We start from the raw sequence: 115,343 nt of genomic DNA, 5'->3' as shown, positions 1-115,343 counted from the left end.
CGGGCGGGTGGACTTCCGCGCGGGACGGTACGCCGACACGCTTGGGTCACCGGACACCCAGAAGCGCCACGGCCGCTCGACCGCACGGCTGACCCCGACCCGCGGCCCACTGACGATGCTCGGTTCCGCCACCCGCGGCAGCAGGTCGACGGTCCCTGCGAGCGACAACAGATCCGTGCCGTTGCCCAGAAGCGTGATGCCCAGCGCGCGCGTCAGACAGCCCGGCCCCCGGGCGAGCCGATGGTCCGGGACACCCGGGCGTCGTTCGCGCGCGCACTCCCTCCCCTCGATCACCGCACCCGCCCGCACGAGCACACCGCCACCGACCCCCTCGGGCGTGCAGATCACGTTCGCGCAGAAGTGTCCGTGCATGGTGTAGACGTAAAGCCTTCCGGGCGGCCCGAACATGACCGCGTTCCGTCGCGTCACCCCCCTGTACGCATGCGACGCCGGATCCGCCGCCCCCGCATAGGCCTCCACCTCGGTGATCCGCACCGCGACCTCGCCCCGGCGCAGGACCATGCCGAGCAGCAGGGGTGCGGTGACAAGCGCGGACGGATCGAGCTCGACAGTCATGCCGCAAGGCCCAGGGTCATCTCCGCAACGACATCGGGATCCCCGCAGACGACGACGTGCTCGACGTTCCGGGTGTGCGAAACCGTGCCGACCTTCACACCCTGCGGATTGAAAACGCCGAGCCGGGCGCCGATATAGCGATCGAACGCATAGTCGAGCACCTCGACCGCACCGCGCACCGCGCACATGTCGACCAGTTCCGGCAACGGCACGAAACCCTCGTTGGAGAACGACACGATGACTACGTCCGCGTTGACCGTCTCGAGGACGCGGGCGAACTCGCCCGGCATCGTGCGCTTGCTGTTCCAGCGACTCTTGAGCTCGGGATCGCGGGCGTCGATGCGTTTGCAGGCGACCCCGTAGTGCTCCGGCGCATCGCCGCGCGCCAGCGTCTCCCACACGTGGTAGTTGTTCAGATAACGGTGCTGGTTGTAGGGCGGGTCGAGATAGGCGAGGTCCACCCGCGGCAGGTCGGTCACGATCTCGGCGGCATCGCGCCGGTGGGCCCGGCCCGTGCCGGGGGCGGGCTCCGGGAGTCGCATCCGCAGGCGGTGATAGGACCGGGGCGCCCATTCCTTCAGATATGCCATCTGCAGCCCGACCGTCGAGTCGACCCGGTCGGCCGCCTCCAGCAGGCTGGTCAGCAGCAGCGGGCGGAGCGGGGAGTCTGCGTACCATTCGTCGATCCCCGCCCGGATCGCATCGATCCGCAGGCCGTTGTGCGGCTGGAAATAGCGGGCCTTCTCGCAGAACACCTCGGTCACATAGCCGCGTCGGTCCGGCAAGGATTCGAGCCTCTGGATCGCCTCGGCGAGCTCGGCACGATCGATCGTGTCAGGGTCCGTTTCGACATAGCACTGGGCGAGCACATGGGCATAGGTCGCGGTGTCGTTGGCGTGCACGAAGCCCCCGCGTCGGTTGAATTCCTGCGCGACGCGGGTTGTTCCGGTGAACAGGTCGAGGGCCGTCCGCGCACCACTGCGCGTGAACAACTCGCCGAGGACCGGCACCAGGGTCCGTTTGGAGCCCAAGTACTTGATCATCCCGCCCATCGTAGGCTGACCAACGTGCATCCGGCCTCGCTCACCCGACGAGTCGTCCAGCTCGCACTGGTGCTGGCTGTGGCGCTCATCACCATCGGTCAGATTCTGCGTCCCGGGTTGAACCAGGACGTCCGCTACGTCATCGGGGTCCTCGACAGTGCGGGCGCCGCCGGCGTGCCCTGGACGGAAGTCTGGGCGCACCGGCCGATGGCCGCGCGCGGGGTGGTGGCGCTGCTCGCGGCGCTGTCACCCGGGGAGTTCTGGGTGCAGGAGGTCGCTTTCCGGACGTGGTGCGTGGCGTTCGCCGCGGGCGCTGCGGTCGTCTTGTGGCGGGGTGTGCGCGGATGGAGTACGCCGCGGGTGGCGCTGTGGTCCGCTCTCGCTGTGGGTGCGGCTCTCGCCTGGGCACCGGGCTGGGATTTCGCGGAGCCGGAGTGGTTTGCCGCAGTCCTCGCGGTGGCGGCGATCGGGCTCGCGCTGTGGGCGGCTCCCACGGCACCGGCAGAAGGGGCGGCGGCACCGCTCCGGCACAGCGCGCGGTGGCAGCCGGCCGCTGCGGGTCTGCTGCTCGGCCTGGTCGTGCTCCTCAAGTTCACCACCGCGGCGACGGCGCTCGCCGCTCTGCTCGTGATCCTGGTCGTCGATCGCGACCGGGCGATCCGGGCGGCGATCTTCACCGGCCTGAGCGCAACCGGTCTCCTGGCGCTCACCGTCCTGCTCGAGCCCCGCGAATGGCAGTGGATCGGGGACATGCCGACCTTGAACCCGGGCTTCAGCGCAGGTGCGCTGCCGAAGGTCGTCGAGGGTCTGGTGAACTCGGCCATCGTGTCGCCGGCGACGTTGGTGGGCCTGGTCGCAATCGGCTGGCTGCTGCTGAATGGAGGAAGGGACCGCCGGGTGGGCTTCGCGGCCCTTGCGGTGCTTGTCGTGCTCACCGTGCCGTTCCTCGTCCAGCAGCAGAATTTCCTCTATCACCTGGCGGGCCTGCCGATGGCAGCCGCCGGGCTGACGGGCGCCGTGGCCGCCCGCTGCCGCCGGCTCCCGTCGGCGCTGCCGATCACCGCGATCCTGGGCCTGCTGTCGAGCGTCGGTGTGTTCGCGATCGGCCCCCGGACACGGTCTGCGAACTGGTGGGTGGGCGCGGCGGTGGTGGCGGCTGTGCTGGTGATCGGGCTCGCACTGCTGGCGAGACGTCGCCGAGCGCGGGGTGTGGGGCGCGCGGCCACGGTGCTGCTGATCGCGGTTGCGTGCTTGGCCCCGCTGGTGGTGACGGCATCGCCGCGGACGGCGTACTCCTTCTCCCTCGCCCACAACCGCACCACACCCGCTGACAATCTCGGCCATGCGCTCGCCGGCGCGGACCGTCGGGAGCGCGTTCGCGCTGTGCTGCCGGGCGACGACCGCGTGGTCTATCTATCCTTCGCGGCGCCCTATTGGGTGGGGAATCCGAGCCCGTGCGCCTATGTTTCCCCCACGTTCCTCCAGCGCGCCCACGGTCAGCACAGCGGCGCAATCGCGGCCACCACGAGCTATGCGGAAAACTTGGCGTGCCTCGACGACCCGTCGGTGCAGGCAATCGTCATCGAACCCGGGTGGTTCGACCTCGACCGGGCACGCCCTGAAGTCCGGGCTGGCCTCCGCGCCAACTTCGACTGCGGACGGCGCATCGATGTCGAGGACTTGGTGATCTGTCCTCGGCGTTAGCCCCGGGATCAGACCTGGTTCGACGCGAAGGTGTTGCAGGCGTTCGGGTCACCGGTGTTGTAGCCCGTCGCCAGCCAGCGCTTCCGGCTCTCCGCCGACCCATGGGTCCACGCGTCAGGGTTGACCCGCCCCTGCGTGCGCTCCTGGATTCGGTCGTCACCGACGGACCGCGCCGCGTCCATCGCCCGGTTGAGGTCGTCCTGCGTGACCTCGGCGATCGGACCGCTGGGGTCATTGACGACGTGCTTGAACCAGACACCCGCATAGCAGTCGGCCTGGAGTTCGAGGCGAACCTGCGGGGAATCCGGGCCGGTCTGCTGACCCGCGCGCTGTGCCTGCTCCATCACGCCGGTCAGGTTCTGAATGTGGTGGCCGTATTCGTGGGCGATCACATAAGCCTCAGCGGCGTCACCGCCCTGGGCCCCCAGTTGCCTCAGCATCTGATCGAAGAAGGTCTCGTCCAGATAGATCGTGCTGTCCGCGGGGCAATAGAACGGACCCACCGCCGACGTTGCGGTGCCGCAGGCCGTGGTCACCTGGTTGCTGAAGATGCGGGTCTGGGTCATCTGATAGCCGCTGTAGGCCTGGGACCAGTAGTCCTGGATCGAGTTCGTGTACGCCACCCAGCGGCACTCGCGGTTCTGCTCGATGTCGGCGCCTGTCTGGCAATGCGCATAGGCGTTCGAGTCCGGTCTGCTCTCGGTCTGACCGCCGCCCGCCAAGCCGGTGAGATCCACACCGAACAACTGGCTGAGGATGAACAGCAGGATCATGGTGCCGATGCCGCCGCCGACGGCGATGCGTCCGCCACCGCCTCCGCCACCCGACACCTGACCGGAATCCAATCGAGCGTTGTCGTTGTATCGCACCGCTGCCTCCTGGGACCCGACCCGGAGCATTCATGCCCCGGTGAACGGGGTTCAGCATACTCAGGAGTACCTAAGTCCGCACCGACCGGATCCCTCCCACTCTCGCGGCGCCACCGCCGCTCCGGGGAGCGGGCCCACGAGCGGCCTATGATGGGCGGATGCGCATCGTCTGTGTTTCCGCACCGGGCGGCGCCGAACTGTTCGCGAGCCAATTGGCCCATGGTGAAGACCCCCGCATCGCCGTGTGGCAGCACGGCCTTCGGTTCGCCCGCCCCTTGACCGCCCGCCGTGACGGCGAGGACATCGTCCTGACGGTCCAAGGGGCTCCCCATTCCCATGTGCACGTGCGTGCCCGTCGGCCCCGGGGGCTCGATCCCGACGCCGACATCCAGCCGGGCGAGATCCCGGAGGTGCGCCAGCGCATCGCTGCGTACGCGATCGTCTCCTCCCCCCGCGGCCTTCTCGCCACCCAGTTCTCCGACCAGACCCACGTGCCAGGCCAGTGGGGACTGCCCGGTGGTGGCGTCGACCCGGGTGAGGAACCCTTCGAAACCGTGATCCGCGAGGCCATGGAGGAAACCGGCCAGTGCATCACGCCGGAAGCACTCGTCGATGTGCAGAGCGACCACTGGATCGGGCGCGCCCCCAACGGCGTGCTCGAGGATTTCCACGCCATCCGGCTCGTCTATCGAGCGCACTGCACCGACCCGACCGATCCTGTCGTCCACGACGTCGGCGGCACCACGGCCGCAGCGATGTGGGTGCCGTGGGACGAGATCCGACGGCACCGCTGGACCTCCGGGACCCGGTCACTGTTGGACCGCCACCTCTGAGTTGCAGCACAGTCCGCTCTGGGATTCCCTGCGCAGCCCTGGGGATTCCGGCGCGGTCCGCTCTGGGGATTCCGGCGCAGTCCGCTCTCGTGCGGATTCGGGCCCGCCGGGCAGAGCCCCCGCGTCTGCACCCTGAGATGTACCAGCACAGGAGGCACCATCCGCAATGGAGCGATGCTGCCCCTCACAGCGGGACATCTCAGGGGTCGGACGGCCGGAGCGCCGGCGTACCCCGGCTCGCCATCCCCAACGAATGCTCCTCGCCCAGAACGCCCCATTCCTCGCCCCAACGTTCCGCAACAGCAAAAGGCCCGCCGGGAGATCCCGACGGGCCCTGCTGGTGGATGATCAGCGGCGGAAATAGGAGATGATCCGCAGCATCTCGATATACAGCCACACCAAGGTCACGGTCAGACCGAAGGCGGCCTTCCAGGACTGGCTGGCCGGCGCACCCATCTGCACCCCGCGCTCGATGTAGTCGAAGTCCAGGATCAGGTTGAGCACGGCGAGCACGACAGCCAGAGCGGAGACCCCGATCGCGAGAAGGCTGACCTCACCGGTCACCCCGGAGCGCAGCCCCAGGCCGGCACCACCGTTGACGCCAGCGAGCGCCAGACCGAAGTTGAGCAGGGTCACGACCGCGAACGCGATGGTCGCGATGACGATGACCTTGGTGAACTTGGGCGTGACGCGGATGTTGAAGAACTTGTACGCAGCCAGCGTCAGCGCAGCGGCCACGAAAGTGGCGAAGACCGCCTGGACGACGATGCCGGGATAAAAGGTCTCGAAGACCTTCGACATGCCGCCGACGAACACGCCCTCGACGATGGCGAAGAGGAAGACGAGTCCCGGCGAGATCGCGCGACGGAACGCCACGATGAAGGTCAGCACGACGGTCGCCAGCGCGGCGCCGATCGTGGCCGGCATCAGCAGGTTGATCGGCATGAAGAAGAACGCGGCGGCTGCCACGATCACCACGATGCCGAGCATGATGCCCGTCTTGGTGACGACGTCGTCGAAGGTCATAACCCCCTGGTCGCGCGGGCCGCGTTGCGGATCCTGCGGGCCATAGCCGTGCTGCCCGGGGTACTGCTGCCCGGGATATTGCGGGTGCTGTTGATATCCCGCCTGGGAGCCCGGGGTGAAGGCGTCCTGACGCGAGAGCACGGGGTTCGAACTGCGAAGCATGCTTCCTCCTGTCGGGGGCGCGTCCACGCCCACTCCTCATTCTATTGGAGCAACGAAGTCGCTCCGGCTGTTCCCGCGCCGCGGTCGGGGAGGTCCCTGATGTACCCCCGACGAGATTCGAACTCGCACTTGGGCGGGTTTAAGCCGCCTGCCTCTGCCATTGGGCTACGGGGGCCGGGTGGCGTTCGGCACCGCCGAACCGCTCCGAGCCTAGTCCTCCTCCGTGTGAGCGAGGAGGCCGTAGGCCAGCCCGTCCAGGATGTCGTGCTCGCTCACGGTCATCGGGACCTCCACCCGGGCTGCGATCCGCATGCAGATCAGTGCCCCGCCGGCGATCACTTCGGCGCGCAGCGGGGGCAGCAGCGGCGAGACGAGTTCGGCGACCGGGGTGGTGCACAGGCCGCCCGTCACCGCCTCGATGGCTTCGCGCGGCATCACCACCCCCTGGACTGCCGCGCGATCGTATTCGGCGAGACCGAGCAGCAGTGCCCCCATCGAGGTCACGGTGCCCGCGACACCGACCCAACCTCGCACGTCCGAGAAGTCGAAAAGATCGAGTTGTTCATCCACGAACTGGATTGCTGCGGCGAGTTCGTCCCGGGTCGGCGGGTCCGCGAGGAGGAAGCGTTCCCGCAGGCGCACGGATCCCATGTCGAGGGAGGCCGCGCGCTCGATCCGTTCGGTGCCGACGACGAGTTCGGTCGAGCCGCCGCCGATGTCGGTCACCAGCACTGCGCCGTCGACTGGCGGTACGCCGGCCAGCGCGCCCGCGAAGGTCAGCGCCGCCTCCTCGGCACCGGTGATGATCTCCCCCGGCACCCCCAGCCTGTTCCCCACGCCCTCGAGGAATGCTGCAGGATCGGCCACGCTGCGGGCCGCCGACGTGGCAACGAACCGCACCCGCTGCACGCCGAGATCGGCGATATCCCGCGCGTACTCCTCCAGAGCGGAAAACGTGCGCTCCAACGCCGCCGGTGCGAACTCGCCCGTGGCGTCCACGCCCTCGCCCAGGCGCACGAGACGGAGCCGGCGGTCGACTTCGATCACCGACCCGTCCGGTCGGCCCTCGAGCACGAGCAGCCGCAGCGAGTTGGTGCCGCAGTCGATCGCGGCGACCCTCACCGCGCGGACTCGTCGCTGAGACAGGGCCGGGTCCAGAACTCCCCCAGCGCCCGGACGGCCTCGTCACCCAGCGGGTTGACGCCCTCCCCCGCCGCCAGTGCGTGTCCCACCAGCACGTGGAGGCATTTCACCCGGGTCGGCATTCCGCCAGCGCTGATCCCCTCGATCTCGGGAACATGGCCGAGGGTGGCGCGATCGGCGAGGTACGCCTCATGGGCACGTTCATAGCCCGCAGCGAGCTTCTCATCGGTTGCGAGACGCTCGGTCATCTCCGCCATCAGCCCTTGCGACTCCAGAGTCGAGCAGGCGGACGACGCGCGCGGGCAGGTGAGGTAATAGGTCGTCGGGAACGGCGTTCCGTCGGGCAGCCGCGGCTCGGTGGCGACCACCCCTGGCTTGCCGCAGGGACAGCGCCACGCGATCCCGGCCACTGCGCGTGCGGGCCGCTGGAGCTGCTCGGCGAGAACACGCTCGTCGTCGGGACCCATCGGTTCCAGGTTCATGACATCTCCGGTTCCCAGATCTTCATCCACCGGACGTTAGCCGCTCATGCGCCCCGGGGAGCGGGGGGTCGCGGTGCCGGTCGGACGCGCGCTGGAGGTCGGCGTCGCCGTCGCTCGGCGCGGTGTGGGAGTGGTCGTCACCCGCGGCGTGGGGGTGGCAGTGCGCTTCGGGGTCGGGGTCGGCGACGGTGAGGGGGTCCGCGTGCCGTCGGTGATCGGCGGTTTCGGCTCCGGGGTCGCCTGCGGGCTGCCCGGCTCGGGAATCGGCTCGTCAGCGGCTTGGATCGAGCCCCACATGCGCTCCCACCATGTTTGCGGTTCGGGCGCACCCGGGTCGAATCCCGGCCGGTCGAGATGCTGCCCGATGGGCTGGCCATCGGCATCGAGGACGCGATAGCCGGTTTCGCCCGGCACGACCCAACCCAGCCTTGTCCGCGCCTGGGCCCGGACGAAGGCCGGATCGTCCCAACGGGCGAGCTCGGCGTTCAACTCGTCGATCTGCTCCTGCGAGCGGGCGATGGATTCCCGGTTGGCGGCATTGGCCTGCTCCGTTTCAAACCAAGTCCGCAGGCTGGTGCCATAGGACATCATCAGGAGCAGCACGACCACGATGAGCGCCACTGCCCGTCGCGTGAACAACCCGCGTGGCGGACCGGCAGAGGTCAACGTCGTGGCGGTCTCGTCCTCGGTGTTGTTCACCAGAGGCACCGGGCGAGAACCCGCCCGGGATCGAGGCCGCCTGCGACCCGGGCCGGAGCCCGGGCGACGGTTGCGTGGAGTGGTCGACATCGCGCCCAAGTCTAGGCTGCCGCCACCGCGGATCGCGGGAACGGAACTCCCGCGATCCGCCGTTGATCACTGTGGCCCGAGGATGTTTGGATCAGTTGACCGAAAACCGGGGGAAGGCGGACGCACCGGCATAGACAGCGGCGTCGTCCAGTTCTTCTTCGATGCGGAGCAACTGGTTGTATTTCGCGACGCGCTCCGAGCGGGCCGGTGCACCGGTCTTGATCTGGCCGCAGTTGGTCGCCACCGCGAGGTCGGCGATCGTGACGTCCTCGGTCTCACCCGACCGGTGGGACATCATGCAGCGATAACCGTTGCGATGCGCGAGCTCGACGGCGTCCAGGGTCTCCGTGAGGGAGCCGATCTGGTTGACCTTGACCAGCAGGGCATTGGCCGTGTTCGTGTCGATGCCACGCTGCAGGCGCTCGGGGTTGGTGACGAAGAGGTCGTCGCCGACCAGCTGAACCTTGTCACCGAGGCGGTCGGTCATGGTCTTCCAGCCGTCCCAGTCGTCCTCGTTGAGCGGATCCTCGATCGAGACCAGCGGGTATTTTTCGACCAGGCCCGCGTAATAGTCGACCATCTCCTCGGCCGTCTTGCTGCCGCCCTCGAACGAATAGGAGCCGTCGGCATAGAACTCGCTCGCCGCCACGTCCAGCGCGAGCGCGACCTGGGTGCCGGGCTCATAGCCGGCCGCCTTGATCGCGTCGAGGATCAGGTCGAGCGCATCGGCGTTGGACTCAAGGTTCGGGGCGAAGCCGCCCTCGTCGCCAAGGCCGGTGGAGAGGCCCTTGTCCTTGAGCACCTTCTTGAGAGCGTGATAGACACCGGTGCCCATCGCGAGTGCTTCGCTGAAGCTGTCGGCGCCGATCGGCGCGATCATGAACTCTTGGATGTCGACGTTGGAGTCGGCATGCGAACCACCGTTGAGGATGTTCATCATCGGCACGGGCAGCACGTGGGCGTTGGGCCCGCCGACATAGCGATAGAGCGGGAGCTGCGCGGACTCGGCGGCGGCATGGGCCACGGCAAGCGACACACCGAGAATGGCGTTGGCGCCCAGCTTGCCCTTGTTGGGGGTGCCGTCCAGTTCAAGCATGGCGTTGTCGATGAGCCGCTGCTCCGACGCGTCGAAGCCCAGCACCTCGGGCCCGATCTGCTCGATGACGTTCTCGACGGCGTTCTCCACACCCTTGCCGCCATAACGCTCGCCGCCGTCACGCAACTCGACAGCCTCGAACGCGCCGGTCGATGCACCGGAGGGAACGGCCGCGCGGCCCTCGGCGCCGTCGTCCAGAACGACCTGCACTTCCACAGTCGGGTTGCCACGGGAATCGAGGATCTCGCGCGCTTCTACGTAGTCGATGGTAGCCACGGGTTTGCCTTTCGCAGTGGACTCGTCTCCGGGGGCTCAACGGCCCTCCGGGACCACCCTAGTGCGCCCGACCGACAGTGTCCGACCGACCTCACAACCCGCCTCCGGGCGGGAAATCAGGCCTGCGCCTCGCTCTGGCGTACTCGCTTCTCATAGTCGCGCAGCGCATCCCGCACGGCCTGCTCCGGATCGATTCCGGCTGCCTGTGCCCGGGCAACCAGGTCGAGCGCACGCGACCCGACTTCCTCGGGAGTGATGGGGTCGGCGGGGAGTCCGTCGGGTACGCCATGACTGCGGACCCGCGACACCACTTTCAGGGCGCGGCTGAGCGCGGACAGGGACTCAGGGATGCCGTCCAGGGCCGACTCCCGCCCCTTGGCCGCCTTCTTGGCCGCTTCCCACGTGGCGTTGAGGTCATCGGGCACACCGGCGTCCGTGAAGACCCAGGGATGCCGTTCGATGAGCTTGTCCGCGATGTCACGGGCCACATCGTCGATGTCGAATCGGCCGGTCTCCGCGGCGATCGTGGCATGGAAGACGACCTGCAGGAGCAGATCCCCGAGTTCCTCGCGAAGATGGTCGTCATCACCGGTCTCGATGGCGTCGATGACCTCGCAGGTCTCCTCGACCAGATAACGCACCAACGACCGATGGGTCTGCCGAGCATCCCACGGGCACTCGACCCGGAGCCGGGCCATCACCTCGACGAATCGGGCGAGCTCGGGATGCCCTGTCATGGACGACGGCGATTCACTCGGGTTGGCCGGCGCGCTTGGACAGCGACGTGTTGCGGACGGTCTCGAAATGTTCGAGCCCGGTGAAGCCATAGCGCGGGTTCACCGTCACCGGGATGCGCGCGAAGGCCTCCTCCATCTGCTGCGTGCCGATGTGCTCCCGGAGGACGAATGCCTCCGCCTCCGAGATGAGCAGAGAACGGAGCTCGGGATCGGCCCGGAGCTCGTCCGGCATCTGCAGTTGCGCCACCGCGGTCTCGGCCAGGGGCTGCAGATCCTGGATGCCGCGCTGCTCGGCAACCTGCCGGGCTGCGAGCGCCCGCATCCGGAGGTTCAGAACCTGGGACTCCTGACCCCGGCCGGGCTGGGCCCGGACCTGCACGGGGAGTCCGTCGGTGAGTTCCTGCACCTCGGCGACCGTGATGCGTTCCGACCCGACGGTGGCCGCAGTGGTGGGACGGGAACAGGCGGTCATGGTGCCCACCAGTGCTAGGGCGCCGAGTCCTGCGACGATCCGCATCGTGAGCCGTGTCATCCTGATCCTCTCCAGGCCGGTGATTCCGCGGGCGATCCTAGCCCAGTCTTCCGGGTGGTGGACGCACTCACCGCTGGCGTAGACCCGGGCACAACAGGGCCGATAATGTGCCAGACCAGAGCTAATGCCGGCGTTCACAAGTCAAAGGAGCCGTGGGACATGGCGCAGCGACACCGAGTTGTCATCATCGGGGGAGGGTTCGGTGGCATCAACGCCGCCCACGCCCTCGCCAAGGCGGACGTGGACATCACGATCGTTGACCGCACCAACCACCACCTGTTCCAGCCGTTGCTCTATCAGGTCGCCGCCGGCATCCTCCCCGAAGGCCTGATCGCGCCGGCGATCCGCCGCGTCGTCGGCGGGCAGCGGAACTGTCAGGTCGCGCTGGCCGAGGTCCAGGACATCGACATGGAGAACAAGGTCGTCGTCGCCCGCGAGCCGGACACCGGCGAGTTGCGGCTGCCGTTCGACACCCTGATCCTCGCCGCGGGCGCGACCCACTCCTATTTCGGCAACGAGGAGAAGTTCGCGCAGTACGCGCCTGGCATGAAGACCATCGAGGATGCGCGCTATCTGAGGGACGGCATTCTCGCCAAATACGAGATGGCCGAGCTGGAAACCGACCCCGCGGAGAAGAAGCGCTGGCTGACCTTCGCCATCATCGGTGCCGGCCCGACGGGTGTCGAGCTGGCCGGCCAGATCGCCGAGCTCGCCCACGTGGTGCTACCCCAAGACTATCGCCACATCGACACCAAGTCGACTCGCATTCTCCTGCTCGAAGGCGCCCCCTCGGTGCTGCCGCCCTTCGACAAGAAACTCCAGAAGTGGACCCACAACAAGCTCACCAAGATGGGCGTGGAGATCCGCACCAACACGCTCGCCGTCGACATGGACCGCATCTCGATCACCGTGAAGGGACCGGACGGCAAGGAAGAGGTCATCCCCTGCCGCACCAGAATCTGGGCGGCCGGTGTCCAGGGCTCGCCGCTCGCGCGCATCTTGGCCGAGAAGCTCGACATCGAGGTGGATCGCGCGGGCCGCATCCCGGTCGGTCCCGATTGTTCGGTCGCAGGCCGTGACGACGTCTATGCGGTCGGCGACATCATGACGCTCGACAAGCTCCCCGGTGTCGCCCAGGTGGCGATGCAGCAGGGCAAATACGTCGGTCAGTTGCTTGCAGGACGATTGAAGGGCGAGCCCAAGCCGGCGCCGTTCAAATATTTCGACAAGGGCTCAATGGCCACGATCGGCTACAAGGCCGCGGTCGCGGAATCGTTCGGCATGAAGCTCACCGGCCTGCCGGCATTCGGCGCTTGGGCGTTCATCCACATTATGTATTTGGTGGGCTGGGGCAACCGCGTCGGCGCTATGTATACGTGGGCGCGCGCCCAGGTCTTCTCCAAGAACCGTGGCCACCGCATCATCACGTTCGACGGCGCCGAGAACGTCGCGCACCGCGGTGTCGGCGGTCCGATCGACAAACAGGAACTGGGCGTGAACGTGCCACTGGGCACGCCCACCACCTTGAACGGTCACAACCCGCAGTCGGATGCCGCCGACGTCCGGGAGTCCTGACCCGGCGTTTCGCATCGCGCCTCGGCCGGCCCCGCTCGCTTCCCGCGATCGGGGCCGCCATGTTTTCCGGACGATTTCGCCTGTTCTGCGCCTACTCCTGAAATGTTTTGGCAACTCCGCACACACACCAGTTCGTCGCGGTATTTTTCGGGCATCTCAGCGCAAGGAGGCGCGTCATGTCTGCACCCGTCAAGTCCCCCCCGCAGGCGTTCCAGGGGAACGACAAGCTCCTGATCGGTTTGGTCCTGAGCATCGTCTCCTATTGGTTGTTCGCCATCTCGTTGGGCACGGTGGCGCCCAAGGTGATGGAAGACCTCAACCGTCCCGGCGCCGCGGAATTGCTCTCGCCGACAGCGATGAACCTCGCCGTCGCGCTGACGGGTTTGGTGTCCGGCCTGTTCATCGTCCTTATGGGCGGCTTGGCGGACCGTTATGGCCGCGTCCGGCTGACGCTCATCGGCAACGCGCTCAACATCGTCGGCTGCCTGTTCATCGTGTTCGCGACCGGCGGCATGGCCTCCACTTTGTTGATCATCGGCCGCGCCATCCAGGGTCTGTCCGCGGCCTGCGTCATGCCGGCCACGATTGCGATGGTCAAGGCCTACTGGGATGGCCCCGGCCGCCAGCGCGCCGTCTCCATGTGGTCGATCGGTTCGTTCGGCGGCGCCGGGCTCGCGGCGTTCGTCGGTGGCCTGACCGCGACCACCCTCAACTGGCGCTGGATCTTCATCTTCTCGATGATCGTGTCGGTCGTCGCGGCCGCGCTCGTGTGGGGCACTCCGGAGAGCAAGGTCGCCCCGACCGGTGAGCGGAAGCGTTTCGACATCGGCGGCCTCCTCATCTTCCTCGTCATGATGCTCGGGCTCATGATGGTGCTCACCTTCGGCGGCAAGAGCGAAGCCTTCGCCTGGACGTCGCCATTGAGCCTGGGGATGCTGGCCGTCTTCGTGGTGGGCCTGATCGTGTTCGTCTTCGTCGAGCGCGGACGCGACAACGCGTTCATCGATTTCCGGTTGTTCAAGAACATGAACTTCACCGGCACGGTGGCCGCCAACTTCGCCATGAACAGCACGCTCGGCCTGCTGATTGTGTCCCAGCAGCTCCTCGCCCGTGACGATCGGCTCGACACGCTCCGCGCGGGCGCGCTGACACTCGGTTATCCGCTCATGGTCATCCTGTTCATCCGGGCCGGCGAGAAGCTGCTGCAGCGCTTCGGCCCGCGCAAGCCGATGATCTGGGGCTCCCTGCTGGTGGCCGTGGCTGCGGCGATCCTGATGCTGACCAACCTGCACCTGAGCGTCTATATGTGGCTCGCGGTCGTGGCCTATGCCCTGTTCGGTCTCGGTCTGGCGTTCTTCGCCACCCCCGCCACCGATGCCTGCCTGACCAGCCTGCCGCCCGAGCAGGCCGGCTCCGGCATGGGCATCTTCAAGATGGCCTCGTCGCTCGGCGGTGCCATCGGCACCGCAGTCGCGCTGTCGCTCTTCCTCGGCTTCCAGCAGGGGACGTCCGGCAACTTCATCGGTGATGTGCTCGAGATGACCGGTCGCCAGGACAACCTCGCAATCCGCCAAGCCGCCGCCATCGCGATCGGCGGCATGCTGGTCTTCGCCCTGATCGCCGCCCTCGTCGCGGCGGTCGCGGTGCCGAAGGGCAAGAAGGAGGACTGAGCCGCCGCAGTCAGCCGGCGACCGGCACGGGCTCGCGGGCGAACACCTGCGCCACCACCTCCGCGCACCACGCCAGGAGTTCGGTGTCGGTCGGCGGCTGCCCGCCGATAACAGCAGCCTGTGGTCGCGGCACCAGGATGAAGTTCGGTTTCACCACGGCGCGCGGATGCAGCCGCTTCAGTCGCAGCATCCTCGACTCGGGCAGGTCGTGCGGGCCGAAGCGTACGAAATTCCCCTGCAACACGACCTCCGTCAACCCTGCCGCCCGTGCGGCGTTGCGGAATCGCGCGACCGACAGCAGGGTCTCCACCGGCGCCGGCAACGAGCCATAGCGGTCCAACAGCTCGGCGCGCACCTCGCGGAGATCCTCTTCGGTGCGGACCTCGGCCAGTCGCTTGTACATCTCCAGGCGCAACCTCTCCGACCCGACATAGTCGCTCGGCAGGTGCGCCTCGACCGGCAGCTCCACGCGCATCTCCGCCTCGGTCTCCGGCTCCGTGCCGTCGCTCCGGAAGTTCGTGACGGCCTCCCCCACAAGCCGGATATAGAGATCGAAACCCACATCCGCGATGTGGCCGGACTGTTCCCCGCCCAGCAGGTTGCCCGCGCCGCGGATCTCCAGGTCCTTCATCGCGATCTGCATGCCCGCGCCGAGCTCGTTCGTGGCGGCCATCGTCGTCAGCCGGTCGTGCGCGGTCTCGGTGAGTGGTTTGTCGGGGGGATACAGGAGGTACGCATAACCACGCTCCCGGCCACGACCCACACGACCCCGCAACTGATGCAGCTGGGACAGGCCCAACACGTCGGCCCGCTCGATGATCAGCGTGTTGGCGGTCGAAATGTCCAGACCGGCCTCGACGATCGTCGTGCACACGAGCACGTCCGCCTTGCGCTCGGCGAAGTCGAGCATCACCTGTTCCAGCCGCTTCTCCCCCATCTGCCCGTGCGCAGTGACCACCCGCGCCTCGGGGATCCACTCCGCGAGTTGCCCGGCGACCTTGTCGATCGACTGCGTGCGGTTGTGGATATAGAAGACTTGGCCCTCCCGCAACAGCTCCCGCCGGATCGCTGCGACCACCTGAGCCCGGTCATAGGGGCCGGCGAAAGTCAGCACCGGGTGGCGTTCCTCGGGCGGCGTGGCGATCGTGGACATCTCCCGGATGCCGGTGACCGCCATCTCCAGCGTTCGGGGGATCGGTGTCGCCGACATGGCCAGCACGTCGACGTTGAGCCGCAACTGCTTCAGTTTCTCTTTGTGCTCGACGCCGAACCGCTGCTCCTCGTCGATGATCACCAGCCCGAGGTCGTGGAACGCGATCTCCTGGGACAGCAACCGGTGGGTGCCGACCACGACATCCACCTTGCCGGTGGCCACCCCGTCGATGACCTCCTTGGCCTCCTTGTCCGACTGGAACCGGGAGAGAGACCCGACTCGCACCGGGAATCCGGCGTACCGGTCCGCGAACGTCTGCGCATGCTGCTGGACCAGGATCGTCGTCGGGACCAGAACCGCGACCTGCTTGCCGTCCTGCACCGCCTTGAACGCGGCCCGGACGGCGATCTCGGTCTTGCCATAGCCGACGTCACCGCAGATCAGCCGGTCCATGGGCACGACCTGCTCCATGTCCTCCTTGACCTCGGTGATGCAGGCGAGCTGGTCCGGCGTCTCGACATAGGCGAACGCGTCCTCCAGTTCGCGCTGCCAGGTCGTGTCGGCCGAGAAAGCGTGACCCCGCGAGGCCTGCCGCGCCGCATAGAGCTTGATCAGCTCCGCCGCGATCTGCTTGACGGCCCGACGGGCCTTCGACTTGCGCTTGTTCCAGTCCGCACCGCCCATCTTGTCGAGGGTGGGATTCTCCCCGCCGACATAGCGCGTGACCTGGTCGAGCTGGTCCATCGGCACGAACAGCCGGTCCCCGGGATGGCCGCGCTTGCTGGGCGCATATTCGATGACGAGATATTCCCGCGTCGACTCCCCCACGGTCCGCTGGATCATCTCCACATAGCGCCCGACGCCGTGCTGCTGGTGCACGACCGGGTCACCGGCTCTGAGCTCGAGCGGGTCGATCTGGTTCTTGCGTCGGGTCGGCATCCGCCGCATCGACTTGTCCGCCGGTGCACGACCGGACAGATCACCACCGGTGAAGACGGCGAGCTTGACCGAATCCAACCGGAAGCCGTGGGCGAGCTCGCCCATCAGCACTGTCACGATCCCCTGCTTGGGCGGGTTGTTGAGCACGCGCACCGCCTTGGTGCCGACCTCCGCGTCGGTCAGCACTTCGACCATGCGCTTGACCAGTCCCTTGCCCTCCGCGACCATCACGACCCGCCAGCCGTCCGACACCGCCGCCTTGATGGCGGTGACGGCGGCGTCTGTGTCACCGCGCCAGGACTCGGTCGGGTGAACCGGCACGATCCTCGATTCGGGGAGGCTGAGGTCGGTTGTGTCCGGTCCGGCCGCGAACGGAGACAACGTCCACCAGCCCAGGCCCCGCGTCAGGGCATGGTCGCGGACGTCCGCGAGCGATCGGTACGCCGACGCCCCCAGGTCGATCGGCGCCTTCCCGCCCGCCGCGGCGGCCGCCCACGAGGCCTTCAGGAATTCCTCACTGGTCGCGTGGAGATCCGCCGCACGTCCCCGCACGAGCTCCGGATCACACACCAGGACCAACGTGTCCGCGGGCAGGACGTCGACCAGGAGCTCCATGCCCTCGACGAGCACGGGCGCCAGGGATTCCATCCCCTCGACCGCATGTCCCTCGGCGAGCTTTTCGAGCATCTCGGCCAGCTGCGGATAGGTCTGGGCGAGGGCGGCGGCTCGGCGGCGCACTCCCGCGTCCAACAACAGTTCCCGGCAGGGCGTCGCGATCATCTCGGTGATCACCTCGTCGCTGGACCGCTGGTCGGCGACGGTGAACAGCCGCATCTCCTCGACGGTGTCCCCGAAGAAGTCGATGCGGACGGGGTGCTCGAAGGTGGGCGGGAAGACGTCCACGATGCCGCCGCGGATCGCGAACTCACCGCGGCGCTCGACGAGGTCGACGCGGTTGTACGCGGCACCGACCAGTCGCTCCGCGAGTTCGCCCAGGTCATGGTCCTCACCGGTCCGGATGCGGACCGGCAGCAGGTTGGCGAGCCCTTTCACCTGTGGCTGGATGACCGACCGGATCGGCGCCACGACCACGCGGGGCGCGGGCTCGACGTCGGTGCCGGCGATCCTGCGCAGCACGGTCAGCCGCCGCCCGACCGTGTCCGAACGCGGACTCAGGCGTTCGTGCGGGAGAGTCTCCCAAGCCGGGAAGTAGGCCACCGCCTCCTCGTCCAGCACCGTCCGCAAGGCGGTGACGAGGTTCTCCGCTTCGCGATAGGTCGAGGTCACGACCAGCAGCGGCCGGTCCTCGGCGAGCGCAGCGGCCAACAGGGGCCGGAAGGACGGAGTTGCGGTGATGTCCGTCGTGCTGACGGTGCGCGAGCGCGCGTCGTCCCGCGCTGCGGCGACGACCGGATCGGCGGAGATGAGCTTGACCAGACCGGGCAGAGTCACTCGACGAAGGATAGTCCGGCGCGACAAGGCCCCAGCCGCTTCGGGACGGGGACCCGGGGGCGACCGCCGGACCGGTCGAAGGTTACTTGCATCTGGTCGGGGCGACGTTTTGTCGGAAGGTCCCACTACACTTCGTAATCCGCCCAAAGCTCAGACCTAGGGGAGGCCTGTGCTCGCACTGCTTATCGTTCACTTTGTCGCGTACGCCGTGGCCCCATTCCTCGTGCGGGTGTTCGGGCGACGTGCGTTCTGGGCGTTGGCCCTGCCCAACGTGGGGACGGCGGTGTGGGCGATCTCGCAGGCTCCCGCGGTTCTCGACGGCGACCTGCCGACGCAACTGTGGCAGTGGATCCCCGCCATCGCGATGACGATCGACCTGCGCATGGACATGCTCAGTTGGGTCCTCACGCTGATCATCTCGATCATCGGCGTGCTGGTGCTCAGCTATTGCGCGGGATATTTCGAGGACGGCGAGCCCGACCTCGAGCGCTTCGCCGCCCACCTCACTGCGTTCTCCGGCGCCATGCTCGGTCTGGTGTGGAGCGACAACCTGCTGTTGCTCTATCTGTTCTGGGAGATCACGACCGTTCTCAGCTATCTGCTGGTCGGGCACCTCAGCGACAAGTCGGAGTCTCGTCAGGCCGCCACCCAGGCGCTCGTCGTGACCACGTTCGGCGGCCTCGCGATGCTGGTCGGCATGGTGGTGCTGGGCCTCGCCGGCGGGACCTATCGACTGTCGGAGCTGATCGCCGCGCCGCCCGAGCCGGGGCCTGCGGTCGCCGCCGCCGTGGTGCTCATCCTCGTCGGTGCGATCAGCAAGTCCGCGCTCGTCCCCTTCCATTTCTGGTTGCCCGGCGCGATGGCGGCGCCGACGCCGGTTTCGGCGTACCTCCATGCGGCAGCCATGGTGAAGGCCGGCATCTATCTCGTCGCCCGGTTCGCGCCCGGTTTCGCAGACCGCACCGAGTGGCAACTCACCTGCCTCGTCCTGGGTGGCCTGACGATGGTGATCGGCGGCTATCGGGCACTGCGTCAGCACGACCTCAAGCTTCTCCTCGCCTACGGCACCGTCAGCCAGCTGGGCTTTCTCGTGATCCTGTTCGGCTCGGGTACGCAGAATGCCGCGCTGGCCGGCTTGACCATGTTGGTCGCCCACGCGGTGTTCAAGGCCTCGTTGTTCCTGACCGTGGGCGCGATCGATCACGCCACGGGCACTCGGGACCTCCGCGTGCTCGACGGACTCGGCCGCCGAATGCCGGTTCTCGCGGTCGCGTCCACCCTGGCTGCTGCCTCGATGGCGGGAGTGCCGCCCCTGCTCGGCTTCGTCGGCAAGGAGGCCGCCTATTCGGCGCTGCTCCACGGCGAGGGGCGGTTCAGCCAGTGGATGCTGGCCGTGGTGTTCACCGGCTCGGTGCTGACGTTTGCGTACAGTGCGCGGTTCGTCTGGGGCGCGTGGGGCCCGGGAAGCGAGGCCGAGGCGCCGTCCGAGAGCCATGCCAACCCGTGGGTCGTCACGGCCGTGCCGGTGGCCCTGGGTGCCCTCGGTCTGGTGCTCGGCGCGCCGAGCGCCCTCGCGGAGCCCATGTTCGGGCTCTACACGAGACTGTTCCCGGCCGAGGGCTATGCGGCGCACCTCGGGCTGTGGCACGGGCTCAACCTCGTGCTGCTGCTCTCCCTCGTGACGCTCGCCCTCGGCGCCATCGTGTTCGCTCTCCGCGTCCACGTCGAGAGTTGGCAGCGGGCAGCCCCGCACGTGCCGGCTGCCGTCTCGGCCTATCGCGGAATCATGAAGGGGCTCGATCGGGTCTCCCTCGAGGTCACCGGCCTGCTCCACCGTGGCTCACTGCCGCTCTCGCTGTCCCTGATCCTGGTGGTCCTCATCGTCATCCCCGGCGGTGCGACTCTGCTCGCCTGGCTCGACGTGATCGGCGCGGGCATGCCCGTGGGCATCCTGCTCTGGGAGTCCCCTGCCCAGCTCGCCACCTCGATCGTGATCGCGATCGCCGCCCTCGCCGCCGTCAACTCGCGGCGACGGTTCCGGGCGGTGTTCCTGGTGGGCGTGACCGGCTATGGCTCGGCGCTGCTGTTCCTGCTGCATGGTGCCCCTGATCTCGCCCTGACGCAGGTGCTCGTGGAGACCGTGTCACTGGTCGTGTTCGTGCTCGTGTTGCGTCGATTCTCCGCGCACTTCCCCGACATCGTGACCGGCGGTGTGCGCGTGTGGCGGATCCTGTTGGGCGTCCTCACCGGGCTCGTGTTCACCGGGGTCGCCCTCGTGGCCCCGATGGGCCGCACGGGCCAGCCCGACTCCACCGGGATGCCCCAGTCGGCGGTGGAGTTCGGCGGGGGTTACAACATCGTCAACGTGATCCTCGTCGACATCCGGGCCTGGGACACCATGGGCGAGATATCCGTGGTGCTGGTCGCCGCCACCGGTGTCGCATCGCTGATCTTCATCCAGTCCACCAACCTGTCGCGGGTTCGGCTCAACCTCGCCGCCGCACGCGCCAAGCGTCTGGTGCGCAGCAGCACCATCGCCGAGGTGGGCTGGCTGTCGGAGGTGCGGGCCGTGCCGTCCGGGCGCCGCTCCCTCATGTTCGAGGTCGTCACCCGCCTGATCTTCCACGCGGTCATGCTGTGGTCTTTGTATCTGCTGTTCACCGGACACAACGACCCGGGCGGCGGCTTCGCCGGTGGTCTGGTCGCCGGTCTCGGTCTCACGATCCGCTATCTCGCGGGCGGTGCTGCAGAACTGCGGGCCGCGATGCCGGTCATGCCGGGTGCGCTGCTGGGCAGCGGGCTGTTCCTGTCCGCCGGTGTGGGCTTCGTCTCGATGCTGGTCGGCGGCCAAGTGCTGGAATCGTGGACTTTCGACATCCCGCTGCCGCTGATCGGCAATCTGCACATCGTGACCTCGATGTTCTTCGACATCGGCGTCTATCTCGTCGTGATCGGGCTGATGCTCGACATTCTGCGGTCCCTGGGTTCCTCGCTCGACTATCGGATCGCCGAGGCGGAGGGTCGCGCGATCGTCCCGGGTGACTATGAGCCGATGGGAGAACGCCGATGAGCCCCAGCCTGACGCTGGCCCTGCTCTGCGGGGTTCTGTTCGGCGCCGGAACGGTGCTGCTGTTGTCCCGGGCACTCGTGCGCGCCCTGCTCGGCGTGCTCCTGATGGGCAACGGCGTGAATTTGATGTACATGGTCGCGTCCGGCCGCGCCGGCGCCGCGCCCCTGGTCGACGGCAAGAGCAATCCGCCGATCGGCACCGGCGAGATGGCCGACCCGCTTCCCCAGGCCATGGTGCTGACCGCGATCGTGATCACGCTGGCGGTCACCGCGTTCGCGCTCGCGCTCGCTCACCGGGCAGTGCATCTGCATGACACCGACGTCGTCGTGGATGACGTCGAGAGCGCCCGCACCCACGAACGCGCGGTCGCCAACGACATGTCCGATTCCGACTATCAGGACATCGGCGACCCCTATTCGGTGGACGACGAGGAACATCCGTTCCCGGAAGACGATGAGGTGTCCCGCATTTCCAGGACCGAAGCCGAGCAGACACCCGAGGGCGCCGAGGCCGACCCCGCCGACGCCACCCCGCCGGAGGACTCTCCCAGCGAACAGCCGGACGCCCCGAGCGGCGACGGTGGCGAGGGGAGCCGCCAACCATGACGTTCACCTATGACTTCCTCGTGCCGTTGGTCGTGGTCCTGCCGCTGATCGGCGCAGGTCTGACCGTCGTCACGGGTCGCCATACCAGGGTCCAGCGTTTCGTGTCGGGCACGACGCTGGGTGCGGTGGTCGCGATCTCCGGGGTGATGCTGTACGCGACCGACCAGGTTCGGATCCTCAGCGTCCGCGTCGGTGGCTGGCCGGCCAGCCAGGGCATCGTGCTCGTCGTCGACCGGCTCTCGGCGCTGATGCTCGTGGTGTCGACCGTGGTCACCCTCGCGGTCATGCTCTATTCCTCGGGCCAGGGCCGCCGGTCGGACGACGAGGACGAGCACGACGGCGGCGCACCGCTGCCGATCTTTCACCCCACGCTGCTCGTGCTGTCCGCCGGCGTCTCCACGACGTTCGTCTCGGGAGACCTGTTCCACCTGTATGTCGGTTTCGAAATGTTGTTGTTCGCCAGCTTCGTTTTGCTCACCCTGGGCGGCACCCAGGAGCGTGTGCGCGCGGGCGTCAACTATGTGATCGTCAACCTGCTGTCGTCGTTGGTCTTCCTGTCGGCCATCGGCTTCGTGTACGCGGCCACCGGCACCGTCAACCTCGCCCGGCTCGCCCTGCGCATCCCGGAGCTCCCGGAGTCCACCCAGCTGATGCTGCAGACGATGCTCCTGCTCGGTTTCTGCATCAAGGCCGCGGTGTTCCCGATGTCGGGCTGGCTGCCGGACTCCTATCCGACCGCGCCCGCCCCGGTGACCGCAGTGTTCGCCGGATTGCTCACCAAGGTCGGCATCTATTCGCTCATCAGGGTGCAGACCCTCCTGTTCCCGGGCGACCGATTGCACACTCTGCTGATGTGGGCTGCTCTGTTGACGATGGTGGTCGGCATCCTGGGTGCGGTCGCGCAGGACGACATCAAACGAATCCTGTCGTTCACGCTGGTGTCCCACATCGGCTACATGCTCTTTGGTCTCGCGGTCGGCAACATCACCGGGCTGGGTGCCGCGATCTATTACGTCGTGCACCACATCACCATCCAGACCACGCTGTTCCTGGTGACGGGGCTGGTCGAGCTCAAACGTGGGACCACGTCGATCAGCAAGCTCGGCGGTCTGACTGTCACCGCGCCGTTGCTGAGCCTCCTGTTCTTCCTCCCGGCGATGAACCTGTCCGGAATCCCTCCGCTGTCGGGCTTCATCGGGAAGGTCGGGCTGCTGCAGGCGGGTGCCGAACTGGGCACGCCGCTGGGGTACACACTGCTGGCCGGCTCCGCTCTCACCAGCCTTCTGACGCTCTATGCCATGTCCCGCGTCTGGTCGCGCGCGTTCTGGCGGGCACCGATCGAGGACTACGAGACCCCGCGGCTGGCCCCGCTCACCCAGGGCGTGGTGCTTCCGACGGTCATGCTGGTTGCGTTCAGCGTGTCCCTCACGGTGTTCGGTGGACCTTTGTACGAAATCACCGACCGTGCCGCCATCACTTTGCTGGAGCGCGCGCCCTATCTCGCGAGCGTGCTCGGACCAGGGGGCCGCTGATGAGCACCGTCCGCCGATTCCGAGTCGGCTCCCTCGTCGCTCTCACCGTGTTGTGGCTGCTCATGGGAGGCACTTGGAGCTGGGGTGCGCTCGCGATGGGCCTCCTCATGGGCACGATCGTCCTGTTCGCCTTCCCGATGCCGAGGCGCCTCGCACGCTTCCGGGTGCGCCCGATCCCCATGCTGTGGTTGACGATCACCTTCCTCTCCAACCTGGTGTGGTCGAGTTTCCTGGTCGCGTGGATGGCGATGCGACCGAGTGGCATCACCGAGGGCCGTGTGGTCGCCATCCGACTGCACGAGACCGACGACTTCCGTCGCACGGTGACAGCCGAGATGACCTCCCTCGTGCCGGGCACGGTCGTGATCGACCTGGACGAGCAGGGCCACCTGCTGATCCACATCATCGACCACTGCGACGACGAGCGACTGCTCGCCGAGGCACGGCGGATCCACCGCCTGGAGCGACGGGTCGCCAACGCCTTCGGCGCTCCCCCACTCGAGGGCTGCGGAGTCGGCCCGCAGGAGGAGACACGCCATGACTGAGTTGGTGGACACGCTGATCCCCTGGGTAGCCGGCGCCGTGATCGTCATGCTCCTCATCGACGTGTTGCTGACGATCATCAAATTGGTCCGGGGCCCGTCGGTGCTCAGCCGTGCGCTCGCGGCCGACCTGCTGGTGTCGTCGCTCATCTGCGCGGTCGGCGCCGAGATGGTGCTCTCCCGCCATTCCTGGTCCCTGCCGATGCTCGTGACGCTGGCGCTGATCGCGTTCGTCGGCACCGTCGCAGTGTCGCGGTTCGTCGCACGGGACAGCGATGACGACGGGGCGGCCGCCGCCCGCGAACGCCATCGCCGCCAGGAACTCGCGAAGAAGGCGCCGAAGGACAGAGACCCGGAGTTCCCACGCTGGCTCTCGGGCGATCGGAAGGACGCGCCATGACGTTTACCTTGCCGGAGACCGTCGGCGCAGTTCTGGATCTGATCGCGCTGCTCTGTGTGCTGCTCGGCGCCTTCCTCTGCGTGGCCGCCTCGATCGGTCTGCTGCGCTTTCCCGACCTGCTCTCCCGCATGCACGCCGCGACCAAGCCGCAGGTGCTCGGTGTGTTGCTGGTCGTGTTCGCCGTCGCACTGACGATGCGGTCGATCCCGGTGATCACCATGGCGGCGCTCGTCGCCGTGTTCCAGCTCCTCACCGCCCCGGTGGCCTCGCAGATGCTGAGCCGGGCAGGCGTACGCACAGCCCAGGTGCAACTCGGCCGGGTGGACGGTGACCCGGTCAACCCGGCTCATCCGCCGACGCCGAAGAAGAAGCGCAAGGAGTCCGCCGAGGACAGGGACAGTTCAGGGAAAACCTCGGGCGACAGCGCGCCGAACCCGGATGACCCGTCATCGCAGCGATGAGAGACTGAATCGCATGGACACCCCCGCCCACCCCGGCCAGCCCGAATCCGTCTGGACCCGATTCGCCGTCGATCCGCGGGCGTCGGGTGACCTGCGCGCCGGAGACGTCGACCGGGAGACCGCGCGGGACGTGATCAGCGAAGCCTATGCGCAGGGGCAACTCACGCACGAGGAATACACCGAACGACTGGGCGACGCGTTGCAGGCGAACCACCTCGGCCAACTCGTGCCGCTGCTCAACGACATCCAGGTCAGCCGGGCACCCGGTGTGGTCGCTGCCCAACCCCCCGGCCGACCACCGGCCCCCCAGCAGGCGCCCGGCACCTTCGCCGGCCTCGCCCTGCCGCCGAGCGGGGTCACCCGCACCGCGCTGTTCGTTGTCGGTGTGACCAATCTGGTGTGGGTCTGGACGTCTCTCAGCGACGGGACGCTCGGCTACTACTGGCCCATGTGGCCGGCGCTCGGCATGGCGATTCTGGTGCTGACGACCATGGTGTTCGGCGGTCAGGAGAAGCGGCAGGACCGGGAAATTCAGCGTCAGGAGAGGCAGCGGCGCCGCGAGTTGGAGTGACGTCGGTCAGCCGGCGAGGAACTCCGGCACACGGTCCTTGGGCCGCCCGATGATTGCCCGTCCGCCCTTCACCAGCACCGGACGTTGCATGAGCTTCGGGTGCTCGACAAGAACGTGGACGACCTGGTCCGCGTCCGCGACATCCGCGTCGGTCAGACCGAGCTCCTTGAAATGCGCGTCGCGCCGGACCAGGTCGGTCGCCGGATCCTCGAGCTGGCTCAGCAGCGTGCGCAGCCCCGCCTCATCCAGCGGCTCCTTCAGATATTGCACGGTGTCCACCTCGACACCGGCCTCCGCCGCAGCATCCATCGCCGCACGGGAAGTCGAGCAGCGCGGGTTGTGATAGATCGTCACGTCAGCCATGGACGACACCCTAACCCGCGTGCCCGAAGCTCAATAGCGGAGCCCGTGCCCGAGGCGATAGGTGTTCCCGTCGCCGTCGACGAAGGCATAGGTCAGGCCGTCGGGCATGTACTGCTCCTTGGCATAACCCGGCACGTCGTTCGGGGACACGCACACGCCGTCGGCGTCCACCGCGATCACGGCCTCGCTCGCGGGCAACGTGATCGGCAGCTTGCCGTGCGCCGGCGCGGCTCCGGTCAGCACCTCGAATTGCGCGCCATAGAACGTCGAGAACCCGGCGACGAGCGCATCGGCCAGCGGCTCCACGTCGTCGAGCACCCACGGCAGTGACACGTTCACCGACACGACAACCTTCGCGCCACGGGCCCGTGCCTCCCCGGCGAGTTCCCGGAAGCGGGCGAGGTTCGCGATCGTGGTTTCGGTGTAGGCGTCCCCGTTCAGGGCCGTCAACGGCTTGTCCTCGCAGATCGTGAGCTCGAGCAGCCCCGGGGTCGCGTTGAAATAGTCCCCGGATTGCGGATCGAGCAACAGCACCACCGCGTCGGCCTGCGCCGGGTCGTCGATCACCTGCACCCCGGCGGTCGCGGCTTCCTCCCGCGCCTGCGCGGTCTTGGCAGCAGCCTGCTCGGGATCCTTGTGGAAGACCTCCACATAGACCGTTCCGCCGGTGGACAGCGGGAGCGTACCCCCCGAATTCTTCAGCACGACCACCGATTTGCGGTGCGCCTCCGTCGCCAGGGCCCAACCCGGCGAATCCGCGACCCTCTGGTCGGCGGCCTCGGCATCGACATAGGTCTGCCCGTCGAACAGACCCAGCGCGAACATCTCGACCAGGAGCCGCTGGCACGCTTCGTCCACGCGGTCCGAGCTGATCCACTGGTTGTCGATCGCGGCCTTGAGGTCCTCGATGTTGTTCGTGTCGGCAATGATGTCGGTGCCGGACATGACGGCCTTGGCGAAGCGTTCGGGACGACTCAGCTCCTCCACGCCCCAGCACATGTTGTCGGTGATGCCGGAGTCCGAGTTCACATAGCCGGTGAAGCCCAGCCGGTCCCGCAGCACGTGGTTCAGGAAATAGTGGTTGAACGCGAACCCGGTCTCCTCGTAGGGCACGTCCTCACCGTCGATCGCCTGGACGACCGAGCGCTTGATGGAGGGCGCCGAATAGTACGGCATGAACGACGCCGCCTTCGCCGCCGCAGCCTTGAAGGGCGGCATGTGATAGTCGTCCAGGCTGCCCGGCGTCGGATAGCAGTTCCACTTGCCCTCGACATAGTGCGGATCGAACCCGTTGTCCCGGGGGCCGCCGCCGGGGAAGTGCTTGATGGTCGTCGACAGTGAATCCGGGCCGAGCTCGTCGCCCTGCAGACCCTGGATGAGCCGCGTGATGATGTCACTGACCAGCTCTGGGTCCTCGCCGAACGTGCCATAAATGCGCTGCCAGCGAGGGTCGGTGACGACATCGGCCATGTACATGTATCCCTTGCGCAGCCCCGTCGCCGTCCACTCCAGGCGCACCGCTTGCGCGAACCCGTCGATCAGTGCGGCGTCACCGCCATCGGCCTTGTCGCCGAGCACGGCGGCCGCGAGGCCCATGGTCGCGGGGAAGGTCGAGAAGATGCCGACGGCATCGTTCATGCCGAACACCATCTCGCCGTTCTCGTTGCGGGAGTTGGATGCGGTGATGCACGGAATGCCGAGCCGGGTCTCCTCGCAGACCTCGTTCATCGCGTTGTTCCACGCTGCCACGCGGCTGGGCGATTCGTTCTCGCGCAGGATGAAGTGGCGCAGGTGCATGCGCTGGATCGTCTCGGTCGTGGGATAGACCCTGCGGGTGGCGAAGATCGACGTGCCGGCCTCGATCTCGCGCTCGTCGAGGATGCCGTCATGGGACTTCGGCTCGTCGTCGGCGGTCTGATAGCCGGTGAACCGGCTGTTGATGAGCATCAGGCCGACCTTTTCGTCGACGGTCATCCGGCTCACGAGGTCCGCAGCCCGATCGGCGGGGCTCAGCCGCCAATCCTCATAGGGATCGAGTTCACCGTTGCCGTTGAGATCTTTGAACTGGTGTCCGTCGACCTCGATCAGTTTCTTCGAGCGGACCTCGAGTGCCGGCTGTTCCATGACCACGTCCTTGTGTGAAGCGGATTTCCGATCAACCTAACCGAACCACTGTCCACCGGGTCAGGGATTGCCGGATGTTCCCGCGTCCCGTGAGCGGGGCGCTCAGATCGCCGCGTCGGCCCGCAACGCCCAGCGGATCGGGTCGAGGCACCGGAAGGATGCGATGCCATGGTCGTGCAGCTTCTCCCCCTCCGTCGGCGCGCCGAGCGCGGACACCACGAAGAATCTGTTGTCGAGCTTGCGGCCCGAATGCGGGTTCTCGATGACGGTGACGATGTGCCCGGCGTTGAGCCGCTGGAGCAGGCTGCGCACCTCGGCGTCCAACAGCAGGCCGTCGCTCTCGTCATAGCCCGCCATCGACACGCCCGGATCCCGCATGAACGCCGCCCCGGCGTTCGACATCACTCGGCTGAGCTCGGTGTCCGCGACCTGCGTGAGCGTCTGCATGGTGTCGAATTTGCTGAGCACGACGCCCAGCCGAGGCCGGCCCGGACCGATCAGCTGGTTGAGGTTGTTGAGCACGATCGCCGGGTCGCCGCCCGAGTGAAGCTGGGCGGGAATGAGGTCCTGGAGCTGGTTGCGCACCTCCGGGACGCGGGTCGGGTCGAACAGGAACAGCACGACCGACGCGTGGGCGAAGAAGCTCAGATGTCCGGCGTCGTCGACCCGGTTCTCCAGGTCCTCGCCGGCGACGTCACGCAGCACGAGATAGCGGCGGCGACCGCCCAGGATGCCCAGGCTCAGAATGATCGGTTGACGCTGATAGGAGTCGGCGAGGTTGGCGCGCGGTGTGGGTGCGATGATGCCGCGCCGCACATAGAGCTGTTCCTCATAGATCCGCTGATAGACCTCCCGGGAGGCCCCGTCCACGAAGCCGAGGGTTGTCCGGTGGGCCTCCGCGAACAGGTCGAGCAGCTTGACGAGCACGCCGATATAGATGCTCTTGCCCGTCGCACGGGCGCCCGCGAGCGCGATGCACGTCGCCTGGCCGGCCCGCCAGTCGAGCGGCAGGAACTGGTGGCACGTCGGGCAGCACTCCGACATCGGCCCGTCGCAGCGCTGGCAGACCGGGTTCTCCGGCGGTCGCCAGGCCGGGTTGCCGGGCGGCGGGGAGACGAAGATCGTGGGTTTCCACACCCGGGGCGCACCCCACAAGCGGGTGCCGACGGGGTCCTCGACCGCGTTGCAGCGGCCCTGACACTGGAAGGCGTGCTGTTCGGCCAGGTCGACGAAACAATAGGGACACTTCGTCATCAGAACCTCGCTCGCAACTCCGAGTCGGCCGGGACCATCGCCTCCAACAGTCCCCCGACCGCCTGCCGGAGGGCAGCGGGGTCGTCGGTGAGGATCGAGTACGCAGACTCCCTGCCCCACTCGCCCACCGGGATCCAGCCGGTCCCTGCCGGTGCGCGCGGGGCGAGGACGTCGCGGGCGCTGCGGGCGGCGATCAGCGCGAGCGCCGTCTGCGGCTCGGACGGCAGATCCGCCGGCACGCTGTCGCTGACGACGCACAGGGTCACCCGGTCGCCGGACCGGACTCGCCCTGCCGAGCGGAACCCGGTCGTCAGCGGCATCGAGCCGAGGACCTCGTGGACCTCCCGCGGGAGCGCACCGACCGATTCGCCGGCCACCTCTCGGGGGTCGGGGCTGCCGGCCTCGGCGGTCACGGGCAGGTCGGCGGCAGTCACCCGGGAGACGCCCACCAGCACCTCGAGCGCCGCGCCGACGGAACCATCCAGGACCAGCGGGCGCATCGACGCCGACCCGTCCACCCGGATGACGAGCGCGCTGGCGTCGGCGGCCGGCACCCGCTCCACCCCCAACAGTTCCCGCGCTGCATCCCGGGCCTTCGCGGCGAGCGGCGGCAGCGGCGCGTCGATCACCACGCCGAGGGCAATGAGCCGGAGGCGGTCGCCGTGGGGTTCGATCCGCAGCAGTTCCCGTTCGGCAAGGCCCGACAGGTCGACACCTTGCATGACCGCACGCTCCGGATCCTGGTCACGGTGCATCTCGATCGCCGCCGAGAGCGCGATCACGGTCGCGGACGGAAACGTGCGTTCCCGCATCGGGATGACCCGCACCTCGAGCGGGCCGGTCACGCGGGGCAGGACGAGCATCCCGGGCATGGGGCTCAGCGCGCTCGGGTCGGGGGCGCCGTTCTGGCGGGCCTCGAGACGGATATCAGCCTGGCCCGGGCCCTGGACCCGCAGCGTCAACGGCTTCGCGGGCAGGGTCGCGCTGGATCCACCCTCAAGCACATAGGTGGGCATGGTTCCGCCTTTCTGTGAGTGGATTCGGCTCGGCGGACGCGGGCGCCGGCGCAGGGCATCTCATCGGCGCACTCGCCCGGTCTGGGCCTGACGCAGCCAGCCGTTCAGGAAGCGTTCGGTCTGCCGCACGGCGCGGTCGTCGGCGCTCCCGGGCGTGGACCGCAGTGCCGCCATGGCCTCGTCGGTGGTGCGGTCGCGCGAGCTCGCGTCGCGGCTGAGCCGTGCCGAGAGCACAAGCGCGGTGATCGGGGGGCTGTCCGCATCGCCCGTGGTGACCGCGTGGAGCCAGCCGGCCACCCGGTCTCCGGGTGCGCGGAGGCTGGATCGCGGATCTGCGAGGAGCAGGAGCTCGGTCAGCGCCGTCGATGACACGCCGAACTCGTCGCACCAGGTGACCAGGACCTGCGCCTCCTCCGCGGTGAACCCGGACTCGGCCTCCCGGAAAGCAGCCACGCTCGCTTGGGCCCGTCCGGCGGCCATTTCCAACTGAGCTGGGTCGGCTACGCCGGCCACGCGGGCACGTGCCGCGAGCAGACCCAGCACCACCAGCGCGTTCACCCTGCGCAGCAGTTCGCGTGCCGGTTCGGCGCCGTGACGGCGGGCCAGACGGAGCCCTTCGGCCGACGCGTCCAGTGCCTGGGTCAACCCTGCCGGCGAGGTCGGGCCATAGGGTCCGGTGGTCAGCCAGTCCGGCCCTGCGAGGACCAGCAGCAACTGGGCGAATGGGATGACCGGTGAATCGCCGGTCCGCTCCGCGAGTTCGCCGGCGAGGAAGCCCGTGTCGGGGTGCCCGGGCGGCGCTTCGGCCAGGGCACGGACGAACCACTCCGGCGGCGCCGCCCGGTGCCAGCGCAGGTGCAACTGAATCAGTCGTTCGAGCGCCCACTGCGGCTCCAGCAACGCAGTGGCCGAGGACAGGAGCGACGGGTCGCCCTGCCGGGTGGCTGCCTCGAGGCTCGCCCAGACCGCGAAGAAGCGCTCATCCTGCCCCGCTTCGCCCTGCTGCACGCGGTGCCAGGCGAACTCCCCAAGCAGCGGACTGATCATGACGTCGTCGGGTCCGGGGTGAGTGGACAGCCAGGCCCACGTCGCGGACAGGGGGTCCGGGTCGTTCTCGCCGGGACCGAGCGTGTCGAGCACGGCAGGCGCGACCCGCTCGCCCGGGACCCCGACGAGGGCGACGCCGGAAAGCTGGGTCCACAACCAGTGCCTAGCCACCTCCGACACCGTCCGGTCGACCGAGTCGACTAGCGCGGCGCCCAGCTCGGGGTGCAGCAGGGCCGGCATAATGGTCCGTTGGCAGATTCCGTAGAGCCGATCCGAGAGATCCCGGTCATGGGCGAGCCCGAGCCGCAGGGCCAGCTCGACGAAATGCAGGCCGGCGCGGACCTCGTCGAGCATCACCTCGGGCGGCAGGTCGGGCGAGAAGGCGCTGATCTGTGGTGCCAGCAGCTGGGCGACGCCGACCAGTGCGGCTTCGGGGGCGGGGCTGAAATACCGGCTCGACGGCAGCTTCGCCGGACCCTGCCCGGCCAGCCAGGGCTCGTCGGCCAGGGCAAGCTCGGCATAGACGTTGATCGCAACCTCACCGGCCACCGTCGGAGGATTCGACTCCCTGTCGGCCCCAAGCTTCGTGACCTGCCGCCAGGCCCGGTCCGTTCGGCCGTCGACCTCGCGGCGCAGACCCGCCACCGCTGAGGCGTACAGCTCGGGCACGGAGCGCAACTGCGGCGGCGCGCACTCGGCCATCACCCGGCTCGCCTCCCGCCTGGATTCGGCGTCCGGGAGATGCGACACCAGCATCGCCGCCGGCCAGGCGGGGTCGAGACCGGAGTCACCGACCGATTGCGCGATGCGGTCGAGCTCGGCGACCGAATCGGCGAGAGCGCGGGGATCGCTGAAGATCTCCTGGATCAGCACGGACCATTCCCCCACCACGACTTCGTCGCCGCGCGGGGTCCGATGCGGTTCGCCGTCCAGATCGCCGAGATCGATGACACCCGCGGGGTCGAGGACGACGATTCCCTGGCGGCGGGTGAGGGCGGGGAGGTCGAGGTGGGGTACGCAGACCAGGTGCAGGCCGCGCTCCGCAGCCTCGGCCAGAGTCTGCGGTCGTTCCAGCGTCGAGAAGAAAAAACCGCGGGCCGTGCCGGCCGACATCGCGAACGAGACCGCGGCGATCCAGTGGGCGGCTTCGTCGATGTCCTCGGTCCCCAGCGCCACGAGCGGGCCGCCGTGGAAGGCGGCGCGCACCGCGTCCAGCAGCACCGCGAGCGTCTGCATCCGCCACTGGCGGGGCGCGAAGAGCCACGAGGCGATGGTGTCGCGGTTCAGCGGTCCCGGGCGCGGCGGCTCGGTGCGCGTCAGTGTCGCCGCCAGGACGGACTCCGGCCCGAAGGGGGTCAGCCAGTCGCCGCTGCGCCAGCGCTCGATCGGCCGGAGTTCATCGACGGCGGCAGGATTGCGGTCGAGCACCACGTGCGCGAACACGTTGCCCGGCCGACCGGACGCATCGTGCCCGGCGGGCACGTGGTGCCACAAGGCCGTCTCGGTTCCGCGGAGGTCGGCCGGTGCGTGGACGAGGCGGCGCGGGAGTTCCTCCAGCTCCGCCGGGGTCGGAAAGCGCGGCAGATCGGTGCCGGAGTCCACCTGCGTCTGGACCCGGCCGCGCAACAACTCCTGCTCCTCGCGATCGAGGCCACCCGTCGTGTCCTTGACCTGCCAGCCCCCGCCGGTGCCGTCGTTGCGATCGAAGGATGAATAGGTGAGCTGACCCCAGCGCGCCCGCGGGGCTGTTTCGGACACCGCAGCAGCCACGTCAGCGACCACCCAGATAGAGGTTCGGCAACGGCGGGTCCAGCAGGGCCACCGTCCCCATCTCCGGATTGCGCGGCATGTCCACGAAAACCCGCACGAACCCCGTCCGTCCGGTCACGTCACCGAACCAGCCCGGCTCGGAAGGGGCGGTGGTGAGCGATGCCGGCCAGAAGCGTGGGGACGGTGCCTGGACCTGGTCGACCGCGTACTGCACCATGATCGGCTGCCCGTCATTGACATCGAGCGGGAGCCGGTCGGGATTGTGGATCAGCGCGAATGCCGGTGAGGTCGGGTTGGGCCGGTCGGACCGGATGCGGACCAACAACAGCACCTGACCGCGGCCGATGCGGGGGCGGCGGAGTTCGAGGTCATACCAGAGCTTCAGCAGACCCCGATAGCGCACGGTCGTCGGACGGCCCGCCACCGCGTGGCCGCCCGCGAACGAGATCGGCAGGAGGTGGAGATCGCATCCGCCGGCGTCGAGCGGTCGCGTGAAGTGCAGGCCGCCCAGGCGCACATAGGCGTCTTCCGAGATCTCCGCGATGGGCTCCGCGCCGTCGATCGCCTCGTGGGCAGGTTGCCCGGGTCGTGAGGCGTACACCTTGATGGCGGCGGCCCCCGCCGGCCAGTCCATCGTCAACACCTGCTCGGTCACGCGTTCGACGATGCGGGCGTCGGTCACCGTCCCGGTGCGGACCTGGGACGTGGTCCGACCCACGCGCACCTTGCCGTCGAGAAGTGTGACGGGGGTGAAATAGGTGCGCGACCAGCCCCTCGGCCACGGCACATCGCGCATGCTGCCGCGGTCCCCCTCCGCGAGGATCGGGTGAGCCAGCCGGTCTTCCGGACGCAGTCCCATCTGCGGCAGAGCGGACTCGTCGGCGGTCTCCGCATCCGCACCGGCCCGCGGGCCGTCCGCCGTGCGATAGATCACCACCCGGCCCGACTGCGGGGCCGTCCAGACGAGGTCGAACCGTGGCTGGGCCTCGTCGTCGCCGAGCGTGCAGGCGAGGTCCGCCACGGGATGGAGGACGGCTGAGGTGGTCACCGGGATGGACGTCGGCAGCGAGAGCTGCGGGGTGCCGTTGACCTCGGCCTCGACCAACAACTGGTAGAGATAGCGGCGGCCCGGCTCGGCCGCGTCGTCGACGAAACCCGACAGATTGGGCGTGTCCGCGCAGATCCGATAATCCGGGTTGCCAGGACCGCCACCCGCACGTTCGACCGGGACGCGGAAGATCTGAACCCGACGGACGTCCCCGTGCAGCGTCCACTGGCCGATCACCCGGCCCTCGTCCTCGCGGATGTCGATGTCGGACGGCTTCGCGACGACCGGCAGGTGCGCCACCAGGACGGGTTGTTCGATGAGGGCATCCTCGGTGGACGCGCCGACGTTGGCCCACACCTGATAGTGCCGGACGGCCGAGGAGAACGGGCGCGGGTCGATGAGGGTGCGCTGCCCCGTGACCGCGATGACCTCCGCCATGTCCGGCGAAACGGGCGCATAGCCGTCGTCTGAGACGACGCGATAGATGCGGACCGGTGCGGAATCCTGCGGTTCCGGCCACAGCAGTGTGAGCGAGCCATCCGCGCGCGGCGCTACCCGAAGCGGGACCGGGTCACCGCTCGGTCTGCTGAAGTCCATCGCGGCGAACCGGTTGAGCTCCTCGCCGAGTTGCTGCGGCTGTTCCCAGGTGAGGGCCTGCGGGTTGAGCCGTTCCGAGGTCCGGGGAGCGGGTTCCTGCTGCCGGCCCATCGGCCCCGCCTGCGCCGGCGGTGCCGGGCGCTGTTCCTCGATCGGGGCGGTGACGGGCTCGGCAAGACCCAGAACAGCGCCGATCCGACCGGCCAGCGGTTTCAGCGACGCCGGCAGGGAGGCAGCCACCTCGTCGACCGTGCGGGCACCCGAGTTGACGATCTGGCGCAGGTGGCGGTCCTTGAGTTCGTCGATGCCCTCCGTGTTGCGCCACATCATGAGCCGCTGGAGCGGGTCCTCGGACTGCGGGGAGGCGGCGGGCGGAGCCGGCGTCCGCTCGAGGTGGAGCGGTGCGGTGTGCTCGGTGGCAGATTCCTGGGTCTGATGGAGCTGCGCGGGAAACGGTGGCGGGGCCGCGGTGCCCTGATCCGGTTCGTGGCTGGGCGGTGGAGGAACGGCGTCGGCTGCCGCCCCCACGCGTTCGAACTGCTCGGGCGCGTCGGCCGAGGGCATCCCGGTGGCCGAGGCTGCCGACGCTGCGGAAACCTCGCCGGGGTCCTCACCCCGGACGATCCGGGCCAACCGCTGCCGCAGCGTGTTCCGCCGCACGAGTTGTGGCCCGGCCAAGTCGTCGCGGCCCTGGGCCAACGCCTGCCGGGCCCTTTCCGTGGCGACGTCGATCTCCTGATTGAGCTGCTGAATGACCCGCTGCACCGACGCGGAGAAACCGCGCTGCTGCGACGGCGCTCCCTGGGGAAAGTCCGCGGGCGAGGGCTGCACCGCTGAAGGCTGCACCGAGGGCGGCCGAGCGGCCGACGGCTGATGGCTCGGCCCGAAGTGCTGCGGGGCGGGCCGCGGACCCGGGATGGGCGGGCCGGCCGGCGCCATCTGGAGCGCGTCCTTGACGGGATCGGGGTGTCCCTGATCCGACAGCCACATCAGATGATGCAGCACGTGTGCCCAGCGGTTCGCCAGTGGTGTTCGCAGCCCGGGCGGAACGGTCCGGGCCATCGCGATCTGGATGAGGTCTTCGTTGGTCGGCACCGCCTCTCCCCTGTTGCGTTGCACGAATGCCCACGCCAACAGCACCTGACGCCGCCGACCGGCTTGGTCCATCATGTTGTCCGCCCCCTCAGAAAACCACGCCAGGATCGGGCGCCTGAGCCGGCGGGCGGCCGACGGGCCGGCCGGCGGTGCCTTGGCCGCCGGAGGTCGGATGGGTCACGTCCGCGAATGGGTCCGGCGGCACGATCGATGGTCCGGGCTGGGGGGTCGGTGCGGTCGCACGCTCGCCGAGGTCGAAGGTGTACGCCGGCAGGCCTTCCCCCAACTCCACAAGCACCGCTCGCTTGCTCAACCCGTCGATGCGTTCCAGAGGCCAGGTTTCGGTGACTCCGTCACGACCGTCGAGCCGGGCTTCTCGGGCGAGCACACCGTGGTCGAACTTCGCGCGCTGCGGTTGGCGTTCGCCCACGCCGGCCAGGAATTCATCGGCGGGCAACGGAGCAGGCTGCGCCCCGCCCGAGCCGGGGACGAGCACACGCGACACCAGCCGGGAGCGATAATCGCGCTGGGCGAGCCGCTGCATCCCGAAATGCCACAGCTGGTCCCCGGAGGCGCTGCCGACCCCGTTCCTCTCCAGTTCGTCGGCCCAGGCCGTGAGCCAGGACTCGCCGACCCGCGCCCGTTGCGCGAACATCCGGCGGGGATCGGCGGTGAGGTCCTGCGCCTTCACGCCGAGCCGTGCGCCGGCGTCCGCGAGCGTGGCGGTCCACGGGCGGCTCAGCCACCCCACCTGAAGGAGGTCGCGCCGCATGAGCGACACCACTTCTGCGGTCGCCTCCTCGTCCACCTCGGCTCGTCCGATCCTGGTGTTGAGGGGCAGGCCGGCAGCAATCATGCCCTTGTCCGGCGCGGTCCGGGCGACATCCCCGAAGGGCGCGTGCACCACCGCGCCGAGCACCCGGGTCCAGTCCAGGAACTGTCCATAGGCCTCGGTCTGCCGTGCGAGATCCCGGACGGCCGTGCGGACATTCGCCTCGTCCGCATCGCGCTGGGAGAGCTCGGCGCGGCGGCGGTTGAGATCACGGAACAACTCCCGCTGACCTTGGGCGAAGAGCACGAAGGAGCCGACCAACCACCCCAGCAGACCGGCGCCGCCCGCGGCCAGTGCACCCCACCAGGTCACCAGGCCCACGCCGACCCCGATGCCGAGCACGATCGCAAGACCCAGGAAGACGAAGAGCAGCGTCCGCATCCATGCGGCGATCCGGTTCTGCCGAGCCATCGTCCCGCTGTCGGCGGAGCCGGGTTCGTCCGCACCGGCGACGCGAGCCATCAACTGCTGGACCTCCTGAGAGGTGCCCATCAGTTGCTCGGCGAGCATCGCGCCGGCACGAGCCGCATAGGAACCGCTGGTCCGGGACTTCCAGGTCTCGAACTCGCGGAACGTCGCATCCGCGTCCCTGGCCAACGACGGCTGACTGCCGAGCTGGCGCAGGCGCGCCCCGAACGTGTGCTGACCGAGGGGGTCCGCGGCGCGTACATCGGCGATGCCGATCGCCGCGGCAATCCTGCCGGGCACCCGGAACGCGTCGGCCGGACCCGGCGCACAGTCGTCCACCCGGCGGAGAACACCCCGCTCGGTGCCGACCTTGATCGGTGTGGCATGCGTGCGGTCCCCTGCGTCCAGGAGGGTCAGGCCAGACTCGACATAGTCCTCCCACACCGGCGAGAAATCCCCCGCCAGCTCGTGGGTGCGCGGCGCTCCACCGTCGAGCTGTTGGTCCAGATGGGCGGAAGCCCTGCCGACCTCGCTCCAGTCCGCCCCGCCGGCGGCCAGTTGGCCCTGAGCGACCACGGCGTACGCGGACGGGTCCGCCCCGAAAACCGCTTGCTGGGTGCGGTTCGCGATGGCGGAGCCGACATCACCGAAGACCATCGAATACCACTTCTCGGGCGCCATCCGCACGGAGGCCCCGATGAACTGGAAGAGCCATTTGACCGCTTGACCGGCCCCGATCTTCTGGGCCGCGACGGCCGCGGGGGCGATGCGTTCGCCGCGGAACAACCCAGCGTGGCGACCGAGCATCGCCCGCGCCATGTCGTCGGCGGCCATCGCGGCGTCGTCGATATAGACGGCTTGGGACCCGTGCTGGCGCGGGAGTGGCACGCCCTCGTCAAGGGCGAGCACGCCGGTTCGCACGCGTTCGGCGACCTCGCTGGCGTCCAAGTTGCGATAGAACGACCGCACGAGCCGAAGGGTCTGCCCGAAGGGCGCGGGCTGGTCGTCCAAGGGGCCCTGATCGAGGTCCTGCCAGAGCCCCGCGACACCGGCCACACACGCGGCCGCGTCCGGGGCGATCTCGATCGGGTCGGTCGAGGGGCGCAGGACCGAGTGCCCGAGACCCGGGCCACGCGACTCCTCGGGGGCGATGATCAAGTTGTGCCAGCCCTCACGCACGAGGTCGGCGGCCACCGGCCCCGACTCGGGTCGCGTCACGACGAGCCGGATGAGATCCACCGCCGGAACGGACGACGTGCTCAGGACCGCTTGGTGGATGGCGTGCTCGACCTCGCTGGGAACGCCGCCGGCACCGGCCACCGCCGGCACCAGCACAACGAGTCGCACGCGGCTGAACTGGCTGGTGGTGAGCGTCTCCTCGACCGTGGTCCCCACGGATCGGCCACCGGCGACCAGGAGGGCCGGCGTGCGCCCACGGATCGGAGCACCCGAGGACCAGGCAGAGGTCTCCACCCACAGGAACCCTCGCAGCAGGCCCGGTGTCGACCAGTCCGCCAGGGTGTCCCCGATTGCCGTCAAGGGACCGGGCGCACAGACGAGGATCACCAGGGAAGTCATCAGAAGGCCCCGCCGATGTCGGGCATCTCGATCCGTTTCGCTTCCACGGTGATCGGGGCCTGGCCGGTGCCCCCGGCGACCGGGTTCAGCGCGGCCTGCTCGGCATCGTCGAGCATGGTCGTGAGCTCTCCACACGCCCAGTACACATCCGGAGCGACATCCCGGAAGATCGGCGACTGGGCAGCCACCGATCGGTCATCGATCACTGAGAACGTGCCGCCACCGACCGCGCCGTCCTGCCCGGGTGCCATGAAGTGCACACCCGCGAGGTCCCGGATGGTCGCGAGGAACTTCCGCGCCGCGTCCGCCCTGCCAGTGGGGTCGGCGGCGTCCATCGCTCCCGGCACGCGCGAGGGCGCCCCGGACCCGAAATCCCCCTCGGCCAGCCAATGCACCAACGCCTGCTTGCCCGAACGTTCGACGATGCCCGCGGCGGGTCCGAGCGAGCTCGCGTCGAACAGGCCCCGCAGCACCCGATAAGGCTGCAGCGACCCCATCACCGGATTCTGGTGGGATCGGGCCATCGCGATGAGGATCGACTCGAGAACGGCCGGCAGCCAGTCATAGGGCGCCATGAATCGCTCGGGCGGCGTGAGCAGCGGGTGCGGGAAGGCCAACCACTCCCGATTGTCCTTGTCGAAAATCTCCACCGGGCGGTTGAACGGCGACTCGGGGATCCGGATTGCCCCGACGATCTGGCCCAGGAACCAACCGGCCACCATGGCCCGGCGTTCGGCATCCGCCATCGGCAACGCCGAATGCAGCGGCCGTGCGCGGCGGTTGGACCAGAAGGCGTCCCTGCCGGCGGGCGAGGTCGTCGACCATTGCTCCGACACCGGCCTCAGGACGGAATCGAAGCAGATCGGCGCATACAGCGGATAGGACCCGAAGATGTCCAGCCGCCGAACATGATCGGAATCGTCGATGGACCGCAGAAAGTTGTCGCGGGTGGACGCATCGATCTGCGGATTGTTGATGATCACCTTCTCCAGGTCTGCCGCGACCTGCAGGTCGGCGAACGGCACGGCCGAGAACTTGAAGCGGTATTCGACCCCCTTGCCGCCGTGCAACAGCGCGACGGCGGAGTCGATCGCGGAGATCAGGGGCAGCGCCAGCGTCAGCGCCTGGTTGAACTTGCCGGCGATGTCGTCGATCCGCGCCTGCCGCTCGGACTCCGCTGCGCCCACACCCCGCACGTAGTCCCGCAAGGACATCGAGCAGAACCGATGGAACGACTGCTCGGGCCGGGCCACGAACATGCGCGCTCTCGTGAGCAGTTCGGCAGGTCGGGCGTGCACGTCGAAGCGCGCCCGGGACGGCACAACCGCCTCGCCGTTGAAGGGGTTGGTCGGGAACACGCGGCAGGCCCAGCCGTTCGTGAGCTCGATGAGACCGCCGGGCGGTTGCACGCCACCGGTGGTCTCCCACCGTCCCGACACGACCCGGCTCACCACGCCGCCACGTGCCTGAGCGAAGCCCATCCGCGTCCCCGGGCGCGTGCCGTCGCCGCCGATGGCCGCCTCGATATCGACCGTGTATTGCGGCAGGAACTGAGCCGAGTTCGTCAGCAGGACCTCGTTGTTCGCTTCGTCGAAACGCTCCGGCGCCTTCATGTCCGCATCCGACGGCCATGCGGAATATTCGTTGGTGGCCAACCGGGCCAAGCCGTCATGGCGGGCCTGGGAGGCCCGCGCTTGCTCGAGAATTCGCTGCTGTTCCGCGATGGCATCCGCCAACGGGTTCAACACGTCGGTGATGAAGGCTTCCAGCACTTCGGCGAGCAGTCCGGACGCCTTCGCGTACGTGTGCTGCGACAGACTCGCCGAGATCTCGTCCGCCACCCGGGTCAGAATCGTCTGCCCGTTGGTCATCTTTCCCTTGACGTTCGCGATGCTCGATTGGAGCTGCGGGGACAGCGCCACGATGTCGCTCTGGTCATAGCGCCGCAGTTCGGTGGCGGCGGGCACCAACGACTCCCGCAGGTGGTTGCGGAGCCGCTCGACGACCGCAGCCGCATACGGCAATCCGAGACTCGCGATCGCACCGCCCAACACGTCGACCAGCCGGTGCAGGAGCGCCTGGTGCCAGTCGAACGCCCAGCGATAGGCCATCCGGGCCGCGCTGTCCGAAAGGTTCGCCCGTTTCGAGTTCAGGGTGCTGGACAGGATCGGCGCCCACTGGGTCGCCTCGTGCCCGTCCGGGGGTGGCAGCTGGTTGATCACCTGCGCGGTGACGACCTGGTGGGACTCCCCCGGCACGTTGGCCGGTGCCATCGCCTGCCCGGCCAGCCAACTCCCCAGCGCCAAAGAACTTTGCGAGGACGGCGCGTCCAAGAGCTGCAGATCGACGCAGAGCCGTCCCCATTGGGAATTGAGCAGAGCACGCACCTGTTCGGTTCCGGAGGCCGTGTTGCCCTCCTGGAGATGGCCGTCCAATAGCCGATCGACACTGGAGCGCGCGATCCGCTGGGCTGCGTACTCCGCGTACCGATCCCTCCCCATCGACAGCGAGGCGAAGCCGAACGATCCCCACGGCAGCGGGTCGGGCTGCGCGCCCCAGCCGAGGTAGGACGAGTCGGGCGGGATCGAGCCGGTGTTGCCGAGATCGTAGGAGACGAACTGGTCCGTCGCGGGTTCGGACATCATCATGCCCGCCAGCCCACGGGCCAGACCGCGATAGACCGCGCGCGGCGACCCGTCGCCGAACATGGTGCGCTGGGAGCCGACGAATCGACCGACCGGGAAGACGCGCGCGAAGGGGATGGCGGCGCCCTGCCCGTACTGCTGTCCGAGCGCGTTCAGCGTGTCCACATCATGCTTCTGCGCGGCTCCGGTCTGGGAGGCCACGATCTCGCCCAGCATCGCGAGGGCATTGGAGCGTACGCCTGAGCGCGCGGACTCCGGCAACGAGTCGAAGATGTCCGAGGAGACCATGAACACGGCCATGAGTTTGGGGTCGAGGCCATCGATCGTGGTGAGCAGGCGGCACACGTCGAGCGCCATGGACGCGCCCGCACCGCCGGCCATCGACGACACTATGAGAACGATGGGGACCTCGTTCTCCGAATAGCCCCCCATGCGCAACCGGGCGGCGGCCGACTTCATGTCGCCATGGGTCTCGACTCGGTGCAGGTCCTCCCAGGCCGCCAGCAGACCGGCGCGCAGCGCATCGGCCTTGGAGAGGGTGATCATGCGGCCGACGGAACGGTACTGTCCCGCGCCGACCGAGATGGGCGTTGCCACTGCGCCGGGATTGCGGGGCGCCCAAGTGGCGATCGCATCGAGCGCCTTCGCCGACGACAGTTTGCGCGACACCGCGAAGTCGAGATCCGCGTAGGACCCGGACTTCGGCCCGAGCCCGAAATAGCGGCCGCCTTGATGCTCGACGTTGCCGAGACCGTCCGGACCCTTCTCCTCCGCGCTCGGAACGTCCAGGTGCACGAACTGCCACCCGCGGGGCAGGTGGTCGACACCTTCGGCCGCCAGGTCGGACCGCAGCTGATCCATCATGTAGACCAGCGTGGACCCGCCGGATCCACCGCAACCGACCACCAAGAAGCGCCTCATCTGTGCCGAACTCCCCTCATCGACGTCATTCGTGCTGCCCCACGACCCCGCCAGGACGCGGTTAGCAGCCTAGGCCCTCGCGCGGCCAAGGCCCGCACCATCAGGTGAAGGGGTTCTGGCCGAACGGATTCTGCCCCTGGCCCGGCGGTTGGGGCGCAGGCGGGTGCTGCCCGTGCGTCGGCCGGTGGTGCTGCCCTTGGGCCGGTGGGTGCTGCTGACCTTGCGCACTGGACCACTGCGGACCCTGGTGCGCGGGTCCGCTCCCGAACGGATTGGTGCCAACTGACTCCCCACCCTGCCGGGGTGCACCGCCGAACGGGTTGCCGCCGTCAGGTGCACCTCCACCGCCGGGGCTGCCCGGATGATCGCCCCCAGCGCGGAGAGCTCGCAACGTCGAGAACACCTGCGGCCCCCGCCGGTTGAGATCGTCGACCAACTTCTGGCGTTCCTGTGGTGTCCCGTCGCCGGCGACGAGCAGCAGCGCTGTCGCGGCATTAGCCGGGCCTGCCGGGTCGTGGAGCAGGACCCAGTTGTTGTGCACGGCGAGCGGCAGCCTCGCCCGGTGGTCGGATCCCACCGGCTGGGCATCGGCCGAGGAGGCTCCGACGTGCTGGCCGGCCATGACCAGCACGTCGCCCGCGCCGAACGGCGACTTGCCGGTCCGCGTCCGCAACTGGATGCCACCGAGATCGACGACCCGGGCTCCGCCGGAAGGGATCTGAGCCATCGTCCGCAGGTCCCCGTCCCGCAGTGCGAACGGAGCTCCGTCCCGCGACAAGCGGGAGCCGTCGACCTGCAATGGAACCGCCTGCGTGAGCAGGGGGCGCGCCGGGATCTTGGCAGTGGCTCGTTTCAGGAGATAAAGGAGAGCGAGCGGGATGCCCGGCCCCAGCAGCAGCGCTGCGATCAGAGTGAGGATGAAATTGGCCTTGTTGAGCGGGCGACGGATCTCGGCACCGTAATCCACGGTGAAATCCTGAACCCGGTCCGGCGCGTCAAGCGATGCCATCTTCACGACAAAAGTGCCGGTGAGGCCGCCGGAGCCTGTCTGCTCGCTGGTGAGCGTCAGCGGGAGGTCCTGGCTCGCACCGTCGGCCACACGGAGGCAGGTCTCGGCACTGTTCGCGCTGGAGGCAATGGTCACCCCCGTGATCTCGGCGGGGCCGGTGCGGATCTCCGGAGCGGTCGTCGAGTCCAGCCAGACGCATCCGGGACCGTGGGCCGGCAAGGCTGCGCTCAGGTTCACGGGACCTTCAACGGTGCCGAAGTGGACGCTCGGATCGACCCGGCCGAACCCGACCGGGGCGAGGACAGTGAACGGGATGTCACTGAGCTGGGGGCGCAGTTCGGTGCCCGGCACGCGTTCACCGGTCCGGGGGTCATCCCAGCCGGCGGTCGTCACCCGGAGCGCGAGGCGGACCGAGGCAGGGCCCGGCTTCAGTTGGGTCGCATTGAGTTGTTGGGGTGTGGTGATCGCGTCCCGGCCGAGTCCCCGGGCAATCGGGTGCTCGTTGCCGTCGGCGTCGATAAGGGTGACGTCCATCGCTGCCTGGCCGAGCAGTTGATCCGGTTGGATCGGTTGCTTGTCGGCGTTCTCCAGGCCAAAAGTGACGGGCGTCGACTCACCGGCACGCACCTCGGCGCGCTGCGCGTCCGGCCAGACCGGAAAGACGTTGCCGGAGATGTGAATGGAGGTCCGCGACCGGGCTTGCGGGTTTGCGCCGGTGGGATCGAAGAAGATCAACCGCCAACGTCCGGTCCAGACATCGTTGTGGCCGGCCGAGTCGAGCGTGGCGGAGAAGGTCTTCTGCGACATCCAGGTCCAGGAGACGGCCACCCCCTCCACTTGGGCCTGCTGCGGTTCACCGAGCGGTGATTGCCGCAGCTCGAGCTGTTGGTCACGGGGCCCGACCAAGACGATCCTGGGCTCGTCGATATCGCCGGAGCCGAGGACCGACACCGAGTTGATCGATGCATCCAGGACGAAGCTGTGAGCGCCTTCCTCACAGAGCTGTGCCTGCTCGTCCTGGCAATAGCGACCTTCCTGCCTGGTGCCCTCGCCCGCGATCCGGTCGAACGCCTGCAACATCGAGTCGATGTCCTGTGCGAGGGCGAACTGGCCGTTTGCCGGCTCCTCCCCGCAGCCGCCCTCGACGACGCGCCGCATCAGATCGAAGTCACTCGCCTGTGTGCCGGCGGCGGTCAGCCCGACACCGAACAAGGTGATCGGGACGACCCGGACCTGGTCTGCGAGCCCGCCCCTGCGGCACATGGACTCGGTGGCGGCGGCTTTCGCAGCGTCGCGGTCGGCCTGCGTACGCAACGGGTTGTCCGGAGCGTAGGGCCGATCGATCGGATTCTGGTCCTCATCCGGCGCGCGATCGATGTCGAGGGAGCCATCGGAGAAGAAGACGATGCCCTGACAGGCGTCGGGTGCTGCCTGCTTGCGGTCGCTCAGCGCGCGCCGGGCGCCGTCCAGTCCGAGCCAATAGTCGGTGCCTTGGCCGGCGTTGCGGTTCTGATAGTCGCGGATGTCCCCCAGCACCCGGTCCACGCTGCCCGGATTGAGTTCGCTCCACTGGGTGCCCGGCTCATAGCGGTTGGCGAACCCGGCGAGTGAGACGTTGAGCGTGAGCTTGCCATCGTCGGCGGACTTGGCCAGCCGACGGAGCAGATATTCACCCGCCTTGATGCGAGCGGCTTCCGCATCGCTCGCCTGCAACGAAGCGGACGTGTCGATCAGGATCAACAGGTCGCCACGCTTGGATCCGTTGAGGCAAGCGACGTAGTTGTCCGCCGCCGTCTCCGCAGCCTGCGCGGGAGTTGCCTGGGCGAGTCCGAGGACTACGCCGCCGACGCCGAGGAGCAGGCCGGCGAGCACCGCGCGAACTGCAGTGGTGAATGTGGTTCTCACAGGTGTCCCACCCAATCCGCGATCCGCAGCGCCGGAGCCAATATGCAGATCAGACAGACGATGATCGCGACGGTGTGCAGCGGTTTGACCCAGCCGGGCGCCGCATAGAGGTCGGACGAACGCGCGAAAGTGTCCTTCATCACGAACAGGGCCAGCAGCCCGATCGCAACCGGGCCGGCCACCAGCCAGCAGATGATGGCAACCACGGGACTGCCGAAGAAGACCGCAACCAGACCCGCCGCCACCGCCAGCCCGCCGGCGAGGAACAGCAACCAGGTCGGAGGTTTGGCCGCGGTAAATGCGCCGTGCGCTGCGGTGGGAGTGCCGAATGCCCCTTGACCCGCCGGTGAGTGAGGCACGCCCGGTTGCAGCGCGGTCGCTGGCTGCCCCGGTGGCGGTGCGGCCTGCGTGGCTCCGCCGAAACTGAACGGCGACCCCTGGCCTGCAGTCGATGCCCCTGGCGGATTCCCCGCGCTGGGGGCACTGAGCGGATTCCCCGCGCTGGGGGCACTGAGCGGATTCCCCGCGCTCGGGGCACTGAGCGGGTTGTTGGGGACGGATCCCGTGAATGGATTGTCCTGCCCGCCCGGCGCCGACGGGCCGGGCCGCAATGGGCCTCCGGATCCGGGGGCGCCATTCTGTGGCGGCTGGTGCTCGTTCGGCGGTGAACCGAAGTTGAACGGGTCGGCGCTCATGGCGGCCAGAATAGGTGGCGAACGGTCCTTGGATCCGGGCGGTCCGGGTGCTTTCAGGGAAGGGTCGGGTGCACCTCAGTTTCAGTGGTGCCGTGTGTCGTGGTCCGTGCCGGGCGACGGCGGCACCCCCGGAGGGTGAAACCCCCGAACCAGCAGCGCTGCCGACGTGAAACCCCCGAACCAGCAGCACAACCGGCGTGAAACCCCCGAACCAGCAGCACAACGGCGGTGAAACCCCCGAACCAGCAGCACAACCGCGGTGAAACCCCCGAACCAACAACACAACCGCCGTGAAACCCCCGAACCAGCAGCGCTGCCGGCGTGAAACCCCCGAACGATCCCCTCAACCAAGCTGAAACCCCCGATGACCCGGTGAAACCCCCGTTGCAGCGGGGGTTTCACCGCCCTAATGGGGGTTTCACGGGCGCGCGAACGAGAAACCCGACAGCACAATCTGCCGCAGCCTGTCCAGTTGCCACAGATCCTCGGTGACGAACCGGACGACCCACTCGCCCAGCCTGCGGAGGCCTTCCTCGCGCCTTTTCTCCGCGAGGACAGCTTCTGTGGTCGTCTGGCCGGGTGATAACAGCCGGCCATACTTGGTTTCGCCGTCGAACTCGCCGACCACTCGTTGGTCGCGCCAATAGAAGTCGCTGCGGGCAACTTCGCGCCCGGTCGAAGGGTCGAAGAACCGGACCTGCAGTTCCGGCGCGGGCAGCCCGGCCCGGGCGAGGGCCCATCGCGCCCACGACTCACCGGCACTTTCTGCAGCCGGATTCGCGAACTCGATGATTTGGCGAGCCCGTGCGTTGCCACGACGGCCCGGTTCCCTATCCATCAGCGCGAGGAGTGTCTCCTTCGCGAGCCCTTGCGCAAGTGCCCTGTCGGCAACGGCCACTCCGTCGTGGGGGTCCAGCGCGCGAATCAAATCGAGCACTGTGCGATCGAGTGGGGTGGCCCTGCATCCATCCACCTCCACGAACGACGCTTCATGAGGAATCCGATGCAGAAAGAGCGACTCGGTCCGCTTGGTTCCCCACCGAGTGGCCGCCTGGAGCACATGGACCCGAGTCAGCGCTTTGACAGGTAGCGGCAGGCCATGGACTACCGCGGCGGAGACGTGGCTCAGCACCACATCCGGACGCTGCAGCACGACGGCATCAATGAGGCGCCGGTGTCGCTCCTCCGGCGTGAGCTGCTCACCATGCCGCACGAACTCATAGACGCCGCGCCGAAGCCGTCGGAGCTCACCGGAGGCAACGAGTTGCCGGATGCCGGTGGAGGTAAGTCCCTGCGCGTGCAAGTGGGCCGTGGTCACGATCACGGGACTCAGCCCAGCAGGTTCACGCCTTCCAACGGGCAGTTATCCACAACGGGACAACACCTCTCGTCCGGTCACCGATCGGCAACGATGAGCGTGTGTCGTGAGTGTCGCTTGCATCCTGCGCGCGATCTCGGTGTTGGCTCGTGGCGTGCAGAAAGTCATCGAACGACTCAACGTCCTCCGCGGACGCCATCTTCCCCCTGCGCCCGCCCTTGTCATCGCTGTCGCTGCTGGAATCGCCAGCGCAAGCATCCTGACTCTGGTCCTGGAAGCGCTCGCCTCGGTCCACTGGTGGACGGCCATTCTCTATATGGTCGTGTTCTTCGGAACGTCCGTCTTCACCTATCTGCGGATCAGTCCCCAGGGCAAGAAGTTCGCCGTGTCGGGGGGCCGCCGCTATCTGGAGGAATCCGGGACCTTGGACGTCATCGACGCGGCCCGCACCTTGTCCGGCAAGCTGGCCGCCCGCCAGTGACAAGCACTGCGGGTTGAGCCTCTCACCGCCTCCACTGCGGTCGCCACAGGCCACACGGTTGGGTGGACCCCGCCCGGACCTCACGACAGTCCGGGAGGGGGTCGGGCCACTGCTCCTCCCGGTGGCTCTCCTCACCCGTCGCCGGATCAGTGATCCACTGCTCGGGGATGACGAACTCGTCGGAGAGGGTCCAGCCGTTCAGGAAGATCTCGCAGTCGCAGAACGCACCGCGCTGCCCGAGTCGTCGCTCGAGCCCGATTGCCCGCGGCGCGCGCTCGTTGCGATAGTGCCGGGCAAGACGCAGACCCGTGCACCTCAGCACCGGGAGCATCCGCCAGACATAACAGAAGAGGCATTCCCGGAACCGGATGTGGAGCAGGGTGCGGGCGGCTTCAGCGACGATGCGCTCGGCCTCATCAACAATGGGTTGAGCAGTCATGACATCAGCCCATCAGATGCCTCCGACAAGATCGGTCCAGACGGATGCAGACAGTCATCAACCAGATGCCGACAGCTACCAACCGGATGCCGACAGTCACCAACCGGATGCAGAAAGTCGCCCGCTGCTGACGATCAGTCGCCGGCGACCTGAACGATCAGCTCCACCTCGACGGAGAAGTTCTTCGGCAGGCTGCCGGCGCCGACAGCAGTGCGGGCATGCGGGCCAACCTCGGGCCCGAAGATGTCGACGATCACGTTCGATGCTCCGTCCAGCACCTTGGGGTGCTGGTCGAAGTCGGGCGTGGCCCGGACATAACCGACCAGCTTGACCACCTTCTCGACCCGGTCGAGCGACCCGAGCGCAGCCTTGACCTGCGCCAGGACATTGAGGGCTGATGCCCTGGCGGCTTCTTGAGCCTGCTCGATCGTGACGTCGTGGCCCACGGTGCCAATGTGGCCGTCGGCCCCCTGCCCGGCGGTGAACAGCAGATCCCCCGCCCAGACATAGCCCCGATAGTTCCCTGCGGCCGGCCGCGGTGCCGGCAGTTCTATGCCGAGTTCGGCCAGACGATCCTCAACAACACTCATGCCTCGATCTTGCCAAACCGGCGAACTCAGCCGTTGAAGCGGTTCTGGGCTGCAGCGAGACCTTCGCGCACCAACAGCTCCACCGCATCTGCCGCACGCCCGATCTCGATCTCGAGGTCGACCCGCTGACTGGCGCGGAAGTTGCTCAGCACATAGTCGGCAGGTTCCTGCCGGCCAGGCGGCCGGCCGATGCCGATGCGGACCCGGTGATAGTCGCCGGTCCCGACGGACTTGCGGATCGAACGCAGTCCGTTGTGGCCGTTGTCACCGCCGCCGAACTTGATCCGGAGCTGGCCCGGATCGAGGTCGAGTTCGTCGTGGAGGACGATGAGGTGGTCGGGTTTCGCGCGGTGGTACGCGAGCAATTTCGCCACCGGCCCACCCGATTCGTTCATGAAGGTCCGGGGCTTGACCAGGACGACCCGCGCGGCATCCGCGCCCACCCCGCCGATTCCGCCGGCCCCGACGCGTGTCTGGCAGACCGCAGCACGCATCAAGCGGGCCACAGCGAGCGGGCTGTCGGCCCGGCGGGCCAACTCGTCGATCACCATGTGGCCGACGTTGTGTCGGTGGAAAGCATAGGTCGGGCCCGGATTCCCGAGCCCGACCACAAGCCAGGTGCCATCCGGCAAAGATCAGCCCTCGTCGGAGGTTTCGGTCGGCTCGCCCTCGGGCTCGTCGCGCTCGATGCCCGCCTCGGCCTCGGCCTCGGTCAGCTCGGCCTCGAGCTGCTCCTCGGAAACCTGGTGGGTGATGTTGATGACCAGCATTTCCTCGTCGCCGTGGATGGTGGCGCCCTCGGGAAGCTTGACGTCCTTGGCGAGGATCTGCGAACCGGCCTCGAGGCCCTCGATGGAGATCTCGAGCTGCTCGGGAATGTGGGTGGCCTCGACCTCGATCGACACGGTCTGCGCATCCACCATGACCACAGTCTCGGGCGCGGCCTCGCCGATCACCGAAACCGGGACCTCGACGACGACCTTTTCACCGCGACGGACGATCAGCAGGTCGACGTGCTCGATGGTGCCCTTGATCGCGTCCCGCTGGACCTGCTTCACCAGCGCGAGCTGATTATCGCCGTCGAGCTGGATCTCGAGCAGCGCGTTCGAGACACGCAGCGCGAGCAGCGTCTCGTGACCCGGGAGGGCGAGGTGGATCGGATCGGTCCCGTGACCGTACATCACCGCCGGCACCTTGTGGTCCCGACGCAGGCGCCGGGACGCGCCCTTGCCGAACTCACTGCGCAGCGCGGCCTTCAGTTTGGCATCAGCCATGATTCACTCCTCATCAAACGGGCATGACACGGACGAGGAGGTTTCCAGTCGATAACGGACCAGCGGTCCCTCGCCAAGACAGTGGCCGAGTCTAGTTCAGTCCTGAAGCAGTACGCAAAGTCAGTGCCCGGGCAGCCCCGACCCGACCGATCAGTCCGCGCGACCCCGAAACGCCCCGCGGAGCCGTTCCCGATGGACGGCCGCGACGGCAGCGAGCGGAATCCCCGCGGGACACACGTCGACGCAGGCGCCATAGGTGCCGCACGGCCCGAACTCGGTCTCGAGCACCTCGACCATGGCTTTCGCCCGTCGCCCCCGTTCGAGTTTGCCGTGCGGCAACAGTGCGAGGTGAGCGAGCTTCGCGCCCGTGAACAGGTGGGCAGCACCGTTGGGACAGGCAGCGACGCAAGCACCGCACCCGATGCAGGCCGCGAAATCCAGCGCGCTCTCGGCGTCGTCGTGACCGACGAGGACATCGTCCGCGTCGGGCGCGGTCCCGGTCATGATGTCCACGTGCCCACCGGCCTCGATCAGGCGGTCGAGAGCGGACCGATCAACCACCAGATCCCGCACGACCGGGAACGCGGCGCTGCGCAACGGCTCGATCCGCAGTCGCCGCACGTCGCCGAAAGCCCGCAGGTGCTGGCGGCACGACGGTGTCCGGGGCAGCGGACCGTGCGGCACATCGTCGACGGTCACCCCACAGGCGCCGCAGGCCCCCTCGCGGCAGTCCGACTCGAACTGCACCGGTTCTCCCCCGGCGGCCGCGATCTGGTCGTTGAGCCGGTCGAGGAGTTCGAGCAGGCTCATCTCCGGTGTGGCGTCGTCCACGACGTGCGTCTCGAACCGGCCCTCAACCGCCGGGCCGTCCTGTCGCCAGACCTCCAGTTCGATCCTCATCGATAGTCCCTCACCTGCAGTGGCACGAGGTCGAACGTCAGTGGTTCGGTGTGCCGGATGTGGTTGCCGTCCGTGGTTGTCTCCCAAGCCGACACGGACGCCCAGCGGTCGTCGTCCCGCCGGCCCTCCCCGTCCGGCAGCACGTGCTCGTCCCGGAAATGCGCCCCGCACGATTCCTCGCGGTCGAGCGCATCCCGGATCATCAGCTCGGCGAGCTCCAGGAAGTCCGCGACCCGACCGGCGCGTTCGAGTTCCTGGTTGAGCCGGTCGCCGGACCCGGCGACCCGCACGTCGGCCCAGAAATCGGCGCGCAGCTCCTCGACCTGCCCCAGAGCGGCTCGCAGGCCTCCGTCGGAGCGAGCGACACCGCACCCTGCGTACAGGATCTCCCCCAACCGTCGATGGAACTCGACCGGGCGGCGCGTGCCGGGATTGTCGAGGAAGCGCTGCGTACGCTCCTGCACCGCCCCCAATGCCTCCACCGCAGCCGGGGAGCCCGACGCCAGCACCGGGGATCCGACGAGATCAGCCAGCCAGTTCGGCACGGAGAACGGCAGGGTGAACCAGCCGTCCACGCAAGCGCTCAGGAGCGAGTTCGCTCCCAGCCGGTTCGCCCCGTGATAGCTGCTGCCGGCCTCCCCTCCGACGAACAGCCCCGGCACCGAGGTCATCAGGTCGTAGTCGGCCCACAACCCGCCCATCGTGAAGTGCGCACCGGGCGCGATGCGCATCGGCTCGCGATAGGGATCCTCGCCGGTGACGTCGTGATACATGTCGAAGAGGTTTCCGTAGCGCGCCTCGATCACCCCCCGCCCCAGCCGCGCGATGGCATCCCGGAAGTCCAGATAGACCGAGTTGCGCAGCGGTCCGACACCGCGTCCGGCCTCGATTTCGGTGCGAGCCGCGCGGGAGGCGATGTCGCGGGGGGTGAGGTTGCCGTACGCGGGATAGCGCCGCTCGAGGTAGTAGTCCCGTTCCGCCTCCGGAATCTCGTTCGGGTGCCGATCGTCGCCGACGCGGACCGGCACCCAGATCCGGCCGTCGTTGCGCAACGACTCGCTCATCAGCACCGTCTTGGACTGCCACTGGGACGAGACCGGCAGCGCCGTCGGATGGAACTGGACGAAGGACGGGCTGGCGAACAGCGCCCCGCGACGGTGGGCCCGCCAGGTCGCGGTGGCATTCGAGTTCACGGCGAGGGTCGAATGGAAATAGACCGAGCCGTACCCCCCGGTCGCCAGCACGACCGCATGCGCGGTGTGGGCCTGCAACTGCCCCGTCACCAGGTCACGCGTCACGATCCCCTGGGCGCGCCCGTCGGCCACGATCAGGTCGAGCATCTCGGTGCGCGTGTGGAGGGTGACCGTGCCGCGGGCGACCTGGCGGAGCAGCGCCTGGGCGGCGGCGACCTGGAGTTGCTGGCCGGTCTGGCCGCGCGTGTAGTACGTGCGCGACACCTGCACACCGCCGAAGGATCGGGTGGCCAACTGGCCGCCGTACTCCCGGGCGAACGGCGCCCCGATCGCCTGCAGGTGATCGATCACCCGCACCGACTCGGTGGCCAGGCGGACCACATCAGGTTCACGGCCGCGGAAGTCACCGCCCTTGATGGTGTCGATGACGAACCGCCCGATGGTGTCACCGTCGACCTTGCGCGCCCGCGCCGCATTGATCCCGCCCTGGGCCGCGACGCTGTGCGCACGACGGGGCGCATCGTGAAACGTGAAGCTCTCGACGTTGTAACCCAGTTCGCCGAGCGCTGCGGCCGCGCCGGCACCCGCGAGCCCGGTGCCGACGACGATGACCGTGAGCTTCGGCCGGTTCGCGGGGTTGACCAACAGATAGTCGGCGCGCCGACGGTCCCAGGCCGTGAGTGGGTCGCCGGCGGGTGCGTTCGAGTGGAGTACGCGACCGGTCCCCGCCCGGCCGGGTGCCGCGGTCGGCTGCCGGGTCGTCATGCGATCACCCCGGCGAGGACGAGGAGCGGGATGGCGGCGTTGCCGACGACGATCGCGAGGGCCACCAGGACGCCGATCGTGATCCAGACGCGGCGGAGCCGTCGGCCGGTGGCGCCGACGTCCTGCAGGATCGTGCGCCACCCGTGGATGATGTGGATCGCGATGACCACCATGGACACGGCATAGAAGAGCGCCATGGGCACGCGGGAGAAGCTGGCGACGAGGTTGGCGTACGCATGAATCGTGCCGTCCGGTTGTGGATGTTGATGGGCGGCAGGGGCTACCCCGGCGCCGATGGTGAGGTCGAGGATGTGGACGATCACGAAGGCGAGGATGATCACGCCGCCGAGCAGCATCGTGCGGGCGGCGTACGCAGTGAATCCGCGGAGCCTGCGACGGCGGTGTCGGCCGCGCGCCCGGCGGCCCCGCCACCACAGTGCGAGCGCCGCTCCCACGTGGGCGATCAGGCTGACGACGAGGACGATCCGAAGGCTCCACAGCACGCCGCCGTGCGGGATGAGCGGATAGCCCACCTCCCGAAGCCAGCGGGCATAGGAGTCCAAGGACTCCGGTCCGCCATAGACCTTGAGGTTGCCGATCATGTGAATGAACACGAACGCCACGAACACGACGCCGGTGACGGCCATGGCGAGCTTGAGCGAAACGGTGGAGGGTCGCGGCCGGCGAACCTGGCGCACCGGGGGGTCAGCAGCGCGGACGACGGTCATGCCTGACCTTAACCCGGATGTTGCTGCGACTAGCGGACTTCCTCGAGACAGTAGGTGCGCGCCGGGACGGGGAACTCCATCGGCCGCGTCGGGGCCGCGCAACTCTCCGGGTCGTCCACGTCGTGAACCTCCGCGACGCGGAACAACGCGTCGGGACCGCACGCCGCGACGGCGTAACCGTGCGTGTCGGGATCGTCACGCACGCAGATGCCGGGGGTGAAGTTCGGCACCAGGCAAGCCGTGAACTCGCGCGGGTGGTTCTCCGGGTTGTCGACGCCGGTCGTGAAGTAGTCGAGATAGAACGCGTTGGGGCAGGACTGGCTGCCCGGACCGACGGTGGCGACCTCATAGCTGATGGTGCCCGGCGCATCGCACGGGACCTTCTGGTGCACGACCTCGACCGAAGCAAACGGAGTGCCCGCGTTCCCTCCCTCGAGCACCGAAAGCTTGATGCAGTCCCCCGCCCCGAGATCGGCGAAAGTGCGACTCGCGCTGCCCCCACCGAACCAGGCCATCAGCCCGGGCACGAGAGCGAGAACGATCAGAGCAAGGCCGACCGCCACCCCCCACAGCCTCGACCGGGAACGGCGGTGCTCGCTCACCGCCGGCTTCCGCTGCTGGTCCGGTGCCGGCACGGGCGCGTCAGCTCTGACCACCGAACAGGGACGTGACCGAGCCGTCCTCGAACACTTCGTGGATCGCCCGGGCGATGAGTGGCGCGATGGACAGCACGGTGAGCTTGTCCAGGTCGACGTCGTCCGCGATCGGCAGAGTGTTGGTCACGATGACCTCCTCGAATGCAGAGTCGCGGAGTCGATCGACGGCCGGCCCGGAGAGGATCGGGTGGGTCGTTGCTGCGATGACCTTCGCCGCGCCGCGCGCCTTGAGCGCATCGGCCGCTTGGCAGATCGTGCCGGCGGTGTCGATCATGTCGTCGACCAGGAGACACACCTTGTTGTCGACCTCGCCGACGACCTCGTGGACGGCCACCGTGTTGGCGACGTCAGGGTCGCGCCGCTTGTGGATGATCGCCAGGGGCGCACCCAGTCGGTCTGTCCAGAGGTCGGCCAGTCGCACGCGGCCGGCATCCGGGGAGACAACGACGATCTCCTCGCTCGCGTACTTCTCCATGACATAGTCGCTCAGCACGGGCAGCGCCCAGAGATGATCGACGGGGCCGTCGAAGAAGCCTTGGACCTGCGCCGCATGCAGATCGACGGACATCAGACGATGCGCTCCCGCGGCCGCATAGAGGTCGGCCACGAGACGCGCGGAGATCGGTTCGCGGCCGAGATGCTTCTTGTCCTGACGGGCATAGGGATAAAAGGGAGTGACCACGGTGATGCGGTCGGCGGACGCGCGCTTGAGGGCATCGATCATGATCAGCTGCTCCATGAGCCACTCATTGACCGGCGCCGGGTGAGCCTGAATCACGAAGGCGTGGCAGCCGCGGACGGACTCCTCGAACCGAACGTAGATTTCGGAGTTCGCGTAGGTCACAGCACGGGTAGGGGTGAGCTCGACGCCCAAGAGCTGTGCGACTTCCTCGGCCAGCGCGGGATGGGCGCGGCCGCTGAAGAGCATCAGGTGGCTCTCCCTGTTCTTCTTGAGACCCGTCACTGGGGATCGCCCTTCTGCTTGGCACGGTCGGCGGCGACGTCGTCGTGCGGGTGATAGTCCTGTGCTGCTCCGGCGGCCAGGTCGGCTTTGCTGCCGGGTTTGCGCCGGGTCACCCAGCCGGTCGAGTTCTTCTGCCGGCCGCGGGCGACGGCAAGCGTGCCCGGGTCGACGTCCTCGGTCACCGTGGACCCCGCCGCGACATAACCACCATCGCCGATGTCGACCGGCGCGACGAGGACGGAGTTGGAGCCGATGAACGCGCCCTTGCCGACGTGGGTGTGCCATTTGTTGTTGCCGTCGAAGTTGGCGAAGATCGTGCCCGCTCCGATGTTGGCGTCGGCGTCGATGATCGCGTCGCCCGCATAGGACAGGTGCGGGACCTTGGCCCCGGTGCCGATGCGGGCGTTCTTCGTCTCCACGAAGGCGCCGATCTTGCCGTTGGCGCCGAGGACGGTGCCGGGCCGCAGATAGGCGAATGGGCCCACGGTCGCGTTCTCACCGATGACAGCGAGACTTCCGTGCGTGCGGATCACGGTGGCGCCCGGACCGACCTCGACATCCACGAGCGTGGTGTCCGGACCGATCGTCGCGCCGGACGCGACGGAGGTGGCGCCCTCCAGCGACGTCCCGGGCAGGATGGTCACGTCGGGCGCCAAGTCGACGCTCTCGTGGATCCAGGTGTGCTCGGAATCGACGATGGTGACCCCGGCCTGCATCCACTTCTCGCAAATGCGCCTGTTCATCTCCCGATTCATCTTCGCGAGCTGAACCCGATCGTTGACGCCCTCCGTCTGCCAGTGGTCGACGATCTGATAGGCGCCCACGCGACGACCGCCGGAGCGGGCGATGCCGAGCACATCAGTGAGATAGAGCTCGTTCTGTTCGTTGTCGGTGCTGATGCGCCCCAAACCGTCCTGCAGCACATCCGCGTCGAAGACATAGATCCCGGAGTTGATCTCGGTGATCTGCCGGGTCGCCTCGTCGGCGTCCTTGTGCTCCACGATGCGGGCCACGAGCCCGTCGTCGTCGCGGACGATGCGGCCATAGCCGGTGGGGTCTTCCACCTCGGCCGTCAGGACCGTGATGGCATCCTCGCTGGCGCGGTGGGAGGCGACCAGCTCCGCCAACGTCTCGCCGCTCAGCATCGGCACGTCACCGTAGGTCACCACCACCTCGCCGGAGACCTGCCCGAGGTCGACGAGGCCGCACTGGACCGCGTGACCGGTGCCATTCTGGTCGTCCTGCACGGCGGTGCGACAGTGCGGCGCGATCTCGTGCAGGTGCTCGGCGACCTGTTCCCGCAGGTGACCGACGACGACGACAAGGTGTTCGGGTTCCAGCGCGGTCGCGGCGTTGACCGCATAGGACAGCATCGAGTGGCCGCAGACCTCGTGCAGAAGTTTGGACCGACTGGACTTCATGCGGGTGCCGCCGCCGGCCGCCAGAACGATCACCGCCCCCACGGCGCGCTGATCATTCGGACGGGGAACGGGGTTCTGCGTCTCGGACAACGGGGATCTCCCTCGCGGAGGTCGCGTGCACGCGCGTGCACTGGTGCATCAGACCTGCCCCGGACGCTCTCGAATCCACGAGTGGCGCCCGCCGGGCACATTCGTTCACACCTTAGCGCCTCCGACGCGATGGCCGCGGGCGACGGCAAGCGTGCCCGGGGCGACGTCCCGTGCCGCCCACCGGAGCACGATCGGTGAAAGCCCCCTGGTGTCGATACAATGACAAATTGGCCGACACCCAGCCGGCAGCAAGGACCTCGCCGTCGCCGCCGTGCCGACATACCGGACGGTAAGCTTTTTGAGCGGCCGTGAAGCGTACACTCATCGGACGCGACAGTCACGACCGACGCGCGAGTAATATTCCTCGGGGGGATGATCGCATGACAGCTGCTCGCAGGCTGGCCGACGGGGCATGTGCGCCCCATGCACGGCTTTCGAGCGCACGACGATCAGCCGGCTATCTCGCACCGGTCGACCAACCGCTGACCCGCCTCCACCACTATTTCGACCGTTCTGTCGACGCCTCGCCCGGCGCCACCGCGCTGGAATGCCACGGCACTCGGCTCACGTACGCCGAGCTCGACGCGTTGGCGAATCGACTGGCCAATCACTTGACCGAGACCCGCGGGATCGCTCCGGGCGCTCGCGTGGGCATCATGATCGACCGCTCTGTGGCGATGTATGTCGCGCTACTCGGCGTCCAGAAGGCAGGCGCGACCTTCATTCCGATCGATCCCTCGGCCCCCGTCGACCGGGTGGCCTATATGACCGACGATTCGGCCCTCGACCTGATCGTCACGACCACGGCGCTCGCAGACGCCTGCGCAGAGGCTCCGGCACCGGTGCTGCTGATGGACGCAGAGGAACAGGCCATCGCCACCGCGTCGGGCGAGCGGCCCGACATCGACGAGACCGGCGATCCGTTGTGCTACATCATCTACACCTCGGGCTCCACCGGACGCCCGAAGGGCGTCGAGATCGCCCAGTCGAGCATCTGCAACTTCATCAACGTAGTCCCCGAGATCTATGGTGTGACACCGTCCGAGCGCGTCTATCAGGGCATGACCATCTCGTTCGATTTCTCCGTGGAGGAGATCTGGCCGACCTGGGCGGTCGGCGCGACGCTGATCGCGGGCCCCACGGACGGTCGCCGGGTGGGTTCGGGCCTCGCGGACTTCCTCGAGGACGCTGCGATCACGATGATCTATTGCGTCCCCACCGTGCTCGCCACTCTCGACCGCCTGATCCCTTCCATCCGCACGGTGAACGTGGGTGGCGAGGCTTGTCCGCAGGAACTCGTCGAACGCTGGGGCCTGGGCCGACGGATCCTTAACACCTATGGCCCGACCGAGGCCACCGTGACCTGCATCTGGGCGGAGCTCTACCCGGGCAAGCCGGTGACGATCGGTGTGCCGCTGCCGACCTACACAGCCGTCCTCCTCGACGACAACCTCAGGCCGGTGCCCGAGGGCGAGATCGGTGAGATCTGCGTGGGCGGGGTGGGGGTCGCCCGGGGTTATGTCAACCGCCCCGATCTGACCGCTGAACGGTTCGTGCCCGACCCGAGCGGGGAGACCGACGGACGGATCTATCGCACGGGCGACCTCGGGCGTTATACCGAGGACGGGGAGATCGCCTATCACGGTCGCGCGGACAGCGAGGTCAAGGTGCGCGGGCATCGGGTCGAGTTGCAGGAGATCGAGAGCCTCCTCCTCGAGGATGCCAGCGTCTCCGCCGCGGTCGTCGCGCTCTTGGAGCGCCCCGGCACCGGCGGTGAGCTGGCCGGCTACGTCCTGCTCAACAACCCCACCGAGTCCTTCGATCCGATCCGCACCCGGCTGCACAACTCGTTGCGTCGCCGACTGCCGGCGTACATGGTGCCGGACTATCTCGAGGTCACCGACACCATCCCGATGCTCCCGAGCGGCAAAGCCGACCGGAAGGCGATGCCGGAACCCGTGTCGGGCCGGCTTATCGGTGGTGACGCCGAATACGTCGCCCCGGACAACGCGATCGAGCACCAACTGTGCCGGGTCTATGCGGAAACGCTGCGCCTGCCGCTGGAAAGCATCTCGGTGACCGCCAATTTGTTCGATGACTTGGGCGGCCACTCACTCATCGCGGCGACTCTGGTGTCCCACCTGCGCCGCAGTGGGGCGGCCAGCGAGCTGTCGATCCTCGATCTCTATGCCAATCCCACTATCCGCGCACTCGGTGCCCACCTGGCCGACTTGGGCGCCGAGCAGGCCGAAGTTGCCGCCGCAAGTCCGGTTGAGCGGCCCGCGCCGGCCGGCCCGGGGAGACGGCTCGCGTTCACCCTGGGTCAGGTGGCCGTGATCTATTTCGTCTTGCTGCTGGCGATGCTCCCGCTCGGCGTGATCTACAGCATCAACAACGGTGAACCCTCCTGGACGGCTGCCGGGCAGCTCCTGATGACCCTGCCCTTCAGCTATCTGGCGGCCCGCTGGATCCTGCCCGCCCTGACTGCGGCTCTGGTCGGCCGCGGCATCCGGCCGGGCGTCCATCGGATGTTCGGTCTGACCCACCTGCGCGTCTGGATGGTCCACCGGGCGATGACGATGTCGCCACTGGGCCGTCTGGCCGGTTCACCTTGGGCCGAGAATTATCTGCGTCTCACGGGCGCTCACATAGGCCACGGCTGTCACATCGGCACCGCGCAGATCCCGCTGCCCTCGCTGGTGCGGTTGGGTGATCGTGCGACGGTGGGGTACGCGGTGCATCTGCAGGGGTACGAGATCGTCGACGGCCGGCTGCGCATCGGCCACATCGACATCGGCGAGGGCGCGGTCGTCGGCGCGAACTCGGTGCTGCAGGGCCCCTGCACAATGGGCGCCGGCGCGACACTCGGGGGGCAATCCCTCATCGTCGCGGGTCAACAAGTGCCCGCCGGTGAGAACTGGTCCGGCTCCGTGGCGCAGCCGCGCACCGGACGGGGCGACCCCGTCATCGACCTGATGACGAGCTGCGAGGAGGCGCCGACGCGCTGGCCCTTGGAGCTCTTCCCCCGGTTCGCCCTGAGCGTGGTCGTCCTGGAGCTGCTGCCCATGCTGGCGATGCTGCCCGTCCTGATCGGGGTGTGGTGGACGCTTCTGGAGATCGGGCAGGCCCAGGCAATCACCGTGACGGCACTGAGCGGCCCTGTCTTCGTGCTGTCCGCCTGCGCCCTGATCCTCTTCTTCCGACGCTGGGCGCTGCTGGCGACACCCGTCGGCGTTCACCACCTGCGTTCCCAGCTCGGCATGGAGAAATGGTTCGGCGACAAACTCCTGGAGTTGAGCCTTGAGCTGACCAACTCGTTGTACGGCACGCTCTACACCCCCCGCTGGCTTCGGCTGCTCGGCGCGAGAGTTGGCCAGAACGCAGAAATCGCCACCATCGCGAACATCGATCCCGACCTCCTCACGCTGAAGGACGGCACGTTCGTCGCCGACATGGCCAGCGTCGGTCCGGCCACCTATGCCAACGGCCACGTCGCCTTCCGGCGCACCGAGGTCGGCGACCGCGCCTTCGTCGGCAACGCGTCGTTCATCCCGAGCGGCAGCCACTTGGGAGACGGCTCGCTGGTCGGGGTCCAGTCGGTGCCGCCCGTGACCGGGGTTCCCCCGGGCACGTCCTGGCTCGGCTCGCCCTCGATCTTCCTCCCGGCTCGAGAGATGTATGACGAGTTCACCGAGGACAGCACGTTCCGCCCACCGATGCGCAAGGTGGCCGCCCGCTATCTCGCCGAGTTCGTCCGGGCGACACTGCCGGCGTCCCTCCTGGCGCTCTCCACGTTCTGCACGCTGTTCTGCCTGTCCATCTTCGCGCGATCCCTCCCCCTGTGGGGCATGGTCCTGATCGCCCCGGTCACCGCGCTCGCGTTCAGTGTCGTGGTCGTGTTGGTCGTCGCACTCATGAAGTGGGTGCTGATCGGGAAATACCGGCCCCGGGTCGAACCGCTCTGGAGCGGTTTCGTGCGGCGCTCGGAGTTCGTCACCGGGATCTATGAGGGCACGGCCGTTCCGGTGTTGCTCAATGCGTTGGAAGGCACACTGCTCCTCGGTCCCGTGCTGAAGTTGTTCGGTGTGAAGGTCGGTCGCCGAGCCCTGGTGAGTTCGACCTATGTCACCGAGTTCGACCTGGTGCACATCGGCCCCGACGTCTGGGTCGGCCCCGAGGTCTCGCTGCAGACACACCTGTTCGAAGACCGCGTCATGAAGATGGGCGTGGTGTCCCTCGAGGAGGGCGCGAGCCTGGGCTGTCGGGCGGTCGTTCTGTACGCCACCTCGGTCGGCGAGCGAGTTGCGTTGGCGCCCTTGTCCCTGGTGATGAAGGGCGAGGGGCTTCCCCCGGACACGCGTTGGGCGGGAGTGCCATCCCGGATCGCTCGACGCACCGATTCCAAACCGCCGGCACTCGTGTCCGTTGCCGGCACAGCCGCGGAGGGCTGACCACATGTCCACGCTGCCACCAGACCCACCGAAAGACGGCGCGCCAACGCCCCCGCGGAGACTGCAGGGCGCCTCGTTGACACCGCCCTCTCCCGCCGGCGACGCCCCGAAGCCGACGGCACCACGGGACGACACAGCCGGCGCTCCGGCCGGTCTCCAGACCATGGACCCCCTGGCCGAGTGGACCGATATTCCACACGCTTGCGAACCGGAGACCCAGCCGACACTGCGCCATCGCGTTCCTGACGCGCGCATCATCGGCGTCGACATCGCGCGCTGTCTGGCTTTGGTCGGCATGATCGCCGTGCACCTGCTGTCTGACACGGCTCCCAACGGCGCCATGTCGCTGCCGTTCATCCTGGCGGCCGGGAAGTCCGCGGCGCTTTTCGCGCTCCTGGCCGGTGTCGGCCTCGCCTTCTCCACGGGCCGCACCCAGCGTCCCCGAGGACGCCGCTGGGTCGGCGCGGTGGCAGGGGTCACCGTCCGGGCTGTGTTGATCGCAGCGGTCGGTCTCGCGCTCGGCTCGATCATTCCGCCGGACAAGGCCGAGATCATCCTGGTCAGCTATGCCGCGATGTTCTTGTTCGCGGTGTTCTTCCTGCGGTTGCCACCCGGCGTGCTGGTGGCCTTGGCGGGCATCGTCGCGCTCGGCGGGCCCGTCCTGAGCCACGTCCTGCGGACCGAGCTGCCGACCGACACGGTGCCCAACCCGTCGTTCCCGATGCTGCTCGCCTCGCCGAGCGGGACGGTGCGTGAAGTGCTGCTGACCGGCGCGTTCCCGGCACTCGTCTGGTTCGCCTATGTGCTGGCGGGCATGGCAGTCGGGCGCTTGGTGCTGAGCCGTCGCCGGACGGCGATCGGGCTCACAACCGTCGGCGCGCTCCTCGCGGTGGCTGCGAATGGCGCGGCCTGGTTCCTGATGGACCGGATGGGTGGACGCGAGGCACTCGCTGCAGCCGCCCACCCGATCATGGAACGCGGAGACTACGCGGACCTGCTCGTGTGGGGAGCAAGCGGCACCCTGCCGACCAACTCGCCCTGGTGGCTGGCCGTCCTCGCACCACACACCTCGACGCCTGTCGACATCGTCTTCACTCTCGGCATCGCGCTCGCCGTCCTGGGCCTCAGCCTGACGCTCGGCCTGGTGACCCGCGGCTCGCTGCGCCCGCTGGCCCGCTTCGGTTCGATGCCCTTGAGCGTCTATGTGCTGCATCTCCTCCTGCTGGTCGCCCCGTTCCTCCCGGAGACCAATTCCGGAGTGATCGAGTTCGCGATCCACATCGCGTTGTTGGGTGGCTTTGCGCTCCTGTGGCGACACTTCTTCCGACGCGGTCCGTTGGAGCAGGTCCTCTGGTGGGCTGCGCGCGGCGTATCCCGCCCGATCTCGGGCCAACGGATCCGTCCGTGAGCCCAGACAGGCTGGCGCTGGTCTATCGAGGCCCGGCCTCGTCGCCGGGATGCCCGGAGGCGGTGGCGGCGCTATTGCGCCGGTCCGACTGGAACTTCGACGTGCAGTTCGTGGGACCGCACTCGCGCCGCCGGTTGAGCGCCCGAACACTCTCTCGTGCCGTGTTGTACGCCCAACCAGGCGGCGGTGAATTGGAGCCTGCGTACCGGAGACTCCACAACAGAACCACGCTGCTCCGCAACTTCGTGCAGGGCGGAGGGCGCTATCTGGGCTTCTGCCTGGGCGGATATCTCGCCGGCGCAACCCCGGGCTTCGGGCTGCTGCCGGGCGACACGGATCAGTACATTGCATCGCGCGGCGCCCGCACCCGCAGCGACGCGGACACCGTGCTCACCGTGCAGTGGGACGGGCACGACCGCGCGATGTTCTTCCAGGACGGCCCGTGCTTCCTGCTCGACTCCGATCAGGGCCCGGCCGACGTGGTCGCCCGTTATGAAAACGGCCTGCCGGCCGCGGTCGTCGCGCCCTTCGGCAGCGGCGCGGTTGGCGTCGTGGGGCCCCATCCTGAAGCGTCGCCGGATTGGTTCGTCGATGCCGGGCTGCCGGTGCCGAATCCGCTGGCGCTCGACCTGGGACTCGATCTGATCGACCGGGTGATGCGGACATGAAACCGCGTGCTGCGGACACGAAACCGCGCCGCTCGACCGAGGTGTATTTTCGGGCCGTGGGTCGTCCGTTCCGCCGCAATCTCAGGTGGGCCACGAAAATCTTGGCCTCCGCACTCGCCTGCGTCTTGTTGTCATCGTGCACCGGTGGCACCGGTGGCACCGCCGACAACACCGCCGATGAGGGCAGGCCGCCGCCTGATGCACGCCCGCAGGTGGCGCTCGAGTTCCGCATGGCCGACGACCTGCGTTCCGCCCAAGGCACCGAACGCGTCACGTTCGTCCCCGACCTTGAAGTCTGCGAACTCGTTTTCCGGGCTTGGCCGAACAAGCCGATCACCGCACGCGCGGGCAACTCGCTGACCGTCACCACCGCCACGGTCGACGGCGAACAGGTGCGGCCCGACGTGTCACCCGGCGGCGCGCCCGAGGGATCTCCTGGCACGCTCGTCGAGTTGCCGCTGCCGTCCTGCGTGCCCGCCGGCACCCCGATCAGCGCTGAGCTCGGTTTCGAGTTGGGCCTCGGCCCGGACACCGACGAACGGGTTGGCTACTCCCGGAGCGAGGAGCTCGCGTGGCTGGGCACGGCGTACCCCCTGCTCGCCTGGGAAAACGGCCGGGGCTGGCTCCGCGACGCCGCCGTGCCGGTGACGGGCGAGACCGCGACGAGCGAGGCGTTCGCGTTGACGTCGCTGCGGGTGACGGCGCCGAGCCAGTTTTCGGTGCTGGGCGTCGGTGAGCCGCTTCCGCCCGAGACCGACCCCGCCACAGGCCGGACGACCCACGAGTTCAAGGCACCCGCCGTTCGCGACGTGACCGTCACCGTTGGCCGGATGTCGGTCGTCGAGAAGCGAGTCGGCGGAACCACCATCCACGTCGGCGGCCCCGCCGACAAGATGGCGCGCTCGCCGGAGGAATGGTCCGACGCCATCGCCCGTTCACTCACCGCAGTCAGCGACTATCTCGGACCGGTGCCCTATGAGCACCTGTGGGTGAGCGTCATCCCGGAACAGACTGAGGGGATCGAGTTCCCCGGCGCGATTCAGTTCGGCCAGCTGCGTGGTCCCAGAGACCAGTGGATCGTCACGCACGAGATCGCCCACCTCTGGTTCTATGGGCTCGTCGGCAACAACCAGGCACAGCACCCCTGGATGGACGAATCGTTCGCATCCTTCGTCCAGCGAGTCGTGGATGATCCGAACCGCAGCCCGCGCCCGCAGCACGACTATCCGGGCCGATTGGCGAACCAGGTGGGCGACTCGATGGACTCGTGGGGCAGCTCGCGGCGGGCGAGCAACATGTATGTGAACGCTGTCTATCTCGCGGGGGCCGACATGCTCATCGAGGCACGGGATGCGGCCGGGCATGCCGAGTTCGACAACGCAGTGCGCAGCTATCTCGCCGACAACGCCCATCGGATTGCGACCCCGGACGACGTGGCGAACGCCTTCCGCGATCAGCCCCAGGCGGTCGAGCGGATGCAGGAGGCCGGCGCACTCCCCTGACCGCCCGGTCTCACAGCCTCATGGCTTCGGCGTCTTCTTGGCCTGTCCGGGCGGCTGCTTGGTGTTGCCCGAGTTGCCCCGCGCCGGCGGCGCCGGGTCCCCGGGCTGAGGGGGCTCGGTGGTCTTCTTCGCCTGGCCCGGAGGCTGCGTTTTGCCTGAATTGTTGCCGTTCTGCCGCGGCGGTTGCGTGGCGCGGGGCGGATCTGCCTTCGGCGGATTTGCCGGACCCTGTGTCCGCGGCGGGTTGGCGGGCCGTGGGTTGTTGTTGGCCGGCGGCGCAGGGGGCGGCGGCGCCGGAGCCTGGGTCGTCGCAGGGGGCCGCGGCGCGGGAGGTTCGGGTGCAGGCGGCCGCGGTGCGGGCGCCTCGGGCGCAGGAGGCGGCGGCGCGGGGGCCTCGGGCGCAGCAGGCCGCGGAGCCGGAGCCTGATTCGCAGGAGGTGGCGCCGCAGCGCCCTGACCGCCGGGCTGCGCCGCACCCGCCGGTGGCGCTCCGCCGGCACCTGGACGTGCAGCCGTGCCCGCCTGAGTGCCGACCGGCAACTGCGGACCGTCCGGGCTGCGGACGGCGTTCTTGACCAGCGCACCGCCAGGGTCCCTGACCACAGGGTTTGCCGGCGGGGCGTCGGCGCTCGCGGGAGCGAAGGGCATCGCGTCGAGCACCGCGCTGAGCGGTGCGTCCGCGCCGACCTGCCGACCATCCGGCAACTGCCCCGGTGTGGTGGTCGGGGTCGGCAGTTGCGTCTGGTTGGACTCCTCCACGGGCAACTCCTCGCCCACGGCGAAGACACCCTCGTATTCGTCGATCAGCCAGCCTGGCTTCCCATCGGTGTTGGGCATCATCCAGTAGGACACGCGCTTGACCACCTGCAGCGTGAACGGCTCCTGTTCCTCCTCATAGCGGAGTTGTGCCTCATGGATGACCGTGACCTTCATGCGCTGGGGGGCGTCCTCCGTGGCGTCAGAGACCCCGATCTCACCGTTGCGGATCCACTGGCTGACCAGGGAACTGCCCTCTCGAGGAAGCGTCCATTCGGGTTGCTCCCACTGATAGAACTGCAGCACCCGCAGACCGTCCTGGTCGGACTGGTTGCCCGCCAGCGCAGAGTCAACGCGTGCCTTCCACCGTTCCTGGAGTGTTGGCGTGATTCGGCTCAGCACACCGGCGTTGAGCTCGTCTGCCGTGTACTCGGTCTTCTGCGGGTCCATGAGCACCGGATCGAACCCTCGTTCCAGCGCGAAGGCGGTGACCATCGCGTACGCAGATTCCAGTTCGGGCGGGGTAAAGACCCCCCGCGCCTTTTCGGTGACCGAGGGCGGATCCACCCACTTGTCCGGCACCGCACGCTCAGGATCGGTGGCGATGCCGCAGCCGGCGAGCAGGACCACCAGCGACAGTCCCAAGGCCAGCAGAACCCTGATCCGAGTAGCGCAACGCCGAGACGACAACCGCATGCGTGCTCACTTTCCCCGAGTTGGTGTGGACCCCCAACCAAGGGTACGCCCGAAGCGCAAGATCTGCGGCACAGATCCATCCAGAGCACAAGTTGGCGCGCCGGGTCGGGAGCGCCTCTCGGCGCGAGGCCGCTCGCAGCGGCTAGAAGTGGAGCCCGGGGCTACCGCGACCCGACGCGACTACGAGAATAAGCAGCCCAGCTGCCCGGATCAAACCCCCGTCCCGATTCACGGGTCCAACGTCGTGCGGTGCAGGACTGTGCGCCGAGGGTTCGGAACGAACCGGAGGCGACCGTCACCCCATCCGCGACCAGCGTGTAGCGGTAGGCCGTGTCGCTCTCGAGCGACGAGAGCGTGAGGGTCCGTACGCCCGTGCCGGTCGTGTAGCGGTACCAGTACTGACGCCCGTCCAGGGTGGTGGCCCGGAACGTCGTGCGTCGTGTTCCGCGCGGGATTGTCACGGTCGCCTCGGCACCGGTGCACGTGGGCTCGATCCGGTGGCTCCAGCTGGTTGGGGAAGTGGGCGCCGTCGTCGGCCGCGGGATCGGCGGGGTCGGGGCCGGAGTGGTCGGGGCCGGCGGAGTCGGGGCCGGCGGAGTCGGGGCCGGAGTGGTCGGGGCCGGAGTGGTCGGGGCCGGAGTGGTGCCACTGGCCGGATGCGCATCCAAATGCCCGGCGAGCACAGTTCCGAATCGTCCGCTCAGGTTGTGGCCCACCCCGCTCGGCACTTCGAGGTCTGTGACAAACCCGCGCTGTGCGTACCAACTCGCTCCGCTCCGGGCAGCCGCCAGGGCATTGAAGCCGGGGCCGGTGTCCAGTGCTCCCACATACCAATGCATGGGGAAGTCGCGGACCAGGTCGGGAGCGAACGGTCTGGCGGTCACGCGCGGACTGCCACCACCGCCGAACACGACGGCTCCCCCACCATCGATCTGAGCTGAGTGTCTGGGCAGATAGAACTGGGTGATGAATTGGGCGCCGCCGCTGTAGCCGACCAACCAGATGTCCTCGGTGTCCAGGTTGTACGCGGCTTTGAGCGAGTCGACGAGTTCCGCGACAAAGTCGGCATTGGCGGCACCGTTCTCCCACCACGTGACCGACCCGACCCGGTCCGGGGCCAGCACCGGCACGGTGATGTAGCCGCGCCCCCGCGCCTGGGCGATGATACCGTTCGCCCCGCCGAGGCTGTAGGTGGAGGTCGGGTTGTTGAACTCGTACGCGCCGTCGCCGTGGAACTGCAGCACCAGCCCGGCTGCGTGATCCTGCGGCACACCTGCGGCATAGACGTGATAGCGCGAGCTGAGGCCGTTGCTCGCCGTGAACGTTTGGTTCGTCCGGTCGTTGTACGCCCCACCCCGCCCCCGCGTTTCCTCGGCCAGAGCTGTCGGCACCGCGGCGACCACCAGGGCGACGCTGAAGGAAACTGCGGCAATAGCCAACTTCAAGATCCGCATGGGGCCTCCGGGGTGGCAGCGGGACGACAACTACGCGGGTGCCTGCCTACGTTGGCCGGCCGGTGAAGTCACATTAGGCACAGTCGTCACGGTGAACCAACCAAACTTGTTCCGGAAAAGCGCGGACGGTTACGGCCCGACTGATCCAGAAAATCCCCGGTTCTTCCTGTGTCCAACCGAATTGGAGCTATTCGGACGTGCGAACGCTGCTCGCTCAGAACCTCAATTTCGACGTGAAGCGCTGATCGAGAGTCGGCACCTCGACTGGCGAGTTCTGTGGGTCACTGCAGGGTCCCGGCGCGCCACATGCGCGCGCAGGCGACAAGGTCGCGGGCGGCGTCCTGAAGTCGCCCGGCGCTCCGAACTCCGTCGAGTTCGCGCGCGATGTCCGCCCGGCCGGCCGCCACGACGTGACAGAAGGCCGCAGCGCGTTCGAGCGCGATTGCGAAATCCCCGTCGAACACTCCGTGCAGAATCCGGTCGGCGACTCGGCGGACCTCATCCGGTCCGGTCGGATCCACACCCGCCACAACATGGTTGGGCTCCGTGAACCTAATCCCCGCCTCGTAGTCACGGGCCGCTTCCTCCGGTCGGGCGACCATCCATTCCCGCAGTGCATAGAGCCGCCACAGGGCGCCGGGCAGCGACCGGGCAGGCCGCTCGGCCCAGAGTTCTGCCAGTGTGGAGAGACCGATCTCCTCGACCAAGCCGATGAGACGTCGAGTGACCTCGGGGTCTTCCGCAGCACGGCCGGTGTGCAGCAGGACTGCTGCGGTCTCGTGGGCGGCGTGCAGAGCAGCGACCGGGTCGTGGCCCTCGCTGAGGGCATCGAGCACGCCCGGGTCACGAACGACGGGGCGGTGCGGTCGAGGTGTGGAGGTCACCGCGCCAGCCTAATCGCCCGAACCAACGCGAAGCCGCGAGACAACCCAGGCGAAGAGCTGATCGGGTCACCGCTTGCTGCGGCCGCGACCGAACAGGGCGAGTCCGCCCACTGCGGCCGCACCCAGAGCGATGACCGCCAGGCCACCCGTGCCCGAATCGACGCCACCCGAATTGACGCGCTTGACTGGCGCCCGGGTCTCGCACACGACGTTCGTCGCGACCGCGTTGGATATCGTCACCGACTCACTCCACGACCCCGGCGGGTCGAGCGTCAGCGGGACGCTCAGGTTGAAATACTCCCCCGCGCGCAGGCCCTTCGCGAGCCGGATCTGCACGGTGCTTCCGTGCGCACCCTCAGCCGGCTGATAGGTCACCTCCACGGAGTCCTGCTCCGCCAGCCACCGATAAGGGGGATGGCTGCCATCAGCCGGAGCGGGCAGGTCGCTGAGCGCAGCCACGTTGCTCGGATCACCGAAATGACCGAAGCTGTCGAAGGGTGCCACGGACCACCCCGGGCCCGCAGCGTCGAGGACGAAGGACGTGTCCTTGGGCAGGTCATAACTGGCGCCGACGGCAACGATCCATCTGCCATAGTGCATCCGGGTGCTGAACGGCACTTCCCCATCCACTCGCAGCACGCCGCACGACCATCGGGGCGATTGGAAAAGGTGCTCGCGATTGTCGGGGACCGCCAAGGCCACACGGGTGACATGCGGAGCCGTATCGCTGGCATCGAACCCATAGGACACGGCCTTGACACCGGGGGTTGTGCCGTCGGGGTTGGCGAGTGCGGGCGCAGCGAACGCGGGGGCAGCCATGCCGGCGCTCAGCACCAGCGCTGCCAGAAACGTAGTGGACTTGCGCATCGTGAGATCCTCATCTCAGTGGGTCCCGGGGAAGATGATGCGGCGACAACAGGAGCTTCGCCTGAACGGGCAGTTTGATCGCGGTTATCGACGAATCCGGGAGCCACTCCGGGCCTTGCCCGAACAGTTATGAAAAGGCAATAGCCCCATTGGCTCCCCGGGTAGGAGTCGAACCTACGTCGCTAAATCCTGATTCAAAGTCAGGCGGGCCCTGCCGACAGACCAACCGGGGATTGCCCTGCATGAGCAGGGACGTGTCACAGGGTACCCGAAGTCCAACCATCCGCTCCCCCCACCATCTCGGGCTAGGGTTTTGTCATGAGTGAAGGGCGTGAGGCCCGGCGCAGGGTCCGGATGACGGGTCAGGAACGCCGCGAGCAGTTGATCGCGATATCTCGCGCGCTGTTTGCCAACAAGGGTTTCGAAGGCACGTCGATCGAGGAGATCGCGGCACGAGCGCAGGTGTCGAAACCCGTGGTCTATGAGCACTTCGGCGGCAAGGAAGGCATCTATGCCGTCGTCGTCGACCGCGAGGTCCTCACACTCCTCGATGCGATCCGCAATTCGCTGGTCGAGGGCCAGAGCCGCCGGGAACTGATGGAGCGGGCGACGCTGGCCCTGCTCGATTATGTCGAGGGGCACACCGACGGGTTCCGCATCCTTATCCGGGACTCGGGCGTCGGTTCCAACTCGGGTTCCTTCGCAAGCATCCTGTCGGACGTCGCTTCCCAGGTCGAGGACATCTTGGTGTCGGAGTTCAAGGCCCGAAATCTCGATCACCGGGCCGCTCCCCTCTATGCCCAGATGCTCGTCGGCATGGTCGGCGTCACCGGTCAGTGGTGGCTCGACAATCGCAAACACAGCAAGCGCGACGTGGCAGCGCACTTGGTCAACCTCGCCTGGAACGGCATGAAGAACCTGGAGTCGAAACCGCGGTTGCGGGTCCAGTGACGTCAGGCCCGGCGAGCCGCGCAGCGCTGATCAGTGTGGCCGCGATGTTCGCGGCGAATGGGTTGGTGTTGGGGGCGTACGCGGGCTCCCTGCCCACCCTGCGCGAGCACCTCGACCTCACCCATCCGATGCAGATTCCGGCAGTTCTGTTGGTCGTCGGGCTGTTCGGCATCTTGGGCATGCAGATCGGCGGTCGGGCGACCGAGCGCAACGGCCCGAGAACCGTCGGATTGGCGGGTTTCGCGCCGCTCACCGTGGGCGCGCTGCTGTTCGGACTTTCCCCCAACTATGCGACATCGCTCGCGGCGGGAGCACTCATCGGTGTCGGGAACGGCCTGCTCGACGTGGCGATGAACGCTTTCGGGGTCCGGGTCGAGCAGGGGTTCGGGGGCGCTGTCATGAGCCGTCTCCACGCCCTGTGGTCGCTCGGCAATGCGATCGGCGCCGGCGTGGTGCTGGTCGCGGGACGGTTGGTGGACGCCGCGCCCGGCGTACTCCTCTCCCTCGCCCTCACCACCGCCGCAGCCATCGCGCTGGTGACGGGCCTCGCACTGGCCCGCTGGTGTCCCCCGACGCCGCCGGAGCCGAGCGCTGGAGCCGCCGACGGCCGCGGCAGAATTCCTCCTGTCGCCTGGCTCCTGGGCGCGATGGCGATCGCGTTCGGGCTGGCGGAGGGCACCGCATACGACTGGTCCGCCATCCTCATCACCGACGTCGCGGGCGTCAGCCCGGATGTCGGGGCAGTCGGGCTGACGGTCACCGCCTCCGCGATGGTCGTGATCCGTCTTCTCGGCGACTGGCTCGTCGACCGGTTCGGCCGGCGAGCTGTGGTCCGGTTCGGAGGTGGTTGCGCAGCTGCGGGGTACGCAATCCTCACGTTCAGCACACCACTGCCGGCACTGCTCATCGGCTGGGCGATGGTCGGCCTCGGGGTCGGCATGATCGCCCCACAGGTGTACGCCGTCGCGGGGCATCGCGGTGGACCCCGCGGGCTGGCGCTCGTGGTGACGTTCGGCTATGCGACGTTTCTCGCGGGCCCGGCAGTGATGGGTGCGCTCATCGGTGTCGTCGGGATCCAGCCGGCCATGGTGGCGCCCGCAACGATGTGCCTGGCGCTCCTCCTGCTCGCTCGCGGAATGCCGAACCCTGCCCGATCAGCCGATCGGCACTCCGCCTGACGAGGCCACCACAAACCGCCCCGGGGTCAGCTGCGATCCATCACTCCTGGGCGGCGCGCTCCTCCAGCTCCGCCTGGGTCTTGATGATCAGATCGTGATATTTCGGATCCTGGTCCTCCAGGAGACCCTTGGGCCCCCGCATGTAGGCAAACAGCAGGTGGTGGGCAGCTGCCTCCATGTTGCCGAGCTCATATTCGGCTTGGCCGCGGCGCAGCTGGATATAGGCATTGCTCAGCCCGGCGGGTGCGTTCGAGGCCGCGGTGAAGTTATCGCGTGCCTCCTGCCAACGCCCCGCGTCGAAATGGATGTTCGCGATCGAGGCATAGAGCCACGTCGCTGCGACCCACTTCTCCTTGGGCTCGTCCAACAGGTTCAGCCCTGCCTCGAAGCTCTCCAGCGCGGCCTCGTCCTCCCCCGCGTCCAGTTGCGAGACGCCGGCCCGGACGAACTCGTCGAGCCTTTCGGCGATGGCCTCGTCCATGTCCTCGTGGTCGTGATGCGGATCCTGCGGCATGACTCTCCTTCAGTCGGTGTACGCGTGGGTCAGCGTACGCAACCCGACCGACATTCTCGCCACTAGACCGTGGGCGCCAACTCGAGCAAGCGGCCATTGCCGCCGTCCTCGATCACCCAGATCGAGCCATCCGGCCCTTGGGCCACATCCCGAATGCGCTGACCCATGTCCCACTGATCACCCTTGGTGGCCTCGGTCCCGTCGAGGTCGACCCGGATCAGCGCCTGTCCGGACAGTGCTCCCACGAAAGCGTCGCCCTGCCACTGCGGGAACGTATCGCCGGAATAGATCATGAGCGAACCCGGTGAGACCGAGGGGGTCCACCAGACCTTGGGGGGTTCGAAGCCATCTCCGGGGGCATGATCGGGGATCTCCCCACCGCCGTAATGCGAACCGTTCGACGCCCGCGGCCAGCCGTAGTTGCGGCCCTCGACGATGAGGTTGATCTCGTCCCCGCCCTGGGGACCCATCTCCGATGACCAGAGGTTGCCGTCGGCGTCGAACGCGATGCCGAGCGGGTTCCGGTGGCCATAGGACCAGATCTCCGCGGAGACGCCGCCACGATCGGCAAATGGGTTGCCGTCGGCGGGCGACCCGTCGGGGTTGAGCCGGAGGATCTTGCCGAGGTTGGTCGACAGGTCCTGAGCGGGCTCCATCTTCTGCCGATCACCGGACGACACGAAAAGGTGGGTGCCGTCCGAGCTGAAGGCCATCCGGTGGGAGAAGTGACCGTTGCCGGTGGTCTTGTCCTGGCGCCAGATCACGCTGAGGTCGACCAGTTGCGCAGTCGTCCCGGCGGACTCCAAGCGGGCCCGTCCGATGACGGCACCGGATTCGCCGCCGTCGCCCTGCTCCACCCAGCTGAGATAGATCGTGTGGTCCTGCTCATAGGTGGGGCCGGGCACCACATCGCCGAACCCGCCCTGGCCCGCGTCGACCACCTGTGGCGTGCCCTCCACCGTGATCGTGGCACCCGATTCCTGATCACGCAGCAGCAGCTCGCCGGATTTCTGGGTGATGAGCAGTTGGTTGGTGCCGGGCAGGAAAGCCATGGCCCAGGGATTCGACAGCACCGCGACCTCGCGCGGCTCGAACCCGCTCGGGGTCACATCGGCGGTCGGCGTCTCCCCCGGAGTCGCGGTCGCCGTGGCACCGGGGGTCGGACTCGCCGTCTGCGCCGGTGCCGGTGCCGGCTCGGTGGTCGGAGAGCAGGCCATGAGCGCGAGGGAGGACACGAGTGCGGTGGCCAGGGCGGTTCGTCGCATGCAATGACCGTACCCAACCGAGCCGCCCCACCGAAGGCTCAGGCGGAGCGGATCATCAATGCACGTAACAGTTCGGACAACTGCCGCCGCTGGGCCCCGTCGATGCCCGCCAACAGTTCCTTCTCCTGCGCCAACAATGACTCAAGGGCGCCATCCACCACGTTGCGGCCGGCCTCGGTGAGTCGCACCAGCACACCGCGGCGATCGTCCGGGTCCGGTGAGCGACTGACGAAACCCCTGGCGACCAGCCGATCGACCCGGTTGGTCATGGTGCCCGAGGTCACCAGCGTTTCCTTGAGCAGGCGTCCCGGCGAGAGTTCATAGGGAACGCCGGCTCGCCGCAGCGCCGCGAGCACGTCGAACTCCCAGCCCACGATCTCGTGGTCGGCGAATGCGTCCTTGCGTGCCATGTCGAGCAGGTGGCTCAGCCGGGTGACGCGACTCAGGACCTCCATCGGCGACAGGTCGACGTCCGGCCGTTCCCGCTGCCAATCGGCCAGCAGACGGTCGACATCATCGGACATGACGCCATCCTAGACAGAAATCTTGACGTCGAGAATCTTGTCGCTCTCGCCCAAGTCGTCAGGGATCCCGTGGGTCCGGTGGCGGCCAGGGTCATGCGCAGGACGTGATGAGCCGGGCCCCGGCAACCGGACCGACCACCCGCCGGACGGCCCGCGCGACATCCTGGGCCCCCAGCGTCACGCTGAGCGCGACGGCCGCCTCCTCATTGCGGCACAGAAAAGCGACGGTCGGGCCGGAACCGGAGACGATCGCGGCGAGCGCTCCGCACTCGAGTCCGGCGTCGATCGTGGTCCGGAGGTGGGGCTGCAGGTCGATCGCCGCCGCGGCGAGGTCGTTCCGCAGGTGACGGGCCAGTTCCTCGGAATCGCCGGTCGAAAGCGCATTGATGAGCTCGGTCGGCATCTCGAGGTCGCAGCCCTCGGGCTGCAGTTCGTCGAAGCGCCGATAGACAGCGGGAGTCGACAGACCGAAGTCGGCGAAGGCGAGCACCCAGTGGTGGCTGCCGCGGCTCAGCACCGGGACAAGCTTGTCGCCCCGGCCCGTGCCGATCGCAGTGCCGCCGAGCAGCGCGAAGGGGACGTCGGATCCCAACTCGGCGCCGTATTCGCGGAGTTCCTCGGGGTCGATGTCCAGATCCCACAGCACGGAACAGGCCAGCAGAGCCGCTGCCGCATCCGCCGAACCGCCCGCCATGCCGCCGGCCACCGGAATGGACTTCTTGATGCTGAGCCGGACGCCCAATCGGTCGTCGCCATAGTTCTCGGCAAGCAGCCGAGCAGCCCGAACGGCCAAGTTGGAGTCGTCCATTGCGACGTGGTCGATGCCCTCCCCGGACATCGCAACGGAGAAATCCCCCGGCTCGGCCTCCTGGGCAGTGAGCTCGTCGTGCAGAGAAACAGCCTGGAAGACGGTGGTGAGGGGGTGATAGCCGTCGTCCGCCAGCGGACCGACGCACAGGGCAAGGTTAAGCTTCGCCGGCACCCTGACCCGGACCGTTGGTGGCAGATCGACTAGTTCGGACACACCGTCACGCTAACTGGCACTGCCGACCGCCCTGCGGCCGGGTGCATGGACGCCGACATCCGTTGTCAGCGCGGCAGCGACGTGCAGATGCAGAACCGGTTGCCGTCGGGGTCCGCCATCACCCACCACTCGGGCGCATGCGAATCGTCGACCAGGGCGCCACCGGCATCGAGAACTCTCTTGATCCGCGCCTCGGGCTCGTCGTGGGGCACCCAGATGTCCGGATGCCAGCGCTGAACCCGGTCCGTCTCCCCCGTCGACGTCCCCGCGGTGTCGGCCGGCTGGAACCAAATCGTCGGCGCGAAGGTGCTGCCGGCCACCTCGTCCTCGACGATCTTGCCGCCCAGGACGGCAGCCCAGAACTTTGCCTGCGCTTCCGTCCGTGCGGTGTCCAGCCCGAACTCGACCACCGTGTGGTCGGTCACTGCTTCGTGGCCGGCAGCCGCGGCAAGCTCGGAGATCTTCTGCGCCAGAGCGAGGTCGCGCTCGGTCACCCCGCCGACATCGTGGGAGTTCAGCTTCACCTCCACCCGGGGATAGGTCAGCGTGAGGTCCGGGTGATGGTTGGCCTCTTCGGCAACCTCGGTGATCTGTTGGACGAGCGCGAGTCCGGCGGTGAAACTGCCGGTCCGGAAAGTCGCATAGAGGGCGTTCAGCATCATCCGCCAGTCCGCCAAATCAGCGGCGAGGACATCGGAAAGCTTCAGTCGTTCGCTCATGACTCCAGGGTCGCAAACGACTCGGACAATGTTGCGCGCTGGTGCCCCTCGGCGTCGAAGTTGGCCGGGTCGAGCCACCTGCGGTGGGCGGACCGCACGCGCGGCCAGTCGCCGTCGGTCAGCGAGAACCAGGTCGTGTCGCGAGACCGGTTCTTGTAGACGACGGAGTTGCGAAACGTCCCCTCCTCGGTGAACCCCAGCCGGGTGGCGGCGCGTCGGGACGGCTCATTGAGGCTGTCGCACTTCCACTCGAGCCGGCGATAGCCGAGGTCGTCGAACACATGTCTCGCAACGAGATGGGTGGCCTCGGTGGAGGCAGGGGTCTGCTGGAGTTCTGGGGCGTACAGAATTGCGCCGATCTCCGTCGTCCCGTTCGCCGGATCGGACCGGATGATCGACAGGATCCCGAAGGCCCGATCGGTGCCGGCGGGGACGACGGCGTACGCAATGTTCGGCGCACTCTGGGACCGCCGGATGATCGCCAGAGCCGAATCGAGGTCGGCGGGCGGCTCGTCCGTCCGATAGGTCCACAACTCCGGATGGGGAGCCAACACCGTCAGGAGATCGGGGGCATGCCGCGCAGCGAGCGGGTCGAGGCGCACCCACTCCCCCACCAACGGCACCGGCTGCGGAAGCGTGCGTGGAGACCAGTCGATCGGCTCGCCGATCGGCTGACCGAACGAGTTCTTGCGGGTCACGGGCACATCCTAGGATCGCGGGCATGAACTCTGCCTCGTGGAACGAACGGTACGCCGCAACCGACCTCGTGTGGTCCGCCGATGCCAATCGCTGGGTCGTCGAGGTCGCACGCGAACTTGAGCCCGGGCGGGCTCTGGACCTGGCTGCCGGCGAGGGCCGGAACGCGATCTGGCTGGTCGAACAGGGCTGGGAGGCGAAGGCGGTCGACTTCTCCCAGGTTGCGATCGAGCGGGCGGCGAGCTTGGCGGCTGCGCGCCTGGGTGAGCGACTGTCGGCCTTCACCGCGACGGTCGGGGACGCGACCGAGCCCCAGGGATCGGGGTTTGATCTCGTGCTGTTCAGCTATCTGCATCTGCCCGAGGATGAGTGGCGGCAGGCATTGGCCGCAGGGATCGACTCGTGTACGCAGGGTGGGCGCCTGCTCATCATCGGCCATGCGCGGCGGAATCTGACCGAGGGAGTGGGCGGGCCGCAGAACCCGGCGATCCTTTATGACCCGGAAGAGGTCACGGCGTTGCTCGACGGGCTGCCGGTCGAGGTGGAGCGCGCCGAACTCGGTCGCCGCGAGGTGCAGACCGACGATGGCACGCGCGTGGCCTTGGACACGGTGGTGGTCGCCCGTCGGCTCTGAACGGCTTGGGACCATGGGATTGGCGTTCCGTTCCGTGTCTTCCACCCTGATTCGGCTCCAGTTCGGGCGAAGGAGAAGAGGCGATCCATTGGCGGATCGCTGAGCTCGAGCATTGACACTCAATAATGTCGGAGGCAGTCCGTAGGGTTTAGATCACCAGTTCGATTATTGGCGAGGTGATTGTGATGACCCACCCGTTGCTGATTCCACCGCACGAGTCTGAGCCAAAATCCGCAGCGGACTCGCCGCCGTCGGCCCCGTCCGCTCCCAAGCCTGCGTCGGGGACGAGCGAGCCGGCGGAGGCCTGGGACCGGGTGCGGGTGATCCAAAGCTTGGCAGCGGCTGCCGCCCGGTCGCGGGAGGCCGAAGTCGATCAGTTCGCGTTGATCGCTGCGGCGGCGGATGTGTACGCGTGGGTGGACAACGCGGAGGAGGCAGCCGAGGTTTACGGAGGCGGGTCGCCTCGAGCGATCCACGGGGAACGCTTGTGGCAGTTCGGCGCCGACGGCACCCCGGAGGTGGCGGAGTTCATCACTTTTGAGGTCGGCCCCGCGCTGGGAACCTCGCCGGAATCCGCGGCGACGCTGATCGCGGATGTCTTGGATTTGCGGCACAGGTTTCCGCGGACGTGGCAGTTGGTGCTGCAGGGTCGTGTGCTGGGCTGGCTGGCGCGGCGGATCGCGCAGAACACCCGTCGCGCCGGATTGTCCCGCGAGCTCGCTCACGAACTCGATCGACATATCGCGCCGTTCATTGAGGGGTGGACAGCGCACCAAACCCTGATCCGGGTGGCGATGTTGATCGCACGGTTGGATCCGGAGGGGGCCGAGGAACGGCGCCGGCAGGAACTGGCGGCCCGATTCGTCGCGATCACCCAGGGCGAAGCCGGCACCGCCGTTTTGCACGGGCAGTTGGACGGGCCGGCCGGCCGGGCGTTGGACCAGACCCTGAACGATCTCGCGGATGTGCTCGACGCCGCCGGACTGGACGGGTCGCGGGACGAACTGCGCGCGGCGGCCCTGGAGGCTTTGGCTGATCCGATGTATGCCGCGGATCTGTTGCACGGCACCATCGCCCACCTCAGCGACCCGACCGACACCGGCCCCACCGACACCGGCCCCACCGACCCGAGTCCCACCGGCTCCACCGGACCGGTGCCCGGCCCCCGTCCGGACACCGGGCTGGGCAGTCCGTGGCGGATCGGGACGCTGAATCTCGATCTGCACCTGACCCTGGCCGATCTGATCCTCGGTGCCGGTGGCACTGCCAGCCAGCTCGGAGAGGTGGCCAGATCGCAGATCGATGAGTTGATCGCCCGCGCTGACAAGGTGGTGATCACCCCGGTCCTGGACCCATATGCGCCGGACGGAGTGGAGGGCTACGAGATCCCCGACCGGATCGCTCGCGCGGTCAAGCTGCGCAACCCCACAGTGGTGTTCCCGTTCAGCAACCGGGCCTCCACCAGCGCGCACGTGCAGGTGGACCACGTCATCCCGCACCCCGATGGGCCGACCCACACCGACAATCTCGCGCCGGAGTCCACCAAGGCACATCGTGCGAAAACCTTCGGCGGATACCGGACAACCACCATCCGGCCGGGGACCTATCACTGGGTCACCCCGACCGGGCAACAGTTCTGGGTCACCCCGCACGGCACTTACCGGGCCGATCCCGACACCCCGCCACCGCGGGCGTTCCTGCGATTGTCCGACCGCGCGCGCCGAGCCCTCCTCGACGAGGACGCCCACGCCGACAACGACAGCCATGCCCGGCGGGACAGCGCCCCGCCCCAGGACAGGGTCCGCGACGGGCTGCCACCACACACGCTTCACCCCGAGCCCATCCCCAACCCCGACCCCCGCCCACAGTGGAACGGCACCATGACACCGCCCGGCGGTGGCTGGCCGGCAGTCGATCCAGACGCCCCGCCACCCTTCTGACGACGCCCCGGCGCCACGCCAGCACCCCGTCGGTCCCGCACTCAGCGGCGCACCGACGGGGTGCGAAGCATGCCGCTTCGCCAATCCCCATTGACGTCGGGGGGCACCGACGTACAGTGGCCGCGTGACCGACCGACCCTCCATCAGCACCCTGGGTGAACTCCGCGATTCGGGCCACGTGGCAAAGGCGCTGCGCGAGGAGATCCGCGACAACCTGCTCGCCGCGCTGGCCGACGGACAGGACCCATGGCCCGGCCTGCACGGGTTCGAGTCCACCGTGATCCCCCAGCTCGAGCGTGCCCTGATTGCCGGCCACGACGTCGTCCTGCTGGGCGAGCGTGGCCAGGGCAAGACCCGCCTGCTCCGCACGCTCGTGGGGCTCCTCGACGAGTGGACGCCCGTGATCGAGGGCTCCGAACTCGGCGAACACCCCTACCATCCGATCACCCTCGCCTCGCAGCGCCGGGCGACCGAGCTGGGCGAGCAACTCCCGGTCGCCTGGCGCCACCGCGACGAGCGCTATTCGGAGAAGCTCGCCACGCCGGACACCTCGGTGGGCGACCTCATCGGCGACGTCGATCCGATCAAGGTCGCCGAGGGCCGCAGTCTGGGCGACCCCGAGACCATCCACTTCGGCCTCGTCCCACGCAGTCACCGCGGCATCGTCGCCATCAACGAGTTGCCCGACCTGGCCGAGCGCATCCAGGTCGCCCTCCTCAACGTGATGGAGGAGCGCGACATCCAGATCCGCGGATACGTGCTCCGCCTTCCGCTCGACGTGCTCCTGGTCGCCAGCGCGAACCCGGAGGACTACACCAACCGCGGCCGCATCATCACCCCGCTCAAGGACCGCTTCGGCGCGGAGATCCGGACCCACTATCCGATCGAAATTGTCGATGAGGTCGCGGTAATCCGTCAGGAAGCCCACCTCGTGGCCGAGGTGCCCGATGTCCTGATCGAGATCCTCGCGAGGTTCACCCGCGAGCTCCGCGAGTCCACCGCCGTCGACCAGCGCTCCGGCGTGTCCGCCCGATTCGCCATCGCCGGCGCCGAAACCGTCGCCGCTGCGGCCCTCCACCGGGCGACCGTCCGGGGCGAATCCGAGGCCGTCGCGCGACTCGTCGATCTGGAGGCGGCCGTCGATGTCCTGGCCGGCAAGATCGAGTTCGAGGTCGGCGAGGACGGCCGCGAGCTCGAGATCCTGGGTCACCTGTTGCGGACGGCGACCGCTGCGGCCGTGCGCGAGCATCTGCGCGGCATCGACTTCGGTCCCGTCGTGTCGGCCATGGACGGCTCGACCCTGGTCACCACGGGCGACCGCGTCACCGCCGAGGAGTTCCTCGAAGCCCTCCCCCAGGGTCCCGGCGCGGTCTATGACGAGGTCGCGGACCGCCTGTCCGCGCGTACCCCCGGAGAACGCGCCTCCGCGCTCGAACTCGCCCTCGAAGGGCTCTATCTAGCACGGCGGATCGGCAAGGAGACCGGCGGCAGCGAAACCGTCTACGGCTGACGCGGGACGACCTCTTATAGGTCACGCTCTTGCCATCCTTGGCGCCGATGACCTCCATGGCGCGCCGCTGAGTTGTTCTGGTCGCGGACGCTGGGGTCCCGGCCGCCGGATCGGGGTTGTCGAAAATGTCGCGCCGCGGACCAACAGCGCCTGCGTGGCTTCGCAGCGATGCACAACTCCGACGTTGTGATTGGCGCAGCGGAGGCTCCGGGCCGGCGAACGGCACGTACGCTGGCGCCATGGCTCGCCACACCTCCCGTTATGGCCGCTATCGCGGCGGCCCGGATCCGCTTGCGCCGCCGGTGGACCTCGCGGAGGCGCTCGAGCACATCGGTCGCGAGGTGATGGACGGCACGTCGCCGGAGCGAGCGATGCGGGAATACCTGCGCCGCGGCACCCGCAACCAGACGGGCCTCGACGATCTGGCCCGGCAGGTGGCCCGCAAACGGCAGCAACTGCTGCAGCGGCATCGCCTGGACGGCACTCTCGAGGAGATCCGCGAACTGCTCGACAAAGCCGTGCTCGCCGAGCGCAAGCAGCTCGCCCGGGACCTCGACGACGACGCCCGGTTCGCCGAGATGCAGATGGAGAACCTTCCCCAGAGCACCGCCGCGGCAGTCAACGAGTTGCGCGACTACAACTGGCGCAGCCCCGAGGCGCGCGAGGCGTACCAGGAAATCTCCGACCTCATCGGCCGCGAGTCCCTGGATCAACGCTTCGCCGGCATGAAGCAGGCCTTGGAGAACGCCACCGATGAGGACCGCGCCCGGGTCAACGAGATGCTCTCCGACCTCAACGAACTGCTCGAAGCGCACGCGCTGGGCGAGGACACCGACCAGCAGTTCCGCGACTTCATGGCCAAGCACGGCGAGTTCTTCCCGGAGCACCCGGAGAACATCGACGAGCTGCTCGATGCACTCGCCCAGCGCGCCGCCGCCGCCCAGCGCATGCGCAACTCCCTCTCCCCCGACCAGCGAGCCGAGTTGGACGCGCTGGCGGCTCAGGCGTTCGGCTCTCCGGAACTCATGGAGTCCCTTGCACGCCTCGACCAAAACCTCATGGCATTGCGCCCCGGCGAGGACTGGGACGGCAGCGAGGAGTTCGACGGGCAGCAGGGCGTCGGGCTCGGCGAGGCGACCGGGATGATGCAGGACCTGGCGGAGTTGGACGAGTTGGGCGCACAGCTGTCACAGCAGTACGCGGGCGCTGCCCTGGACGACGTCGATCTCGACGCCCTGGCGCGCCAACTCGGGCCCGAGGCTGCGGTGGACGCCCGGACGCTGACGGAGCTGGAGAAGGCGCTGCGGGACTCGGGCTATCTGCAGCGCGGGTCGGACAACCAGCTCCGGCTGTCGCCGAAAGCGATGCGGCAGCTGGGCAAGGCGCTGCTGCGGGACGTGGCGGAGCGGCTGTCCGGGCGCACCGGCAACCGCGACACCCGCAACGCCGGCGCCGCAGGCGAACGCACCGGGTCGTCACGGCTGTGGGAGTTCGGCGACACCGAGCCGTGGGACGTGACCCGGACCGTGGCCAACGCCGTCCAGCGGACTGTCGCAGAGGGCGGCGATGCAACGCGAGGCGTGCGACTCGGGATCGGCGACATCGAGGTGACCGAGACCGAGGCGCGGACCCAGGCGGCGGTGGCGTTGCTGGTCGACACCTCGTTCTCGATGGCCATCGAGGGCCGGTGGGTGCCGATGAAACGCACCGCCATTGCTCTGCATCACCTGATCTCGACCCGATTCCGCGGCGACGCGCTGACCGTGATCGGCTTCGGCCGGACCGCCGGGACGCTGGACATCGCCGAGCTGACAGCACTGCAGACGAACTATGGGATCCAGGGCACGAACCTCCACCACGGGCTGCTGCTGGCCAACCGGTTCTTCCGCCGACACCCGTCGGCGCAGCCCGTGCTCCTCATCGTCACCGACGGTGAGCCGACAGCGCACCTCGAACCGGACGGGGAGGCGTACTTCGACTATCCACCGTCGCAGTACACACTCTCGATCACCGTGCAGGAGCTCGAACAGGCGATGCGCCTGGGCGCGCAGACGACCTTCTTCCGCCTCGGCGAGGATCCTGGGCTCGCGCGCTTCACCGAGGCCCTCGCCCGGCGGGTGCAGGGACGGGTCATCGCGCCGGAGCTCGACGATCTGGGTGCGGCGGTCGTGGGGTCGTATCTCAGCGACCGCCGCCGCTGGTGGATGGACTGAACGACGCCTCGGCAGCGCACTCAATGCGGCTGAGGTTGCGGCTCCGGCACCAGACCCATGCGGCGCATGGCCCCGAGTTCGTCGCGCACGCCCCAGTGCTCGGCGAGCCGATCGCCCTCGGTGCGATAAATGTGGAGCGTCTCCATCTCGTACGCCCGGCCGGCGGCTTCGGGGCCGTGGATCTGCGGCACACCGACGCCGGTCGCCACCGCCCGCACCACGATCCGGTCGTCGGTGGTGATGAGGTCCTGCAGCTCATAGCGGATGCGGAGGACCTGGGTGACGAACCCGAGAATCTGTGCGTACCCCGCCGGTCCCGGCGGAATCGGCATCGGCGAGCCGTGATCGACGAAATCGGCGGTGACGCACTCGGGGATGCAGGACAGATCGCCGGAGTTGATCGCGTCGAGGATCCGCATAGCGGCAGGGAGAGCGGCGTTGCTCATGGTCGGTATCCTTTCACCAGAAGGCTATTCCACTGGAATATTAATCTAAGCAATTGGAGGCCCGGTGACAACCCGCCCGTATGACAATTCAGCGCGCCGCGAGGCCGCCGCCGCGACTCGGCACCGCATCATCGTCGCGACGACGGAACTGCTGGCGGCTGAGGGGTACGCGGGCTTGGGCGTCATGGCCGTGGCTCGCGCGGCGGACGTGAGTCAACAGACGATCTACAACTCCATCGGCGGGAAGAGCGCCCTGCTCAAGGCGTGTTACGACGTCACACTCGCAGGTGATGAGGACGAGGTGCCGATGAGCCAGCGGCCCGAGTTTTCGGCCCTGCGGGAGGCCGGGAGCGCCGACGAGTGGGTCGAGCGCTATGCCGCGTGGTCACGCCTGCTCAGCGAGCGGGTCCATCCGATCCTCGGCCCGCTGGTCGGTCTCGGCGTCGCGCGGGATGCGGGCGCGGCGGAGTTCCTCACCACGATCGAGCAGGAGCGCCGGGTAGGCAGCACCCACGCGATGACCGCGTTCCACAAGAGCTTCGGCCTGCCGGACGGTTTGTCCCTCGAGCAAGCCATCGACATCTGTTGGACGCTGAACTCGCCGGAGCTGTATGCCCGGCTGGTCGGTCAGTGCGGCTGGACGCCTGAGGAATACCAGAGCTGGCTCGCCGGAGAACTGCGAGCGTCATTCCTCGCAACACCCTGACTGCTGCCCTGTCCGTTGGGAGGTCGCGCAAGCCGATCACGTCACGGCCCGCGACCCACAACAGACGGGTTCGCAAACGTCAACGTTGGGTGAACTCGTGGCGAGGCGGCACGACTACGCTGCTGCAAGAGGGACGACTCAGCGAGGAGGACGATGGTGATGACCGACAACTCCGCGTGCGCACGGGCTCTGGCCGGGCGCCTTTTCATCGGCGGCGAGTGGCGGGATGCGAGTGACGGCGCACGCCTGACCGTCGAGGATCCCGGCACGGGTGAGGCCCTTACGGACGTGGCCGCCGGCACCCCGGAGGACGGCGTCGCAGCGATCGGCGCTGCCGCCGCAGCGGCGGCCGATTGGGCCGCCACTCCCCCGCGCGACCGCGCCGAGATCCTGCGTCGGACCTGGGAGCTGCTGATGGCCCAGCGCGCCGAAATCGCCAGGCTCATCGCTCAGGAGTCCGGCAAGGCGCTGACGCCGGACGCCGAGGGCGAGGTCGACTATGGCGCGGAGTTCCTGCGTTGGTTCGCCGAGGAAGCCTGCCGCGGCATCGGGTCCTTCGCGACCGCGCCGACCGGGCAATATCGCATCATCAAGCAACTGCAGCCGGTCGGCGTCTCGGTGCTCGTCACCCCGTGGAACTTCCCGCTCGCCATGGCGACCCGCAAGATCGGCCCGGCGCTCGCCGCCGGATGCACGGTGGTCCTGAAGCCGGCCTCTGCCACGCCCCTGACCTCGTTCGCACTGGCCGAGTTGTTCCGTCAGGCAGGGCTGCCGGCCGGTGTCCTCAACGTCGTCACCGCACATTCCACCGGCGACGTGGTCGGCGCGATGCTCGCGGACTCCCGCGTCCGCAAGCTCTCCTTCACCGGCTCCACCGAGGTCGGACGAGGCCTGCTGCAAGGCGCTGCACAGAACGTCCTGCGCACGTCGATGGAGCTCGGTGGCAATGCGCCGTTCGTGGTGGCAGCGGATGCGGACATGGCGACGGCCCTCGACAGCGCGATGGTCGCCAAGCTCCGCAACGGCGGTCAGGCCTGCACCGCGGCCAACCGGTTCATCGTCCATTCCAGTCGCGTCGACGAGTTCTGTGCAGGGTTCGCGGAACGGCTGCAGGCGGTGACCGTCGGCTATGCACTGGATCAGGACACGCAACTCGGTTCGATGATCAGTGCCGACGCCGTCGACGGGATCCTCGAACTGGTCACGGATGCCACGTCGCGTGGCGCGCAGATCGTCGTCGGTGGCGAGCGCATCGACCGCGCGGGCTACTTCATGCAGCCCACGCTGTTGCGCGACGTGCCTCGGGATGCGCGCTGCCTGACCGAGGAGATCTTCGGCCCGGTGGCGCCGGTGACGACGTTCGACACCTTCGACGAGGCGATCGAGCTCGCCAACGACACCGAATTCGGGCTCGTGTCGTTCATCCAGACCGCCGACCTCGCGACCGGCCTGGAATTCGCCGACCGCATCGAGTCCGGCATGGTCGGGATCAACCGCGGCGTCGTGTCCGATCCCGCAGCGCCGTTCGGTGGCTGGAAGCAGTCCGGTCTCGGCCGCGAGGGCGGGCACGAAGGACTGTTGGAGTACTTGGAGACCAAGTACGTCGCCGCATCCTGGTGACACGCGCAAGAACTGAACAGTCGATCGGGCCGCGGTCGGCGTGTCGCCCGCAATCCGGAGATCGATTGTTCAGTTCTTGCGGTCTTGGTCGACCAACCGTCAGAGTCCCTGGCCGTCGCCCGATCGGCTCGGGTCTTCGCCGGGGCGAGCCGCATCCGCGTCCGCGACGGATTCCGGCGCCGCCGCACCAGGCGTGGCCGTTCCGTGCGCGGCCGCACCGTCCGCAGCGTGCACACCGTCCTCAGCGTGCGCACCGTCCTCAGCGTGCGCACCGTGCTCGTCGCCGTGCTTCTTCCCGAACGGCAGCACGTGCATGATCGCGACGATGATGCCGCCGATGATGAGACCGAACAGGAACGAGAAGAAGGTGTTCACGAGCCAGCCGAGGAAACCGCCCAGCGGTCCGGTGGCGTCGCGCACGAGGACCTCGAGGTGGTGCACGAAGTCGTAGGGCGCCGTCCAGCCGAACCCCACCGAGTGCTCGAGGTCATAGAGACCCTTGAGCAGGATGTGCCCACCGACCCACAGCATCGCGATCACGCCGACGACGGACAGCACCGCCAGGACCTTCGGCATGGCCCTGACGAGCCCGTTGCCGAACGCCTGCGAGCCCTTCGACTGGCCACGGGCGATCCGCAGGCCGATGTCATCCATCTTCACGATCAGCGCGACTGCGCCGTACACACCGACGGTGATCAGGACTGCGACCACCACCATGGTGGCGAGCTTCATCCAGATCGAGGCGTTCGGGTCGATGCTGCTCAGGGAAATGACCATGATCTCGGCCGAGAGGATGAAGTCGGTGCGAATCGCACCCTTCACCATCGCGTCCTCCTGGCCCTCGCCCTTGACCGAGACCGGTGCCTCCTTCGCCTTGGAGTGGCCGCTGAGCTTCTCCCAGATCTTCTCGGCGCCCTCGTACGACAAATACAGCCCGCCCAACATCAGCAACGGAGTCAGAATCCAGGGCAGAAACTCACTCAGCGCGATCGCCACCACGAGGATGATCAGCTTGTTGATGATCGAACCCTTTGCGATCCGCTTGATCATCGGCAGCTCGCGGTCGGGCGTGAACCCGGTGACATAGCGCGGCGTCACCGCGGCGTCGTCCACCACGACACCGGCAGCTTTCACGCTCGCCTTGCCGGCCATCGCGCTGACGTCGTCGACTGACGCGGCGGCCATGCGAGCCATCGCCGCGATGTCATCCAACAGGGCAGCCAGTCCGCCGCTCATGGGCCCAGTCCTCTCCTGAACGCGTGGTGCGATCCTCGCTCAAGAGTAGGGGGAGGCGGGCAACCCCACCTCCCCCTGTCCGTCGTGACGCGCGGATCAGTTCTCCGAGCGCTCCCGGTCGATCAGGCCGAAGAACCGCACGATCTCCGCGGCAGCGTCCGGTCCGCTCGGGTCCGCGTAGGATCCGCCCGCTCGTCCACCCGACCACGTGTGCCCGGCTCCGTGGATCACCAGGCGTTCGGCGACGACGCGACCGTCGCGCTCCACGAGCGTGCGTTCGACCTCGCGTCCGCCCACCTTTTCCTGGTGGGTACGCCGCAGCGCACCCGCCGGGGCGAACTGCTCCAGCACGCCCGCAGCATTGCTGACATCAACCGTGGGGTCCGCATCGCCATGAATCACGATGGTCGGCAGCGCCCCCGCCGGCGCGGTCGCCGGCGCCTGCCGCATCGCGGAAAAGGCGGAGATCATGTCGGTCGCTGCGCCATGGGCCAGGCCCGAGTGCACACCGATGCCCGCGAAGACATCCGGATAAGTCGCACCGAGCACGCTCGACATCGCAGCCCCGGCCGAGAAACCGGCGACAAACACCCGGGACTCGTCGATGTCATGCTCGGCCGCGATCTCCTTGACCAAGCCGACGAGGATCGCCGGCTCGCCGACGTCGCGCTGTTGGTCGGAGCGGTTGAACCAGTTCCAATAGCGCATTGGGTTCGCTGCCGTGATCTGCTCCGGATAGAGCGCGATGAACCCGTGCTCATCGGCCAGCGCGTCGAACCCGGTCGCGTCCGCGAAGGAAGCCGCGTCCTGGGTGCCGCCATGGAGCAGAACCACCAGTGGGCGAGGGCCGGGCGGCAGATCAGCCGGGACGTGCAAGCGATAGGGGCGACTCGTGCTCGCTCCCGCTCCGCCACCGAGACCCGGCAGGGAGCCGAGATCGGGCAGGGACCCCAGTCCCGGCAAGCCACTCAGGTCTGGCAGGGACGCCAGATCAGGCAGGGAACCGAGACCTGGCAGCGAACCGAGGTTGGGCACCGCGTGCGTCCGCGGCGATCGCGCCCGGCAGGTCGGCGGCGGGGGCACAGCGCTCGAGCGGCGAGCGTGGCCCGTTCGGAGCCTGGCCGAGCAGTCGGCACGTGGCACCTCATCGTCGACAGTCTCGCCCTCGATCACGACGGCATCGTCCGGTAGCTGGTGGACCTGATAGGTGGTGGGCTCGGCATCGATGGGCGCGCCACTCAATGCGCGCTGGATCATCGCGGTCGCTTCGGCAAGCCGACCGGATTTGGTCAGGTGCAGAGCCTCCGCCATGGCAGTGGGGTCGGGAATTGACAGGGAAGTGGGCATGGTGATTCCTCACATGTGTTCGCGGGGCCGGCCGAGCCAAGCTCGTCCGGTTGAGGGGTCGCCGATCAGATGATGCGGCGAGGTGACGTGTCTCGGATCGTCAGATCCGGCAAATGAACCGTCCGCGGGTCAACGGACCCGGGGGGATCAGAGAATTCGCGACCGCAGCGCGGCCTTGACTGCGGCGGAAGCCCGGAACGCGCCCAACACCTCGATGGAGGCAATGGTGGCCAGTGCGAGTTCGGGCGTGACATCGTCGGCGATCGAAGCCAGACCGAGGACGCGCACCTCGGTCATCTCTCCCGCCGCCTGAAGCGCTTCCAGGTCGGTGCGGGACAGGTGATGATTGCCCAGTTGAAGTGTCCGGCGGACGACGGTCTGCTGCACCGCCGTCGCCCGGGTCGCCAGCTGGGCGCGGATGGCCGAGCGGATGAAGTCGGTGCGGTTGGCATAGAAGCCCTCCTGCACCAGCAGGTCGATCTCCCCCAGGTCGACGATGCCGAGGTTGACGGTGATTTTCTCCGTCTTCTCCGGCTCGGGCCGACCCGCTGCGGGGCTGTCCTTCACCATCGGAACTCCGATCTTCTTGATGATGAGATCATCCTAGCACCATCCCCTTGGATGGCAAGTGGAATCCCTGACCCATCCATGCGGAACCAATCCCAGCCGAACCGGACTCACCCCGCGGCGGACAGGGCCTCGGCTATGCGGGCGAAATCGACCACCTCGAGCGCTTCCCCGCGCAGAGTCGGATCGATCCCGGCTGCCTCGATCGCCGCACTGGCGGCAGCCGAGGAACCTGCGATGCCGGACAGTGCGGCGCGCAGCATCTTCCGTCGTTGGGCGAAGGCGGCATCAATCACCCGGAAGACCTGTTCCCGGGTGGCGGTGGTGACCGGCGGGTCACGGCGTACCAACCGCACCAACCCCGAATCCACATTCGGCGCCGGCCAGAACACCGACGGGGGCACGGTGCCGACGCGCTTGGCGGAGCAATACCAGGCCATCTTCACCGACGGGACCCCATAGACCTTCGACCCGGGCAGCGCGACCAGGCGGTCGGCCACCTCGAGCTGCACCATCACCAAGCCGCGTCGCAGCGAAGGAAAAGCAGCCAACAGATGGAGGAGGACGGGGACGGAGACGTTGTACGGCAAATTCGCCACCACCGTCGTCGGCGCCGGCTCGGGCAGCTCGTCAACCCGCAGGGCATCGGCGTTGATCACGCGGAGCCGCTCCGCCGAGCCCGGCAGGCGGGCCGCCGCGGTGACCGGCAGTTGCGCCGCCAACGAATCCTCGATCTCCACCGCGGTCACCTGGCGCGCGACCTCGAGCAGCCCCAAGGTCAGCGACCCCAGCCCGGGGCCGATCTCGAGTGCGACATCGTCGGGTTCGACCTCGGCCAGCGCGACGATCCGCCGGACCGTGTTCGCATCGATCACGAAGTTCTGCCCGCGCTGCTTGGTGGGCCGCAGGTCGAGCTGAGCAGCCAACTCACGGACCGTGCGGGCATCGAGCAATCCGCTCACCAGACCTCCTTGTGGATCAGCTCCGCGCGGTCGCGCCGTTTCCGGGTCCGCGCCGAGCCTCCGACACCCACCCGGTCAGCGGGCCACCCCAGAGCGAGGGCGCCGACGGATAGTTGATCGGAGGGTACGCGGAACGCGCGACGCACCGCCTCCGCGCGATCCGGCGGCACGCCGAAAAAGCAGGCACCCAGGCCATGGGCGGTTGCGCCCAACAGAACATTCTGCGCGGCCATGCCCGCATCGACCCACCAATAGGGTGCTGCCCACGGCTGCGCTTCGGGATCAGTGCCCCAGCCCTTGTCCGGTTCTGCATAGCGCCGCTCATAGGCCCCGCGGTCCGTCCACACCAGGACCACCACGGGCGCCGTCATCATCCCGGCGAGCCACGCGTTCGGGGGTTCGGTGACCAGCTGATTCGGGTTGACACCTTTCGGCAGGGTGGTGACCGCCCAGAACCGGCGTACGCGATCGCCCGTGAGGACCAGCAACGAAACCGCCTGCGTGAAGCCGGCCGACGGTGCGCGCAGCGCGTACCCCACAATCTCGTCCACCAACTCAGCCGCCACCTGTTCCCCGGTGAAGCGCCGCGTCATGTGCCGGCGGCGGATCACCTCCGGCAACGCAGGGCCCCGGGCGCTGTCCTCAGCCATCACTCACCAGGCACCACCGAACGCAGCGAAGGCGTTCGCGGTCAGGGCGTCACAGAGTTCTTCGACGGGCTCGTCGCGGACCTCGGCCATGAAGCGGACCGTGTGCGGGATCAGATAGGAGGCGTTCGGATAGCCGCGCCACGGCATCGGCACCAGATAGGGCGCGTCGGTCTCGACCAGCACCCGGTCCGCCGGGGTGACCCGGAGCGCCGCACGCAGATCCTCGTTGGCCTTGTAGGTCACCGGCCCCGGGAAACTCAAATAGCCACCCCGGTCCAAGCATTCCCGGGCGAACGCCGCGTCACCGGAGAAGCAATGCATGATGAACCGCTCGGGTGCCCCCTCGGCATCGAGCACTTTGAGAATGTCGTCGTGCGCGTCGCGGTCGTGGATCACGAGGGTCTTCCCGTGCGCCTTGGCGAGCGAGATGTGCGCCGCAAACGATTCGTGCTGGCGGGCCTTCCCCTCATCCTCCCTCGTCCGGTAGTAATCGAGCCCGCTCTCCCCGACCCCCCGCACGCGGTCCTCGGCCGCCAAGGCGTCGAGCTCGACGAGCGCGGCGGAGATCTCCGCCCGGGTCATGCGCGCCGCCGTGTTGGGGTGCAGCGCGACGGTCGCGATGATCTCGGGGTGCTCCTGGGCGACCCGCAGCGCCCAGCGCGAATCGTCGACGTCACAGCCGATCTGGACGATCCGGGTGATGTTCACCTCAGCCGCGCGGGCAAGGGCGTCGGCCGGCGACAGCCCCGTGACATGGTCGGCGGTGTCCAAGTGGCAGTGGGAGTCCACCACCGGCCGCGGCAGCGGTTCAGGGCTCGGGGGCAGTTCCTTCTTCACGCCCGGGAGTGTACGCCGCAGCGGTCACTTGGCCCCGAACAACCACCTGCGCAGCAACACGCTCGCCCTCGGCATCACGAGCCAGGTCATGATCGCGGTCACCGGGAACGACATGAACAGCACCCGGACCGGGATCGGCCAGTCGCGGACGAACTGCCCGAAGACCGTGTATTCCAGCACCTGCAACAAATAGATCACCACACCGGAGACCAGGAACATCTTCCACTTCGGCGGCGGGGGCGTCAGCATGCCGGGCAGCGAGAACCAGGTCTCCAGGCCCGAGACCTTCTGCGCGGCGACCGTCTCCATCAGTTCGGCGCCCTCGTCGAGGAGGTCCTGACGCTCGGCGCTCGCCTCCCAGGCGTCGAGCGTCTCCTGGCTTGCGAAGCGATAGACGACGTGCCAGTTCTGGGGGTCCCCCTCCCCCGCGCCGGGTTTGAGCCGACCGCAGCCGAGATAGCCCGGGAACGCCGAAGCCGACTCCGTCAGCCGGTCCGCCCATGCCTCGAAGTCCGCCTCACGTCCCGGCATCACCCGACGCGCGATCGTCACGGTCACCGGGTCCTCGCCCACGGCCACCTCCATTGGTGAATCGTTGCTGGGGGGATCTTACGCACGATCGACCGTCCCACCGATCCCCTGCCTCCGTCATTATCGGCTCGACGCGCTCTTCGCCGGCTCGGGGCGCTCGACGGCGCCAAGCAGGTCGACGAGCGTTGGGCACGTGCGCGGAGCGCGCCGCGAGTGTTCCGCCACCCGCGACCCGCGACCACATGACAGGCTGAGACCATGAAGTTCCGTGCGGTGCTGGAGAACCGCGGAGGCAATACGGCCGCTTTCACCGTCCCCGCCGACGTCGTCGACGCTCTTCAAGGCGGCCGGCGCCCAAAGGTCGTCGTCACCTTGGGCGACCACACGTGGCGCTCGAGCATCGCCGTCTATGGCGGAGTGCACTATCTGGGTGTCAGCATCGCCAACAGAAAGGCCGCGGACGCGATCGATGGCGAGACCTATGACGTCCAGCTCGAGCTCGATGTCGCTGAGCGTGTGATCGAGACCCCGGCAGACCTCGCCACCGCGCTCGAGGCCGCCGGAGTCGAGGCAGCGTGGGGACTCCTGTCCTTCAGCCGCCGGCGGAAGCACGTCATGGCGATCGAGGGCGCCAAGCAGCCCGAGACCCGCGCCCGCCGGATCGCGGCCTGCGTGGCGGCGCTCCAGAACTGAACACGCCGCGCCGAACCGGCCCATCGGTCCTTACAGTGACCCCGTGCACCCAAACACCCCTCCCCCTCCCCGCTACGGCCCGCCGGTCGGGCATGGATACGCACCGCCCCGACCGGGCGTGATCCCCCAACCCAACGGCATGCTGCCCTGGGGCATGGGACTGTTGATCCTTACTCTCGTCCCCGTCCTCAGCAGCATCGTCGCGGGCATTGCGATGATCGTGTCCGGCCGCATGCAACGCGCGAACGGGCCGCTCGCCGAGGAGAACGGGCGACGCGCGGCGAACTGGGGGCTGACCTATTTGATCGCGACCGTGCTCCTGATGGGCGCACACTTCACGATCCTCATCGCCTTCCAGGACAACATCCCCGACGGCTTTTTCCCGATGGGCATCTTCGTCACCCTCTGGGCGGCGATCAGCCTCGTCCACATCATCGTTTCGATCGTCGGGCTCGTGGCCGCGCACTCGATGAAGGTGGTCAAGTGGAACGGCATCCCGTTCTTCCGCGGCCGCCGGGAAAGCCGGCCGCGACCCCACTGACCGCGGTGACTCAGAGACGCTCCAGCGCCATCCCGCGCACGACAGCCGTCCCCACCTGATCGCTCGCCGGCAGGTCGACCTCCGCGAGGATCCGCCAGTCGTGGTTCCCCTCGGGATCATGCACGACTTGGGTGACCTCCCAGCGGGTCCGATGCTTTTCCACCCGGAAGAGTCCCGGCCCGCGCGCCTCGGCGTCGGTGAGGACCTCTTCGTGCTCGTCCCAATAGAGCCCCAGCGCGTCGTCCCACGCCTCCGCCGTCATCACCACCGGCAGTGCGGGCTCCGGCAGGTTTGCCACGGCGGTCTCCAACGCCCCGAGTTCCTCCCACCGGTCGCGGGCCACGAGTTCGACCCGACGGAACATCGCCTGCCGCACCATCGCGGTGAACACGCGCTCGTTGCCGGTCACCGGTCGCGGTGGGGGCGGAGGTGCACCGGCGGCCGCGGCAGCGGCCGCTTCGGCGACCTTCTCGGGATCGGTGAGCGCTTCCCATTCATCGAGCAGCGAGGAATCGGTCTGGCGGACCAACTCCCCGAGCCACTCGATGAGCAGCATCAGTTCCTCGGTCCGATAGGACTCCGGCACCGTCTGGCGCAGCGTCCGATAGGCGTCGGTCAGATAGCGCAGCACCAGACCTTCGGACCGCTGCAGCTGATAGAAGCCGATGAACTGGGTGAAGTCCATCGCCCGCTCCCACAGGTCACGGACGACCGATTTCGGGGACAGCGACTCGGGGTCCACCCACGGATGGGACTGGGCGAAGACCCCGAGCGCGTGCTCCAGCAACTCTTCGAGCGGCTTCGGCCAGGTGACGTCCTCGAGGAGTTCCATGCGTTCTTCGTACTCCACTCCGTCCGCCTTCATCTCCCCGATCGCCACACCGCGCGCCTTGTGCTGCTGAGCGAAGAGGATCTGGAACGGGTTGTCGAGCACTGCCTCGATCACCGAGACGACATCCAGCGCATAGTCCGGCGACTCGCGATCCAGCAGGTCCAGGGCCGCCACCGCGAACGGCGCGAGGGGCTGGTTCAGTGCGAAGTCGTCCTGGACGGTCTCCGCGAGCGCGCACGTGCGGCCGGTCAGGTCGGGCTCGGGCAGCTTCACCAGTACGCCCGAGTTGAGCAGCCCGCGCGTCAGCGCCAGGGCTCGCCGAGAGAGTCGGCGCTGGGTCCGCCAGTCCTCGTGGTTGTCCTGCAGCAGGTTCTTCATCGCAATCCACGGGTCCCCTGGCCGCTGCACGACGTTGAGCAGCATGGAGTGCGTGACCCGCATCCGGGAGATCAACTGTTCCGGCTGTGCCTCGATGATCTTGTCGAAGGTCTCCTCGGTCCAGCCGATAGAGCCCTCCGGCGCCTTCTTGCGCTGCACCTTGCGGCGCTTCTTGGGGTCGTCCCCCGCCTTCGCGAGCGCCCGCTCGTTCTCGATGACGTGCTCCGGCGCCTGCACCACCACATAGCCGACCGTGTCGAAGCCCGCCCGGCCCGCCCGTCCGGCGATCTGGTGGAACTCCCGGGAGCGCAGCCGCCGCACCCTGGTCCCGTCGAACTTCGTCAGGCCGGTCAACAGCACGGTCCGGATCGGCACGTTGATGCCGACGCCGAGGGTGTCGGTGCCGCAGATGACCTTGAGCAGGCCGGTCTGCGCGAGCTGTTCGACGAGGCGGCGATATTTGGGCAGCATGCCGGCGTGGTGGACGCCGATGCCCCGGCGCACCAATTTCGACAGCACCCGTCCGAAACCCGGTCCGAACTGGAACGCGCCGATCTCGGCCGCAATCCGGTCGGTCACGTCCTTGTCGACCAGCTTGATCGACAGCAGTGCCTGGGCCCGCTCCAAGGCGTCGGCCTGGGTGAAATGGACGATATAGACCGGCGCCCGACCGGCCTCGACCAGTTCGGTCACCTTGTCCTGCAGAGGGGTCATCGACCATTCGAATTCGAGCGGGACGGGTCGTTCGGCGTCGGCGATGACGTTGGTTTCGCGACGGGTCCGCCGAGTCAGATCCGCACAGAACCGGGTCACATCGCCGAGCGTCGCCGACATCAGCAGGAACTGTGCCTGCGGCAGCTCGAGCAGCGGCACCTGCCAGGCCCAGCCGCGGTCGGGCTCGGAATAGAAGTGGAACTCGTCCATCACGACCAGGCCCACATCGGCGGTCCCGCCCTCGCGGAGGGCGATGTTGGCGAGGATCTCCGCGGTGCAGCAGATGATCGGGGCATCGGCATTGACGGACGCGTCGCCGGTGATCATCCCGACGTTCTCGGCGCCGAAAATCTCGCACAACGCGAAGAACTTCTCGCTCACCAGCGCCTTGATGGGGGCCGTATAGAACGACACCCGGTCCCCTGCCAGCGCCGCGAAGTGGGCGGCGACCGCAACCAACGACTTCCCTGAGCCCGTCGGGGTCGCGAGGATCAGGTTGTTGCCGGAGAACAACTCGATCGCGGCTTCGTCCTGGTGGTCATAGAGGTCCAGCCCGCGCTCATCCGCCCAGCCGGTGAAGTGCTCATAGAGGCTGTCGGGGGTCGCGGGAATGGGGTCGGTGAGGCGCATCGCGGCCAGTCTCCCACGATCCCTCCGTGGGCCCGCGCGGGTGGGCACCCGCGCACCGGCGACCCACCTGGTGGGTCACTTCCGGGCGTCGAGGACTGCCTGATAGAGGGCATTTCGGGGTACGCCGGCCCGGGCGGCCACCTCGTTGACCGCGGCCTTCAGCTTCTGCCCCCCGGTGACGAGGGTCTCAACATCCTCGACCAGGTCTGCCGGGTCGCTCTGCCGTGCGGCGGCGCCGGCGATGACGATCGTGATCTCCCCCCGCACGCCGTCCGCAGCCCAATGTGCGAGCTCGCCGAGGCCACCTCGGCGTACCTCTTCGTAGGTCTTGGTCAGTTCCCGGCACACCGCGGCCGGGCGGTCGTGCCCCAGGGCCTGTGCCGCGTCGGTGAGAAAGGCCGCCAACCGGTGCGGCGCCTCGAAGAACACCATCGTGCGCTCCTCGCGCGCAAGCTCCGCCAAGCGGCGACCACGCTCGCCGGACTTGCGGGGCAGGAAGCCTTCGAAACAGAACCGGTCGACCGGCAGACCGGAGACCGCGAGCGCCGTGAGCACCGCTGACGGACCGGGCGCCGCCGTGACCGGCACCGCCGCTGCTACCGCGGCCGCCACGAGCCGATAACCGGGATCGGACACCGACGGCATCCCCGCGTCCGTGATCAGCAGCACCGTTGCCCCGTCCCGGGCAGCCTGGACAAGTGCTGGGGTCCGCGCTGCCTCGTTGCCCTCGAAGTACGACATCACCCGCGCCGGGGTCACCACCCCGAGCCGCTGCAGCAGCCCCGTCAGCCGGCGGGTGTCCTCCGCGGCGATCACGTCGGCCTCCGTCAGCAACCGGCGCAGCCGGGGCGATGCATCCTCGACATCGCCGATCGGAGTGCCGGCGAGCACCAGTCGTCCAGTCATGGTGTTCACCGTATGTCCTGCCCACCACGCCGACGTCAGCCCCTCGCAAGAACCCGGCCCTGTCGGCTCGCGCGGTTAGGATGGCGCGCGTGAACGCCCATCCCTCCGGCTCGGACACCCTCGAGATCGGCGGGTCCGAGGAATCCTCCGGCCCGCCGCACTCGGCCGGGCCACACCCCCCACGCCGCTGGTGGCACGGCAGCCATCCGGTGACCGACGCGTCGCCGATCCCGGCTCGCCGGCTGTCGACCGTCGACCGGTTGCGCAATCCGATGCCCGACGACTGGAACATCGCGTGGTTGATCGCTCTGGCGATCACTGCGCTCGCGTTCGTGCTCCGCGTTGTCGAGCTCACCCGGCCGACGGGATTGGTGTTCGACGAGACCTACTACGCCAAGGACGCCTACGCCCTGCTGCAGTCGGGTTTCGAGCGCAATTGGGCCGACGGCGCGAACGACGCAGCGATCCGCGGTGACTTCAGCGGGATGCAGGAGTCGGGGTCCTTCATCGTCCATCCACCGGTGGGCAAGTGGCTGATCGCGCTGGGGATCCAGGCGTTCGGCTTCAACGCGTTCGGTTTTCGCTTCCCGTCCGTGCTCGCGGGCTGTGGGCTGATCCTGATCGTGTTCTTTCTCGCCCGCCGGCTGTCCCGGTCCACGCTGATCGGTGCCGTGGCTGCCCTGCTGCTGAGCATGGACGGTCTGCATTTCACGATGTCCCGCATCGCGTTGCTGGACATCTTCCAGGCCTTCTTCACGGTGGCCGCCGTCACGGCCCTCGTGGTCGACCGAGACTGGTTCCGGCGAAAACTCGCGGACCACCTCGAAGCAGAGGGCATCCCCGACCTCCGGGGCCGTTATGGACCGATGCTCCAGTGGCGGCCCTGGCGGCTCGTGGCCGGCCTGCTGTTCGCCCTCGCGTGCGCCACCAAGTGGAACTCGATCTATGTCCTGGCGGTGTTCTCGGTGCTGTCGGTGTTCTGGGACATGGGCGCCCGGCGCCTCGCCGGTGCGCGCAAGGAAGCCCCGGTGAGCCTCATCTCCGACGGCCCGATCGCGTTCTTCTATCACGTGATCCTCGCGATCCCGGTCTATGTGCTGACCTGGTGGGGCTGGTTGACGAGCTCCGGGGGCTATTCGCGGGACTACGGACTGAACCACCCGGACGATCCGGTCGTCAGGGTGCTCGGCACAGCCCTCGGGTCGCTGTGGAACTATCACCGGGAGATCTACGGTTTCCACACCGGTGCGGGCATCAAGGAGGCCACCCACGTCTATGAGGCGCACCCTGCCGGCTGGCTGGTCATGGCGCGCCCGATCGGCATCGACGCGGTCAATGACATCAAACCCGGCACCGACGGCTGCGTGGGACCGGAGAACTGTGTGCGGGTCATCTCGGGAATGGGCACCCCGGCGCTGTGGTGGATCGGCGTGTTCGCGCTCGTCGCCGCCCTGCTGTTGTGGGTCGGCAATCGGGACTGGCGGTTCGGTGTGCCCGTGCTCGGCGTGGCCGCCACGTGGCTGACGTGGTTCCCCAACGCGGAGCGACCACTGTTCTTCTTCTACGCAATCATGATCATCCCGTTCACCTGCATCGCGATCGCACTCTGCATTGGCGCCCTGATCGGCCCCGCCGACGGTCCGCGCAGACGCTGGGGCGGCATTGTGGCAGGGGTTGCGGTGGCGTTGGTGGCACTGAATTTCGCGTACATCCATCCGATCCTCACCGACGCCCTCCTGCCCTATCCTGACTGGCTGTCCCGGATGTGGTTCCGGTCGTGGATCTGATCGATTGGAGGATTGGCATGGACGTTCGACGCGTTCTGGCAGCGCCGGTCATCGCGGTGCTGGTGGCGACCGGCTGCTCGCAACCGGTGGACGCCGGCGAGACGAACACCACGCCGCTCGCGGTGACCGACCTCAACGCGACCGACACGCTCGCGCCCGGCGGTGAGTTGCGGCTCGCGGTCGACGAGTTCGGTTCGCTCAACCCGATGTCCGAAGCATCGAATGCCGAGTTCGCGAGCCTGGCCCAAGCCTTTCTGCCGTCCTTCTTCCGCTATGACGAGCGGGGCGTCGCGCTGCCGAACTCGAACTATCTGGAGTCGGCGACCGAGACGTCCAAGAACCCGACACGGGTCACCCTCAAGCTCAATCCACGCGCCACGTGGGCGGACGGCAAGCAGATCACCGCCGAAGACGTCATCGCGACCTGGACCGCCTGCAACGGGCGCTCCACCGGCTTCCGGTGCGCGCCGGACCTCCGGTTCCGCGACATCACCGAGGTCGCTCAGGGCGCCACCGAGTCCGAGGTTGAACTCACCTTCGCGCGGGCCTACCCGGAGTGGCGGCAGGTCTTCGATCGCGTGAGCGTGCTGCGTGCCGACAGCGTCCGCGATCCCGCGGCCTTCGACACGGGCTGGGCCGAGCTCAAGAAGGAATGGACTGCCGGACCGTTCGTCCCGGCCGGCGGAGGTCTCGCAGCCAAGGCGATCGTCGGCACCCCCAACGAGGAATGGTGGGGTGCGACCAAGCCGCAACTGGCGCGGTTCACGATTCGCGAGATCCCCCGCGAGAACCAGGTCAAAGCCTTCACCGACGCCCAGATCGACGCTGTCGACATCGCCGGCTCCAAGGAGTTCTACGACGCCGTGCGCAAGGTAAAGGGCACCGAGGTCCGCCAGGCCGGCTCGACCGTGTCACGGCAACTCGTGTTCAACACCGGATCAACTGCTGCAGTCGGCGACCCCAAAGTCCGTCAGGCGATCGCGGTCGCGCTGGACCGGTCCGGGATCGGCTCCGCCGCGCTGCCCGGTCTCGGCTTCTCGGCGGCACCGCTCGGCAACCGGATCTATCTGCCGGGTCAGGAGGGGTACGCGGACAACGCCGCGGAGTTGGAGTTCACCCGGGACCAGAGCAAGGCCCGCAGGTTGCTCGATGATGCAGGCTGGCGCGGCTCCGAGGAGGGCCGGACCCGGGACGGCCGGCCGCTCGAGGTCCGGCTGGCCCGGATCCAGGGCTTGTCGACCTCGGAGAACGAGGCACGAGCCATCGCCGATCAGCTCGGCGCCCTCGGCGTCCACGTCGTCGTCGAGGATGTGTCGCTCGAAAACTTCGACAACGGCTCGGTCCTCGCGGGTGGCGATTTCGACATGATCGTCGTCGGAATCGAGGGCGGCCGTTATCCCCTCGCGAGGCTGGATGACCGCTTCGGGTCGGGTGCGGAGCAAAACTGGGCCCGCTTCGAGGACGCCGCGATCGATGGGCTGATCCAGCAGATCACCGCTGAGCAGGACACTGCGCAGCAGCGGGCACTCGCCAACCAGCTGGATCAGCAGCTCTGGGAGCACATGCCGACCGTTCCGCTCTATCAACTGCCCGAGAACGTCGCAGCGGGGGTCCGGCTCTCCGGATATGGCGCCCGTGGTCTCAGCACCACGGCGTGGGAGAGCGTGGGTTATTCGAAGGAATGAGCGGCGACCGGGTCAGCCGCGGCGCGGGAACGGTGTGACCGGGTTGATGCGCAACCCGTGGCGCACCCTCCCCCACACGGCGCGCCCCAGACTGGCCGCGCGCGGCACCCGAACCGGCTGCCACGGCAGCCGCACATCCGAGCCGCTGATCACGCCGGCCAGCTGGACCGCGGCGGCCGTGCCGAGTGTGAGCTCCCAGCAGTCGAAGCCACAGGCCACCAGCCGCCGCTCGGACCGGTTCCCCGAGAAGCCCACGAACGGCAGTGCATCGAAGCTTGCTGCTGCCGGCGCCTGCCATTGCGCGAGGACTCGAGCGCCCTCCACATGTCGCGTGACCCAGTCCAGAGCGGGCGCGGAGCGACTGCCCAACCAGGCCCGGTCGCCCGTCACCGCAAGCACGCGGCCGCCGTCGTCGAGGTCGGAGAAGCTGCGGGTGGGCAGCGCGGGTGGGTCCGCGGTGAACTCGACCCAGTTCCACATCGCCGACCGCAGCCTCGGTCGCATCGCAGCACCGTCGAAGACGGGTTCGGGCGTGGTCGAGACGACCCAACCTTCATCAGGGGCTGGGGGCATCCGGGAGACCAACTCACCCCCTGATCCGACGACGGCCCGGGCGAGCGCATCGCGATAGGCGGTGACGTCAACGACCGGCTGAGCAGGCGAGATGAGCTGGGGGCGTGTGCTGAACGGCAGTCCGGTCGTGTCGGTGAATTCCGGATTGAGCCCGGCCGCGCGCATCGCAGCCACCTCATAGCGCAACCAAAAGGCCTCCATGCCGTCGGTGGTGACGGTCGCCAGGTCCGCCCGGTGGACCGGCACACCCATGTCCTGCGCCACGGCCACCACCATGTCCTGGCCGAGCCGGACCTGTTCGCCGTACGCCACCGCCGCCGACTCCCCCGCCCATCGCCAGACATGGTGGTATTGGAGTTCCTGCTGCACGGTCGCCGGCGCCGCCATCAACCCGTTGGGGTCGCCGGGGGCGAACGCGGAGTCCACGACCGTCACCCGGTGGCCCTCCTTCGCGCAGAGCAATGCCAAAGTAAGCCCAGTCAGGCCTGCACCGATCACCGTCACGCGCTCCGCCACGCCGATCGCCTCTCTGTTCGTTGGTCCCGGTCCACCTTAGATCGTCGGACCTGCCGGCTCCGTCGTTCGGACTGATCTCGACAGCCGATGGAAGCACGCTGCCGGTCGTTGCAGCTGAACGTGGTTCGGCGCAACGACAAGGCCCCGCGCGATCGACACACGATCGCACGGGGCCTCGACGGCACAGGCTCAGAGGGCCTTGATGATGTCCTCCACGCGGTCCTTCGCGTCGCCGAACAGCATCTGGGTGTTCTCCTTGAAGAACAGCGGATTCTGCACGCCGGCATAGCCGGCGGCCATCGACCGCTTGAACACGATGACGTTGTCGGCGTGCCACACCTCGAGCACGGGCATGCCCGCGATCGGCGAGTTGGGCTCCTCGAGCGCCGCCGGGTTCACGGTGTCATTGGCCCCGATCACGAGCACGACATCGGTGTCATCGAAGTCGTCGTTGATCTCATCCATCTCGAGCACGATGTCATAGGGCACTCGCGCCTCCGCAAGGAGAACGTTCATGTGCCCCGGCAGACGACCGGCCACGGGATGGATGCCGAAGCGGACATCCACACCTTCGTCGCGGAGTTTCTGGGTGAGCTGGGCGACCGGTCCCTGCGCCTTCGCGACGGCCATGCCATAGCCCGGCGTGATGACGACCCGCTTGGCACCCTTGAGCAGCTCCGCTGCCCCATCGGCCATGATCTCGCGGTGTTCGCCGTAATCCCGTTCGTCCGCGGCGGGACCGGCGCCTTCACCGAAGCCGCCCAGGATCACCGAGATGAAGGAGCGGTTCATGCCCTTGCACATGATGTAGGACAGGATCGCACCCGATGCACCGACGAGAGCGCCGGTCACGATGAGCAGGTTGTTGTTCAACATGAAGCCCGCAGCGGCCGCGGCCCAGCCCGAATAGGAGTTGAGCATCGAGACGACGACCGGCATGTCGCCGCCACCGATGGAGGCGACCATGTGCCAACCGAGCGCGAAGCCGATCACCGCGACGACGATCAGCGGGAGCACGCTGGGCGCGACCACGAACCAGATGATGAAGCCGACCGCCACGAGGAACACCAGGAAGTTCAGCAGGTTCCGTGCCGGCAGCATCATCGGCTTGGACTTCATGCGACCGGAGAGTTTGCCGAACGCGACGACCGAGCCGGTGAACGTATAGGCGCCGATCAGCACACCCAGGGCCACCTCCACCAGGTGGGCGGCATTGTGAGTGTCGGCGGCCAGATAGGAGTTGAAGCCGACCAGGACCGCGGCGATGCCGACGAAGGAGTGCAGGATCGCGATGAGCTGAGGCATGCCGGTCATCTCGACCGTCCGTGCACGCCACACGCCGATCGCAGCACCGATCAGCACCGCAGCGAACAGCAGCACCGCGGTGAGCGGGCGCGCCATCGCATATTCACAGTGCGCGAGCTCTCCCGGCCCGGGAGCCTTGCAGGTGAGCGACTCGGCGACCGTTGCGCCCAGGGCGATAACCATGCCGATCATGCCGGCCAGGTTGCCCAGCTTGGCTGATTCGTGTTTCGACAGCCCCGCGAGGGCGAGAATGAAGAGGACCGCCGCGATGATGTAGGCGGTCTGAACCATCGTGAGCAGCATCCGATCAGCCCTTCGTGAACATGCCGAGCATCCGGCGGGTCACGAGGAAGCCGCCGAACACGTTGATGGACGCGACCAGGATCGCGATGAACGCCATGATCGTGATGGCCAGGTTGTCCGAGCCCACCTGCAGCAGCGCGCCGACCATGATGATCCCCGAGATCGCGTTCGTCTCGGCCATCAGCGGTGTGTGCAGCGAGTGGCTGACGTTCGAGATCACATAGAACCCGACGAAGATGGCGAGGATGAACACGGTCCAGGTCGGGAGCAGCGCGGCTGGCCCGAAGCTGCCGATCAGGGCGAAGAGCACCAGCACCAGGGCACCGGTGAAGATGGTCCGGCGCCGCTTGCGGCTTGCCTCCAGGTTCGGGTCGAACTTCTCGACCTCCGTCGGCGCCGTCGCGGACGCCGCGGCGGGCACCGGCGCAGCCGACACCGACACCGGTGGCGGCGGCCACATCACCTCGCCGTCGCGCACGACGGTGATGGTCCGCTGGACCACGTCCTCCATGTCCAGCGCGACCTGACCGTCCTTGGCCGGGGTCAGGAGCTTCATCAGGTTCACCACGTTCGTGCCGAACAACTGGGACGACTGGGTCGGGAGGCGGCCCGCGAGATCGGTGAAGCCGAGGATGATGACCCCGTTGTCCGTGACGATCTTCTCGTTCTTGACGGTGAGCTCACAGTTGCCGCCGTTGGCCGCAGCCATGTCGACGATGACCGAGCCCGGCTTCATTTCGGCCACCATGGCAGCGGTGATCAGCGTCGGCGCGGGACGGCCCGGGATCAGTGCGGTGGTGATGACGATGTCTGCGGCGGCGGACTCGCGCGCGTACAACTCCTTCGCCCGCACCTCCTGATCCGCGGACATCTCCTTGGCATAGCCGTCGGTGGAGATCTCGGCGGTGTCGTCGATGTGGACAAAGTCGCCGCCCATCGACTGGACCTGCTCGGCCACCTCGGGCCGCACGTCGGTCGCCCGAACGATCGCGCCCAGCGACACAGCCGTGCCGATCGCGGCGAGACCGGCCACGCCCGCACCGATCACGAACACGCTGGCCGGGGGCACCTTGCCCGCCGCGGTCACCTGGCCGTTGAGCAGCGAACCATAGGCGTGAGCCGCCTCGACCACCGCCCGATAACCCGCCACGTTCGCCTGAGACGACAGGACGTCCAGCGACTGAGCTCGGGAGATGCGTGGCACGGCGTCCAGCGCGAGGCCGGTGACGCCGTGCTGGGCGAGCTGTTCGATCAACGGCTCGTTCCGCGCGGGGGCCATGATCGAGATGATCCTCTGGCCCCGTTGCATGCGGTGGAACTCCTCCCCCATCGGCTCATAGACCTTGAGGATGATGTCGGACTTCCACACCTCCTCCACGGACTCGACGAAGGCTCCCGCAGCCGCATAGGCGGCGTCCGGGAAGTGGGCACGCTCGCCCGCTCCGTGTTCGATCACGACCTCATAGCCCAGACCGATCAGCTGCGTGACGGTTTTGGGGGTCGCGGCCACCATCGTCTCGCCCTGACGGATCTCTCGAGGCACACCGATGCGCATCGTTCCTCCTCACGGCGCCGCGAGCGCCGAATGAATTGTCACGAGCACCCTACGGCAGGGATTCGCTGTCCACTCTTGAATCCGCTGGGACGGACAGGGACAATTTGGGCTCAGTCGGCTGCTCTTCGAGGCTTCGGCTCGTCCGCCTCGGGCAGGTCGGTGTCGACAAGCGCGCGGGCCGGGGCCCGATCGGGTCGCCGGATCAACCGATAGACCACGCCGACGAAATAGACCGCGACGCCGAGACCGAGCGCCTGCCACGGCAGCGTGACGACCAGCGCGCAGCAGGCGAAGGCGCCGAGGATCTGCAGAAAGCGCGGGTAGCGGCGATCCGCCCGCTGCTGCGTGAATGCCGCCAGATTCGCGATCAGGTAATAGACCAGCACGCCGAAACTCGAGAAGCCGATCACCACCCGCACGTCCGTCAGGAGCACCAACCCGCACACGACCGCAGCCAGCACCAGTTCCGCGTTGCGTGGAACGCCGTAAGTCCGATCGACACGGGACAGCCACCGCGGCAGATCGTTGTTCCGAGCCATGGCCAAGGTGGTCCGGCCGACGCCCGTCATCAGGTTGAGCATGGCTCCGACCGTGGCGAGCGCAGCTGCCGCGGCGACGATCGGAGTCAGCCACTCCCAGGGTGAGTACGCCGCAGCGGACGCCAGCGGCGCCTCCGTCACCGCGAGGATCTCGGGCGGGAACCGCCAGAGCAGCACGGCACCGACGGCTGCGTACACCCCTGCCGTCAGGAGCAATGCCCACAGGATGGCCAGGGGGATGACCCGCTTCGGGTTCTTGACCTCCTCGCCCATGGTGGCGATGCGTGCGTACCCTGCGAAGGCGAAGAACAACAGACCCGCAGACTGCAGCAGGCCATAGATCCCACCCTGGACAGGGATCGCAGGCTGATCAGGAGCGAAGTCCCGGGGCCCGCCGAGCAGGTTCGCGACCACCCCTGCGGCCAGCACCACGAGCACGACCGACACGATGATCCGGGTGAGCCGTGCTGTCCGGGTCACGCCGAGGAGATTCACTCCGGTCAGCAGCAAGACGATCACGACGGCGATCCAAGGGGCGAGCGGCCCGAAGACGTACGCACCGAACGTCAGCGCCATAGCGGCGATGGCGGCGGTCTTGCCGACGACGAACCCCCACCCGGCGATGAATCCCGGCCACGCGCCGAGGCGCTCGCGGCCATAGACGTAGGTACCGCCGGACGTCGGATACTGCGCCGCCAACTGGGCCGACGACGTCGCATTGCAGAAGGCCACGACGAGCGCGATGGCGAGGCCGACGAGCAGCAGCGGTCCGGCGGCCTGCGCAGCCGGGGCCCACACGGCGAACACGCCCGCGCCGATCATCGACCCGAGCCCGATGAAGACGGCGTCGAGCAGACCGAGTCGGCGGGCGAGAACGGGCGCTGGGGCGGTCATGTCGCTCACGCTAGGCCCCGCAGGTGAACGCCTGCGGTCCGATGAGCAATCTTCCCTTACCTCTTGACAGGAACCAGACGCTGCCGCAAGATCCCAATACCTGAATCGCCTGTCAGGTCCCATCCCGAAAGGCATCAACTCATGAGGACGAAGAAGTCACTCCTGGCCGGCATGGCGCTGGCCGTCACCATGGCCCTGGCGGCGTGCGCACCCGGCACCCCCGCGGCCCCGAGCGGCGGATCCGGCAGCGGCGACGCCGGCGGCTCCACCGAGCCGATCAAGGTCGGCATCATCTATTCCGAGACCGGTCCGCTCGGGGAATACGGCAAGACTTACCGGCGCGGCCTGGAAGCCGGGTTGAAGTACGCCACGGACGGCACCAGCGAGGTCAACGGCCGCCCGCTGCAGGTGACCTTCCTCGACGACGGCGGCGACGCCGACAAGGCGGTCACTCACGCGAAGGACCAGATCGGTCAGGGCGCCAAGATCATCGGTGGCACGGTCGTGTCGGGCATTGCCCTCAAGCTCGCCGAGCAGGCCGAACAGAACAAGGTGCTCTACATCTCCGGGCCGGCTGCGACCGACGCGATCCAGGGCGTGAACGACTACACGTTCCGCTCCGGCCGCCAGTCCCTCCAGGACGTCGCGACCGCCGGCACGTTCACCGAGCCGGACGGCAAGATCGTCGTGTTCGCGCAGGACACCGCGTTCGGCCAGGGCAACGTGCAGGCCGTCGAGGCAGTGCTCGGGGCGCAGGGCGCGGAGGTCCAGCCGATCCTGGTCCCGGAGGATGCGACGGAGTTCACCCCGTTCGCCCGTCAGATCATCGATGCCAACGCCGACATGGTGTTCGTGGCCTGGGCCGGCGCCACTTCGGGCGCGATGTGGCAGGGGCTGAGCCAGCAGGGCGTCCTCGACCAGACGACGGTCGTGACCGGTCTCGGTGACCGCTCGACGTTCGGCGCCTATGGCGCTGCTTCGGACAAGATCGACTTCCTCAACCACTATTTCCCGGGCTGCTGCGACAATCCGGTGAACAAGGCCATGGTCGACGAGATCGAGGCAGCCGGCGGCACGCCGGACCTGTTCTCCCCGGACGGATTCGTCGCAGGGCAAATGATCGTCCATGCCGCCGAGCAGGGGGACGACGCGGACGCCATGGTGTCTGCGCTCGAGGGCTGGAGTTTCGAGGGCCCCAAGGGCAGCTACACGATCCGTGAGTCCGACCACGCGCTGCTGCAGCCGATGTTCCAGGCCAAGCTCGTCCAGGACGGCGACTCGTGGAAGCCGGAACTGGTCGAGACGGTCTCGGCCGAGGACGCCGCCCCGCCGGAGAAGAAGCAGTGACCGACGCACCGTCGACCGTTGGGAGCGGGGGCGCGTCCGAGTCTGACTCGGCACGCGCCTCCGCGCCCGGCGCGGCCCTCGAGGTTCGCGACCTGTCCTGGCAGGTGGGCGGCGCCAAGATCGTCCGCGGTGTCACCTTCGCGGTGGCGCCCGGCGAGTTCGTCGGGGTGATCGGCCCCAACGGCGCCGGCAAGACCTCGTTGTTCAACCTGATCTCGGGCATCAACCCGATCAGCGGCGGCACGGTCCTGCTGGGCGGTCGTGACATCACCCGGGACTCCATCGCTGCCCGGGCCCGGGCCGGTGTGGGGCGCACCTTCCAGACATCCAGTCTGTTCCCACGGTTGTCGGTGCTGGAGAACGTTCGCATCGCTGCCCAGCAGAAGCTGGGCGGCAACTTGTCTGTCATTCGTTTCCCGCGGGCGGGGGACGCGGCGACCGAACTGGCAGAACAACACCTGGCGACGGTCCGGCTCGACAAGCGCCGGACCGCCGCCGGGGACCTTTCCCACGGCGACAAACGCAAACTGGAGATCGCCATGCTTCTCGCGGCCGATCCGCAGGTCATTCTGCTCGACGAGCCGATGGCGGGAGTGAACTCCTCCGACGTTCCCGGCCTCAGCGATGTGATCCGCACCCTGCACCGGTCGGGCCGCACTGTCCTGATGGTCGAGCACCACATCGACGTGGTGCTGGGCCTCGCGGACCGCGTTGCCGTCATGCACCACGGCGAGCTGCTCGCCATCGACACACCGGAGCGGATCATGGCCGACGAGACGGTCCAGAACGCCTATCTCGGAGGGGTGGCATGAGCGAACCCATTCTCCGGGTATCGAATCTCGCCGCCCACATCGCCGGCCAGCAGGTGGTGGAGCAGGTCGATTTCGAGGTGCCCGCCCAGGGCGTCACCGCTGTCCTCGGACGCAACGGCGTGGGCAAGACGTCGACGCTCAAAGCCATCCTCGGCCTCATCGACCGCACCGGCGAGGTCGTCTTCGAGGGCGACCGCATCGACCACGAGGCCACCCACCGGATCGTCCAGCGGGGCGTCGGTTATGTCCCGGAAGACCGCGAGGTCTTCGGGGGCCTGACCGTGGCGGAGAATCTGAAGCTGGCGATCCGCACGAGCGATCCTCGGCGCGACCTCGTCGACTCCCTGTTCCCCGAGCTCGTCAAACGCGCCCAGCAGCGCGCGGGCACCCTGTCCGGTGGACAGCAACAGATGGTCTCCGTCGCTCGTGCCCTCATCAACCCGAACAAAATCCTCCTCGTCGACGAACCGACGAAGGGGCTGGCCCCCAAGATCGTCAACGAAGTCGCCGACGCACTCGCCGAGGCAGCGCGCACCACCCCTGTCCTGCTCGTCGAACAGAATCTCACCGTCGTCGAGAAGCTCGCCGAACGTGTCGTGGTCATCGATTCCGGCCGTGTCGTCCACGCGGGTCCCGCCGCCGACCTGTTCGCCGATCCCGACCAGATCCAGCGCCTCCTCGGTGTCCACACGGAGGACAAGCCCGAGGAGATCTCGTGAGCACCATCGTCCTGCTTCTCGTCACCGGGCTCGGCCTGGGCGCACTGTATTTCCTGGTGTCCTCCGGCCTCTCCCTGATCTATGGCCTCATGGGTGTCCTCAACTTCGCCCACGGGTCCTTCCTGACCCTCGCGGGGTTCACCGGCTGGGCCGTGGCCCGCCGACTCGGCCCGGACTCGTGGGGCTCGTTCGGGCTGGCGGTCCTCGCGGGCGCCATCGTGGGCGCTCTGTTCGCCGCGGCCACCGAACTGGTCCTGATCCGCCCCCTCTACAAACGCCACATCGAGCAGGTCCTCGTCACCGTCGGCCTGGCTCTGGCCAGCGTCGCCCTGTTCGAGGGGATCTGGGGTCCAGACCCGATCTTCATCTCCGGCCCGTCCTGGGTCCGCCGCACCACCCAGGTGCTGGGCGCCTTTGTCCCGAACGTCATGTTCCTGTGCATCGCGGTGGCAGTAGTGGTCCTGCTGGCGATCGTTGTGTTCCTCAACAAGACGCGCTTCGGCCTGATCATCCGTGCCGGTGTGGAGAACCGCTCGATGGTCACGGCGCTCGGCATCGATGTCCGCAAGGCCTTCACGCTCGTGTTCTCCCTCGGCGGCGCCGCGGCGGGCATCGGCGGCGTGCTGGCGAGCCAATACTTCGGCTACGTCTCCCCCGCCCTCGGCGGCACACTGTTGATCTTCGCGTTCATCGTCACCGTCATCGGCGGGCTGGGCTCACTGACGGGTGCTGCGATTGCGTCCGCCGTAGTGGCGGTCCTGCAGCAGTTCGCGAACTACTACCTCGGCGTGGGCGATGTGATCGTCGTCCTGCTCCTTGCCGCCGTTCTTCTCGTGCGGCCCAAGGGTCTTCTCGGAAAGCAGGCAGCATGAGCACCGCCACCGCCCCGACCTCCACCGTGGCGACCGACCGCAGCCGCCGGGTTCGCCTGTTGCCCAGCCTGGCCGGCGTGGTTGCGGTCATCGTCCTCGCGGTGCTCCCTCTCCTCGCGATCCCCGGGCTCGGGATCCTGCCCGGCCCCACCTATTCGCCGGGGTCCCTGCACCTGCTCGCGATCTGTTGGCTGATCGCCGCGCTCGCGCTGTCCTATCACCTGCTGTTCGGAATCGCCGGCCTGCTGAGCTTCGGCCATGCGCTGTATTTCGGTGTCGGCGTCTATGGCCTCGGCATCGTCCTCGCCAACACCGACCTGCCATTGCTGCCCGCAGCCGTCCTGGTGCTGGTCGGCGGCATTCTGATCGCCCACGTCATCGGCGCGATCAGCCTCCGGGTGACCGGCATCTCGTTCGCGATGGTGACGCTCGCCTTCGCCCAGGCCGGCAACGTGCTCGTGCGCCGGAATCCGGGACGCATGACCGGTGGCGAGGAGGGTCTCGCGCTCAACACAGCTGGCGTACCCGACCTGTTCATCGGAGTCATCAACACCCGCAACCTCTATTGGCTCGCCCTCGCGGTGCTCGTGTTCGTGTTCGTCGTGGTCGGCTGGATCGAGCGTTCGCGGGTCGGGCACACGGTGGCTGCGACCCGCGAGAACGAGATGCGCGTCCGTGTCCTCGGCGGCAGTCCCTATGTGGTGAAGCTCGTCACCTTCGTCATCGCCGCCACCCTCGCCACCATCGTCGGCATGATCTATCTGTTGTTGCAGTCCGGCGCCCAACCACGGGCCACATCAGCGGATTTCACGCTCACGCTGCTCGTCATGGTGGTGCTCGGCGGCGTCGGCAGCCGCGTCGGAGCGGTGATCGGTGGCATCCTCTATACCCTTCTCGACCAGCGCCTCGGCGCTTTCGCCTCCTCACCCGCGATCAGGGATCTCCCGCCGATCCTGCACATCCCGCTCAGTGAGCCGCTGTTCATCCTCGGAACGCTGTTCATTCTGGTTGTGTTGTTCCTGCCGGGCGGGCTCTCCGGAGCGCTGAACCGGCTCAACCCGCGTCGATCGGGCCGGGCCGACGCGCGGGAGACGCTCGAGGAGGTTCTGTGATGTCGTCGAAGCCGGGTGCACACACGCTGTTCCGTTGGGTCTCCGATCGTGCGCGGATGGCGCCCGACTCGATCGCGATCGAGGATCGGGGCGTTCGGACGACCTACGGCGAGCTGTACGCCAAGTCGCGCGCCCTGTCCGATGCCTTCGCGGCAGCCGGCTATGGCCGTGGTCACCGGATCGCGACGCTCAGCGGCAACAGCGCTGACCAGGTCATCCTGTTCTTCGCCTGCGCCGATCGGGGCATGGCGCTCGTCCCCTTGATGTGGCGGCTCACCCCGTTCGAACTGGCGGATCAGCTCGAACGATCCGCCCCCCAACTGGTCGTGGTCGAGGATGAGTACGCAGACCTGGGCGCCGAGGCGCTCGCGCGCTTATCCGGCGGTTCCGATGCCGCGGTGCCCCCGCAGATCTCCTTCGCCCAGCTCACCAGCCCGCCCACCCGTTCGACGGGCGCGACCGCGCTGGACGGTCCGGCTCAGGATGAGGACCCGATCCTCGTGATCTTCACCTCGGGCAGTTCCGGCAAGCCAAAAGCAGCACCGCTGACCCAGGCCAACTGCTTCTGGAACAACTTGTCGTTCTCCCGGACGATCCCGATGAGCGACAACGACGTGCTGCTCGCGTTTCTTCCGCAGTTCCATTCGGGCGGCTGGAACATCCAGACGCTGCTGGCGTTCTGGGTGGGCGCGACGGTCGTTCTGGAGCGGGCGTTCGACGCCGGACGTGTCCTGTCGCTCATCGAGTCCCGCGGCATTACGACCTTCATCGGCGTGCCGGCCACCTATCAGATGCTGGCCGAGCATCCGACCTTCGCCGACACCGACCTGTCGAGCCTGGGCACCATCGTCGTGGGCGGTGGGACGCTGCCCGTGCCGCAACTGCAGATCTTTCACGACCGTGGCATCCAGCTCTGTCAGGGCTATGGGCTCACCGAGGCGTCACCGAACGTCTTGTGTCTGCCGGCACGGGACGCCATGGCGAAGCACGGTTCGTCGGGCAAGCCCTATCCCTATGTCGACTGCGCTGTTGCCGACCCCGTGACGCACGAAATCCTCGACGGCGAAGCCACCGGGGAACTGTTGGTGGCGGGCCCCGGGGTGTTCCCCGGCTATCTCGACGACCCGGAGGCAACCGCGGCGACCATGCACGGCGAGTGGTTGCTCACCGGCGACATGGTCCACAGGGATGCGGACGGCTTCTATTTCGTCGTCGATCGCATCAAGGACATGTTCAAGTCCGGCGGGGAAAATGTCTCACCCACCGAGGTCGAGGACGTCCTGCGGCTCCATCAGGACGTGCTCCACGTGGCCGTGGTGGGCATCCGGGATGACCGGTGGGGCGAGGTCGGGAAGGCCTTCGTGGTCCTCCGGGACGGCGGCACGGCGGACGAGTCACTCCTGCGCGCGCATTGCGTCGAGCGATTGGCCAAGTTCAAGGTGCCGAAGGCGATCGAGTTCGTGGCGGAACTGCCGTTCAACGCGCTCAACAAAGTCCGCCGCTTCACGCTCCGCGACGAGGAAACCGCGAAACAGGAGTCGGGCGGGGACGACGGATGAGCCTCACTCCCCGGACAGCCCGCGGGACGGCGACCAAGGAACGGCTCCTGGCCGCAGCGGAACAGGTGTTCGCCTCGCTCGGCTATCACGATGCGTCGATCGTCAAGATCACCGAATCCGCCGGCGTTGCCATGGGCACGTTCTATTTGTACTTCGAGAGCAAACTTCAGATCTTCGAGGAACTGGTCGAGGACCTCAACCGGCGCGTGCGCCGGGCCATGAGTGAGGCCAGCAGCCAGGCCCCGAACCGGTTGGCGGCCGAGCGGGCAGGATTCCGGGCGTTCTTCGAGTTCACGGCTCGACACCCGGGCCTCTATCGGGTGATCCGGCAAGCGGAGTTCGTCTCCCCCAAGGCGATGAAAATGCACTACGAACGGATCATTCGGCCCTATGCCGAGGGCCTTCGTCGCGCCGCCGAGCGAGGGGAGATCGGGGATGTCGATCCCGACGTGGCGGCTTGGGCATTAATGGGGATGGGCGAATTGATCGGCCTCCGCTGGCTACTGTGGGACTCGGTCGAAGACGATTCGGTGCGGATGCCCGACGACGTCTTCGAACACACCATCAACCTCGTCGAGCGGGCCCTGAGGCCCACGGCACCGAAGGAGCACACCCCATGACATCCGAGAACACTTCGGAGCACCAGACGCTGGCCGGCCGTCGCGCAATCGTGACCGGCGGTGGCAGCGGCATCGGTGAAGGCATCGCCCGCTCACTCGCCGCGCACGGGGCGGACGTGACGGTCGCCGATCTGAACACGGAGAATGCGGAGCGCGTCGCGGGCGAAATCGCGGGACGCACCTGGATCGTCGACCTGGGCCGCACCACCGAACTCGACGACCTCACGCTCGAGACCGACATCCTCGTCAACTGCGCGGGCATCCAGGTGGTGTCCCCGGTGGAGGAGTTCGACCCCGACCGATTCCGGTTGATTCACCGCATCATGCTCGAGGCTCCCTTCCTGTTGATCCGCGCCGCGCTCCCGCACATGTATGCCCAGGGCTGGGGTCGCATCGTCAACATTTCCTCGGTCCACGGGCTGGTGGCTTCGCCGTTCAAGTCGGCGTATGTCTCGGCCAAGCACGGGCTCGAAGGCCTGTCCAAGGTCGTCGCGCTCGAGGGCGCGACGAAGGGGGTGACGAGCGTGTGCATCAATCCCGGCTATGCCTGGACGCCGCTCGTCGAGCAACAGCTCGCGGATCAGGCGAAGGTGCACAACATGCCCCTTGACGAGGTCAAGGAGAAGGTCATCCTGGCCCGTCAGCCGATCAAGGATTTCGTGGCCGCAAAGGATCTGGGCGAAATGGTTGCCTTCGTGTGCGGCCCGCACAGCGCCATGATTTCCGGCACCAACTTCATCGCTGACGGCGCGTGGACCGCGAACTGATGTCCGGCGAAGACCTGCTGCGCCCTCCCGCAGCCGCTGATCGCTATCACACCCTGGCCGTGGAGGTGTCGGACGGGACGCTGCACTGCGGCGTCTGGGAGCCGCGGGGCAATTCCACGCCCGAGGGAACAGTGCTGGTGATCCACGGCATCACAGCCACCCATCTGTCATGGCAATGGCTGGCCCAGGCGCTCCCCGCGTGGCGGGTCATCGCACCCGATCTCCGCGGTCGTGGCCGCAGCGCGGCGATCCCCGGTCCCTTCGGTCTGGCAGCCCATGCCGCCGATCTCGCCGCTGTGCTCGACCGTGCGGGCGTCACGCAGCCCATTCCCGTCATCGGGCACTCAATGGGTGGCTTCATCGCTCTCGTGCTTGCGGATCTGCGTCCCGAACTGGTGGACCAACTCCTCCTGGTCGACGGCGGCATTCCGGTCGAGCTGCCGGCGGGAGTGGCGCCCGAGGATGCGTTGGAGGCGGTGCTCGGGCCAACGGCCCAGCGGTTGAGCATGGAGTTCCCGTCTGCTGAGGCAGTGGACGCGTACTGGCAGAACCATCCCGGTCTCGGCGCACAATGGGGGCCCGAGATGGCGGCCTACGCCACGTACGACACCGTCGGAGAACCGCCACACCTGCGCTCCACAACGCCGTTCACAGCGATGGCCGAGGACTCGAAGGACATCCAACTCGGCGAGGCCCTCCCCCACGCGCTGGCCGACCTGCGGCATCCCGCGCTGTTTCTGCGTGCCGAGCGTGGGCTGCAGAACCAGCCCGCAGGGATGTTCTCCGAGGAGTGGGCGGCCCGTTGGGCGGAGCAGCTGCCGCACCTCAGCGTGCGCGATGTGCCCGACACCAACCACTTCACGATCATCATGTCGCATCGAGGCAGCGCGGCAATCGCCCGGGCCATGGGTGGGAGTACGCCTCCGGCGGTTGGCTAGAATCGCGCTGACTAGGAGAAAGGCTTGACGTGGCCATCGAAACCGAGCGCAAATTCACCATCGGGCCCAAGGTCACCGTGCCGGATCTCACGGGCGTCGTCACGCTTGGGGACTCCCGGCTGCACAATCTGCGCGCCGTCTATTTCGACACACCCGATTTCCTGCTGGCTCGCAATCGTCGCACCCTGCGACGCCGCACAGGGGGCGGGGACGCAGGCTGGCATCTCAAGCTTCCGGCTTCCGGGGCCGACCCGCATTCCCGCGAGGAGGTGCACCTTCCGCTGACCGATGGTCCGGGCGCGTCGAACGTTCCCCACGAGCTGCGGGCCCGGGTGGCCGAGATCATCGAATACTCTCCGCTGGTGCCGGTTGTGGAGTTGATCACCACCCGTCAGGAAACTGAACTCCACGATCTGGAGGGCGGATTGGTGGCGCTTCTCTGCGATGACACGGTGACAGCGACTCGCAACGGCAAGGTGCGCACGTGGCGCGAGCTTGAGATCGAGCTCGCCGGCAGCGGCACGCCCGCCACGCTCGATGTGCTGACCGAAACGCTGGGTCAGGCCGGCGTCGATCCGTCCGAGTCCGTCTCCAAGCTGGTGCATGCTCTGGGCAAGGCTCTGGCCAAGGCGGAGGAGGCGACCCGCCCGAGCCGGAAGGCGAGCGCTGCGGCGGTCATCGGCGCCTACATGTCGGAGCAGATCGGCGTCATCCAGGGCCGCGAGGCGGAAGTGCGTGTCGATGCCCCCGACTCCGTCCACAAGATGCGGGTCGGCGTCCGACGTCTTCGGTCGGCGCTCCGCACGTTCAGGCCATTCCTCGACCGGGACCGGGTGCAGTCCCTCCGTGCTGAACTCAAGTGGCTCGGTGAGATGCTCGGTGGCCCTCGCGACGCCGAGGTGCTGGCCGCTCACCTGATTCCCGCGGTCGACGGCTTGCCGGAGGACGCGCTCATCGGGCCGGTGCGCGAGCGAGTCACCGCCGAGTTGGATGTGCGCCACTCCACCGCCCACGCCGCCCTGGTCCAGGCTCTCGATTCCGACCGGTTCCGGGAGCTCATGGATGCGCTGGTGGACTGGGTGGTCGCTCCCCCGTTCAATGAGTACGCCGCAGCCCGCGCCAAGGGCTTGCTGCCCGAGCGCCTGGAGCAGGTCGGGCGGCGCACGGTCAAGGAGTGGAAGCAGGCCGAGAAGCTCCAGGGTCATGATCAACTCGTCGGCTGGCATGAAACCCGGAAGCGAGCCAAGGCTGCCCGTTATGCGTGGGAGGCAGCGGTGCCGGCGCTGGGAGACACTGCCGTCGCCGCGGCAGAAGCCTGGGAGCAGGTGACCGAATCCCTGGGCACGGTCCAGGACGCGGTTGTCGCACGGGAGGCGCTCAAGGAGTTGGCCGAGATCGCTGCTTCACACGGCGAAGCGACCTTCAGCTACGGGGTGCTCTATCAACGCGAGATCGAGCGGACAGATGATTTCCATGCCCAAGCCGCCGACGCCATCGCGACCGCGCGCGATCTGTCGGGCAGCGCCTGACCAGTTCGATGGGCGAAAGTGCCCTGGAATTGGGAAAGGGTCTGGAACCGTGTGGTTTCAGACCCTTTTCCTGCCCCCCCTTTTGGGGGGTGTGTTG

At 68.0% G+C, this 115,343-nt stretch carries 94 protein-coding genes and 2 tRNA genes (1 of these 96 running past the window's edge); 38 read left to right on the top strand and 58 right to left on the bottom strand.

Annotation, left to right across the window (positions count from 1 at the left end; genetic code table 11):
* Nucleotides 1–576, bottom strand: the 5' portion of a protein-coding gene (locus tag ACQ260_RS08270) for a DNA-3-methyladenine glycosylase (RefSeq protein ID WP_432558953.1). Its footprint begins 15 nt before the window's first position; only the first 576 of its 591 coding nucleotides appear in the window; its start codon is at nucleotides 574–576; the stop codon falls past the left edge of the window.
* Nucleotides 573–1,619 carry a DNA adenine methylase gene (locus tag ACQ260_RS08265; protein ID WP_432558952.1) on the bottom strand — a complete coding sequence of 349 codons (1,047 nt, stop codon included), beginning with the start codon at nucleotides 1,617–1,619 and terminating at the stop codon, nucleotides 573–575. The genes ACQ260_RS08270 and ACQ260_RS08265 overlap by 4 nt, the downstream gene beginning before the upstream one ends.
* 24 nt (nucleotides 1,620–1,643) lie before the next feature.
* Between ACQ260_RS08265 and ACQ260_RS08260 the strand changes: the two genes are divergently transcribed.
* On the top strand, nucleotides 1,644–3,323 hold the full coding sequence (locus ACQ260_RS08260; RefSeq protein WP_432558951.1) for a hypothetical protein: 1,680 nt from the start codon (nucleotides 1,644–1,646) through the stop codon (nucleotides 3,321–3,323).
* An 8-nt stretch (nucleotides 3,324–3,331) separates the two neighbouring features.
* Here ACQ260_RS08260 and ypfJ read toward each other — a convergent pair whose 3' ends face one another.
* The gene (gene ypfJ, locus ACQ260_RS08255) at nucleotides 3,332–4,192 is read right to left on the bottom strand and encodes a KPN_02809 family neutral zinc metallopeptidase (RefSeq protein ID WP_432558950.1); all 861 of its coding nucleotides are present in this window, start codon (nucleotides 4,190–4,192) and stop codon (nucleotides 3,332–3,334) included.
* A 158-nt stretch (nucleotides 4,193–4,350) separates the two neighbouring features.
* On the opposite strand from ypfJ, the gene ACQ260_RS08250 reads away from it, so the two are divergent.
* Complete coding sequence (locus ACQ260_RS08250; RefSeq protein WP_432558949.1) at nucleotides 4,351–5,025, top strand: NUDIX hydrolase; 675 nt, start codon at nucleotides 4,351–4,353, stop codon at nucleotides 5,023–5,025.
* 348 nt (nucleotides 5,026–5,373) lie between these two features.
* Here ACQ260_RS08250 and ACQ260_RS08245 read toward each other — a convergent pair whose 3' ends face one another.
* From ACQ260_RS08245 to ACQ260_RS08210, 8 genes are all read right to left on the bottom strand, one after another.
* Entirely contained in the window at nucleotides 5,374–6,213 is an 840-nt protein-coding gene (locus ACQ260_RS08245; RefSeq protein WP_432558948.1) for a Bax inhibitor-1/YccA family protein, read from the bottom strand.
* Nucleotides 6,214–6,315: 102 nt separating this feature from the next.
* Nucleotides 6,316–6,388 (bottom strand) — tRNA-Leu (locus ACQ260_RS08240).
* Nucleotides 6,389–6,423: 35 nt separating this feature from the next.
* A complete protein-coding gene (locus ACQ260_RS08235; RefSeq protein ID WP_432558947.1) occupies nucleotides 6,424–7,335 on the bottom strand; it encodes a Ppx/GppA phosphatase family protein in 912 nt (303 codons plus the stop codon).
* Nucleotides 7,332–7,838, bottom strand: coding sequence for a DUF501 domain-containing protein (locus ACQ260_RS08230; protein ID WP_432558946.1), 507 nt, complete (start codon nucleotides 7,836–7,838; stop codon nucleotides 7,332–7,334). The genes ACQ260_RS08235 and ACQ260_RS08230 overlap by 4 nt, the downstream gene beginning before the upstream one ends.
* A 36-nt stretch (nucleotides 7,839–7,874) precedes the next feature.
* Nucleotides 7,875–8,537: an FtsB family cell division protein gene (locus ACQ260_RS08225; RefSeq protein ID WP_432558945.1), complete on the bottom strand. Its 663-nt coding sequence runs from the start codon at nucleotides 8,535–8,537 to the stop codon at nucleotides 7,875–7,877.
* A gap of 181 nt (nucleotides 8,538–8,718) precedes the next feature.
* Nucleotides 8,719–9,999, bottom strand: coding sequence for a phosphopyruvate hydratase (eno, locus tag ACQ260_RS08220; RefSeq protein WP_432558944.1), 1,281 nt, complete (start codon nucleotides 9,997–9,999; stop codon nucleotides 8,719–8,721).
* Nucleotides 10,000–10,115: 116 nt separating this feature from the next.
* On the bottom strand, nucleotides 10,116–10,736 hold the full coding sequence (locus tag ACQ260_RS08215) for a nucleoside triphosphate pyrophosphohydrolase (RefSeq protein ID WP_432558943.1): 621 nt from the start codon (nucleotides 10,734–10,736) through the stop codon (nucleotides 10,116–10,118).
* A gap of 13 nt (nucleotides 10,737–10,749) precedes the next feature.
* Nucleotides 10,750–11,268: a hypothetical protein gene (locus ACQ260_RS08210; protein ID WP_432558942.1), complete on the bottom strand. Its 519-nt coding sequence runs from the start codon at nucleotides 11,266–11,268 to the stop codon at nucleotides 10,750–10,752.
* 159 nt (nucleotides 11,269–11,427) lie between these two features.
* Between ACQ260_RS08210 and ACQ260_RS08205 the strand changes: the two genes are divergently transcribed.
* Both ACQ260_RS08205 and ACQ260_RS08200 read left to right on the top strand, forming a co-directional pair.
* The gene (locus tag ACQ260_RS08205) at nucleotides 11,428–12,843 is read left to right on the top strand and encodes an NAD(P)/FAD-dependent oxidoreductase (RefSeq protein WP_432558941.1); all 1,416 of its coding nucleotides are present in this window, start codon (nucleotides 11,428–11,430) and stop codon (nucleotides 12,841–12,843) included.
* Nucleotides 12,844–13,019: 176 nt separating this feature from the next.
* On the top strand, nucleotides 13,020–14,513 hold the full coding sequence (locus ACQ260_RS08200) for an MFS transporter (RefSeq protein WP_432558940.1): 1,494 nt from the start codon (nucleotides 13,020–13,022) through the stop codon (nucleotides 14,511–14,513).
* Nucleotides 14,514–14,523: 10 nt separating this feature from the next.
* Here the strand turns inward: ACQ260_RS08200 and mfd are convergent, their stop codons facing one another.
* Nucleotides 14,524–18,057 carry a transcription-repair coupling factor gene (gene mfd, locus ACQ260_RS08195; protein ID WP_432558939.1) on the bottom strand — a complete coding sequence of 1,178 codons (3,534 nt, stop codon included), beginning with the start codon at nucleotides 18,055–18,057 and terminating at the stop codon, nucleotides 14,524–14,526.
* A 169-nt stretch (nucleotides 18,058–18,226) separates the two neighbouring features.
* Here mfd and ACQ260_RS08190 point away from each other — a divergent pair, with 169 nt between their 5' ends.
* The 7 genes from ACQ260_RS08190 to ACQ260_RS08160 are packed head-to-tail and all read left to right on the top strand — an operon-like array spanning nucleotide 18,227 to nucleotide 25,238.
* Nucleotides 18,227–21,127, top strand: a complete 2,901-nt coding sequence (locus ACQ260_RS08190) for a Na+/H+ antiporter subunit A (RefSeq protein WP_432558938.1) — start codon at nucleotides 18,227–18,229, stop codon at nucleotides 21,125–21,127.
* On the top strand, nucleotides 21,124–21,732 hold the full coding sequence (locus ACQ260_RS08185) for a Na(+)/H(+) antiporter subunit C (protein ID WP_432558937.1): 609 nt from the start codon (nucleotides 21,124–21,126) through the stop codon (nucleotides 21,730–21,732). Before ACQ260_RS08190 ends, ACQ260_RS08185 begins: the two co-directional genes overlap by 4 nt.
* Entirely contained in the window at nucleotides 21,729–23,264 is a 1,536-nt protein-coding gene (locus ACQ260_RS08180) for a Na+/H+ antiporter subunit D (RefSeq protein ID WP_432558936.1), read from the top strand. The genes ACQ260_RS08185 and ACQ260_RS08180 overlap by 4 nt, the downstream gene beginning before the upstream one ends.
* Nucleotides 23,264–23,809 (top strand): Na+/H+ antiporter subunit E, encoded by a 546-nt coding sequence (locus tag ACQ260_RS08175; RefSeq protein ID WP_432558935.1) that lies wholly within the window; start codon nucleotides 23,264–23,266, stop codon nucleotides 23,807–23,809. The genes ACQ260_RS08180 and ACQ260_RS08175 overlap by 1 nt, the downstream gene beginning before the upstream one ends.
* Nucleotides 23,802–24,206: an MrpF/PhaF family protein gene (locus tag ACQ260_RS08170; RefSeq protein WP_432558934.1), complete on the top strand. Its 405-nt coding sequence runs from the start codon at nucleotides 23,802–23,804 to the stop codon at nucleotides 24,204–24,206. Before ACQ260_RS08175 ends, ACQ260_RS08170 begins: the two co-directional genes overlap by 8 nt.
* A complete protein-coding gene (gene mnhG / locus ACQ260_RS08165; RefSeq protein ID WP_432558933.1) occupies nucleotides 24,203–24,667 on the top strand; it encodes a monovalent cation/H(+) antiporter subunit G in 465 nt (154 codons plus the stop codon). Before ACQ260_RS08170 ends, mnhG begins: the two co-directional genes overlap by 4 nt.
* 13 nt (nucleotides 24,668–24,680) lie before the next feature.
* Nucleotides 24,681–25,238, top strand: coding sequence for a DUF1707 SHOCT-like domain-containing protein (locus ACQ260_RS08160; RefSeq protein WP_432558932.1), 558 nt, complete (start codon nucleotides 24,681–24,683; stop codon nucleotides 25,236–25,238).
* Nucleotides 25,239–25,244: 6 nt separating this feature from the next.
* Here the strand turns inward: ACQ260_RS08160 and arsC are convergent, their stop codons facing one another.
* The 11 genes from arsC to ACQ260_RS08105 form a co-directional block, all read right to left on the bottom strand.
* Nucleotides 25,245–25,601: an arsenate reductase (glutaredoxin) gene (gene arsC, locus ACQ260_RS08155; RefSeq protein ID WP_432558931.1), complete on the bottom strand. Its 357-nt coding sequence runs from the start codon at nucleotides 25,599–25,601 to the stop codon at nucleotides 25,245–25,247.
* A 30-nt stretch (nucleotides 25,602–25,631) separates the two neighbouring features.
* Entirely contained in the window at nucleotides 25,632–27,725 is a 2,094-nt protein-coding gene (locus ACQ260_RS08150; protein ID WP_432558930.1) for a glycoside hydrolase family 3 protein, read from the bottom strand.
* A gap of 102 nt (nucleotides 27,726–27,827) precedes the next feature.
* Nucleotides 27,828–28,979, bottom strand: coding sequence for a TRAFAC clade GTPase domain-containing protein (locus ACQ260_RS08145; RefSeq protein WP_432558929.1), 1,152 nt, complete (start codon nucleotides 28,977–28,979; stop codon nucleotides 27,828–27,830).
* The gene (locus ACQ260_RS08140; protein WP_432558928.1) at nucleotides 28,979–29,995 is read right to left on the bottom strand and encodes a hypothetical protein; all 1,017 of its coding nucleotides are present in this window, start codon (nucleotides 29,993–29,995) and stop codon (nucleotides 28,979–28,981) included. Before ACQ260_RS08140 ends, ACQ260_RS08145 begins: the two co-directional genes overlap by 1 nt.
* A gap of 60 nt (nucleotides 29,996–30,055) precedes the next feature.
* Nucleotides 30,056–32,824 carry a GAP1-N2 domain-containing protein gene (locus ACQ260_RS08135; protein ID WP_432558927.1) on the bottom strand — a complete coding sequence of 923 codons (2,769 nt, stop codon included), beginning with the start codon at nucleotides 32,822–32,824 and terminating at the stop codon, nucleotides 30,056–30,058.
* On the bottom strand, nucleotides 32,814–35,627 hold the full coding sequence (locus tag ACQ260_RS08130) for a PspA/IM30 family protein (RefSeq protein WP_432558926.1): 2,814 nt from the start codon (nucleotides 35,625–35,627) through the stop codon (nucleotides 32,814–32,816). Before ACQ260_RS08130 ends, ACQ260_RS08135 begins: the two co-directional genes overlap by 11 nt.
* A 13-nt stretch (nucleotides 35,628–35,640) precedes the next feature.
* On the bottom strand, nucleotides 35,641–38,370 hold the full coding sequence (locus ACQ260_RS08125; RefSeq protein WP_432558925.1) for a hypothetical protein: 2,730 nt from the start codon (nucleotides 38,368–38,370) through the stop codon (nucleotides 35,641–35,643).
* Nucleotides 38,370–41,936 (bottom strand): tubulin-like doman-containing protein, encoded by a 3,567-nt coding sequence (locus ACQ260_RS08120; protein ID WP_432558924.1) that lies wholly within the window; start codon nucleotides 41,934–41,936, stop codon nucleotides 38,370–38,372. Before ACQ260_RS08120 ends, ACQ260_RS08125 begins: the two co-directional genes overlap by 1 nt.
* Nucleotides 41,937–42,036: 100 nt before the next feature.
* The gene (locus tag ACQ260_RS08115) at nucleotides 42,037–44,850 is read right to left on the bottom strand and encodes a vWA domain-containing protein (RefSeq protein WP_432558923.1); all 2,814 of its coding nucleotides are present in this window, start codon (nucleotides 44,848–44,850) and stop codon (nucleotides 42,037–42,039) included.
* Nucleotides 44,847–45,209, bottom strand: a complete 363-nt coding sequence (locus tag ACQ260_RS08110; protein ID WP_432558922.1) for a hypothetical protein — start codon at nucleotides 45,207–45,209, stop codon at nucleotides 44,847–44,849. The genes ACQ260_RS08115 and ACQ260_RS08110 overlap by 4 nt, the downstream gene beginning before the upstream one ends.
* 754 nt (nucleotides 45,210–45,963) lie before the next feature.
* The gene (locus ACQ260_RS08105; RefSeq protein ID WP_432558921.1) at nucleotides 45,964–46,869 is read right to left on the bottom strand and encodes a type IV toxin-antitoxin system AbiEi family antitoxin domain-containing protein; all 906 of its coding nucleotides are present in this window, start codon (nucleotides 46,867–46,869) and stop codon (nucleotides 45,964–45,966) included.
* 100 nt (nucleotides 46,870–46,969) lie between these two features.
* Between ACQ260_RS08105 and ACQ260_RS08100 the strand changes: the two genes are divergently transcribed.
* The gene (locus ACQ260_RS08100) at nucleotides 46,970–47,344 is read left to right on the top strand and encodes a hypothetical protein (protein ID WP_432558920.1); all 375 of its coding nucleotides are present in this window, start codon (nucleotides 46,970–46,972) and stop codon (nucleotides 47,342–47,344) included.
* A gap of 22 nt (nucleotides 47,345–47,366) precedes the next feature.
* Here ACQ260_RS08100 and ACQ260_RS08095 read toward each other — a convergent pair whose 3' ends face one another.
* The 10 genes from ACQ260_RS08095 to glmU form a co-directional block, all read right to left on the bottom strand.
* A complete protein-coding gene (locus tag ACQ260_RS08095; protein WP_432558919.1) occupies nucleotides 47,367–47,783 on the bottom strand; it encodes a DUF2695 domain-containing protein in 417 nt (138 codons plus the stop codon).
* A gap of 134 nt (nucleotides 47,784–47,917) precedes the next feature.
* Nucleotides 47,918–48,373, bottom strand: a complete 456-nt coding sequence (locus ACQ260_RS08090; RefSeq protein WP_432558918.1) for a RidA family protein — start codon at nucleotides 48,371–48,373, stop codon at nucleotides 47,918–47,920.
* A gap of 26 nt (nucleotides 48,374–48,399) precedes the next feature.
* Complete coding sequence (pth, locus tag ACQ260_RS08085) at nucleotides 48,400–49,005, bottom strand: aminoacyl-tRNA hydrolase (protein ID WP_432558917.1); 606 nt, start codon at nucleotides 49,003–49,005, stop codon at nucleotides 48,400–48,402.
* A gap of 3 nt (nucleotides 49,006–49,008) precedes the next feature.
* Nucleotides 49,009–49,647, bottom strand: a complete 639-nt coding sequence (locus ACQ260_RS08080; RefSeq protein ID WP_432558916.1) for a 50S ribosomal protein L25/general stress protein Ctc — start codon at nucleotides 49,645–49,647, stop codon at nucleotides 49,009–49,011.
* A 150-nt stretch (nucleotides 49,648–49,797) separates the two neighbouring features.
* Nucleotides 49,798–50,547, bottom strand: a complete 750-nt coding sequence (locus tag ACQ260_RS08075) for a succinate dehydrogenase/fumarate reductase iron-sulfur subunit (RefSeq protein ID WP_432558915.1) — start codon at nucleotides 50,545–50,547, stop codon at nucleotides 49,798–49,800.
* Nucleotides 50,544–52,505 (bottom strand): fumarate reductase/succinate dehydrogenase flavoprotein subunit, encoded by a 1,962-nt coding sequence (locus tag ACQ260_RS08070; protein ID WP_432558914.1) that lies wholly within the window; start codon nucleotides 52,503–52,505, stop codon nucleotides 50,544–50,546. The genes ACQ260_RS08075 and ACQ260_RS08070 overlap by 4 nt, the downstream gene beginning before the upstream one ends.
* Nucleotides 52,502–53,152, bottom strand: a complete 651-nt coding sequence (locus tag ACQ260_RS08065) for a succinate dehydrogenase cytochrome b subunit (protein WP_432559280.1) — start codon at nucleotides 53,150–53,152, stop codon at nucleotides 52,502–52,504. Before ACQ260_RS08065 ends, ACQ260_RS08070 begins: the two co-directional genes overlap by 4 nt.
* Nucleotides 53,153–53,262: 110 nt before the next feature.
* A complete protein-coding gene (locus ACQ260_RS08060) occupies nucleotides 53,263–53,868 on the bottom strand; it encodes a hypothetical protein (RefSeq protein WP_432558913.1) in 606 nt (201 codons plus the stop codon).
* Between the two features lie 7 nt (nucleotides 53,869–53,875).
* Complete coding sequence (locus ACQ260_RS08055; protein WP_432559279.1) at nucleotides 53,876–54,817, bottom strand: ribose-phosphate diphosphokinase; 942 nt, start codon at nucleotides 54,815–54,817, stop codon at nucleotides 53,876–53,878.
* Nucleotides 54,818–54,849: 32 nt separating this feature from the next.
* Entirely contained in the window at nucleotides 54,850–56,364 is a 1,515-nt protein-coding gene (gene glmU / locus ACQ260_RS08050; protein ID WP_432558912.1) for a bifunctional UDP-N-acetylglucosamine diphosphorylase/glucosamine-1-phosphate N-acetyltransferase GlmU, read from the bottom strand.
* A gap of 380 nt (nucleotides 56,365–56,744) precedes the next feature.
* On the opposite strand from glmU, the gene ACQ260_RS08045 reads away from it, so the two are divergent.
* The 4 genes from ACQ260_RS08045 to ACQ260_RS08030 all read left to right on the top strand — a co-directional run bounded on the left by ACQ260_RS08045 (nucleotide 56,745) and on the right by ACQ260_RS08030 (nucleotide 64,393).
* On the top strand, nucleotides 56,745–60,815 hold the full coding sequence (locus tag ACQ260_RS08045) for a Pls/PosA family non-ribosomal peptide synthetase (protein WP_432558911.1): 4,071 nt from the start codon (nucleotides 56,745–56,747) through the stop codon (nucleotides 60,813–60,815).
* 163 nt (nucleotides 60,816–60,978) lie between these two features.
* On the top strand, nucleotides 60,979–62,223 hold the full coding sequence (locus tag ACQ260_RS08040) for a heparan-alpha-glucosaminide N-acetyltransferase domain-containing protein (protein ID WP_432558910.1): 1,245 nt from the start codon (nucleotides 60,979–60,981) through the stop codon (nucleotides 62,221–62,223).
* Nucleotides 62,220–62,891 carry a BPL-N domain-containing protein gene (locus tag ACQ260_RS08035; protein ID WP_432558909.1) on the top strand — a complete coding sequence of 224 codons (672 nt, stop codon included), beginning with the start codon at nucleotides 62,220–62,222 and terminating at the stop codon, nucleotides 62,889–62,891. Before ACQ260_RS08040 ends, ACQ260_RS08035 begins: the two co-directional genes overlap by 4 nt.
* 56 nt (nucleotides 62,892–62,947) lie before the next feature.
* Complete coding sequence (locus ACQ260_RS08030; RefSeq protein WP_432558908.1) at nucleotides 62,948–64,393, top strand: M1 family aminopeptidase; 1,446 nt, start codon at nucleotides 62,948–62,950, stop codon at nucleotides 64,391–64,393.
* Nucleotides 64,394–64,411: 18 nt separating this feature from the next.
* Here the strand turns inward: ACQ260_RS08030 and ACQ260_RS08025 are convergent, their stop codons facing one another.
* The 5 genes from ACQ260_RS08025 to ACQ260_RS08005 all read right to left on the bottom strand — a co-directional run bounded on the left by ACQ260_RS08025 (nucleotide 64,412) and on the right by ACQ260_RS08005 (nucleotide 69,283).
* Complete coding sequence (locus ACQ260_RS08025) at nucleotides 64,412–65,845, bottom strand: hypothetical protein (RefSeq protein ID WP_432558907.1); 1,434 nt, start codon at nucleotides 65,843–65,845, stop codon at nucleotides 64,412–64,414.
* Nucleotides 65,846–66,006: 161 nt separating this feature from the next.
* Nucleotides 66,007–67,299 (bottom strand): alpha/beta hydrolase family protein, encoded by a 1,293-nt coding sequence (locus ACQ260_RS08020; RefSeq protein WP_432558906.1) that lies wholly within the window; start codon nucleotides 67,297–67,299, stop codon nucleotides 66,007–66,009.
* A gap of 281 nt (nucleotides 67,300–67,580) precedes the next feature.
* Nucleotides 67,581–68,183 (bottom strand): hypothetical protein, encoded by a 603-nt coding sequence (locus tag ACQ260_RS08015; protein WP_432558905.1) that lies wholly within the window; start codon nucleotides 68,181–68,183, stop codon nucleotides 67,581–67,583.
* 66 nt (nucleotides 68,184–68,249) lie between these two features.
* Nucleotides 68,250–69,050 carry a hypothetical protein gene (locus ACQ260_RS08010; RefSeq protein ID WP_432558904.1) on the bottom strand — a complete coding sequence of 267 codons (801 nt, stop codon included), beginning with the start codon at nucleotides 69,048–69,050 and terminating at the stop codon, nucleotides 68,250–68,252.
* A 150-nt stretch (nucleotides 69,051–69,200) separates the two neighbouring features.
* A tRNA-Gln gene (locus tag ACQ260_RS08005) sits at nucleotides 69,201–69,283 on the bottom strand.
* A gap of 85 nt (nucleotides 69,284–69,368) precedes the next feature.
* On the opposite strand from ACQ260_RS08005, the gene ACQ260_RS08000 reads away from it, so the two are divergent.
* Together ACQ260_RS08000 and ACQ260_RS07995 are read left to right on the top strand one after the other, a co-directional pair.
* Nucleotides 69,369–70,001 carry a TetR/AcrR family transcriptional regulator gene (locus ACQ260_RS08000; RefSeq protein WP_432558903.1) on the top strand — a complete coding sequence of 211 codons (633 nt, stop codon included), beginning with the start codon at nucleotides 69,369–69,371 and terminating at the stop codon, nucleotides 69,999–70,001.
* A gap of 44 nt (nucleotides 70,002–70,045) precedes the next feature.
* On the top strand, nucleotides 70,046–71,179 hold the full coding sequence (locus tag ACQ260_RS07995; RefSeq protein ID WP_432558902.1) for an MFS transporter: 1,134 nt from the start codon (nucleotides 70,046–70,048) through the stop codon (nucleotides 71,177–71,179).
* A gap of 40 nt (nucleotides 71,180–71,219) precedes the next feature.
* Here ACQ260_RS07995 and ACQ260_RS07990 read toward each other — a convergent pair whose 3' ends face one another.
* From ACQ260_RS07990 to ACQ260_RS07965, 6 genes are all read right to left on the bottom strand, one after another.
* Nucleotides 71,220–71,693: a hypothetical protein gene (locus tag ACQ260_RS07990; protein ID WP_432558901.1), complete on the bottom strand. Its 474-nt coding sequence runs from the start codon at nucleotides 71,691–71,693 to the stop codon at nucleotides 71,220–71,222.
* Nucleotides 71,694–71,755: 62 nt separating this feature from the next.
* Entirely contained in the window at nucleotides 71,756–72,958 is a 1,203-nt protein-coding gene (locus ACQ260_RS07985) for a PQQ-dependent sugar dehydrogenase (RefSeq protein WP_432558900.1), read from the bottom strand.
* A 38-nt stretch (nucleotides 72,959–72,996) separates the two neighbouring features.
* Nucleotides 72,997–73,482: a MarR family winged helix-turn-helix transcriptional regulator gene (locus ACQ260_RS07980; RefSeq protein WP_432558899.1), complete on the bottom strand. Its 486-nt coding sequence runs from the start codon at nucleotides 73,480–73,482 to the stop codon at nucleotides 72,997–72,999.
* A 91-nt stretch (nucleotides 73,483–73,573) separates the two neighbouring features.
* Entirely contained in the window at nucleotides 73,574–74,506 is a 933-nt protein-coding gene (locus ACQ260_RS07975; RefSeq protein WP_432558898.1) for a 4-(cytidine 5'-diphospho)-2-C-methyl-D-erythritol kinase, read from the bottom strand.
* Between the two features lie 65 nt (nucleotides 74,507–74,571).
* Nucleotides 74,572–75,225: a 4a-hydroxytetrahydrobiopterin dehydratase gene (locus ACQ260_RS07970; RefSeq protein ID WP_432558897.1), complete on the bottom strand. Its 654-nt coding sequence runs from the start codon at nucleotides 75,223–75,225 to the stop codon at nucleotides 74,572–74,574.
* Nucleotides 75,222–75,923: a GNAT family N-acetyltransferase gene (locus ACQ260_RS07965; RefSeq protein ID WP_432558896.1), complete on the bottom strand. Its 702-nt coding sequence runs from the start codon at nucleotides 75,921–75,923 to the stop codon at nucleotides 75,222–75,224. The genes ACQ260_RS07970 and ACQ260_RS07965 overlap by 4 nt, the downstream gene beginning before the upstream one ends.
* A gap of 23 nt (nucleotides 75,924–75,946) precedes the next feature.
* Between ACQ260_RS07965 and ACQ260_RS07960 the strand changes: the two genes are divergently transcribed.
* The 4 genes from ACQ260_RS07960 (at nucleotide 75,947) to ACQ260_RS07945 (ending at nucleotide 82,218) form a co-directional block, all read left to right on the top strand.
* A complete protein-coding gene (locus tag ACQ260_RS07960) occupies nucleotides 75,947–76,555 on the top strand; it encodes a class I SAM-dependent methyltransferase (RefSeq protein WP_432558895.1) in 609 nt (202 codons plus the stop codon).
* A gap of 185 nt (nucleotides 76,556–76,740) precedes the next feature.
* Nucleotides 76,741–78,495: a DUF222 domain-containing protein gene (locus ACQ260_RS07955; protein ID WP_432558894.1), complete on the top strand. Its 1,755-nt coding sequence runs from the start codon at nucleotides 76,741–76,743 to the stop codon at nucleotides 78,493–78,495.
* 124 nt (nucleotides 78,496–78,619) lie between these two features.
* The gene (locus ACQ260_RS07950) at nucleotides 78,620–80,005 is read left to right on the top strand and encodes a magnesium chelatase ATPase subunit I (RefSeq protein ID WP_432558893.1); all 1,386 of its coding nucleotides are present in this window, start codon (nucleotides 78,620–78,622) and stop codon (nucleotides 80,003–80,005) included.
* A gap of 239 nt (nucleotides 80,006–80,244) precedes the next feature.
* Entirely contained in the window at nucleotides 80,245–82,218 is a 1,974-nt protein-coding gene (locus ACQ260_RS07945) for a vWA domain-containing protein (RefSeq protein ID WP_432558892.1), read from the top strand.
* A gap of 20 nt (nucleotides 82,219–82,238) precedes the next feature.
* Here ACQ260_RS07945 and ACQ260_RS07940 read toward each other — a convergent pair whose 3' ends face one another.
* Nucleotides 82,239–82,664 carry an ester cyclase gene (locus ACQ260_RS07940; protein WP_432558891.1) on the bottom strand — a complete coding sequence of 142 codons (426 nt, stop codon included), beginning with the start codon at nucleotides 82,662–82,664 and terminating at the stop codon, nucleotides 82,239–82,241.
* A 64-nt stretch (nucleotides 82,665–82,728) separates the two neighbouring features.
* Between ACQ260_RS07940 and ACQ260_RS07935 the strand changes: the two genes are divergently transcribed.
* Nucleotides 82,729–83,370 carry a TetR/AcrR family transcriptional regulator gene (locus ACQ260_RS07935; RefSeq protein ID WP_432558890.1) on the top strand — a complete coding sequence of 214 codons (642 nt, stop codon included), beginning with the start codon at nucleotides 82,729–82,731 and terminating at the stop codon, nucleotides 83,368–83,370.
* 159 nt (nucleotides 83,371–83,529) lie between these two features.
* Nucleotides 83,530–84,990 carry an NAD-dependent succinate-semialdehyde dehydrogenase gene (locus ACQ260_RS07930; protein ID WP_432558889.1) on the top strand — a complete coding sequence of 487 codons (1,461 nt, stop codon included), beginning with the start codon at nucleotides 83,530–83,532 and terminating at the stop codon, nucleotides 84,988–84,990.
* 99 nt (nucleotides 84,991–85,089) lie between these two features.
* On the opposite strand, the gene ACQ260_RS07925 is transcribed toward ACQ260_RS07930, so the two are convergent.
* The 7 genes from ACQ260_RS07925 to ACQ260_RS07895 form a co-directional block, all read right to left on the bottom strand.
* On the bottom strand, nucleotides 85,090–86,226 hold the full coding sequence (locus ACQ260_RS07925) for a DUF808 domain-containing protein (RefSeq protein WP_432558888.1): 1,137 nt from the start codon (nucleotides 86,224–86,226) through the stop codon (nucleotides 85,090–85,092).
* A gap of 96 nt (nucleotides 86,227–86,322) precedes the next feature.
* On the bottom strand, nucleotides 86,323–87,573 hold the full coding sequence (locus ACQ260_RS07920; RefSeq protein WP_432558887.1) for an extracellular catalytic domain type 1 short-chain-length polyhydroxyalkanoate depolymerase: 1,251 nt from the start codon (nucleotides 87,571–87,573) through the stop codon (nucleotides 86,323–86,325).
* Between the two features lie 147 nt (nucleotides 87,574–87,720).
* Complete coding sequence (locus ACQ260_RS07915) at nucleotides 87,721–88,143, bottom strand: ribbon-helix-helix domain-containing protein (RefSeq protein WP_432558886.1); 423 nt, start codon at nucleotides 88,141–88,143, stop codon at nucleotides 87,721–87,723.
* Between the two features lie 107 nt (nucleotides 88,144–88,250).
* Entirely contained in the window at nucleotides 88,251–89,102 is an 852-nt protein-coding gene (gene rsmA / locus ACQ260_RS07910) for a 16S rRNA (adenine(1518)-N(6)/adenine(1519)-N(6))-dimethyltransferase RsmA (RefSeq protein ID WP_432558885.1), read from the bottom strand.
* Nucleotides 89,099–89,752: a nitroreductase family protein gene (locus tag ACQ260_RS07905; protein ID WP_432558884.1), complete on the bottom strand. Its 654-nt coding sequence runs from the start codon at nucleotides 89,750–89,752 to the stop codon at nucleotides 89,099–89,101. Before ACQ260_RS07905 ends, rsmA begins: the two co-directional genes overlap by 4 nt.
* 3 nt (nucleotides 89,753–89,755) lie before the next feature.
* A complete protein-coding gene (locus ACQ260_RS07900) occupies nucleotides 89,756–90,589 on the bottom strand; it encodes a TatD family hydrolase (protein WP_432558883.1) in 834 nt (277 codons plus the stop codon).
* A gap of 24 nt (nucleotides 90,590–90,613) precedes the next feature.
* Entirely contained in the window at nucleotides 90,614–91,174 is a 561-nt protein-coding gene (locus ACQ260_RS07895) for an antibiotic biosynthesis monooxygenase (protein ID WP_432558882.1), read from the bottom strand.
* Between the two features lie 204 nt (nucleotides 91,175–91,378).
* On the opposite strand from ACQ260_RS07895, the gene ACQ260_RS07890 reads away from it, so the two are divergent.
* Together ACQ260_RS07890 and ACQ260_RS07885 are read left to right on the top strand one after the other, a co-directional pair.
* The gene (locus ACQ260_RS07890; RefSeq protein ID WP_432558881.1) at nucleotides 91,379–91,813 is read left to right on the top strand and encodes a YdeI/OmpD-associated family protein; all 435 of its coding nucleotides are present in this window, start codon (nucleotides 91,379–91,381) and stop codon (nucleotides 91,811–91,813) included.
* Between the two features lie 118 nt (nucleotides 91,814–91,931).
* A complete protein-coding gene (locus ACQ260_RS07885) occupies nucleotides 91,932–92,354 on the top strand; it encodes a magnetosome magnetite crystal formation protein family (protein WP_432558880.1) in 423 nt (140 codons plus the stop codon).
* Between the two features lie 10 nt (nucleotides 92,355–92,364).
* Here the strand turns inward: ACQ260_RS07885 and ACQ260_RS07880 are convergent, their stop codons facing one another.
* Entirely contained in the window at nucleotides 92,365–94,908 is a 2,544-nt protein-coding gene (locus ACQ260_RS07880; RefSeq protein ID WP_432558879.1) for a DEAD/DEAH box helicase, read from the bottom strand.
* Between the two features lie 75 nt (nucleotides 94,909–94,983).
* A complete protein-coding gene (gene rsmI, locus ACQ260_RS07875; RefSeq protein WP_432558878.1) occupies nucleotides 94,984–95,814 on the bottom strand; it encodes a 16S rRNA (cytidine(1402)-2'-O)-methyltransferase in 831 nt (276 codons plus the stop codon).
* An 89-nt stretch (nucleotides 95,815–95,903) separates the two neighbouring features.
* On the opposite strand from rsmI, the gene ACQ260_RS07870 reads away from it, so the two are divergent.
* Together ACQ260_RS07870 and ACQ260_RS07865 are read left to right on the top strand one after the other, a co-directional pair.
* On the top strand, nucleotides 95,904–97,601 hold the full coding sequence (locus tag ACQ260_RS07870; protein ID WP_432558877.1) for a dolichyl-phosphate-mannose--protein mannosyltransferase: 1,698 nt from the start codon (nucleotides 95,904–95,906) through the stop codon (nucleotides 97,599–97,601).
* Between the two features lie 17 nt (nucleotides 97,602–97,618).
* Nucleotides 97,619–99,286, top strand: coding sequence for an ABC transporter family substrate-binding protein (locus ACQ260_RS07865; RefSeq protein WP_432558876.1), 1,668 nt, complete (start codon nucleotides 97,619–97,621; stop codon nucleotides 99,284–99,286).
* A gap of 12 nt (nucleotides 99,287–99,298) precedes the next feature.
* Here ACQ260_RS07865 and ACQ260_RS07860 read toward each other — a convergent pair whose 3' ends face one another.
* From ACQ260_RS07860 to ACQ260_RS07845, 4 genes are all read right to left on the bottom strand, one after another.
* Complete coding sequence (locus ACQ260_RS07860) at nucleotides 99,299–100,375, bottom strand: FAD-dependent oxidoreductase (RefSeq protein WP_432558875.1); 1,077 nt, start codon at nucleotides 100,373–100,375, stop codon at nucleotides 99,299–99,301.
* Nucleotides 100,376–100,564: 189 nt separating this feature from the next.
* Nucleotides 100,565–101,983: a Re/Si-specific NAD(P)(+) transhydrogenase subunit beta gene (pntB, locus tag ACQ260_RS07855; RefSeq protein WP_432558874.1), complete on the bottom strand. Its 1,419-nt coding sequence runs from the start codon at nucleotides 101,981–101,983 to the stop codon at nucleotides 100,565–100,567.
* 4 nt (nucleotides 101,984–101,987) lie between these two features.
* Nucleotides 101,988–103,538: a Re/Si-specific NAD(P)(+) transhydrogenase subunit alpha gene (locus tag ACQ260_RS07850; RefSeq protein ID WP_432558873.1), complete on the bottom strand. Its 1,551-nt coding sequence runs from the start codon at nucleotides 103,536–103,538 to the stop codon at nucleotides 101,988–101,990.
* A gap of 110 nt (nucleotides 103,539–103,648) precedes the next feature.
* Nucleotides 103,649–104,971, bottom strand: a complete 1,323-nt coding sequence (locus tag ACQ260_RS07845) for an APC family permease (RefSeq protein WP_432558872.1) — start codon at nucleotides 104,969–104,971, stop codon at nucleotides 103,649–103,651.
* Nucleotides 104,972–105,112: 141 nt separating this feature from the next.
* On the opposite strand from ACQ260_RS07845, the gene ACQ260_RS07840 reads away from it, so the two are divergent.
* The 10 genes from ACQ260_RS07840 to ACQ260_RS07795 are packed head-to-tail and all read left to right on the top strand — an operon-like array spanning nucleotide 105,113 to nucleotide 115,246.
* Nucleotides 105,113–106,318 carry a substrate-binding domain-containing protein gene (locus tag ACQ260_RS07840; RefSeq protein WP_432558871.1) on the top strand — a complete coding sequence of 402 codons (1,206 nt, stop codon included), beginning with the start codon at nucleotides 105,113–105,115 and terminating at the stop codon, nucleotides 106,316–106,318.
* On the top strand, nucleotides 106,315–107,130 hold the full coding sequence (locus ACQ260_RS07835) for an ABC transporter ATP-binding protein (RefSeq protein WP_432558870.1): 816 nt from the start codon (nucleotides 106,315–106,317) through the stop codon (nucleotides 107,128–107,130). The genes ACQ260_RS07840 and ACQ260_RS07835 overlap by 4 nt, the downstream gene beginning before the upstream one ends.
* A complete protein-coding gene (locus ACQ260_RS07830) occupies nucleotides 107,127–107,849 on the top strand; it encodes an ABC transporter ATP-binding protein (RefSeq protein WP_432558869.1) in 723 nt (240 codons plus the stop codon). Before ACQ260_RS07835 ends, ACQ260_RS07830 begins: the two co-directional genes overlap by 4 nt.
* Nucleotides 107,846–108,721 (top strand): branched-chain amino acid ABC transporter permease, encoded by an 876-nt coding sequence (locus ACQ260_RS07825; protein WP_432558868.1) that lies wholly within the window; start codon nucleotides 107,846–107,848, stop codon nucleotides 108,719–108,721. The genes ACQ260_RS07830 and ACQ260_RS07825 overlap by 4 nt, the downstream gene beginning before the upstream one ends.
* Nucleotides 108,718–109,833 carry a branched-chain amino acid ABC transporter permease gene (locus ACQ260_RS07820; protein WP_432558867.1) on the top strand — a complete coding sequence of 372 codons (1,116 nt, stop codon included), beginning with the start codon at nucleotides 108,718–108,720 and terminating at the stop codon, nucleotides 109,831–109,833. Before ACQ260_RS07825 ends, ACQ260_RS07820 begins: the two co-directional genes overlap by 4 nt.
* Nucleotides 109,833–111,392: a class I adenylate-forming enzyme family protein gene (locus tag ACQ260_RS07815; protein ID WP_432558866.1), complete on the top strand. Its 1,560-nt coding sequence runs from the start codon at nucleotides 109,833–109,835 to the stop codon at nucleotides 111,390–111,392. Before ACQ260_RS07820 ends, ACQ260_RS07815 begins: the two co-directional genes overlap by 1 nt.
* The gene (locus ACQ260_RS07810; protein WP_432558865.1) at nucleotides 111,389–112,012 is read left to right on the top strand and encodes a TetR/AcrR family transcriptional regulator; all 624 of its coding nucleotides are present in this window, start codon (nucleotides 111,389–111,391) and stop codon (nucleotides 112,010–112,012) included. The genes ACQ260_RS07815 and ACQ260_RS07810 overlap by 4 nt, the downstream gene beginning before the upstream one ends.
* Nucleotides 112,009–112,779, top strand: a complete 771-nt coding sequence (locus ACQ260_RS07805) for a 3-hydroxybutyrate dehydrogenase (protein WP_432558864.1) — start codon at nucleotides 112,009–112,011, stop codon at nucleotides 112,777–112,779. Before ACQ260_RS07810 ends, ACQ260_RS07805 begins: the two co-directional genes overlap by 4 nt.
* Complete coding sequence (locus tag ACQ260_RS07800) at nucleotides 112,764–113,717, top strand: alpha/beta fold hydrolase (RefSeq protein WP_432558863.1); 954 nt, start codon at nucleotides 112,764–112,766, stop codon at nucleotides 113,715–113,717. The genes ACQ260_RS07805 and ACQ260_RS07800 overlap by 16 nt, the downstream gene beginning before the upstream one ends.
* Before the next feature lie 29 nt (nucleotides 113,718–113,746).
* On the top strand, nucleotides 113,747–115,246 hold the full coding sequence (locus ACQ260_RS07795; protein WP_432558862.1) for a CYTH and CHAD domain-containing protein: 1,500 nt from the start codon (nucleotides 113,747–113,749) through the stop codon (nucleotides 115,244–115,246).
* The last annotated feature ends 97 nt before the right edge of the window (nucleotides 115,247–115,343 follow it).

Source organism: Ammonicoccus luteus, assembly GCF_050880385.1.
Lineage (GTDB): Bacteria > Actinomycetota > Actinomycetes > Propionibacteriales > Propionibacteriaceae > Enemella.
Note: the sequence above shows the minus strand (reverse complement) of the source record. Positions and strands in the feature narration are given on the sequence as shown.

Excerpts from the sequence above, each read along its gene's own strand:
- ACQ260_RS07920 (WP_432558887.1), bottom strand. The coding sequence starts at position 87,573 with ATGCCCACTTCCCTGTCAATTCCCGACCCCACTGCCATGGCGGAGGCT.
- ACQ260_RS07915 (WP_432558886.1), bottom strand. The coding sequence starts at position 88,143 with ATGGTGAAGGACAGCCCCGCAGCGGGTCGGCCCGAGCCGGAGAAGACG.
- pntB (WP_432558874.1), bottom strand. The coding sequence starts at position 101,983 with ATGCTGCTCACGATGGTTCAGACCGCCTACATCATCGCGGCGGTCCTC.
- ACQ260_RS07980 (WP_432558899.1), bottom strand. The coding sequence starts at position 73,482 with ATGTCCGATGATGTCGACCGTCTGCTGGCCGATTGGCAGCGGGAACGG.
- ACQ260_RS08160 (WP_432558932.1), top strand. The coding sequence starts at position 24,681 with ATGGACACCCCCGCCCACCCCGGCCAGCCCGAATCCGTCTGGACCCGA.
- ACQ260_RS08090 (WP_432558918.1), bottom strand. The coding sequence starts at position 48,373 with ATGAGTGTTGTTGAGGATCGTCTGGCCGAACTCGGCATAGAACTGCCG.
- arsC (WP_432558931.1), bottom strand. The coding sequence starts at position 25,601 with ATGGCTGACGTGACGATCTATCACAACCCGCGCTGCTCGACTTCCCGT.
- ACQ260_RS08175 (WP_432558935.1), top strand. The coding sequence starts at position 23,264 with ATGAGCACCGTCCGCCGATTCCGAGTCGGCTCCCTCGTCGCTCTCACC.
- ACQ260_RS08150 (WP_432558930.1), bottom strand. The coding sequence starts at position 27,725 with ATGGAACAGCCGGCACTCGAGGTCCGCTCGAAGAAACTGATCGAGGTC.
- ACQ260_RS07820 (WP_432558867.1), top strand. The coding sequence starts at position 108,718 with ATGAGCACCGCCACCGCCCCGACCTCCACCGTGGCGACCGACCGCAGC.
- ACQ260_RS08120 (WP_432558924.1), bottom strand. The coding sequence starts at position 41,936 with ATGAGGCGCTTCTTGGTGGTCGGTTGCGGTGGATCCGGCGGGTCCACG.
- ACQ260_RS08025 (WP_432558907.1), bottom strand. The coding sequence starts at position 65,845 with ATGCGGTTGTCGTCTCGGCGTTGCGCTACTCGGATCAGGGTTCTGCTG.
- ACQ260_RS07830 (WP_432558869.1), top strand. The coding sequence starts at position 107,127 with ATGAGCGAACCCATTCTCCGGGTATCGAATCTCGCCGCCCACATCGCC.
- ACQ260_RS08265 (WP_432558952.1), bottom strand. The coding sequence starts at position 1,619 with ATGATCAAGTACTTGGGCTCCAAACGGACCCTGGTGCCGGTCCTCGGC.
- ACQ260_RS08210 (WP_432558942.1), bottom strand. The coding sequence starts at position 11,268 with ATGACACGGCTCACGATGCGGATCGTCGCAGGACTCGGCGCCCTAGCA.
- ACQ260_RS08230 (WP_432558946.1), bottom strand. The coding sequence starts at position 7,838 with ATGAACCTGGAACCGATGGGTCCCGACGACGAGCGTGTTCTCGCCGAG.
- ACQ260_RS08200 (WP_432558940.1), top strand. The coding sequence starts at position 13,020 with ATGTCTGCACCCGTCAAGTCCCCCCCGCAGGCGTTCCAGGGGAACGAC.
- ACQ260_RS08205 (WP_432558941.1), top strand. The coding sequence starts at position 11,428 with ATGGCGCAGCGACACCGAGTTGTCATCATCGGGGGAGGGTTCGGTGGC.
- ACQ260_RS07805 (WP_432558864.1), top strand. The coding sequence starts at position 112,009 with ATGACATCCGAGAACACTTCGGAGCACCAGACGCTGGCCGGCCGTCGC.
- ACQ260_RS07945 (WP_432558892.1), top strand. The coding sequence starts at position 80,245 with ATGGCTCGCCACACCTCCCGTTATGGCCGCTATCGCGGCGGCCCGGAT.
- ACQ260_RS07970 (WP_432558897.1), bottom strand. The coding sequence starts at position 75,225 with ATGAGCGAACGACTGAAGCTTTCCGATGTCCTCGCCGCTGATTTGGCG.
- ACQ260_RS07850 (WP_432558873.1), bottom strand. The coding sequence starts at position 103,538 with ATGCGCATCGGTGTGCCTCGAGAGATCCGTCAGGGCGAGACGATGGTG.
- ACQ260_RS08040 (WP_432558910.1), top strand. The coding sequence starts at position 60,979 with ATGGACCCCCTGGCCGAGTGGACCGATATTCCACACGCTTGCGAACCG.
- mnhG (WP_432558933.1), top strand. The coding sequence starts at position 24,203 with ATGACGTTTACCTTGCCGGAGACCGTCGGCGCAGTTCTGGATCTGATC.
- ACQ260_RS08055 (WP_432559279.1), bottom strand. The coding sequence starts at position 54,817 with ATGCTCTTCAGCGGCCGCGCCCATCCCGCGCTGGCCGAGGAAGTCGCA.
- ACQ260_RS08075 (WP_432558915.1), bottom strand. The coding sequence starts at position 50,547 with ATGAGGATCGAACTGGAGGTCTGGCGACAGGACGGCCCGGCGGTTGAG.
- ACQ260_RS07810 (WP_432558865.1), top strand. The coding sequence starts at position 111,389 with ATGAGCCTCACTCCCCGGACAGCCCGCGGGACGGCGACCAAGGAACGG.
- ACQ260_RS07815 (WP_432558866.1), top strand. The coding sequence starts at position 109,833 with ATGTCGTCGAAGCCGGGTGCACACACGCTGTTCCGTTGGGTCTCCGAT.
- ACQ260_RS07955 (WP_432558894.1), top strand. The coding sequence starts at position 76,741 with ATGACCCACCCGTTGCTGATTCCACCGCACGAGTCTGAGCCAAAATCC.
- rsmI (WP_432558878.1), bottom strand. The coding sequence starts at position 95,814 with ATGACTGGACGACTGGTGCTCGCCGGCACTCCGATCGGCGATGTCGAG.
- ACQ260_RS07880 (WP_432558879.1), bottom strand. The coding sequence starts at position 94,908 with ATGCGCCTCACCGACCCCATTCCCGCGACCCCCGACAGCCTCTATGAG.
- ACQ260_RS08020 (WP_432558906.1), bottom strand. The coding sequence starts at position 67,299 with ATGCGGATCTTGAAGTTGGCTATTGCCGCAGTTTCCTTCAGCGTCGCC.
- ACQ260_RS07905 (WP_432558884.1), bottom strand. The coding sequence starts at position 89,752 with ATGGCTGAGGACAGCGCCCGGGGCCCTGCGTTGCCGGAGGTGATCCGC.
- ACQ260_RS08250 (WP_432558949.1), top strand. The coding sequence starts at position 4,351 with ATGCGCATCGTCTGTGTTTCCGCACCGGGCGGCGCCGAACTGTTCGCG.
- ACQ260_RS08245 (WP_432558948.1), bottom strand. The coding sequence starts at position 6,213 with ATGCTTCGCAGTTCGAACCCCGTGCTCTCGCGTCAGGACGCCTTCACC.
- ACQ260_RS08095 (WP_432558919.1), bottom strand. The coding sequence starts at position 47,783 with ATGACTGCTCAACCCATTGTTGATGAGGCCGAGCGCATCGTCGCTGAA.
- ACQ260_RS08140 (WP_432558928.1), bottom strand. The coding sequence starts at position 29,995 with ATGCCCACCTATGTGCTTGAGGGTGGATCCAGCGCGACCCTGCCCGCG.
- ACQ260_RS07990 (WP_432558901.1), bottom strand. The coding sequence starts at position 71,693 with ATGCCGCAGGATCCGCATCACGACCACGAGGACATGGACGAGGCCATC.
- ACQ260_RS07925 (WP_432558888.1), bottom strand. The coding sequence starts at position 86,226 with ATGAGCGGCGGACTGGCTGCCCTGTTGGATGACATCGCGGCGATGGCT.
- ACQ260_RS07895 (WP_432558882.1), bottom strand. The coding sequence starts at position 91,174 with ATGGAGGTGGCCGTGGGCGAGGACCCGGTGACCGTGACGATCGCGCGT.
- ACQ260_RS07995 (WP_432558902.1), top strand. The coding sequence starts at position 70,046 with ATGTTCGCGGCGAATGGGTTGGTGTTGGGGGCGTACGCGGGCTCCCTG.
- ACQ260_RS07840 (WP_432558871.1), top strand. The coding sequence starts at position 105,113 with ATGAGGACGAAGAAGTCACTCCTGGCCGGCATGGCGCTGGCCGTCACC.
- ACQ260_RS07930 (WP_432558889.1), top strand. The coding sequence starts at position 83,530 with ATGACCGACAACTCCGCGTGCGCACGGGCTCTGGCCGGGCGCCTTTTC.
- ACQ260_RS07985 (WP_432558900.1), bottom strand. The coding sequence starts at position 72,958 with ATGCGACGAACCGCCCTGGCCACCGCACTCGTGTCCTCCCTCGCGCTC.
- ACQ260_RS07890 (WP_432558881.1), top strand. The coding sequence starts at position 91,379 with ATGAAGTTCCGTGCGGTGCTGGAGAACCGCGGAGGCAATACGGCCGCT.
- ACQ260_RS07940 (WP_432558891.1), bottom strand. The coding sequence starts at position 82,664 with ATGAGCAACGCCGCTCTCCCTGCCGCTATGCGGATCCTCGACGCGATC.
- ACQ260_RS07960 (WP_432558895.1), top strand. The coding sequence starts at position 75,947 with ATGAACTCTGCCTCGTGGAACGAACGGTACGCCGCAACCGACCTCGTG.
- ACQ260_RS08070 (WP_432558914.1), bottom strand. The coding sequence starts at position 52,505 with ATGACGACCCGGCAGCCGACCGCGGCACCCGGCCGGGCGGGGACCGGT.
- ACQ260_RS08080 (WP_432558916.1), bottom strand. The coding sequence starts at position 49,647 with ATGGCTGATGCCAAACTGAAGGCCGCGCTGCGCAGTGAGTTCGGCAAG.
- ACQ260_RS07845 (WP_432558872.1), bottom strand. The coding sequence starts at position 104,971 with ATGACCGCCCCAGCGCCCGTTCTCGCCCGCCGACTCGGTCTGCTCGAC.
- ACQ260_RS08000 (WP_432558903.1), top strand. The coding sequence starts at position 69,369 with ATGAGTGAAGGGCGTGAGGCCCGGCGCAGGGTCCGGATGACGGGTCAG.
- ACQ260_RS08180 (WP_432558936.1), top strand. The coding sequence starts at position 21,729 with ATGACGTTCACCTATGACTTCCTCGTGCCGTTGGTCGTGGTCCTGCCG.
- ACQ260_RS08130 (WP_432558926.1), bottom strand. The coding sequence starts at position 35,627 with ATGATGGACCAAGCCGGTCGGCGGCGTCAGGTGCTGTTGGCGTGGGCA.
- ACQ260_RS08125 (WP_432558925.1), bottom strand. The coding sequence starts at position 38,370 with ATGACTTCCCTGGTGATCCTCGTCTGTGCGCCCGGTCCCTTGACGGCA.
- ACQ260_RS08045 (WP_432558911.1), top strand. The coding sequence starts at position 56,745 with ATGACAGCTGCTCGCAGGCTGGCCGACGGGGCATGTGCGCCCCATGCA.
- ACQ260_RS08215 (WP_432558943.1), bottom strand. The coding sequence starts at position 10,736 with ATGACAGGGCATCCCGAGCTCGCCCGATTCGTCGAGGTGATGGCCCGG.
- ACQ260_RS08010 (WP_432558904.1), bottom strand. The coding sequence starts at position 69,050 with ATGCGCAAGTCCACTACGTTTCTGGCAGCGCTGGTGCTGAGCGCCGGC.
- ACQ260_RS08145 (WP_432558929.1), bottom strand. The coding sequence starts at position 28,979 with ATGACGAAGTGTCCCTATTGTTTCGTCGACCTGGCCGAACAGCACGCC.
- ACQ260_RS08170 (WP_432558934.1), top strand. The coding sequence starts at position 23,802 with ATGACTGAGTTGGTGGACACGCTGATCCCCTGGGTAGCCGGCGCCGTG.
- ACQ260_RS08065 (WP_432559280.1), bottom strand. The coding sequence starts at position 53,152 with ATGGCCGTCACCGGCGTCGTGTTCGTGGCGTTCGTGTTCATTCACATG.
- ACQ260_RS07865 (WP_432558876.1), top strand. The coding sequence starts at position 97,619 with ATGGACGTTCGACGCGTTCTGGCAGCGCCGGTCATCGCGGTGCTGGTG.
- ACQ260_RS08185 (WP_432558937.1), top strand. The coding sequence starts at position 21,124 with ATGAGCCCCAGCCTGACGCTGGCCCTGCTCTGCGGGGTTCTGTTCGGC.